Origin of the sequence: Levilactobacillus sp. (assembly GCF_022646225.1) — a bacterium.
Taxonomy (GTDB): Bacteria; Bacillota; Bacilli; order Lactobacillales; family Lactobacillaceae; genus Levilactobacillus; species Levilactobacillus suantsaiihabitans.
This window is the reverse complement of record NZ_JALCJA010000001.1, coordinates 230,687-346,029: the sequence shown is the minus strand read 5'-3', so window position 1 is coordinate 346,029 and position 115,343 is coordinate 230,687. Positions and strand designations below refer to the sequence as shown.

Sequence of the window (115,343 nt, the reverse complement as noted above, 5' to 3'; positions counted from 1 at the left end):
TCCGGACAAGACAGAAAAGGCCTTCATCAAGATGGCGGGCCAGACCGTTTACCGCTCCGGAGACTTAGGGGTGCAACTGGATAACGGCCTGATCATGTATCGGGGCCGAACGGATTTTCAGATCAAGTTGCACGGGTACCGCATCGAGCTGGAAGAAGTCAATCATTACCTGTCACAAGAAGATCACATTCAAGTCGGGGTCGCGGTGCCACGCTATGACCGCAATCACAAGGTGAGTCAGTTAATCGCCTGGATTGTGCCGGCAACACATGACTTCGCCAGTGAATTAGACTTGACCAAGGCGATCAAGGAGAATTTACAGGGTGGCGACATGATGTCCTACATGATTCCACAGCGATTCGTTTACAAGGAAAGCCTACCGATGACCCCCAACGGCAAGGTTGATATCAAATCTATCATTGCCGAGGTCAATCACTAATGTTGTCATTTGAACCGTACGGCAACCCAACGTATTTCGCCTTGTTGGGCGTGGCGTTACTGCCACTGATGATTGGTCTTCTGTACGGCAAACGGTCACGCCTGTACGAAACGTTGATCTCAATCTTCTTTCTGGTCTTAACCTTTGGTGGTCCGAAATGGTCCCAAGGGGTGGCCTTGATCATCTACATTTTGTACGAAGTGGCGTTGACCTGGGGGTATGCCGTTTATCGGAAGCACCAAAATTCGGGGCCAATCTTTTATCTGATGGTGATCTTGGCTATCGCCCCGTTAGCCATCGTCAAGGTGACTCCGGCCGTGGAAAATGGCCAGGCGTCTTTGATCGGGTTTCTGGGGATCAGTTACCTGACATTCCGGGCCGTTCAGACCATGATGGAAACGCGGGATGGCACGCTGAAGGATTATCAAGTCATGACCTTCCTGCAGTTCATGCTGTTCTTCCCGACCATCTCGTCCGGGCCTATCGACCGCTATCGGCGTTTTGAAGCTGATTACCGTTCGGTGCCGGACCGTGAGACCTACCTGGGGATGGTGCAAAAGGGGATCCGCTACATCTTTGTGGGGTTCTTGTACAAGTTTATCTTAGCGTACTACTTTGGCACGATGCTGATGCCCAAGCTGCAACTCATGGCGATGCATGCCCGCGGCGGGTTCTTGGATCTGTCCTGGCCGGTACTGGGCTACATGTACGCGTACAGTGCCGATTTGTTCTTTGACTTTGCCGGCTACTCGTTGTTTGCCGTGGGAACGTCTTATATCATGGGCATCGCCACGCCAATGAACTTCAAGCAACCTTGGCGCTCACCAAACATCAAGGACTTCTGGAATCGTTGGCACATTACCTTGTCCTTTTGGTTCCGGGACTTCATCTACATGCGGTTGGTCTTTTGGTTCATGAAACACCGCATCTTCAAGAAGCCGACCACCACGGCTAACGTCACTTATATCATCAACATGTTAGTCATGGGGTTCTGGCACGGAGTCACGTGGTACTACATCACGTACGGCTTGTTTCACGGGTGCGCCTTGGTCATCAATGACACTTGGCTGCGCTACAAGAAAAAGCACCGTGCCAGCGTACCACACAACGGCTTTACGCAAGTGTTTGCCATCTTCTTGACGGCAAACATGGTCTGCTTCAGCTTCCTGATCTTCTCAGGACTGCTGGATAAATTATGGTTTCACTAATTAAGAATAGGGTTTTCAATTTCATTTAGGGGGAAATTATCATGGATATCAAACAAACTGTATTGGACATTTTAAACGACTTAACGGGGAGCGATGTTAGCGGCGCTATGGACGACAACCTGTTCGACAGCGGCCTGATGGATTCAATGGGGTCTGTCCAACTGTTATTACAACTGCAAAGCCAGTTAGGGGTCAACGTGCCTGTTTCCGAATTTGAGCGGTCAGAGTGGGACACGCCCAACAAGATCGTTGCGAAAGTCGAAAGCCTGGCCTAGCCAATGGCAAAGCGTTTACTACGGATCTTTGGTCCGTTAATACTCGCGGCAATTCTGGTTTTTGCGGTGCTGGCCATGCCGGTGACCCTGGGCTTTAGCCACGTGAGCGCGGCTCGAGAACGGCAAGCCGCCGTCTCCTTATCACCCAACGTCTTACGGGGCAAGCACATGAAAGAAGAAGCGCTCAAGGACGGGTACGTCCCGTTCTTTGGGTCTTCCGAATGGTCGCGAATCGATCCCATGCACCCGTCTGTGCTGGCGCAAAAGTACCGGCGTTCGTATCGGCCATTTCTCTTGGGGGCCCGGGGATCGCAATCATTGACGCAGTACTTTGTGATGCAAAACATTCAAAGTGAGCTGCGCAATAAAAAAGCGGTCTTCGTCATTTCACCCCAATGGTTCGTGAAGGACGGGACGCGCAAGGATGCGTTTGGCTTTTACTACTCGCAATTGCAAACGGCAGAGTGGTTGACTCACTTCCGTCACGACGCAATCGACCAGTATGCGGCCAAACGGCTGTTACAGATGCCAGTCGCCAAGTCCGATCACTTCATTTACGCCGCCTTACAACGGGTGGCCAAGGGTGAAAAATTGACGGACTTCCAGCGCTTCTATCTGCAGACGCGCAAGAACATGTTGACGCAAGAAGACCAGTTCTTCTCCGGCATCGACTTACCATCGCAAAACCTGAACCGAGTGAACCAGCAAGCCAAGCAGTTACCCACTCATTATTCCTACTCGGCACTGGATGCACTGGGCGGTCGGTTAGGTAAGGCCGCCACGAGTGATAACCGATTCCACATTAGCGATAAGTTCTATCATCAAGGATTGCAAAAGGAACTGAAGACCGGTAAGCTCAAGAACTTCCAAAAGGACTTGTCCTACACGAAATCTCCAGAGTTCGCCGACTTCCAGTTGTGCCTGGACCAATTTGCCCGGCTGAATACCAATGTACTGTTTATCATTCCGCCAATCAATGGCAAATGGCAGAAGTACACGGGCCTATCAGCCACGATGCTCAAACAGTTTGACCGCAAGATCCATTACCAATTACAGTCACAAGGGTTCAACAACATTGTGGATCTCAGCAACAAGGGCAACGTGCCGTACTTCATGACCGACACGATCCACTTGGGCTGGCGCGGCTGGTTGGCCGTCGATCAACGGGTCAATCCGTTCTTAAGCAAGCACCAAAAGCAGCCACATTACACCATCAGTGATAAATTCTATTCCACCAAGTGGCAGAATCTATCACCGACTGATTTGACGCAATACGAAGCAGAAACGAAATAGCGTCACGAAGCAGGCATTCTCATAGGAGGGGCCTGCTTTTAGTTTGTGCTTCACCCAGATGGTTGGTATAATTGTCAAGAATGGCGTTTAAGAAAGTAGGAAATCAACATGGATCTTGAGAAATTAAAAAACCATCAAAAATACATTCGGAACTTTTCCATCGTGGCCCACATCGACCACGGAAAGTCCACGATTGCGGACCGTATCTTAGAACTGACCGATACGATCTCCAAACGCGACATGCAAGATCAAGTGTTGGATAACATGGACCTTGAGCGTGAACGCGGCATTACCATTAAATTAAACGCGGTTGAATTGACGTATCACGCCAAGGACGGCCACGACTATGAATTTCACCTGATTGATACGCCCGGGCACGTCGACTTCTCCTATGAGGTCTCACGGAGCCTGGCTGCCTGTGAGGGGGCCATCTTGGTCGTCGATGCGGCACAAGGGGTCGAAGCACAAACGCTGGCCAACGTTTATTTGGCGTTGGATGATGACCTGGAGATCGTGCCGGTCGTCAATAAGATTGACTTGCCCGCCGCGGACCCGGATAAGGTCAAAAAAGAAATTGAAGACGTGATCGGCCTAGATGCGTCCGATGCCGTCTTAGCCAGTGCCAAGCAGGGGATCGGGATTCCCGAACTGCTGGAACAGATCGTCCACAAGGTGCCCGCCCCGACCGGTCAATTGGATGCGCCGTTGAAGGCCTTGGTCTTTGACTCCGTTTACGATGATTACCGTGGGGTCGTACTGAGCGTGCGGCTGTTTGAAGGTACCGTTCAACCGGGCGATAAGATTCGTCTGATGAACAGCGGGAGTGAATACGAAGTCACCGAGGTTGGGGTCAACTCACCCAAGCCAATTTCGCGAGACTACCTGATTGCCGGTGACGTGGGCTACATCACGGCCAGCATCAAGGACATCACGGACACCCGGGTCGGGGATACCGTGACCAACGCGGAAGACCCCGCCGAAAAGGCCTTACCGGGTTACCGGGAAATGAGTCCCATGGTCTACGCCGGGCTGTATCCCACGGACAATGCCAAGCTGAACGATTTGCGCGAAGCCTTGGAAAAGTTGAAGTTAAACGATGCGGCGTTGGAATTTGAACCCGAAGCCTCGCAGGCCTTGGGATTTGGGTTCCGCTGTGGCTTCTTGGGGATGTTGCACATGGATGTCATCCAGGAACGGTTGGAACGGGAATTTAACCTGGATCTAATCACCACGGCGCCATCGGTTACGTACCACGCGTACTTGACCGATGGGGGGATGACGGAGGTCGAAAACCCTGCAGAAATGCCAGAAGCCTCAGCCATCAAACGGATCGAAGAACCCATCGTGAAGGCGACCATCATGGCGCCTAACGAGTACGTGGGCGCGGTCATGGAACTGTGCCAACACCGCCGGGGACAATTCCTGACGATGGAATATCTGGACGATTACCGGGTCAACATCATCTATAACATGCCGCTGTCAGAAATCATCTTTGACTTCTTTGACAAATTAAAATCCAGCACGCGCGGTTACGCGTCACTGGATTACGAACGCAGTGGCTACCAAGAAGCCGACCTGGTCAAGATCGATATTCTCTTGAACGGCGACAAGGTCGATGCCCTGAGCTTTATCGCGCACCGCATCTTCGCCGCTCAACGGGGTCGTGAGATTGCCTCACGGCTGAAGGGCATCATCCCTCGGCAAAACTTCGAAATCCCTGTCCAAGCTGCGATCGGCGCCAAGATCATTGCCAGAACCACGATCAAGGCCTACCGCAAGGACGTGACCGCCAAGCTCTACGGGGGTGACCGTACCCGGCGGATGAAGCTGTTAGAGAAGCAAAAAGTCGGCAAGAAACGGATGAAGGCTGTTGGGAAGGTGGATATCCCGCAAGAAGCGTTCATGGCCGTTTTGAAGACTGATGAGGATGAAACGAAGTAAGAAACACTGATATAGTCGCATTTGCACCATTCGTTAGGTTGTCATTCGATGCCTAGTGGGTGGTGCTTTTTGGGTATTGCCCCATTTAGAGGACAAGCGGGACCATGGCCGCCGCTACTATGACGATTCCCCGAAGGCGTGATTGAGGTAACTTGAGATTTTGTTGATACGCTTCTTACCATAATCACTGAGCGGAAAATGAAGTGACTTAACAGCGAAGCCAATTTCTTGTGCAATGCGTATTTAATGTGTATAATATCGGCAATAGGTAAAGAGGTGGGGCGTATGCCCATGAAGCCGCGACAGATGATTAAGCTACTAAAAGAAAATGGGTTCGTTGAAAAATTGCAAAACGGTTCATCACATTTGAAGCTCTACAATCTTCAAAGCAACGTGACGGTGATGGTGTCAATTCATGCGAAAGAATTGGGCAAAGGGCTGGAACGGGCGATTCTACGGGAAGCCAACGTTGAGAGACCATCGTGAAAAGGAGACCGATGATATGAAAAAAGACAGGGTCATTTATCCAGCGATTTTTAGTCAAGATGGGGATTATATTTTTGTGCGGGTTCCTGATCTTCCGGGGGGATTTACCCAGGGCAATGATGCGCTGGACGCTGTAACCATGGCGGAGGATTTGATTGGTAACTTGCTGGAAGACCAAACGACATATCCCAAGCCGTCTAATCCCAAGGATATTGCTCTAAAAGACGGCGAATCCTTGGTCTACATTTCCGTGGATTTAGCAGAATTTCGCCTCAAGTACTCCCGGACGGTGCGCAAGAATGTGACAATTCCTGAATACCTGAACGTGATGGCTAAGGAACGGAAGATCAACGTCTCTCAGGTTTTGACGGAAGCGTTACGTGCAAAATTGGAAGTGTAGTTTCAGGCGGTGGTTCATGAATTGGCTGTGCGACAAAGGATACTGAACAAAACAGCAAGCGAGATGACCATCAGCTCCTGCTGTCGGTGAGTGCCATGTGTATTTGGCGGGGCTCCCGTTTGTTTAGAAACCAACCTATCCAGCCAAGCCCCAGCGCGTGCGCTCAGCGCTGCCAGATGGTACGCTACTAGTATCTTTATAACTGCTGGCACGTGCTGTTGAAGGGGGCGGACCCAATGACGAAAGGATTGGCGTTTCAGTTTCATAACGGACCGATTGGTTTCTTGGATCATCTATCGCAAGTAATTGATGACCTGGACGATACGGATATTGAATTATTGGAGCATATTTGCAACTGGTCGTGGACCAACGACTGCGTGATTCCAGCCGGGGAGCTGGCGATGTCACCGCAAGAAGTGGCACTGCGACTGAATAAATTAGAGGACTTGGAATTGATTGATTTGGGTGTCCGGGTACAGGCCTAATGAAAAGGACCAGGGTGGCGGTGTTATCGTCATCCTGGTCCCTTATTTGAAAAAGCCAGCGTTACCGCTGACCGTGAGATGCTTAATTAATTATCCGCCAACCTATTCGCGTTCCGCATCTTCTGCGAGCTCCAACCAGATGGTCAACGGTGAGGGGATGTAGTCCGGCCACTTTTCCATCTTGGTGGCGCAACGGTCGAGCAGGTGGCTCTTGCCATCCGTGGCGAGGTCTTCGAAAACTGTGAGCGCCTGGACGTTGTCTTCCAAGTCGACCTTGAGTGTCGCAGCGCTGTGCCGCCATTCCTCCACCAAGTCCTGATAAATGACGATGCGGCGGGCCTGCAGAATCGTGTAGTCGACACCCTCCACGTGCAGTTGCTTCGTGAATAAATCGTATTCATCAAAGACTGCTGTTTGCGCCCGTTGCCAATCCGTTTCCGTAAATTCCTGTTGTTCTTTCATCTTCGTCGACCTCTAGATTCACTAAAAATAAGTTACGTTTAAAACTTTTAGAATTCCCGTGCTATCTTAAGAAAATCGTATCTCTAAATAGTATAGCATTTTCAGCCCAAATGGGTAGCCTCATTTTACGACGTGGCGGGGCATGGGCTATGAAAAACCGCCTGTGGCCTCAGGGCCGCAGGCGGTTTTTCATGATTAGTGACCGGCTATTTTTCCCAGCCGCACAACGTGTAATGATGGTGCTTGGCCCATTTCTTGGTCACGTGCTTGAGCTTGCCGGCGTGGTTCAGTCCGCGGCAGGTCTTACTGTAGTGGTAGCGGTGACCGTGGTTCGGGGCAATCCAAACCTTCGTAGTCTTGGCTTGGGCAGCGGGAATGGGGGTGGTCAGTGGTTCAACGACGCCGCCCAACGTAAAGGTGACGGCAATGATGGCAACTGCTTGGCGCAGGTGTTTCATGGTGAAAGGCCTCCTCAAAGGGTGTCCTCAGCTTTTAGCGTCATCAGGATTGGACCAAGTCTAGCTGGCGTGACTGTAGCCGGTGGCGTAGTCAATGGTGTAACCGGGTTCGACGTTAAAAATATAAACGTTGAAATGCACCGCGTTCGACCCCAACGACTGTGCCCGCATGTGCACGCCACGAGCGACGAGTTCGTTGCCGCGAAAGACTGGTGTGACGGTGTAGCGGACGTAATGGGACTTGCTGGCGTGCAGGTAGGTGGCGATATCCATTTCGTTATGTAACATCAGTGGATTGTTCAAGGTGCGCGTCCCGGTCATCAAATTTTTCGGATTGTTATTTTGGCCGGTAAATTGGTAACCGATGAGATGGCTGCGGTTGTAGAGCCACCCGTGATGGGTCCGCTTATTGTGCCAACCGGTGGGGTCGACGGTAAGAGCTTCCCGCTGGGCGGTCGGCATTAAGGACTGGTTCAACAGTGCCGCGGCGCCCGTGACGCGATTTAAACGGTCCAGGGCGTGATAGGTCTGCCAAGCCCCGTGGGCCTTAGACAATTGTTTAGCTGAGAAGCCGGGGTCGTTGTGATTCAGGGTGATTTCTTGTTGGCCCGCGTAAGTCCGGTTGGCCAACTCAGGCTGAGACGGGGTCTGTTTTGTGGCAGGTGTCTTGGCCCGTTGCTTAAGCTTGGCTCGTTTATGCGCTAGGCTTTGCTGGTCACTGGCCAATTTGGCAGCCGTCGCGGAATTTTGGCGTTCTAGTCGGCGGGCCTTTTGCTGGGGGCGGTGGTCGTAAACGACCTTGGTGCTGGTCTGTTTGGCGGTCGCACTGGCGTCATTGCTTGCGCAACCACTTAAGCCAACGACCCCGAGACTGAGTAGGGTAAGGGTACTGATCAGTAATTTTTTCATCTTAACGGAGCGCCTTTCTGTAGCCGGCGGCCTTGGCCTGAGCTTCCGTCTGGAAGTAAACGGCATTGCTACTGTTCATGTGGTAGCCGGCCTGACCGGGAACGTGATAAATTTTAGAGTTCTTGTTGCCAATGATCTTGCCGGCGCGTCCGGTCGTGACGTCTCCCTTAGCCGTGGTGTGGCTGCTGGCCGTGTGCTGGGTGCGACTGGCCTGCGTGGCACTGCTGGTCTGGGCGTGACTGGCCTGGCGTTGACTGGCCGCCGCTGCCTTAGCGGCTTGCTTGGCAGCGGACTGACTGCTAGCGCGTTGGCTGCTGGCCAGTCGACTGCTGCTAGCCGCTAGTGAGCTGGATTGGGCGGCGAGCTGGTCGCTACTGGCGGCCTGCTGGCTGACCAGGACTGCCAAGCGACGCGATTCGGCGCGGGCCTTGGCCAGTCGCTGGGTGCCGACGCGCACCGTTTTGGTCTTAACCGTGTTGGTAGGTTGGCTGGCGGCCAATCCGCCGACGCTCCCCAGTAACGCTAAGCCTACCAACACGCTGCCCAAGAGGCGGCGACGTCGGGGCCCCTTGAAGGCCCAGTAGGCAGCACCGCCCCATAAGGCGAGCCATAGAATTGAAAAAAGCATGAGTTGATCTACCTCCCCGTGATTTGCCACTTTAGTCATCATGATTGTTTCCTTAAATGGTGTGGGTCCATCACTAATTCTATGGGAAGGTCCGCGGTGTCGCAACCCTTAAAGTTAAAATTTTTGAAAGATTCAGTCAGTTCACAAAAAAATGGCGGTTTAAGCCGTACGCCCACCGGGACAAAAAACGCTGGCTTACCCACAACCGTGGGGAAACCAGCGTTAACGTCGTTTTTACCTGAAGGTTGAAAGACGAAAATTAACTAGGAATATTGTGATCATGCGATTCATAACGCCAAAAATAGTCGTTTACGGCCTCATAATGAGAACTGGCCGCCTACCGTTCGCCAAATATGGGTTGGGGCGGACGGGCCGAGCCAAAGGGCAGTCTCGACGCCTCGCTTTGAGCCGAAAGAACACGTCGAAGTGGCCTCATGGCTGAAACGTGCGCCAACAGTCAGCCGGTTCCGCTTAAACCTGATAACCAAACAATCCAAGACCAGGATTATTTGGTTATCAGCCTTAATGCTCGCCGGCTATCCGCCTGTTGGCCCACTCTTTTTACTTGTCCTGTTTCTTCAATAATTCAACGATTTCTTGCAAATACTTTTCTTCTTGCGTGGGCGTCGGTTCGCTGGGTTCCTCGGCCGGCTTGGCCAAGACCTTGTTGATCAGCTTGATCAACAAGAAGACCACGAAGGCGATGATTAAGAAATTAATCACGGAATTGATGAACGCGCCGTAGCGGAAATGTGCGCTGCCGACCGTCAAGACCAGGTTGGAAAAGTCGATGCTGCCCACGAAGATGCCCAGCAAGGGGTTGATCAGGTTGGTGACCAACGAATTAACGATGGCGGTGAAAGCAGCCCCGACGATGACCCCAACGGCCAGGTCCATGACGTTGCCGCGGGCGATAAATTCTTTAAATTCTTTTAACACGAATGAAGTGCCTCCTCGAATGAGATTTAAGTCTATTCTTAACGATTTTGTTATAAATTGCAACCAAAACGCGGGGTGGCGTTTCAGGTGAAAGCTGCTCCCATTTGTATTAAACTAGAGGTAAGTTAATGGGGTGAACGCTCACGTCATGACGAAGTTGCGGTGGCAATGAGAAAGGGGTACAAGATGGCAGCGATTAAATTAAGCGATGCCTTGGTGGCGCACTTGAAACAGCGACAATTGGCGGATAAGGAACTCGTGTTGATTACGGATGATGGTGGCGGCAAATACTCCCTGCAGGGCGGGGCGTGCACGATTGGGACCAACTTCACGCTGATCGTTTTGGACCAGCCAGATTCAGACTATGCGGTGCCACTGGAAAATGCGGCGGGATTGCATCTGTGGACCTCGCCGTACGACCTGGTCTTTCTCGAGACCGGGGTGGCCATGGATTACGGGCAAGGCCAAATTTCCTTGAAAGACGACGCCCACGTGCTGGACAACGCAGTCCAAATTGCGGACGGCGCCGCGGTCCTGGCAGCCTTCGACCGGGGGCTGACGGCCAAGGGCACGTCTTGTTAGACTGAAAAACTGGCTAATCACGAATTTCTCCTGATGAGATGGTTTCATAAATGGCCAAAGTACGGTACAATATGTAAGTGGTTTCATAATGGTTATTTTCCGCAGACCGGTGCTTTCATGAATTGTGAAAGCGCGGCAACGTAAACGTTTTGCTTGCATTCTCTGGGGAAATCAACTATTATCAATTATTGATACATTTTAATGGGTACGGCAACCGAAACGGCCTAGCGTCGTTGCGTCAGCCTAGTAGATTGTCATGATATAGGAGGTGATTACCATGCTGAGTCGAACGAAAGAGTTTTTACGACAACACAATTATCGTTATGAAAAGTCGTATATTCGGCCATTGATGGCGCCAGAGAGCGTCTACGTCTTTAAATTCGGTCAAGAAAATTCGCTCAATAATCGGGTAATCATTCGTTATGGTCACACGTGGACCGGCCGTCAGCGAATTAACGAGATTGATTTGCGGCTGCACAAGCAAAAGCATCCCCGTGTGTTTCAAAATGAAGCGGATATGTTAGATTACTTGGAAACGCACCTAGCCCAGCGCGAGCAACGTCGTGCGGACCACAAGGACGATGCCGAGAAGGTCTAAGGCCGTTTAAAATTTAGGTTATCTTTAGTGGTGAGCTCAGAACAGCGATTGTTTTGGGCTCTTTTCTTATACAAGAGTGGGCCAAAAGGCGATTAGCCGGCGAGCATTAAGGCTGATCACCGAATAATCCTGGCCTTGGATTGTTTGGTGATCAGGTTTAAGCGGAACCGGCTGCCTGTTGGCGCACGTTTCGGCTATGTAAAAGTGAAAGTCCAGTTGCCTGCTGGCACACGTTTCGGCTACGAGGCCATTTTGAGACGTGTTCTGAGAAAATTACCGCGTTGATTGTCAGAATGACGGTGTGCTAACAAAAATTGGTGAAACTAGGCACCTGCGTCAGCCAGTGTTCCAACCCATATTTGGCGAACGGTAGGTGGCCAGCTCCTGACATGAAGCAGTCGCCAACTAATTTCAATGCTATAGATTGCATGATCACCATAGTTCTAGCCGATTGCCACCGTTCAACCTCCAGTTGGCAATAAGTTGACCGTGAGCTTGGCTTTTCCGGGGCATTTCCTCTATAATTAATAGTAGACGTTTCTATCGTGGCATTTGCCGATAAAAACTGACTGTCAAGGACGAAACGGGTTGCCGGAGATACACGTTTCGCCCGTCAGTACACCAACAGTACCATCTTAAAAACTACCTGCAAACCCTTATGAGGAGGACCAATACCTATGCAATGGACCGAAGTCAGTGTCATTACTACTAACGAAGCCGTTGAGGCCGTTAGTAACATCTTACAGGAGGCTGGGGCTAGTGGCGTGAAGATCGAAGACGCCGCCGACTACGCCAACCTCAAGCCGGGCAAATATGGTGAAGTCGTGGATCTGGCCACGATTCCGCACCGGACCAGTGGCGCGGAGATCAGCGCCTACTATCCCGAGACCGTTTTTGTCCCCGAAATCTTACCGACCATCAAGCAACGGGTCAGCGACTTGACCAAGTTTGGCTTGGACCCGACACCGGGGACCGTCACGACCAAGGCCGTCGACGATGAGAGTTGGGCCACGGCTTGGCAGAAGTATTATCATCCCGTGCGGGTCACGCGGTATTTGACCGTCAGCCCCAGTTGGGAGAACTACCAACCGGCTCAACCCGACGAACACGTGATTCGTCTGGACCCAGGGATGGCCTTTGGGACCGGGACACACCCGACCACTCGGTTATCTTTGACAGCGTTAGAAATGGTGGTTCGCGGTGGCGAGACCATGTATGACGTAGGGACCGGTTCTGGGGTCTTGAGCATCGCTGCCAAGTACCTGGGTGTCAAGCAGATCACGGCCTTTGACCTAGACGAGGTGGCGGTTCGTTCCGCTAAGACTAACCTGGACTTGAACCCGGTGGCTAAAGACATCGTGGCCAAACCCAATGACCTGTTGAAGGGGATTCACCAACCGGTCGACTTGGTCGTGGCCAACATCTTGGCCGAGATCATCTTGCCGTTGATCCCTCAGGCTTGGGAGAACCTCCACGATGGGGGCTACTTCCTGACATCTGGCATCATTGCCGACAAGTTGGCTGAGGTCGTGGCTGCTCAGGAAAAGCAGGGCTTCATCATTGATAACATTTTACAAATGAAAGATTGGCGCGGGGTGATCGCGCACAAGCCCACGGAGGATGAATAAGGTATGCAACGGTATTTCTTAGACGCAACGGTCCACGACGGTGAGCAGATCAGCCTTACGCCGGCCATTTATCATCACTGGGTCACGGTGTTGCGCGCCGAGGTCGGGGCACAAGCCGAGTTTGTGGATGACACGGCCCACCTGTTTCACGGCAAATTACTGACGCTAGACGACCCGGCCACCGTGGCCTTAACTGCGGTGCCGACGCCGTCAGTGGAACTGCCGGTTGACGTGACGATTGCCTGTGGGTTGCCCAAGCAAGAAAAGGCGGAGTGGATCACGCAAAAGGCCACCGAACTCGGGGTCACCCACATCATTTTCTACGGGGCAGACTGGTCGGTCGCCAAGTGGCAGGGCAACAAGGTCGCTAAGAAGGTGACGCGCTTGACCAAGATCGCTCACGGGGCCGCAGAACAGGCCCACCGGTTGAAGCGCCCCACGGTGAGCTACGCCAAGAACCTGGCGGCAGTGCTAAACGCGCCCCATGACGTGGCTGTGATGGCCTACGAGGAATCGGCCAAGCAAGGGGAACAAAGCGCCTTGAACCAACAGCTCCAGGCCGTGAAAGCCGGTCAACAGCTCCTGGCCATCTTTGGCCCCGAGGGTGGCATCAGCCCGGCCGAGGTCACGCAAGCGCAGGCCGCTAACGCCACGCTGGTCGGCTTGGGACCGCGAATCTTGCGGACGGAAACGGCCCCGCTGTACTTCTTGGCGGCGGTCTCCATGGTTCTAGAGCTCCAACAACCCAGATAAGTGGGTGAAATCTAGGCGGAAACATGCTAAAATAGTTGCAATTATTAAGAGAAATGGGTGACAGGGATGGCATTTTTAGAAAAAATTGGCTGGCGCTACTGGCTCATCGCCGTCGTCATGGGCGTGGGGTTGCCCGCGTTAGCAACGTTAATTGGTCTGGATCCGGTCATACGCTTTGGCCTGTGGCTCGTCTTGATCAATGGGTGTTTGGCCATTGCGGTTGGTCGGGTGATTGCCCACAAGCGCCAACCGGGCTGGTGGCTGTTGATTTGGCCCGTGATTTATTTACTCGGGGCGCTGTGGTTCTTGCCGCGGTACACCCGGTATTTTGCCATTGTTTATGTGTGCCTGTCTTACCTGGCTTACGGGTTGACGCAAGCGAAGATTGAATCGAAATCATAATTTAAAACTAAGGGTGGTGGCGTCCATATGACCAAAGAACGTGTCTGGACGGCTGAAGAAGTAATTGCCAGAGTCGGTAAATATATGAATGCGGAGCACGTGGAGATGGTGGTCAAAGCCTGTCATTTTGCGACAATTGCCCACCAGGACCAAATCCGGCAGTCTGGTGAACCCTACATCATGCACCCGATTCAGGTGGCGGGAATCTTGGCTGACCTGAACATGGATCCCGAAACGGTGTCCGCCGGATTTCTCCACGATATCGTCGAGGACACGGGCGTCACGTTGAGCGATGTTCGCGAACTGTTCGGCGATGACGTCGCGTTGATCGTCGATGGCGTGACGAAGCTGGGAAAGATCAAATACAAATCAAACAAAGAACAGTTGGCGGAAAATCACCGCAAACTGTTGCTGGCGATGTCCAAGGATATTCGGGTCATGATCGTTAAGTTGGCCGACCGCCTGCACAACATGCGGACGTTGGAACACCTGCGACCGGATAAGCAACGCCGCATCGCCAACGAAACGCTGGAAATTTATGCGCCGCTGGCCGACCGGTTGGGGATCAGTACCATCAAGTGGGAACTGGAAGACATTTCCCTGCGCTACCTGAACCCGCAACAGTACTACCGCATCGTCCACCTGATGAATTCACGGCGGGACCAGCGGGAACAATACATCGCTGGCGCCATTCAGGATATTAAGGAATCAATCAAGGATTTGAAATTGGATCCGGAAATCTACGGCCGGCCGAAGCACATTTATTCCGTTTACCGTAAGATGAAGGACCAACACAAGCAATTCAGTCAGATCTATGACTTGCTGGCGATTCGGGTCATCGTTGATACCATTAAGGATTGTTACGCGGTGCTCGGGGCCATTCACTCACAATGGAAGCCAATGCCCGGGCGGTTTAAGGACTACATCGCAATGCCCAAGGCCAACATGTACCAATCCCTGCACACCACGGTGATCGGTCCAGAAGGCAAACCACTAGAAGTTCAGATTCGGACCAAGGAAATGCACGCCGTGGCTGAATACGGGGTTGCGGCTCACTGGGCTTACAAGGAAGGCGTTACGGACAAGGTCCAAGAGACCAATTCCGGGGACAAGTTGAACCTGTTTAAGCACATCATTGAGCTGCAAGAAGACACTGATGACGCGTCTGATTTCATGGACAGTGTCAAGGGTGAACTCTTTGGCGACCACGTTTACGCCTTCACGCCCAAGGGCGACGTGCTCGAATTGCCGAAGGGAGCTGGCCCGTTAGATATGGCCTACGCCATCCACACCGAGGTCGGACACCACACCACCGGCGCCACCATCAACGGCAAGATCGTGCCGCTGAACTATGAGATCAAGAACGGGGACATCGTGGATATTCGGACCTCCAGCAGTTCGGCCGGTCCCAGTCGTGATTGGCTCAAGCTGGTCTCGACGCGGCGCGCCCGCAACAAGATCAAGCAGTTCTTTAGAGCCGCCGATCGGGAACAAAATATCGTTTCCGGCCAAGAAGCCGTGGAGCACACGATTCGAGACCTCGGGTATGATCCCAAGGGCTTGATGACCAAGGACAACCTGGACAAGGTTACGGCCAAGATGCACTATCAACACGCAGACGACCTGTTGGCGGCCATTGGCTTTGGCGACCTGCAGCCGCGAGGCGTGGCCAACCGGTTAACGGAAGGCGTCCGCAAAGCCGAAGAAGACGAACGGCGCCGCCAAGAAGAACGTGAACTGCTGGAAGAACACCAGACCATCAAGAACGATGCCGAAAGTGAAAAGAAGGACCGTAAGCAGGGCAAGGATTCCGATGGCGTGGTCATCGAAGGGGTCGACAACCTGTTGATTCGGTTGAGTCACTGCTGTTCACCAGTACCAGGTGACGACATTGTGGGTTACATCACCAAGGGTCGCGGAGTCTCCGTTCATCGCAAGGATTGCCCGAACGTGCGCAATGCCGAGAAAAATGGCGAGCGGCTAGTCGATGTGCGCTGGGGCAACAAGGCCGGCGACAAGACCAACTACAACGCCGATATCGAGGTCCAAGGTTACAACCGCAACGGCTTATTGAACGACGTCTTACGGACCATTAACAACAACACCAAGTACCTGACGTCGATCAACGGCAAGGTCGATCACAACAAGATGGCGACCATCTCCATTAGTCTGGGGACCCGTGGTCAAATTGAACTACAACGCATTTTAGATAACATCAAAAATATTCCGGACGTCTACGTCGTCAAGCGGGCGTTCCATTAAGGACGGGAACAACCATGCGAGTTTTGTTACAACGAGTTAGACAGTCAAGCGTCTTAGTCGATGGTGCTGTGAAGGGCGCCATTGCCCAAGGCTACCTGTTGCTGGTGGGTGCCGAGGATAGCGATACCAGCGAACAGGTCGACTACTTGGTACACAAGATCACCAAGTTGCGGGTCTTTGAAGACGAAGCGGGCAAGATGAACCAAAGCATCGAAGACGTCGATGGCAGTATCTTATCCGTTTCGCAGTTTACGCTGTACGCCAACACCAAGAAGGGCAACCGGCCCAGCTTTGTGGCAGCCGGTGATCCGGCACACGCCGAAAAGATTTACAACGAATTTAATGAAAAATTGGCCGCAACGGGCCGGCACGTGGAGACGGGCGTCTTTGGCGCCGACATGCGCGTGGCCTTGATCAACGACGGTCCCGTGACGATTTGGTTCGACACGGACGACAAATAAGGAACACGAAAACGAGAGTGGGTCAAAAGGCGATTAGCCAGCGAGCCTGAAGGCCGATAACCGCATAATCCTGATCTTGGATGGTTTGGTTATCAGGTTTAAGCGGAACTGGTTGCTTTTTGACCCACGTTTCGGCTAGGTAAAGGTGACGTGAACGAGCCTGAGAGTTTTTTCTCAGACTCGTTTTTAAGGAGGATACCCATGCGATATCAACAGTTGTTTTGGGATTTTGACGGTACGCTGGTCAACACCTATCCGGGGATGGTCACGGCGTTTGGCGAGGCCTTGGAAGCGTGCGGTGTCAATAACTTTGAACTGGATAAAGAAGAAATTTATAAAGCCATGCGCCAGCACAGTCTGGGCAGTGCGCTCCAACGCTTTACGGCGGAGTATCGCTTGAACCGCGACCGTTTGGCCAAGGTTTACCAAAAACAAGCGGCCCCACGGCTAAAGGATGCGGCGGCCTTTCCGGGCGTGGCAGACTTACTGGCGGCGGTCGTTGCGGCCGGTGGGCGGAACTTCTTGTTGACGCACCGGGACCATCACGCCATGGACCGATTGTCGCAGCTGAACCTGGCGCAGTATTTCACGGGAGCGGTCACGGCCGATGACGACTTTCCGCGCAAGCCTGATCCCACCAGTTTACAAGCCTTGATGCACCGCTATGACGTGGACCGGCAGACGGGTCTGATGATTGGCGACCGGAACCTAGACGTGCAGGCGGGACACCGCGCGGGGATGGCTGGGGCCTTGTTTGACCCCGAGCACCTGATCGTGGACGAAAGCCAGCCGGAGATTCGCGTGATTCGCTTTGCGGAGTTGCAGGCGTGGCTGTTTGCGGAATAACCTATTACCCAAAAAACGTGTGACCAGCATCCACAAGGGATGTGAGTCACACGTTTTTTATTGTTCTGAAGGTTGAAAGACGGAAATCTGCTGGAACTATTGTGATTATGCGACTCATGGTGTTAAAAATAGTCGCTTACAGCCGCACAATGTGAACTGGCCGCCTACCCCGCCAAATATGGGTAGGAACGGTAGGCGATCCCCAGAGCAGGCGTAACTCTGGCTGACGCAGGCGTCTGGTTTCATCAATTCTAAATGTCAGAACACTACTGTTACGACGATCAGCGTTAAGTTTACTTTCAACCTTCAGTTATTGTCTCAAACGAATTACCCCCGGCTTAGCACCTCATCCACCGCACCGCCATAGGTCTCCCCGAATAAATTCAGGTGGGCCAGCAGGTAGTACAGTTGGTAGTGAGCCAAACGGTCCGTATAGCCCGGATCAAACGGGTAGGCGTCTTGGTAGCCGCGGTAGAAGTCGGCCGTGAAGCCACCGAAGATGGTGGTCATGGCGATGTCAAATTCGCGGTCGCCGTACAAGACGTCGGGATCGATCAGCGTCGGTGTCCCGTCAGCGGTGAACAGGTAGTTGCCGGACCACAAGTCACCGTGAAGCAGGGACGGCACAATTTTTCGGCCGGTGTTTTCGGTCACGATATGTTGGCGGACCCGGTCGTAAGCGGCCTGACGATTGGCGTTCCACAGGTGGTGTTCCTGGGCACGCTTGACCAGCGGATCCAAGCGCTGGTTCAAGTAGAAGGTGGTCCAGTCGTCTTGCCAGGCGTTGTGCTTGGGCAGCTTGCCGACCAGGTTATCCTGGTCAAAGCCAAACTGGGGTGCGGTGATGCGGTGGACCCGAGCAACGGCCTGGCCCAGTTCATACTGACTGCCATGGCCCGTTTCCAGAAATTCCAAGACCAGGTAGGCATCCCCGTCAATATTGCCGGTCGCCAGCACGTCGGGTACGTTGACGGCTTGCCCCAGCGCCTTGAGGCCGGCTACCTCGTGACTGTAGAAGCTAGCGGGGGTGTGCGGTTGAACCAACAAGAAGGCGGGACCCTCGGCCGTGGTCAGACGGTAGGCCAAATTAATGTCCCCGCCAGAGACGGGGGTGGCAGCAGTCACTTGTGGTAAGGGTAACTGCGCCAACCAATCTGCTGAAAGTGTCATGTGAAGATCTTCTTTCTTAAAAGCTTAGTTTGCACTGTTGAAATACTTGCTTAACCCAGCGACAACGCGGGTCGCCACCTGCTTTTGGTAAGTGGTGCTGCGGATGTAGCTGAAGTCTTTTTTGGTATTGATGTAACCCATCTCCAACAACAGGGCGGGACGGTTGTTATCGCGGATGACCTCGAAGTTGCCGTACTTCACGCCCCGGTTGGTCAAGTCCAGGTCATTCATCTGGCCGTTGACGTCTTCAGCCAGTTCGTAAGAGGTGTCGCGATGGTAATAGTAAGTCGTGGTGCCGGACCCCAAGTTGTCGGTGGGCGACGAGTCGAAATGAAAACTAATAAAGGCGCTGGCCTGATTGGTGTTGGCTAGAGCCGGGCGGTCGGCGAGACTCACGGTCTTGTCGCTATCGCGAGTCATGATCACGTGTGCGCCCCGTGCCCGCAGGCGTTTGGCGACCTGTTGGGCTAGTGCCAGTGTGTAGGTCTTTTCGTCGTGCTTTTGGTCGATGGACAACGCCCCGGAATCACTGCCGCCGTGGCCGGGATCCAAGACGATGGTGGCCTCTGACAGGTTCGTTGCCCGTTTCAAATTACCCGGGTGCTTGACCAGCCAACTGGCCACCCAGCCAAAATGGTTCTGGCTGTCACGAACGTGGTACCAGTTATCTTTTTCACCTAAAATGGTTAAACGACTGTTCTTTTTGACCTTGTGGGTGACGGTGTACGTCAACCCGGGGCCGTTGCGCAGGTTGAGGTTACTGACGGTGGCGGTGACGGCGTTGTGCTGGGTGAAGGTATATAGTAACCCGCCAGCGATTAAGAGGATGACCAGGCCCGTCACCAGGCCAGGCCAATTGCGTGGTTTGAAATGCATGGGTGTGCTCCTTTAGTAAATTAGCTTTTATTATACCACGGGTAAATTAAGCTGGGCTAAATCCCAGCCCCGGTCCGAGGGGAGCGCGTGAAAATCGGGCGGACTGCAACAATTACCTGGTAGCCAGCCTTGACTTTTCAGTCGATTTTCAGTATTCTTAGGAAGAATAAAATAGATTGCCAATGAGAGAGAATAGTAAGAGTCAACCCGTTTACAGAGAAGTCGCGTTGCTGGAAGCGACTAACGAGGTCACTTGGAAGACACTCTTGAGGCTAATGGCGCTCGTCGTCATTCGTTTGCAACGTTATCCTGCAGAGAATTTTAAAAAGGTGGTACCGTGCATACCTGCGCCCTTGTCAATTGACAGGGGCGTTTTTTATTTTCTACAGAAGTCGGAAGGGAGAATGCTCATGCGTTATCAACGACCAAAGGGTACGGCGGATATTTTACCAGGCGATTCACAGACTTGGCAGTTCGTCGAAGCCACCGCGCGCCAGTTGTTTGCTAATTACCGCTTCGAAGAGATTCGGACACCCATGTTTGAAAACTTTGAAGTCTTTTCACGCACGTCCGGGGATACCTCAGATATCGTGACCAAGGAAATGTATGATTTTAAGGATAAGGGGGATCGCCACTTATCCTTGCGGCCAGAAGGAACGGCCGGTGTGGTGCGGGCCTTTGTGGAAAACAAGCTTTATGGTCCAGAGACTCAAAAGCCGTACAAGGTCTACTACATGGGCCCGATGTTCCGCTACGAACGGCCGCAATCCGGTCGGCAACGGCAATTCCATCAGATCGGGGTGGAAGCCTTCGGTAGTGATGCGCCCGAATTGGACGTCGAAGTCATTGCCTTGGGGATGAACCTGCTAGGAAAACTTGGCTTGACGCATTTACGGCTGGCCTTAAACACCTTGGGCGACAAGGAGACCCGGGACAATTACCGCCAAGCGCTGATCGACTTCTTGGAACCCCACTTTGATGAACTGAGTGACGATTCCAAGGTTCGGTTGCACAAGAACCCACTGCGGGTCTTGGACAGTAAGGACAAGCACGACCAAGAGATCGTGGCCGATGCGCCATCCATCCTGGACTTCTTGACGCCGGCTGCTACGGCGCACTTTGACCGGGTCAAGGCCAGTTTAGACGCCCTGGGCATTGCCTACGACGTCGATGCCACCATGGTCCGGGGGCTGGATTACTACAACCACACCATCTTTGAAATCATGGCCGATTCACCTGCCTTAGGTGAAGGGTACACGACCGTCTTAGCCGGTGGCCGGTACAACGGTTTGGTTGAAGAACTGGGTGGCCCCGACATGCCTGGCGTTGGCTTTGGCCTGGGTGTCGAACGCCTGGTCTTACTGATGCAAGCGGAAAAGGTGGCCATCCCTAACGACCACCCGTTAGACGTTTACGTCGTGGGTATCGGGGATGACACCTCGCTAGAGACATTGAAGTTGGTTCAAGCCATTCGCCAAGCGGGCTTGACGGCCGACCGGGATTACCTGAGCCGCAAACCAAAGGCCCAATTCAAGACGGCTAACCGCTTAAATGCGGCCTACACCTTGACGATTGGCGACCAAGAGTTGGCCAACCAAACGGCCAACCTGAAGTCCATGGCCACGGGTGAAGAGGTCAGCGTGCCCCTAGCGGACATTTACCAAGATTTTCAAAATGTTGTCGCAACACAGTTTACGGCAAAATAAGAGGAGAAAGATATGGAAAAGAATTTAAAACGAACCACGTATGCGGGTTTAGTTGACGAGCAATATCTTGACCAAACCGTTGTCTTAAAGGGTTGGGTGCAAAAGCGCCGGGACCTGGGAAGCTTGATCTTCATCGACTTGCGGGACCGCGAAGGCATCGTTCAGTTGGTCTTCAGTGAAGAATACGGCCAAGATGCCTTAGCCGTTGCCGACCAATTGCGTAGTGAATACGTCATTGAGGTCCAAGGACAAGTCGTTGCCCGGGCACCGAAGGAAGTCAATCCCGACATGCGCACTGGAAAGGTCGAAGTCCGCGTTAGTGGCATCAACCTGTTGAACAAGGCCAAGGAATTGCCATTTGAAATCAAGGACAACGTCAACGCTTCCGACGACCTGCGGCTACAATACCGCTACTTGGACTTACGGCGCCCTGAAATGCAAAAGGCCTTGATGCTGCGGAACCGGATCGTCCAATCCGTTCACAGCTACTTCGACAAAAACGGCTTTATCGACATTGAAACGCCAGATCTGACCAAGTCCACGCCAGAAGGGGCCCGTGATTACCTGGTGCCTTCTCGGATCTACCCGGGTCACTTCTACGCTTTGCCACAATCCCCGCAACTGTTTAAGCAATTGTTGATGGGCTCTGGGTTCGATCGTTACTACCAAATCGCCCGTTGCTTCCGGGATGAAGATTTGCGGGGCGACCGCCAACCAGAATTTACCCAGATCGACTTGGAAACGTCCTTCTTAACGGCCGAAGAAATTCAGGACCTGACGGAAGGCTTGATTGCCAAGGTCATGAAGGATACGTTGAACGTTAACGTCAAGCTGCCATTCGAACGGATGGACTGGGACGACTCCATGGCCCGCTTTGGGACCGACCAACCTGACGTGCGTTTCGGCATGGAATTGAAGGACCTGTCAACCATCATGGCCAACACTGACTTCAAGGTCTTCTCTGGGGCCGTTGCTAACGGCGGCCAAGTCAAGGCCATTGCCGTTCCTGGTGGGGCAGATCTGTACAGCCGCAAAGACATCGACAAGTACGGCCAATACGTTGAACGCTTCGGTGCCAAGGGCTTGGCCTGGATGAAGGTCACCGACGACGGCTTTAGCGGGCCAATCGCCAAGTTCTTCAAGGACGGCGACTGGTTCGACCAGATCACGACCACAACCGGCGCCAAGAGTGGTGACTTATTGCTGTTCGCCGCTGACTCCAAGCGCGTCGTGGCCCAAACGTTGGGTTACTTACGGGTCGCCATCGCCAAGGAACAAGACATGATCGACGAAAACAAGTGGGCGTTCTTATGGATCGTCAACTGGCCACTATTCGATTACGATGTTGACTTGAAGCGTTGGGTCCCAGCTCACCACCCATTCACGATGCCAGCCGAAGGGGATGCCCATTACTTGAATGACGGCGAAGACCCACACAAGGCCTACGCCCAAAGCTATGACATCATCTTGAACGGTCTGGAATTAGGTGGCGGTTCTATCCGGATCCACACCCGTGAGTTACAAATGAAGATGCTCAAGGCCTTAGGCTTCACGCCAGAACGGGCCGAAAAGCAATTTGGCTTCTTACTGAAAGCCTTGGATTACGGGTTCCCGCCTCATGGTGGTCTGGCCATCGGGTTGGATCGGTTTGCCCGCTTATTAGCTAAGCGCGACAACATCCGTGACGTCATTGCCTTCCCGAAGAACTCGAAGGCCACGGAACCGATGACCGAAGCCCCAACTACGGTTGCGGACAAGCAATTGTTGGACTTGGACTTACTGGTGGCTAAGAAAGACGACGATTCAGAAGACTAACGTCGTTGCTTAAAATACGTTTATATGAAGGGGCCTGGGACAAAACCTCCCAGGCTCCTTTCGTTTTACCTTCACATAGCTGAAACGTGCGCCAACGGGCAGCCGGTGCCGCTTAAGCTAATCATCTTTTGGCCCATTCTCCTTTTTTAGCCCAGCTTCACGGACTTTCCAGCAAAATGGTTGACCTGACCGGCAAAAAGTCGTGTAATAGAAATATTAGAAATTGGAGTGATTATGATGAGTGAAACAGAAACGGCAACATTTGCTGGCGGCTGCTTTTGGTGCATGGTCCAGCCGTTTGAGACGTTCCCCGGCATCAAGAAGGTGCTCTCCGGGTATACCGGTGGGACGGTGGCTAATCCCACCTATGAACAAGTCAAGAGCCAAACGACCGGTCACACGGAGGCTGTGAAGATCTGGTTTGATCCGCAAGTGGTCAGTTACCAGCAATTGGTCGAGCTGTATTGGCAACAGACGGACCCCACGGACGCTGGTGGTCAATTCCAGGACCGGGGCAGCAATTACCGGCCAGTTATCTTCGTCAACAGCGAGGCCCAGGCCCAGATTGCGCGAGCTTCTCGCCAAGCCTTACAGGACCGCGAACAATTTACGAAACCAATCGTGACCAAGATTGAGGTGGCCCAGCCGTTTTATCCGGCCGAAGAGCGCCATCAACAGTTTTATCGCAAGAATCCGGCACGGATGGCTCAACAGGAAGCGGGCGGCCGCGAAGCCTTTATCAAGCAACACTGGACGCAAAAGTAGTGTTGCGTGAAGATTGTTACGGAAGTGAACTGTCAATTTGGCATAAAAAGATTAGAAACCGCTAAAACCTGGCGTTTGGCGTGGCCGAAACCGCAATTAAATGCTATACTAAGCCGAGCATAGTGTGAAGTATGACAAACGAATAAGCGAGGTCGGTATTTAAATCATGGATGATGTGCAGCAGTTGTTAAAACGGCATACCTATACGGCAAAGTTCTCCGTGGCGTTTTTCTACGGGGTTCTGGTGTCGATTGCGGTGAATTTTTTCTGGACGCCGGGACATATTTATTCTTCCGGGGTCACCGGGTTAGCGCAGTTGGTCAACAGTTTGACGGCCGGTCTGGGAACCTTTCACATCACGACGGCGCTCGGGCTGTTTCTGATCAACATCCCCATGTTCGTTCTGGCTTGGAAACAAATTGGGAAGTCATTTACGGTCTTCACGTTTATTTGTGTGCTGTTCGCCTCGATCATGATTCGGGTGATCCAACCCGTTCACCTGACCAGCGACCCAATCATCTGTGCGATCTTCGGGGGCGCGGTCAACGGGTTCGGGACCGGATTTGCTTTGAAAAACGGTATCTCGACCGGGGGTTTGGATATTATCGGCATCGTGTTGCGGCGGAAAACGGGCCGGAGCATGGGGACGATCAATATTGCCTTCAACAGTCTGATCGTCCTCAGTGCCGGGTTTGTGTACGGCTGGCCCTATGCCCTGTACTCCGCGTTGGGGTTGTTCGTTAACGCCAAGGTCATTGACATGACGTTTACCCGGCAACAGCGGATGCAGGTCATGGTCATCACGGATCGGCCGAAGACGGTGATCGACAGTATTCAAAACCACATGCGCCGCGGGATCACCATTGTCCACGGGGCAGAAGGGGCGTACCGCCACGACGAGAAGACCATCTTGTTTACGGTGATTACCCGTTACGAAATGGATGCGCTGGAAACGGCGATGGAAGAGGCGGATCCGAAGGCTTTCGTCAGCATTTCGGACACGGTCAAGGTCTTGGGTCATTTTTATGAACCTAAGTGGTAAGTCAAAGAGTGAGCCAACAGGCGATTGGCCGGCGAGCATTAAGGCTGCTAACCGAATAATCCTGGGTTGGGATTGTTGGGTTAAGTTTTAAGTGAAACCGGCTGCCTGTTGGCGCACGTTTCAGCTACGTAAACGTCACGGAAACGAGCCTGGGAGGTTTTTTCCCAGGCTTTTTGACGCCATCAGTTGCCAAGAGATTCATAAAGAACCAACGAAACCCGTCACCATTTTGTGACCAGTTGGCCAGGGAACTTAACAAATTCTTAGAACTTAGCGATAGTTTGGCCCCAAACTGTTAAAGGTTGCGAAAAACTGCTAGGTTCCCCCAAGAGATGTGGTATAATTCTCGGTGTTATGGACAGCGAAATTTAGTGATATTGGTGATTAACATGAAAGAGATTTATTTGTGGTTAGTACGACTGATGTCGCTACTGTGGGCGGGGCGCCGCCAAAAGGACGTGATTTACCTCTTAAGTTTTGCTGATAATCTGCCATTTATCCAGGCACTAGCGGCCAAGTTACCCGCTGGTCACCGGTTGGTGGTATTTTATCGGCCCAAGTGTCAAGCCGCTGCGGCGACCTTAGCCGCGGCGGGCATTACTGTGCGGCCATTTGAGGATAACCTGGCCTTCGTTTTAACGGGGATCCCGCAGATCATGCGGGCCCGGCTCTTGTTTTGTGACAACTACTACGCTTTTTTGGGGGGACTTTACCACCCGCGGCGCATGCACATCGTCCAATTGTGGCATGCGGCCGGTGCCATTAAGCGGTTTGGCTGGGATGACCCCACCACGGCGCAGCGTTCAACGAGTGATCAACGACGGTTTCAAGCCGTTTACGACCAGTTCGACGAGTACGTCGTGGGTGCCCCGGCCATGGGACAGGTCTTTGCGACCAGTTACCGGGTACCGTTGTCACGGATGCAGGTCCTGGGTTATCCGCGGTCGGATCGTCTGCAAGATGCCAGTTGGGTGAACGCTACTCAGCGGCGGGTTTGGCAACAAGTGCCAGCCTTAAAGGGGCACCGCGTCATCTTGTATGCACCGACCTATCGCGATGGGGTGACCTTCACACCACCGGCGGGTTTGGCAGCGGCATTACGCCAAGATCCTACGGCGCGCGTGGTGGTTAAACTCCATCCGGCTTTGGCCACCACGGCTGATGAGCTTCAGCGGCAATTAGGGCCGCAGGGGGTCGCTGCGCCGGAGTTGAGCACCACGGAACTATTGACGGTCGCTGAGACCTTGGTCACGGATTATTCCTCGGTGGCCTTTGATTACAGCCTGTTGCCCAATGCGCACAGCTTATTGTTTTACCTCTTTGATTTACCAGCCTACCGACAGGATCCGGGCGTTCAAGCCGACTTGTTGGACTGGTTGCCAGGTCCGGTCATGACGACCAACGACCAACTGGCTGCGGCTATTCAAGCAGATGCCGCAACCGAACTTACGCAATTCAATCAACATTGGAATCGCGCCAACGACGGCCACGCGACTGAACGCGTGGTGGCCCGTTACGTTGCGCAATTATCCGATTAAACTTAAAGGAGTGCAGTGCCTTGAAAGAGGTCATGACCTTATTTAAAGAACAGTTCTCAAGTGTCGGGATCATCTTCCGGATCTCCCGTTATGAGGACCAAGCAAGTTATCAGAGTCACTACTTAGGGTTGGCGTGGGAGTATTTATACCCCTTGATTCAAATTGCCATCTACTGGTTAGTCTTCGGTGTCGGGTTAAAACACGGCCAACCGTTAAACGGTGTGGGCTACCTGCCCTGGATGGTGATTGGGATCACGCCATGGTTCTTCATGAACCGGGCCACGTTGGATGCCTCGAAGAGTATTTATCAACGGGTCAACATGGTGGCCAAGATGAAGTTCCCGGTTTCTGCGTTGCCAACGATCAAGATCGTCAGTAATCTGAGTTCCTTTTGGACAATGATGGTCTTCTCGATTTTCATCGGCTTACTGAACGGGGTCTACCCGAAGGTGTCGTGGTTCCAGTGGATCTACTACTTCTTTGCTATGATTTGCCTGTTAGTCGCTTTAGGGATCTTGAATTCCTGCATCAGTTTATTGGTGCGTGACTACCACATCCTGTTACAATCCGTGATGCGGATGTTGTTCTACGTGTCTGGCGTGCTGTTTAACTTCGTCACCACGTCTTTCCCAGCCCCATTCGTTCACTTGTTGGAACTCAATCCGTACTATTACGTGGTCAATGGCTTCCGGGAATCCTTTATCGGGACCGGCTGGTTCTGGCAACACCCGTTACTCACGTTAGAATTCTGGTTATTTGTCATCTTTGTTCTGTTGATCGGGTCACACTTGCACTACAAGTTCCGGTCACGGTTCGTTGATTTAATTTAAGTTGAAAGGAGCACGCTAAAATGACGCGATCACACAGTCTCATCCAGTCATTGAAGCTCGTTGCTCGCTATGGGCTCATCGTGTTGAACGATGGGCTTATTTGTTTACCCATTAAGCGGCGACAAGTCATGTTTGAAAGTTTTAACGGGAAGGACGTCAACGACAACCCGGCGGCCATTTACCGTGAATTGATTCGAGAAGATCCGGCCTATCAAAAGACGGCCTACTTTAGCGTGAAGCCGCGCGAATACGCCGATCTCAAGGCCAAATACCCCGAGATTCAGTTGGTCAAACGCTTCACGCCACGCTGGGTCTATCTGATGGCCCGCGCGGAATTTTGGGTCTTAAATTCGCGCCTGCCGAATTGGTGGAAAGCCAACCGAAAGACGACTACGATTCAGACCTGGCACGGCACGCCGCTGAAAAAATTGGGCGCCGACATCACCCACGTGGCGATTCCGGGCACCAGCACGGCCGACTATCATCAGCAGTTCAAGACGGCTGCCAGTCGGTGGACGTATTTAATTGCGCCGAACCGGTATTCGCGCGACATTTTTAAATCGGCCTTTGGGTTTAAAAATCAATTCTTGTCGATCGGCTATCCACGAAACGACGTGCTCTACACGACCGATGCGGCGGAACAACGGGCCCTGCGGCAACGCTTATTGGGGCCAGTGAGTGGGCCGGTCGTGACCTATGCGCCGACCTGGCGTGACGACATGGCCGTGCGTCCCGGCGTCTATCGCTTCGATTTACCGTTTGACTTGGCGACGTTTTTCGACCATGTGCCGGCGGGGACTCACCTGATCATTCGGCCGCACTACCTGGTCAAGGACGCCATTGATATTCGCGGCTTTGAGGACCGGGTGACGGTCCTGGCGGAAACGGACATCGCTCAGCTGTACTTGATTTCCGATCTCTTGATCACGGATTACTCGTCAGTGATGTTTGATTTCGCCAATTTAAAGCGGCCGGAGCTGTTCTTTGCCTATGATTTGGCTCACTACCGCGACCAGCTACGGGGCTTTTACTTTGACTACGAACGCGAGATCCCGGGGCCGCTGGTCACCACGGCGACGGCCTTTTACCAGCAACTCGATCATTGGCGACGCGACGGTGAGTTTGTCGGGTACCAGGAGCGACAGGCGGCCTTTTATCACAAATTTTGTGACTGGGAGGACGGCACTGCCAGTCAGCGGGTGGTCCAGGTGATACGACACGGAAAGGATGAGACAAAATGACGGAATTTCTGATTGGGTCCCACGTCAGCATGAAGGGCAAGGAAATGTTACTGGGGTCCGCGAAAGAGGCGGCCAGTTACGATGAAAATGTCTTTATGATCTACACGGGGGCACCGCAAAACACGCGTCGCAAGCCAATTGACGAGCTAAATATCGCTGCGGGCCAAGCCTACATGGCCGACCACGATCAACGGGCCGTGGTGGTCCACGCGCCGTACGTGGTCAACCTGGGGAACACGACCAAGCCGCAGAACTACGCCTTTGCCGTCGAATTCTTGACGGCCGAGGTCAAACGTGCCGCGGCATTAGGGGCGACGCAGATCGTCTTGCATCCGGGTGCACACGTGGGGGCCGGACCGGCTGCCGCCATTGCGCAAATTGCGCAGGGCTTGGACGAGATCCTAGCCGCGGCCGACGAACCCGTACAGATTGCCTTAGAGACCATGGCTGGTAAGGGAACGGAGATTGGTCGCAACTTTGAGGAGTTGGCCGCCATCATGGCCGCCACGGCCCACAACGACCGGCTGTCAGTCTGCTTTGATACCTGTCACACCAGCGATGCCGGCTATGACATTGCGACGGACTTCGACGGTGTGTTGGCTGAATTCGATCACGTGATCGGCTTAGACAAGCTCAAGGTTGTTCACCTCAACGATTCCAAGAATCCGCAGGGCAGCCACAAGGACCGTCACACCAATATCGGCTACGGGACGCTGGGCTTTGACGTCTTGAACGCTGTGGCTCACCACCCACAATTGGCGACGGTCCCCAAGATCATGGAAACGCCGCTGATCGGGCCAGATCGCAAGCATGGGGTCAACCCCCACGGTTATGAGGTAGCTATGCTCAAGCACCAACAGTTCAATCCAGACCTAGAAGCCGATGCGCTGGCGGGCAAGCCGTTCACGGCATTTCTGACGCGTTAGGTAAAACAAGCAGTGGCAATGCAGTGAAGCCTGTAGTGGCGGTGCCTTGACCATCCCGATTAGCGAAGCCAAAAGCCTGCGTCTATCAGTGACACGGTGTTGGTCAAAAGTTAGCTGGCAAGCTAGTGACTGCCGACTATCAGGGGTTAAACTGGCTGTTGGTGCACGTTTTGTCCATACAGCGGATATGAGATGTGTTTTTCCATTTAAAGCGTCGACCGCTTTTGGGCGCGACCCGTTGCCTCAGCGTTGCTAACCTGTATCTGACGAGCGGGTAGGCGACTAGTCCCTGTTATGAAGCACGGGTCAGCGGCTGGATGATGATAATCGTGCTAACTGATTTCTTTTAATAAAGTCAATTAAAAAGGTGATTTTCTACCGGCTGCTGGGGCCAGTCAGAAAATCACCTTTCGTTATTCGGGGTGTTAGTCGGCCAGGGGATGCGGGATCAAGTCATAATCCACGCTCTCCATGATCAACGTGGCCGTTTCTTCAATCGACTTGTTCGACACGTCGATGACCAGACAGCCAATCTTTTTGTAAAGTTTTTGCGCGTAGTCCAGTTCCTCCGTGATCTTTTGCGTATCGGAGTATGCACTGTTGGCGGGCAAGCCGTAAGAGATCATCCGCTCTTGGCGAATCTTGCGGAGAATATCTGGCTTGTTAGTCAGGCCAAAGATACGCTTGGGGTCGACCTGCCACAGCTCGTCGGGCAACTGAGTCTTGGGCGACAGCGGCAGGTTGGCAACGCGTAAGTTGCGGTTGGCGAGGAACAAGGACAACGGGGTCTTAGACGTCCGTGAGACGCCCAAAATCACGATGTCGGCTTTCAACAGGCCAGCCGGGTCTTTGCCATCATCGTAGGTCACGGCGAACTCCATGGCGGCAATACGGTCGAAATAGGTGTCGTTGAGGTTGTGGACCAGACCAGGTACGCCTTCAGGGTCCAACCCAGTCGCCTGATGCATGACGTTCATGGCCGGTTGAATACAATCAAACTGATATAATAAATTTTTTGCGGCAAATTCACGCACGCGTTGACTTAATTTGGGACTGACCAGCGTGTGAAAAATCATGGCGCGTTGCTTCTTAGCCAGGTTTAAAATGCCGTCTAAAATCGAGTCGGTTTGAATGAACGGAAACCGCTGATAACTGGCCTGAATCGCGGGATACTGGGAAACCGCCGTCTGCGCAACGGTGAGGGCGGTTTCACCAGATGAATCGGAAATCACGAAAATTGTCATTTGCTGCATGGGCGAGCAACTCCTCTGATGTTTTCTTCTAGTGTACCCCGAGTGCTAAAACGGTTCAAATTTATTTGCTTGTGTTATTGACGCGGTTTGGGTGATTATGTATAATAGTTAAGAACCGTTACGCCGGTGGAGAGATTCCAACCGACGTTATTACTTGTGCTCGGAGGGAGGGAATTTTATATGGCAAAGACAGTCGTTCGCAAAAACGAGTCTTTTGACGACGCTCTTCGGCGCTTCAAACGTACGGTTTCCCGTAGCGGTACTTTACAAGAATACCGTAAGCGTGAATTTTACGAAAAACCAAGTGTGAAGAAAAAGTTAAAATCAGAAGCTGCGCGTAAGCGTAAAGCCAAGAAGAAGCGTTACTAAACCTCTTTTTGCATTTAACTCAAAGACCTCAGGACAAGTTATTGTTCTGGGGTCTTTGTTTGTGCAAAAAGAGTGGGCCAAAGGATGATCAGCCTTAATGCTCGCCGGCTGCCCTTTGGTCCACGTTTCGGCTATTTAAAGACGATGGCACAAGGGCCTAGGAAAACCTCCCAGGTTCCTTTTACACCGACTTCAAATACCGGTCAATTGGTTTTGACGTCATTATTTTAAGATTCGGGTTCGTTAGTTAATACGACTTTCCCAATCATTCGGTTGGCTTCGACCAGCTCATGGGCGGCGCGCAGATTGGCGGCGTTGATGGGCGTGAAGGTTTTGGTCAAAGTGGTGACCAGCTTACCGGCATCGACCAGCTGAGCGACCTGCGTCAAGATGTCGTGTTGGCTGATCATGTCCGGTGTGCCGAAGTAAGACTTGGTGTACATCCATTCCCAGGAAAAGGTGGCCCGTTTTTGTTTCAACGCGCGCAGGTCGATGGGAGTATCGCTACCGGTGATGGAAACGATATGGCCGCTGGGTTTGATCAGTGAGACGATTTCCGGCCAATGCTGGTTGAGGTTGCTCAATTCCAAGATGTAGTCCACCGTGGGGTAGCCCAATGCTTGGACCTGGGGCACTAAGTCTTGTCGGTGGTTCACGACCATGTCGGCACCGTGGGCTTGCGTCCAGGCAACCGTTTCGGGACGAGAGGCCGTGGCGATGACCGTCAGTCCTGCCAGGTGCGCCAGCTGTGTGGCCATGGAGCCCACCCCGCCGGCCCCGTTGATGATCAAGACGGACTTGCCGGCGTTGGCCTTGGGTGTCGTGAGACTCAAAGGTAACTGTTCAAAGAGTGCTTCCCAGGCGGTTAGTGAAGTTAGTGGCATGGCCGCAGCCTGGGCCGGATTCAAGGATTTGGGTGCTGGGCCCACAATGCGTTCGTCGACCAGGTGGTATTCACTGTCCGTACCCGGTCGTTTGAAGGACCCGGCATACCAGACGCGGTCCCCGGGGTGAAACAGACTGACCGCGTCACCCACGGCGTCCACGATACCATAGGCGTCAAAGCCGATCACCTTGGGCCGGGGCAACTTGGTCGTGGTGCCGCGCCGCACCGCCGTGTCGACGGGATTCACCGAGGTCGCCACGACCTTGACCAAAATATCGTGGCCCGTGGGGGTTGGTTTGGGTTCGAAAAATTCCAAAAAACTGTGTTCATCTGTAATCGGTAGGTTTTGGGTAAATCCAATCGCCCGCATGTCTTTCATAAGCAACGTCCTTTCTGTGTTAAGCCCAGATTACCGCAAATCACGGCAGAAACCAATTCAGACGCCTCTGGAGAAGCCGTCTGATAATGGCACACGAGTGCATCCGCCTTACCGTTGCGCTGGCGGAAACCAGTGCCTGCGGCTGCCAGGGATTCTGCCTGCTATGGGGACCGCCTGCAGCCCAGGAGTGGGCTTCCGGCTCGCTTTGAAGCCTGGCATAACCCGCCAGTCTCCAAAGTCGTCCCACGCACTAACCTGGCAAACAACGCCAGGTAACTGCGTCGACACAGCTGGCGCCATCCCTGGCCTCCTCCGGCAGATTGTCCGTTGTGTCAACTAAGGTGACGGACCGCCAGCAGTTCGCACAGTTAGGTGGTAAACCCCGCTACCGTAGCCGAGAGTGGAGCGAAAGTTGTGCTCAGCCGTTGGAGTTCCCTTAGTGGCGTTCTGGGCCGCTTAGGGAACTGGCGTCTTTGAGACGTGAACTGTCGGCTCAAAGCGAGGGCGAGACCGCCCTTTGGCTCGACCGGTCCGCCCACCGCGTTCCAGCACAACTTTCGCGCAACGGTAAGGCGGACCAGCACGGAAAGCGTTGATTACCACCAGTGATTTTTTCGGCCGGAATACCTGACGCTGGCGGCAATCAGGTGTAAACTGGATAGTAACCATATTTTTAGGAGGAAATGACATGAGTTTAGAAACCCAACTCAACACTGATTTAAAGACGGCCATGAAGGCCCACGACAAGCTTTCCTTGAACGTGATTCGGATGATGAAGGCAGCTTTGACCAACGAAAAGGTTAAGCAGGGCCATGATTTAACGGCTGATGAAGAGCTGACGGTCGTTTCCCGTGAGTTAAAGCAACGCAAGGAATCTTTGGCAGAATTTGCCAAGGGCAACCGCGATGATTTGGTCGAAGGCGTCAAGGCCGAAATCGCCATCGTGGAAAAGTATGCACCGAAGCAATTGAGCGAAGACGAGATTGCTAAGATCGTCGCCGACAGTATCGCCAAGGTGTCCGCCAGTGGCATGAGCGACTTCGGTAAGGTCATGGGTGTGGTCATGCCGCAAGTGAAGGGCAAGGCCGACGGGGCTATCGTCAATCAGACGGTCAAGGCCCAATTAAATAAGTAACGCTTTAAAGAGCCCGCCATTGTGTCCGGGCTCTTTGTGTCTGGTCAGCTGAGTCAAAAACTTAGCCAATTCTCATCCACCAGACTTTTCACGCTGAATCCTTTTACAATCCCCGGCGGTATGCTAAAATTTGAGTATTAGAGGTCTAAGCGGCGTCGGCGGTCGGTTAACGGATTAACTGGCCCTCGACTGGCGTTTCACGGGGCTCGCCACAGTAACGCAGCTCGTGTGACCTAAAAATTTAAAATAAAGGAGCCACCGTATTTGACTGAGAACGCAACGATTGAAAAAGAATATATCTTGGAACGCCCCGAGGACGAAGTGGGTCTGTTGGGGACCCAGGATCAATTTGTCACGATCCTGGAAGAGGGGCAAAACGTTGTGATCAAGCCCTTCGGCAATTCAATCAAAGTCTCCGGTGCGGCTGAAGCCGTGAACCAAACGCTGGCTATTTTACGCAACATGAGTGACCTGTTGGCTAAGGGCATCAAGTTAAACAGCGCTGACGTCATCAGTGCGATGAAGATGGCCAACCGCGGCACGCTCACGTACTTCAAGGATTTCTACACCGAAAAATTAATCAACGACGCCAAGGGCCGTCCGGTGCGGGTCAAGAACTTTGGCCAGCGCCAATACGTTGACGCCGTTAAGCACAACGACATTACCTTTGGGATTGGCCCAGCCGGAACCGGGAAGACTTACTTAGCCGTCGTCATGGCCGTGGCCGCCCTCAAGCACGGCGACGTCGAAAAGCTGATCATCACGCGGCCCGCCGTGGAAGCCGGCGAAAGTCTGGGGTTCTTGCCCGGGGACTTGAAAGAAAAGGTCGACCCATACTTGCGGCCCATCTATGATGCCTTGTACGCCATTTTAGGGGCGGAACATACCACCCGGTTAATGGACCGCGGGGTCATTGAAATCGCGCCGTTGGCCTACATGCGAGGGCGGACGTTGGAGTCAGCCTTCGTCATCTTGGATGAAGCGCAAAATACGACCAACATGCAGATGAAGATGTTTTTGACGCGGCTGGGCTTTGGCTCAAAGATGATCGTCAACGGGGATATTTCCCAAATCGACCTGCCTAACAACGCCAAGTCGGGGTTGATTCAGGCCCAACACATCTTGCAAAATGTGCCGCACATCAGCTTTGTCACCTTTAGCGCGGAAGACGTGGTCCGGCATCCCGTTGTCGCCCGCATCATTAACGCTTACGAAGCCAACGATACTAAACCAAATGGAGCTAAGAAATAATGGACTTAGAGATTTACGATAAAACCAAAGATGGCGTTCCCGCCAAGCACGTTGACATGATCAAGGACGTCTTGGAATACGCCGGTAAATACCTGAAGCTAGCCGAGAACACGGAAATGTCCGTGACCCTAATGAACAACGAAGACATCCACCGCATCAACAAGCAATATCGCGGTGTGGATCGGGCCACCGACGTCATCAGCTTTGCCATCGAAGACGACGAAGATGCCGATGAGGACTTCCCACTGGTGATGGATGAAGAAATGGCCGCCGAGATTCCCGAAAACATCGGGGACATCTTTGTGTCCATGGATAAGGTCGCCGAACAAGCCGAATACCTGGGCCATTCCTACGAACGGGAGCTGGGCTTCCTCGTGGTCCACGGCTTCTTACACCTGAATGGCTACGACCACATGGAGCCGGCAGACGAAAAGGTCATGTTCAAGCTCCAGGCCGACATTTTAGATGCCTATGGCCTCAAACGGTAAGCAACCGCAACAGACCGGTAAGAATCGGGCCTTTAGTCAGTCGCTGGGCCACGCGTGGGATGGTCTGCGAGCGCTCTTTCACTACGAGCGCAACTTTCGTAAGCACTTGGCCGTTGGGAGTCTGGCGGTCATTGCCGGCCTGATTCTACGGCTGACGCTCAACGAATGGTTGTGGCTGGTCTTGGCCATCTTTTTGGTGTTGATCGCCGAGACCTTAAATACCATCGTCGAAGCCGTGGTTGATTTAGTCGTGGGCCAACACTACCATGACCTGGCCAAGCGTGCCAAAGATGTGGCCGCTGGTGGGGTCTTGATGGCCGCGATTTTTGCCGTCATTGTTGGCGCGTTAGTGATGTTACCGGCGCTTATGCGTTGGTTCTAGGAGAGTGGGCCAAAAGGCGATTAGCTGGCGAGCATTAAGGCTGCTAACCAAATGATCCGGGGCTTGGACTGTTTGGTTAGCAGTTTTAAGCGGAACCGGCTGCCTTTTGGCGCACGTTTCAGCTATGTAAAGGTGACGCGAACGAACCTGGGAGGTTTTGCCCCAGGCTTTCTAGGAGGAAAAAATGGATAATCCAAATTATAAATCAGGGTTCGTGGCCATCGTCGGCCGCCCCAACGTGGGGAAATCGACCTTTTTAAATCGCGTGATTGGCCAAAAGATCGCCATCATGTCCAACACGGCCCAAACGACTCGTAACAAGATTCAGGGGATCTACACGACCGATGAAGCACAAATTGTCTTCATTGATACGCCGGGGGTCCACAAACCCAAGAGCAAGTTGGGCGACTACATGGTCCAGTCGGCCATGTCAGCACTAAACGAAGTCGATGCCGTCTTGTTCATGGTCAACGCCGCTGAAAAGCGCGGGGCTGGCGACAACTTTATCATCGACCGCTTGAAGGGCATCAAGGCGCCGGTCTACCTGTTGATCAATAAGATCGACCAGGTTAAGCCCGACGACCTCTTGCCCGTGATGGAGCAGTACCAAACGGCCTTGCCGTGGAAAGCCGTCTACCCGATTTCTGCGCTCGAAGGGAACAATGTCGATGAGTTGTTGACGGGGTTGGTCGACGAGATGGCGCATGGGCCGCAGTACTATCCCGAAGACCAGGTCACCGATCACCCTGAACGCTTCGTGGTCAGTGAATTGATCCGCGAAAAGATCTTCATGTTGACGCGCGAAGAGGTTCCACATTCTGTGGCCGTAGAAATCGAAAGCATGAAGCAAAAGGACGAAGACCACGTCCACATCGAGGCCACCATTATCGTGGAACGGCCGACGCAAAAGGGTATCATGATTGGCAAGGGCGGTAGCATGCTCAAGAAGATTGGGACCCTGGCACGCCAAGATATTGAACACCTGCTCGGTAGCAAGGTCTATCTGCAGCTGTGGGTCAAGGTACAACCGAACTGGCGCGACAAGGCCAGCCTATTGAAGTCCTACGGTTACCGCAAGGACGATTTATAAAAATGAAAGTGGGGGATGAGTCGTGGCACGAAACGTAACGGATTTTCACGGCATCCTCCTTTTTCGGCGGGATTATGCAGAACGCGACTTTCTGATCAAGTTTTTGACCGCTGAGTTTGGCAAGAAGATGTTTCTGGTCCGCGGCGCCAAGAAAAAGGGCTTCAAGATGGTGGCGGACATCTTACCGTTCACGGTCGGCAGTTACGTCGGTGATATTGCTGACGACGGCTTGTCGTACATCCGCACGGCCAGGGAGACCAGTCAGTTTCAAAACATCAGTGAAGACATCTTCAAGAACGCCTACGCGACCTACATCATGAGTCTAGTCGACCAAGCCTTTCCGGATAGTCAGCCGTTGCCTGAGTGGTATCACCGCGTCAAGCGCGCATTGACGCTGATCGACGAGGGCGTCAACGCGGCCATCGTGACCAACATCATGGAGATCCAGCTGATGCCGGCCTTCGGGGTCGCGCCACAGCTGCAGGGCTGTGCCATTTGTGGGCGCACCGACTTGCCCTTTGACTACTCGGAAAGCTATGGGGGCTTGTTGTGCCAGCAGCACTGGCAAATGGACCCACGGCGTTTACACCTGGCGCAACGCACGATCTACTACCTGCGCCAGTTCTCGGTGTTAGACCTCGACCGCCTGCATTCGATCAACGTCAAGCCCCAAACGGAGCACGCCTTGCGCCAGTTGATGGATGAAATCTACGATAGCCAAATCGGGGTCCACCCCAAGGCTAAGCGTTTCTTGGACCAGATGCAGTCCTGGTCGGCCCGGATGACGATGCCGCCGGGGGAGTCGGGGCCTAAGTCGCAAGCTTAATTGAATGAAAGTATGAAAGGACGATGGCGAGGGCTGTCGTTCTTTTATTTATGATTAAGATGGGCCCAATTATAATAAAATTGATATCCACGTAAATTAGCGGTAAATCATGTACAGGGTATGTAAAGGTAGTTGTCAACAATCCCACTTTTTTGCTAAATTAGTTGTAAATGAAATCAGGGGTTAATAATGACAGGCTTGGATTTTGATAATATTTTACAACCGGCTTACGATTTTGAGCAGCTGGGAGCGTTGGTGACAGTCTCAGCACCTCCTGGAAGCGGTAAGACCTTTGGCGTGTTGACTTATTTGTGTCGGCGAATAGTTGAGGAGCCTTCTTTTCGGGCCTATTTTGTAGCTACCAAGAAGATTAATCTGCATCCCAATGAATTCAGAAAGATGTTAGTTGATCAATATGAACTGAGGAACGGGGCGTTTGGGTCAAAATTCGAGCGAGAGCGCTACATTTATCAAACGATGGCCGTTCTCCGCTCGCTCGAGGAGAGTGTGGGGGCCGTCTTACAGGGTCAGACGGATATTCCGCCGGTATTTAAGTCGGGAAAACTGACCAGGGCCTTGGAACAATTGACAATTTACCACCAACGACATCATCAGCAACCGGAACAAATGATGGAGGATAGCCAAATTAAGGATTATCAAAATTTACTACAAGCCTACACGGCATTCAAGCAGTTGCTTATTCGGGCCGTTGCCGACGAATTAAAGTTAGACCTGCCGTTGTCACGTCAGGGTCAGACTCAGTTTTGTCAGTACGTGGCTCGCGATGATACGCCCGCTGCGCACTATCTGAACCGCTATTTCCCGGAGATTAATTTACAACGGCATCAGTTAGTATTACTTACTTGGTCTAAGTTCACTAGGAGTCATCCGGCTTTCTTTGGAACTTCAGCGATCAACCTCGCCAGTACGGATTCTCTTGGAAATGCGATGATCGTTTTGGACGAGATTGATGAAATGAAGGGAATTCTCGTGAATCAGATTATCGAGGAGTCCTTGAAAATGCCGCTTGATTGTTTAGCCTTTTTTCGAGAACTTTATTCGGCCATGAATCATCCACAGAAAAATCGTTCTAAGCAAATCATGACCATTTTGCGTCACAATCAGCAATTTAGTCAGTTAAAGAAACAGACCAATAAGCTGGAAAAAGCGTATAAGCTGACGATGGACTATAAGACGGTCGATGCCTTGGCACAAACCAATTTTATCTTCAACGTATCCAGTTTAACCGTCTCCAGTAGTCATGCGTGGTGGAGCCAAGACGATTCAGATAATAAACGTGTTATCTTAACTAAAGTGCGTCCCGAGGAAAGTAAAAACTTGCATTTTTATGGGATGATTGGGAAGTTTCATCACCTCTTGAAAAACCTGATTCGTCTGATGAATGCGTGGGGCGGTTCATATCAAGATGAGGTGAACAGTCATCGGGCTGACTTGGATAATCAGTTACGTTTGGAGGATGCCGTTCGCACTATTGGGGATGCGTTGTGGCTGTCCCAGGAAACCCAGAAAACAGTCGATCGACTCACCCAACAACCCGAGGTGAAACAGGCAAATCTCGTTCCTACAAGGTTTTCGGATCGTTGCGGACAACATCTGCAAAAACGCGGGCTCCAGCTCACTTCTTTGACGGATAGCGATGCTCATCTTAATCGGACACAAATCGAAGTCGTAAATGTTCAAACCACTCCTGAAAAATTCTTATTAAAACTAGTCAAGCGCAGGATTGTGGTGGGACTATCAGCAACGGTGAATGTGGAAACAGTGTTGAACAACTTCGATTTTAATTTTTTACGTGAGCAATTGGGAGAGCGATTGATCGATGGCATGAAAAATCTGCCCAAAAAGACACTAAGTGAGTTTGATGTTAGCCGACGCTACCGAGAAAAAGAGGGCAAGGTTTGGGTCTTGGAAGTGACGACTCAATCGGCGATTTGTGAGAGTGGAACCTGTTTGCGGCAACTTATCCAGCAACGGGTGCCTGACCTTCGGCTGCCTAAAGATCGGCAAAGCACGCTTAAAGAACTGGAACAGGATGTTAAGCAAACGATGCAAAAGGTTCACCAGCAGTTTCAAGATAGTCAAAGTCCAGATTATTATGTGTTCATTCAAAAGCGATACTTAGACTTATTTGATAGTTTCATTTACTTTTTAGGCCATCCGCAAATTCCGACTTTTTTGGGATTACAGAGCATTCTGCCGAAGCGAGAAGAAGATTATCAGTCTTTACAGATGAATGGCCAATTTATCGAGAATGTCTGGCGGGGATTGAGCCAAGTCTTGTGTTCAGCGGAGACCATCCAGCCACGCCTTTGCATGATTGCCAAAAAATTATCGCCTAATCAAGATACCATTGAAACGCAAGTTGCCGCAGCACTAAAGTTGCCAGCGGAAGAGGCAACTCGAGTGTACTTGCTCAGTGCGTATGCCACGCTAGGTGTGGGGCAAAATTTGCATTATCTGATTGGTGAGTTGGAGCGAGGACGAACGTTAGCTATTGCGCCGAAATCTGCTCGGGCCTCTGATCAGCGGTTTAAGATGGTTGATATCGGTGGGGTCTACTTAGGTCAGGTGACCAACATTTTCACGCAAATACCAGCAGTGGCTACCCAGCAAAACCGATTACAATGGATCAAGGGATTTTACGAATTACTGGGATTGGTTGATAACAGTGAAATTAGTTTAGCGGAAGTGGATCGTTATGCGCGCTTCCAGGGTCAGGGAATACCAGTTCGGCAGTTTCGACAAACGCTTAGTTACGTGGGTGCTCACACTCGAATAATTTTACAAGCGGTTGGTCGCTTGGATCGCGCCTTTAACAAATTGCCGGAGACGACCGTAATGTTAGGAACAGAGGTCGCGGATTACTTTAATGTGACGATGCTTGCGGATTATCAGTTGGGACCAGTTGCTCAGGCAATTCGGGACTATCAGCGTCAGAAAAAGTACATTATTTTAACGCCGGATAAAGTTCAAGGCATCCACTGGCAAGAGCGAACTTGTGAAACGCAACGAGCTGTTAACGAAATGGTGAAGTATTTACAAAAAGAGGAAGAAGCTGGCTGGCGGTACCGTCGATATCGGGAAACACTCATCAAGTATCCCACGATGACAACTCGTCAGTACAATATGTGGCAAACCAAACCGGAATTTGCCTATCTTCAGCGAAACGATACCGCCTACCGCGTGCAGCGCGAAGGCGAAGTCTTTGGTTTTAAGCAAGATCATTCTGGAAATATGGAAGTTTCGGCTGAACGGGCAGATTTACCAATTATTGGCCGTAATCCTAGCTTGTGCCGGTTGTTTAATGAAAATCAGTGGCCATTAAGTTGGCAAGCTGCTGACTACGTGATGAATCCGGCTCAATTCGACAGCTATTTGGGAATTCTGGGTGAAAAGTGCGGTCAATACTTAATTGAAAAATTCTGGTCGGTGCGCCTACAGCCTTTAACACTTCCGAACTATGAACTTTTTGATTTTCAGACGAAGGAGCACGTTTTGATTGATTTTAAGCATTGGCGACAGCCCCACCGTCGGGATGTCGGAGATGAACGCCGGCATGTAAAGTCTAAGCTAACTGAAATTCAGCAGCGAGACCCCAATAAAAATTGGCGGGTGTTGATTGTTAATTTATTGGAACCAGCAGGAACACGACAGTTTCATTCACAGAAATTAAAGGATGATCGTATTATGGAGGTGCCTTTCTTATTGAATCGAAAGGGCGAATTTGCGGTGACCATGGCCGATCAAAGAGAGATAGGAGACTTCTTAAATGGCTGATGTAAGCAATTTGGCTTTGACCAATTACCTGGAATATGAATTTGATGAGGTCGGGTTTGACCAGCGCTTCGAACTCGCTTTGATTGAGACGGGTCACCCGGACGAACTGCCCAACTGGTTTGAGAAAAGTGGTGTCACGGCGATTAAGACGTTGGGCAAGCGCCCAATCGATTCAGCACCATCAACGTACAGTTATTTAGTGTTGGTGGACAAGCAGTCAACAGCGTCCATTAAAAGTCATGTGATTAAACAAACGCGAATGACGCTATCGCAGGCTTGTTCGTCGGGTTTTGATTCGGATGTGGTGCTCATGTTACTGATTAAAAGGTCGTGGCAGGGGCGAAGAGACGAGCACGCAAAGCTAGTCAATCGAGCAGCAACGAGTGATCTTTACTTGGTATTTGAGCCGGAAAAGTCACAGAAGTTGCGCACGGCTATTCAGGTTGAGATTAAACAGCATATTCTGCAACTCAAGACCCGGACCTTTAGGATCAGTTCTAATGACCGAGGATTTGTGGTTAGCGATGGTTGTTTCAAATACACAAAGTCTAAGACCCAGCCCGTTTTTCAAAAACGCGGCTTGAATGGTCAAAAGAACGTGGTCCGCTTTTTATCGGTTCAAGAATTAGCACAATTCGAAAAGACGAGAGTGGGTATTATTGATCAGATTATTGCAACGGTGAACGATCAGTATGAAACATGCTTAAAGCAATTGCTCCAGCTCCGAGCATTTCCGGTGACAGATTATCAACGGCCGAAACTTTCGACGACTGAGCCCATTGTGACGACCTTACTTGCCGAAAAACGACTGCACTTTTTGGCAAGCCCTGCACAGCCGGCGGTCTTTGCCTTCATGAAGGATCTAGCTGATGGGGCACAGAAAAGCGATATACTACAGGCCCACAATGTGACCATTACCGTGGGAACCGAACCGATACGAGGATTGAATCTTCAAGTAGTCAAAGACTTGAATGACCCAGATTACCTTTGCAGCGATGGTCAGCATATCATTCAGCATCTAACCTTAGCTAATTTTGCTGACGTTAATACAACCACCGGTGACTATCATTGGCGGATTAAAGCCGACGATTTGCTGAAGGATAAGAAATTCCACATGACGCTGGCACAATTGATGATTAAGCGGGAGGTGATCACGCGTCAGCTACGATTGCCAACACCGGAAAAAATAACTGCCGCAGCCCGGTTTCGGTATATTGTGATCAACAAGGCCAGTTCCACTACACAAACGCTCATTCAGGCGACACGTTTGACGGTTACGCCAATGGGACAATTATCATTTGAATCGACAACATTTGCAGCGGACGCAAGGGGGGTAACTGGTTCCGAGTTAAGCAGATTAGCCTGGCAAATCTGGCAGGCTGCAGGAAGTCGGACCAGTCAATTGTTGGGTGCGCTTCAGAGTACCACGCAAGTTTTTCTAATCTATAACACCGAGTTGACGACGCTTCCTGATGGCAATCACTTGAGAAAAGAGTTACTCGCTGCCGATGGTAATAATCGAATCTACCAAAATGATCTCATTGAGGCGGCTAAGGGCATGACATTGACTAATGCCAAACAAGCACAGGACCACGGGCGATTGATGGCGGAACTATCTCGATTGAATCAGTCCACGTTGAAGGTGAAGGAAGTTAATCTGCAACTAACGCTCGGTCGGCGGTTAAAAGTTATCCAGGCGTTGAACGATCTGCTGCATGAGCGGAATGGTATTTGGCTCTATTCTCCGGTTCGGCAGAGAAGATTTGCCAAATATTGGATTGGCACCTATGGGATGGGTTTGCTCGAGATTAGGGGGCAATCTTATTATTTTGTGGGGAATCATCAATTGGTTAAGGATCAGCTGGCCAAGGCGATTCCGCTGAAATGCATTGAGGTGTTGGATAGCCGACAACCGCAAGAAGATATCCGACACATGTTTCAAACCTATGAATCTTTGCTACAAGTCTTCTTCGTTCGTCTCAATCAGTACACGGTGATTCCATTTCCCTTCAAGTACATCCGTGAGTATCACGATTTACTCAAGCACCAGGAAAAGGGAAAAGCCGTTTCAAAATTTGGTTAAAGGCCGGCGTAATTGCGCAAATCCCATTGACAACCCCGCTCCAGACAGCTATCATAAAACACAGTTAAATAAGTCGATTATGATGAATGAGAGTCACGGCGTCATTGGTTAAGCGAATTCGGGAGAGTGCAAGCCGGATCCAAGCCGCCGTGAGTTGGCACATTCGGAGTCGTTTCCAAGTAAGCTGCTAGTCATTGACTAGAAGTAGGGTGGAACCGCGAAAATAAAACTTCGTCCCTACGTGAATTTGCCTCGGTGAATTCTCGTAGGGCTTTTTTTGCGCGCTTATTTGTTTAATCGGTCGATCAGTTCGTCTCTTGACCACTGGCAACCATACAAGGAGGAAACAGCACCCATGACAGAAAAACTGTCCATGCAAGCAATCATTTTGAAGTTACAACAGTACTGGTCCGCACAGGGCTGCATGCTGATGCAAGCTTACGATACGGAAAAAGGGGCCGGGACCATGAGTCCTTACACCTTCTTACGGGCGATCGGGCCAGAACCTTGGAACGCCGCTTACGTTGAACCTTCCCGCCGACCAGCCGATGGTCGTTACGGGGAAAACCCGAACCGGTTGTACCAACACCACCAGTTCCAAGTGATCATGAAGCCGTCTCCCGATAACATTCAGGAACTTTACCTGAACAGTTTGAAGGAACTGGGCATCAACCCCTTAGAACATGATATTCGGTTCGTGGAAGACAACTGGGAAAACCCATCCATGGGTTGTGCCGGTGTTGGTTGGGAAGTTTGGTTGGACGGGATGGAAATCACCCAGTTCACGTACTTCCAAGTCGTGGGGGGGATGGAAGTTGATCCCGTCACCTCTGAAGTGACCTATGGGTTGGAACGGTTGGCCTCTTACGTGCAAGACGTCAACTCCGTCTTTGATTTGGAATGGGCCGATGGCGTCAAGTACGGCGACATTTTCAAGGAACCCGAATACGAACATTCCAAGTACAGCTTTGAAGAAAGCGACCAGGACATGTTACTGCGGCACTTTGACGAATACGAAGCCGAAGCCAAGAAGCAAATCGCTAACGGGCTGGTCCACCCGGCTTACGACTACATCTTGAAGTGCAGCCACACCTTTAACCTGTTGGATGCACGCGGGGCTGTGTCCGTTACGGAACGGGCCGGTTACCTGTCACGGATCCGGAACATGGCACGCGCCGTGGCTCGGGCATTCGTTGCTGAACGGAAGAAGCGTGGATTCCCGTTGGTTAAAGACGAAGCCTTACGGGCAAAATTATTAGCAGACGACGAGGAGGCCAACAACTAATGGCACACATATTTTTACTGGAAATTGGACTAGAAGAAATGCCAGCCCACGTGGTAACGCCAGCCATCAAACAACTGGTCAAGCGGACGGCTGACTATTTGAAGGAACAACGCATCGCTTACGACGACATCAAGCCGTTTTCGACGCCGCGGCGGTTGGCCATCCAAATCGATGGGTTAGCCGACAAGCAAGAAGACATCAGCGAATCCGTCAAGGGTCCCGCCAAAAAGATCGCGCAAGACGCCGATGGTAACTGGACCAAGGCCGCTATCGGGTTTACCCGCGGTCAAGGCCTGACGCCAGACGACATTACTTTTAAGGAAATCAAGGGTACGGAATACGTCTACGTCGACAAGTTTATTGCCGGCGAACCCGTGGCCGAAGTCCTGGCTGGCTTGAAGGATATCATCACCGCCATGACTTTCCCAACCATGATGAAGTGGAGCACCCATCATTTCGAATACATCCGGCCCATCCGTTGGTTAGTGGCCCTGTTGGATGCCGACGTGATTCCCTTTAGCATTTTGGACGTCACGACCGGTCGCAACACGCGCGGTCACCGGTTCTTAGGCACGGACATCGACATTGCGACGGCTGCCGACTACGAAGCCGACCTGACCACCCAATTTGTCATCGCCGACGCCGACAAGCGCAAGGCCTTGATCAAGAAGCAAATCGAAAAGATCGCTAGCGACCATGACTGGACGGTCACCATCGATGCCGGCTTGTTGGAAGAAGTCAACAACTTGGTTGAATGGCCAACCGCCTTTGAGGGAAGCTTTGACAAGAAGTACCTGACCATCCCCGAAGAAGTCCTGATCACCTCGATGCGTGACCACCAACGCTTCTTCTACGCCCGTGATGCAAAAGGCAAGCTGTTGCCTAACTTCATCTCCGTGCGTAACGGGACCGACCACGACTTACAAAACGTGGTTGCCGGTAACGAAAAGGTCTTGACGGCGCGGCTAGAAGACGCCATGTTCTTCTACACGGAAGACCAAAAGAAGACCATTGCCGATTACGTCGAGCGGCTCAAGTCCGTTAGCTTCCACGACAAGATCAGTACCATGGCCGAAAAGATGGCCCGGGTTACGGCTATTGTCGGTGTCTTGGCTAAGCACTTCAATTTAAACGATGCGCAAACCAAGGCGGTCGTTCGTGCCAGTGAGATCTACAAGTTTGACCTGGTCACCGGTATGGTCGGCGAATTCGCTGAATTACAAGGGGTCATGGGTGAGAAATATGCCTTACTGCAAGGCGAAGATCCAGCCGTTGCCCAAGCCATTCGCGAACACTACGAACCGATCTCGGCCGATGGCGCGCTGCCAACGTCCGTGCCCGGTGCCGTCTTGGCTCTGGCCGACAAGTTTGACAGCATCATGACCTTCTTCGCTGCGGGGATGATTCCTAGCGGTTCCAACGACCCTTACGCTTTGCGGCGTCAGGCCACTGGGATCGTGCGTATCGCCCAAGACCAACAGTGGTCCTTACCGGTCGCTGAATTGGCCAGCGACTTCATCACGGCTGAAGACACGGCACACGTGGCCCCACAACTGGACCAAGCTAGCCAAATCGACGCCATGGTGTCCTTCATCAAGGATCGGATTCGCAAGATCTTGCGTTCAGCCAAGCAACGCCATGACATCATCGATGCCGTGACGGCTGGCTCCAGCAGCGACGTCTTACAGATCTTCACGGCCGCTCAGCTCTTGGCTGACCACGCCGATGACGCCAACTTCAAAGACGTGATCGAATCCTTGACGCGGGTGATTCGCTTGGCCCAAAAGGCACCGGCCGAATTAGCCACTGCCACGGTCAACTCCGATCTGTTTGAAAATGACAGTGAAGGGGCCTTACACCAAGGCGTTGCTGAAGTGGCAGCGGCCGCTGAGAAGGGCTTGGCTGACCTGTACGCCAGCCTGGTAGCCATCCAACCTACGATTGCGGCTTACTTTGAAGCCACGATGGTCATGGCCAAGGATGATGCCATCCGCAACAACCGCTTGACGGAACTCAGTCATTTGGCCACCTTAGCGTTGACCTTAGGCGACTTGGATCAATTGATCGTCAAATAGAGAGCTGAACCGGCTGCCGTTGGGCACACGTTTCAGCTAGGTAAAGGTGAAAGAAACGCGCCTGAAAGGTTTTGCCTCAGGCACGATTAGATTAGAAGGGTCCCGTGGTTTTGGCCGCGGGGCCCTTCTTGCATATGTGTCTTTAGCCGTCTACTATTCGCCGAATAGGGGTTGGCCCACCGGGACGGACGGGTCGCCAAAGGGCGGTCTCGACACCTCGCTTTGAGCCGCAACCCACGTCTCAAAGTGGCCTCATGGCCGAAATGTGCGCCGACAGGCAACTGGTTCCGCTTAACGGTGCTAGGCAAATAATTCAAGACCGGGATTAATTGCCTAGCACCGTTAATGCTCGCCAGTTAACCGCCTGTGGTCACACTCTTTTTCAGCGAGCCGAAAAGATTGACAAAAATTGCCCTTATGCTATCATATAACTTGTAGTTTTACGCGCGAATTCCAATTAAAGAGTCGCACTTTTCGGGTTTCCGGGGTGCGACTTTTCAAGGCTATGGCGCATGGATCCACGGTAAGGGAGTGATGGTGTGGCAAAGATACCCGAGGACGTGATTGAAACCGTTCGGACGGCAACGAACATCGCCGACGTGGTTGGGCAGTACGTCCAACTCAAGAAGTCCGGTAAGAATTTGTTTGGTCTATGCCCCTTTCATGAGGAACGGACACCGTCATTTTCGGTTTCAGAAGATAAGCAGATTTTTCATTGCTTCAGCTGCGGTCGCGGGGGCAACGTCTTCAAGTTCTTGATGGAACTGGAACACGTCAGCTTCCCAGAGGCAGTGGTCAAGGTCGCGGACTTTAGTCACGTGGACCTTGACAGCGAGTACCGGCAAGATGCCAGCGGGCCCAAGATGGACTCGAAGACCAGTCAGCTCATTGATCTGCAGGAACAGGCGGCCAAACTTTACCACCACGTGTTAGTCAACACGCAGGTCGGTCAACCAGCGCTGGATTATCTGCACGATCGGGGGCTAACGGACGAGACCATCGAGACGTACCAGCTGGGATTTGCGCCCGGCCAGCGGCTCTTAAAGCCGTTCTTTGAACAACGCAACAGCGACTACCAGCTCTTACGGCAGTCAGGATTGTTCATTGAAAATGCGCAAGGGGAGCTACGGGATCGGTTCACCGAACGGGTCATGTTTCCCCTGCGCAATGCCAGCGGTCACGTCGCGGCGTTTTCCGGGCGGCTGATCAAGAAGGCCGACGACCAGCCCAAGTATTTAAACAGTCCAGAAACGGCCTTGTTCAACAAGAGCCGCCTGCTGTTTAACTTTGATCTGGCCCGACCGGCGATTCGCCAGGCTGGGGAAGTCACCTTGTTTGAAGGATACATGGATGTCATCTCGGCGACCCAAGCGGGTGTGCACAACGGGATTGCGTCCATGGGGACCAGCCTGACCACGGAACAGATCTACGCCATCGAACGGACGACAGATAAGCTCAATGTCTGTTATGATGGAGATGAACCTGGGCAACGGGCCATTTCGCGAGCGTTGACGTTATTGGGGCAGCACAGCCACCTGACGCTCAGCGTGATTCAGTTGCCGGAGGGCCAAGACCCCGATGAATATCGGCGCGCCCACGGTGACGAAGCCTTTCGCCAAATGTTAACCACCGCCAAGGAGCCGCCGTTACAGTTCAATCTGCGGTTCTTGCGGCGCAACAAGGCGTTGGACACCGACAGTGAACAACTGGCGTACGTCAATCAGGTCATGCCACTGCTGGCTCAGGTGCAAGAGCCCGTGGAACTGGACATGTATTTGAACCAGTTGGCTAACGAGTTTCACATCGACAAGGCGGCCTTGCAGGCACAGTTGAAACAAACGCAACGCGATACCGCCGCGCAGCAGGAACGCGCTCGGCCCCGGCAGGCAGTGAACCAAACGCCACCGGAAACGGCCGTCACGGTCCATCAACAAAATCGGCCACTGACGCGCTTAGAGCGGGCGGAACGCGGCTTGTTGATCCGTTTACTGCACGACCGCAACGTGTGGGCCAAAGTCACCAGTATTGAAGGGTTCAGCTTTGTCCACGACGATTATCAAGTGATTTATACCTTGGCCCAAGGTTATTTCCAAACGCATCAAACCTACCGTACTGCTCAGTTTACGGACTTCATTAAAGAAGACCGGCTGCAGCAGATCGTCATCGATTTAGAGACGGCAACTTACGCGGCGGTCACCCCGCGTGAGATCGATGACTATTTAGCAATCATTATGGACGAGGCGCCGATCGACGAACAACTTCGTCAGAAGAAAAATCAACTGGCGGAGGCGTCGCGCCTCGGTAATGCCGAGCAACAACGGCAATTAGTCATTGAGATTGTTCAGCTGGAGCAACAACGCCAGGCGAACAAGCAACTTTAGTCTAGGGGGTATTTTAATGGCAAAAAAGACCACGGATCAACCAATGTTTGACCAAAAGGCATACAACAAGACGGTGCGGGCTTTGATCAAGAACACCAAGAAGGCCGGTCACATCACGTACGATGAACTGACTGATAAGGTGGCCACGCCTTACACGCTGGATGCTAAGCAAATGGATAAGTTACTTGAAACGATTTCCGATGCCGGAATCAGCGTGGTTGATGCTAAGGGTGAGCCAGATGCACGGGCCGTTAAAGCACAAAAGGCCGTTTCCAAGAAGGAATTGAAGGAAGCCTCCACGACCACTGGGGTCAAGATCAACGACCCCGTACGGATGTATTTGAAAGAAATTGGCCGGGTCAACCTGTTAACGGCAGACGAAGAAGTCGCCTTAGCCTTGCGGATTGAAAACGGCGAAGAAGAAGCCAAGCAGGAATTGGCCGAAGCCAACTTGCGGTTGGTGGTATCCATCGCCAAGCGTTACGTGGGCCGGGGCATGCAGTTCTTGGATCTGATCCAAGAAGGGAACATGGGCTTGATGAAGGCCGTCGAAAAGTTCGACTACCGTAAAGGGTTCAAGTTCTCCACGTACGCCACTTGGTGGATTCGTCAGGCCATTACGCGGGCCATCGCCGACCAAGCACGGACGATTCGGATTCCTGTCCACATGGTCGAAACCATCAACAAGTTGATTCGAATTCAACGGCAATTACTCCAAGACTTAGGGCGGGAACCAACGCCTGAAGAAATTGGGGCCGAAATGGACATGCCAACGGAAAAGGTACGCGAGATCTTAAAGATTGCTCAAGAACCAGTTTCTTTGGAAACGCCTATCGGTGAAGAGGACGATTCACACTTGGGTGACTTCATTGAAGACCAAGACGCCACGAGTCCTGCTGACCACGCCGCTTACGAACTCTTAAAGGAACAGTTGGAAAGTGTCTTGGACACGCTGACTGACCGGGAAGAAAACGTGTTGCGGTTACGGTTCGGGTTGGACGACGGCCGGACGCGGACTTTGGAAGAAGTCGGCAAGGTCTTCGGGGTTACCCGGGAACGGATTCGGCAAATCGAAGCCAAGGCGCTGCGGAAGTTACGCCACCCATCACGGAGCAAGCAACTGAAAGACTTTTTAGAATAATCCTGAATTAGGGATCCCCGCCATGACTGGCAGTTGTCAGTCGTAGCGGGGATTTTTTTGTGTCAGGCCAAAATCTTCATTTTTAAGCGCGAGTCGCTGCTTACCGGGAAGGATACCAAATGGGGTCACCACTACCTAGCGCCGACCAGTTGACCAGCCCCCCAAAATCCCAGCAATTAGGCCAAACTAATACTGAGATGACGCTGATCGAATCGGTTCAAAAACCAGTGTTACCAACGCTTAGCGACTGTAGCTAATGTGAAATCGTTTACATAAAAAATTAATCAGCCCAGACGTGATTTATTGAGTCAAAAGCCTTGAAAAAATGATTAAAGGGGATATAATGTATCTCGTTTAAGAATTTCTGAAGGCATCGCGAATTTGTGAAAAGGAGGTCCATTGTGAAAGCCAAACCAAGTTTGGAACAGGCCCTGTGTATCGTCGCGTTACTGGGTATCCAGGACCGCAAGATTCCGCTACATAGCCATTTGGTTGCTGAGCGCTTAGGTATTTCCACCAGTTATTTGAAAAAAATCATGCAGAAGCTAGCGGGGGCCGACATTGTCAAGACGGTGTCCGGTCGGGATGGCGGGGTCGTGTTGACTCGTGACCCACACCAGATCACCCTGCTAGATGTGTTTGATGCCATTGAGGGAGCTACGTCATTCGTGAAGAATACGGGGCTGGTCAAGAAGGTCTTTGACTTTGACCAGAAACAAACCTTCATGCAGATGTATGGCCTGGCCAATCTCAAGGACCAGCAGCCGGTCGCCAACGTCTTGGCCGTCTTTGCGGACGCCGAGCAGCGTTACCGCCAGCAGCTGGCCACGTTAAATATCGGGGACATTTTGCCCACAACGGCGGATCAACCGTTGTTGCTGGATTGGACCAAATGGTTGACCCAGCACCCGGCCGCAGAATAGAAGTTAAGTTTAAGTAGAGAAGAAATTATTTAGGAGGTTTTCCCGTGCGTTGGATGAATAAACATTACATCTGGAACGTCATCGGCTGGCTGCTGATCGTGATTTTGGCCGTCGTGACGATTCCCAACATGAGTAAGCTGGTAGCTGACAAGGGGCAGATCACGGTGCCCAGCAACTACCAAAGTACACGAGCTACGAACATGCAAAAGCAGTGGGGCCGTTCCCAACGCGGCACGACTGCCGTGGTCGTGGTCTTTAACAATGGGGATGCTGCGCTGACCAATGCGCAAAACACCCAGATCGACCGGACGATTCAACGGATCAAGAATCATCAGAGTCAGTATCAGATTCGGTCAATGACCGCGGCGAGTGACAGTGCCACGGCCGCTTCACAGTTAGTTTCTAAGGACAAGAGCACCCAGCTGCTTCAGCTGAACGTGCACAAGTCCTCCAGTCATTCGGTCACCAAGATTCGTGACCAGATTACCAAGCTGGCCAAGACTAGCGGGGTCAAAACCTACGTTACCGGCGCGGACGTCTTGAACCAAGACTTCTCCGATGCCACTCAGGCCGGGGTGCAGAAGACGGAAATCATTGCTGCCATCTTCATCTTCCTGGTGCTCTGGTTAGTCTTCCGGTCACCAATTACACCGTTATTCTCACTGTTAACGGTGGCGGTGTCCGTGATCACCTCGATTTCCGTAGTGGCCAACTTGGTCGATCGGTTCAACTTCCCGTTTTCAAACTTTACGCAAGTCTTCATCGTGATCGTGCTGTTTGGGATTGGGACCGACTACAACATCCTGCTGTATAACGAGTTCCGTGAGCGCCTCGCTAGTGGCAAGGACCGCTACACGGCCACCAAGGAAGCCATCAAGATCGGTGGCCGGACCGTGCTGTATTCCGGACTATCCGTTTTGATTGGGATGAGTGTCTTAGGCTTCGCCAACTTCTCACTGTACAAGTCAGCGGTCGGCATTGCCGTCGGGGTCGTGGTCTTGTTGGCCGTGCTCCTGACATTGAACCCCTTTTTCATGGCTATCTGTGGTCGTCACATGTTCTGGCCCATCAAGAAGTTCCAGGGTGAAGGCGACAGTCGCCTGTGGCACGGCATGGCCAAGCACGCCATGATCCGGCCCATCATCACGCTCATCGTGACCGGGATCGTGTTCATCCCGCTGGCGTTGACCTCACACGGGACCTTAGACTACGATAACTTGGTCGAAATCGGTGATAACGTGCCGGCCAAGCAAGGGTTCAAGATCGTGCAAAATCACTTCTCCAAGGGGACCGCGGAGCCAACCACGATCTACCTGCAGAGTAATCATAAATTAGATAATGAAAAATCCCTACTGTTGATCGACCGGTTGACCAAGCAACTTCAAGCCTCGACCGGCGTCAAGACCGTGGCGTCCGTCACCCAACCCGGGGGCAAGGCCATCAAGAAGCTCTACGTCAGAAACCAAATGAGTTCCGTGACGACTGGTTTGGTCAAGGCCCAAAAAGGGGTCAACAAGGTCAATAAGGGCTTGAAGTCCGCCAACAGTCAATTGAGTAAGCAAGACGTCTCTGGCGCGGTCAAAGATGCCAACAAATTGGCCAGTGGGGCCAAGCAAGTCAGCGAGGGTACATCGCAGCTCCAGTCGGCCATTTCCCAGGTATCGACCGGGGTCAACTCCTTAAATAACCAAGTGTCTTCGGCTTCCGGTGGTCAACAAGCGGCCCAATTGGCCCAGTTGGAAACGGCGCTGCCACAATTGAACGCGGCCATCCAACAGTTGAACAGCCAAGTCTCCGCTAGTTCCACCAGTACCGGTGGCGTGACGAGTTCACTATCGACCATCGGCACCAAGACCCAAGACATTGCCACCCAGCTCCAAAATATCAAGAGTTCACTAGGGAATTTGCCAAGCGTGAGTGCCAGTTCCGTGGCCGCAGCCTTCAGTGCCCAAGGGGTGCCGTTGTCCAGCGCGCAAAAGCAAGTCTTAGCCGGCGTCTTGCAAAAGCAGACCGCCGCGCAATCGCAATTGAAGTCTAGTCTGAGTAGCGCCTTGACCCAGATCGGAAGCGACGCCAGTGCCATTGGTTCCGCCGACCAAGGGGTGGCCAGTCAATTGCAGTCTCTGCAAGGCTCGACCACAACGCTCCAAAACGCCGTTGCCACGCTGGCCCAAAAGGCCAACATCGTCTTGCCGGGTGCCACCACGGCCCTGCAGTCGGCTAGCTCCCAAAGCGCGCAATTAGCCAGCGCGACTAGCCAATTGTCCAGTGCCATGTTCACCATCAACGGCAAGATGCCAACGCTGGTCTCCGGCGCGAGTCAAGTCGCCGCGGGTAATCAGACCATGGCCGAAAAACTCGCTGCGATGAGTAAACAACTGACGGCCCTGCGTAAGGGCTTAGGGTCTGCCACGACCGGATTGACGCAAGTCTCCACCGGGGTCGGTACGGCCAACAGCTATCTCAAGGGCTTACAGAAGTCCGCGGCCGCCGAAACGTTCTACATCCCCAAGAAGTCGATCCAGGGCAGTTCGTTTAAGCAGTCGATGGACACCTACATGTCACCAAACCGCAAGCTGACCAAGTTAACGGTCGTCTTAAACGATGACCCGAGCTCCGCGGCCGCCATGGCACGGTTGCCCAAACTGGAAAAGGTCGTCAACGGCTCGCTACAAGGGACTAGCCTGAGTGGCGCCAAGGTCGCCTTTGGCGGGAACACGTCGCAGACCAACGATATCAACGAAATGGCCTCGAGTGACTTTACCCGGACGGTCATCATCATGTTAGCCGGGATCTTCATTGCCCTCATGGTCGTGACCCGTTCGCTGGTTCAACCGATCGTCATCGAAGGGATCCTGCTGGTCGCTTACTCCGGGGCCTTGACCATCGTCCACTGGTTAGTGGATCCGATCTTAGGGACCGACATGTTGACGTGGAACACACCGTTCTTCACGTTTGTCATGCTGATCTCGCTGGGGGTCGATTACTCGATCTTCTTGATGCGCAAGTACCGGGAATTCCTGCACGAACCGGGCGCTACCAGCGACAAGATGTTGCGGGCAGCCACGGTGATCGGGACGGTCGTCATCTCTGCTGGGGTCATCTTGAGCGGGACATTTGCCGCCTTGATTCCTTCCGGGGTCATGACGCTGATTCAAATCGCGTTAGCCGTGATCATCGGGATCATCTTGCTGATCATCTTGTTACCAATCGTGATGCCAGCCGTCATGAAGATCACGTACCCGTACCCGTATTCCAACATGCGTGAGGCGCCCGTCAATCACGAAGATGACGCGCAACCCACGCGGAAAAATTAACCCAAATAACTGAAACTACTCGTGGCCAATGCCTTTGACTGACGGGTGAGAAAATCAGTTGTGACTGGTTGTCAATGATGCAATTTAGGGATGTGTTTGACTCACTAATGTGGTGGGTAGCACATCCTTTTTTTGTGGACGTCAAAGTGGTGGTAGTGTTGGGCGGTGGGGAGCTAGCGCGCCAGCTCATCTCTAGCGAACGGTCAGGCGGCCAGCCCCAACCGCTGTCGCCAAGTCAACCACCCCGGCGGTGAATTCGCGCTATCCAATTGCCGGCTGGTAGCTTATACTTAAGGATGAAGACAAGAGTGGGCCAAAAGGCGATTAGCCGGTGAGCATTAAGGCTGATAACCGAATAATCCTGGTTTTGGATTGTTTGGTTATCAGGTTTAAGCGGAACCGGCTGCCTTTTGGCGCACGTTTCAGCTATGTAAAAGTGAAGTGAAACGAGCCTGGGATAGTTTTGTCCCAGGCTCTTAGTAGAAAGGAAGATTTGAATGGATGCAGACCATCTCTCACAACGACTGGCCACCGTCGCCAGTTATGTTCCTCAGGGGGCCCGGCTGGCCGATATTGGGACCGACCACGCCTATTTGCCCGTGAACCTCGCCAAACGAGGCATCATTACCGGGGGTGTGGCCGGCGAAGTGGTCCCCGGACCTTTTAAAAATGCGCAACATGAAATTAATAAAGAAGCCTTGGACGACCGGATCACGGCGCGCCTGGCCAACGGACTTCAGGCCATTGAGCCCACCGATCACATCGACACGGTGGCCATTGCGGGGATGGGCGGCACGTTGATTACCCAGATTCTTACCCAAGACTTTGACCGCTTGGCCGGGGTCCAACGATTGATCTTACAGCCCAACGTGGGTGAGGCCAACGTGCGCCAATTTTTGATGACCCACGGCTTTCAACTGGTGACGGAACAGATCGTCAGTGAAGACGGCCACGACTATGAGATCTTGGTCGCCGATCGCGCCGAAGCGCCGCAACAGTATACGGCCGAAGAAGTGCAGTTTGGCCCTTATTTACTGGCGGAGCACAACGCCATCTTTGTGGCGAAATGGCAACGCGAACTGGACCGGGCGCAGGTGGTCTTGCGTCAAGTCCAATCCGCCCACGAGGTGCCGGCGGAAAAGGTAGCTGAATTAGAAACCAAGATTTCGGAAATCAAGGAGGTCTTGCAACGTGTTGGTGCGTGAATTAGTTGAACGGTTTGAACAATTTGCCCCGCAAGGTTGGGCCGAGCCTGGGGATCCGGTGGGCTTGCAGCTGGGCAGTCTCGATGCACCGGTCCACAGGGTCTTGGTGACCTTAGACGTGCGGCCGGAAGTCGTGGATGAGGCCATTGCCGTGGGGGCCGATTTTATCTTTGCCCATCACCCGATGATGTTTCACCCAGCCAAGAACCTGGATTTGGCCGTGCCGCAAAATCAGATGTACGCGACGCTGTTGCAGCACCACATCACGGTGTACGGCGCCCATACCAATCTGGACAGTGCGCCCAATGGTATGAACGACTGGTTGGCCGCGGCTTTGGGCCTACAACATACCACCGGTCTGGTTCCCAGTAACGGGGCCACGGCCACCCCAGACATCATGATGGGGCGGGTGGGTGATCTGAAGAAACCCACCACGGTCCAGGCCTTTGCGCTGCGGTGCAAGACCATTTTCCACGTCGGTGGCTTGCGGCTGATCAGCCACACCCCCGATGCGTCGGTGCGTCGCGTGGCTGTGTTAGGCGGTTCTGGCGGGCCGTTTTACCAAGCCGCGCTGGCTCAGCACGCCGACGTGTACGTGACCGGCGACATTTCCTATCATCCCGGCCACGACATGATCGCCGCGGGCCTCAACGTCATCGACCCGGGGCATCACATCGAAAGCATTTGTCAGCCGCAGTTGACCCACCTGTTCCAACAATGGGCCCAGGAAAATGACTGGCCGATCACGGTCCAGGCCACGACGCTAAATACTGACCCGTTTACTTTTCTTTAATCGCGAAAACGCGTACACTGAGTTTGTAAGTTATCTTAATTGAGGAGTGATTTATTTTGGCAAAGTATGAAAATTTGATTCCCCGGTTTTTGAAATACGTGAAGATCAACACCCGCTCGACCCCCAATTCGACGACCATTCCGTCTAACGAACGGTTGACGAAGTTCGCTGAGGGCTTAGTGGATGACTTGAAGGCCATTGGTTTGGAAAATGTCCACATCAATGCGCAATCGAGCTACGTTTACGCCACCTTACCCGCCAACACGGACAAGGCAGTCAAGAAACTCGGGTTCATTTCCCACTTTGACACGGCTGATTTCAACAGTGAAAACATCAACCCGCAGTTTGTCGAAAACTACGATGGCAAGTCCGTCATCAAGTTGGACGACGCGGGCAAGTACACGTTGGACCCAGCCGTCTTCCCTAATTTGAAGAATTACCAAGGCGACACGCTGATCACCACGGACGGCAGTACCCTGTTAGGGGCCGACGACAAGTCCGGGGTCGCCGAAATCATGGCCGCTGCCGAATACTTATTGGCGCACCCAGAGATCAAGCACGGTGAGATCGAAATCGGCCTGGGCCCTGACGAAGAAATCGGGACCGGTGCCGACCACTTTGACGTCAAGGACTTTGGCGCCGACATTGCCTACACCGTCGATGGCGGTCCGTTAGGCCAATTGGAATACGAAACGTTCAACGCCGCCGATGCCCAAGTTGAAATCACGGGGACCAACGTGCACCCGGCCGAGGCCAAGGGCGTCATGGTCAACGCTTCGCAAGTGGCTATGGACTTCCACGCTGCCTTGCCAGAACATGACCGGCCAGAAAACACGGAAGGACGCGAAGGCTTCTTCCACCTCTACAGCATGAACGGGACGGTCGATTCCGCCCACTTGAGCTACATCATCCGTGACCACGACCGGCAGATCTTTGAAGACCGCAAGAAGTTATTCCAAGGCGTCGCCGATCAATTGAACGAACAATATGGGTCTAAGCGCGTTGACGTGACTATCAAGGATCAGTACTACAACATGCGTGAAGTCATTGAAAAGGACATGACCGTGGTGGACCTGGCCAAGCAAGCCTTAGAAGACCTAGACATCAAGCCATTGATCTTCCCGGTTCGTGGGGGGACTGACGGGTCCAAGATCTCCTTTATGGGCTTACCAACGCCGAACCTGTTTGCCGGTGGTGAAAACATGCACGGGCGCTTCGAATACGTGTCCGAACAGACCATGGAAAAGGCCACGGACGTGATCATCAAGATCGCCCAATTAGCGGAACAACAGGCATAAATTAGTTGGTCAAAATAGGTCAAATTATTTTGCTTTTCCGTTAAAATCAGTTAGAATATGAGTGAAAAATGGAGGTTAACCTAAGGGTTGCCTCTTTTTTCGACCGCTGGCGGCAGTATCGGTCACCAGCAGTCGTCTACATTGAAGACAAGCAAACTGAAACCAACGAGGAGGAGTTTTGATGAATCCAGAAAAAATGACGCAGGCCTTAACGGACGCCTTGACGGAGGCCCAACACATCGCGATGACGCGCAAGCACCAGGACGTGACCGTGGCGCACCTCTTTAAATTTCTGATCCAACCGGGTGAGTTAGGTCGTGAGATCTTGGCGTCGGCCGGCGTCGACATCACGGCCCTCGACAGTGAACTGGACCGGGAGTTAGACGGTATCAGTACGGTCAGTGGCGCGGGCATTCAATACGGTCAGTCCTTCTCCCGCAATCTGACGGACCTGCTGCAACGCGCCGATGTGATCAAGGACGGCTACCACGACGACTTCATGGCCGTCGATACGGTGGTCATCGCGCTGATGCAACTATCCGGTGAGACGTTGACGGATTACCTGAAGCAACAGGGTATCACGGAACAGATGGTCAAAAATGCCGTCGACAAGATGCGTAGCGGCGAACGGGTCACCTCAAAGAACCAAGAGGACCAATACAAGGCTCTAGACAAGTACGGTATCGACCTGGTCAAGGCCATGCGTAGTGGCAAGATTGACCCGATCATCGGCAGAGACGACGAGATCTTGTCCGTCATCCGTATCTTGTCACGTAAGACCAAGAATAACCCGGTTTTGATCGGAGAAGCCGGGGTCGGGAAGACGGCCATTGTCGAGGGGCTGGCCCAACGCATCGTGCGCGGGGATGTCCCGGACAATTTGAAAGACAAGACGATCTTCTCCCTGGACATGGGGGCCCTGATCGCCGGGGCCAAGTACCGGGGCGAATTTGAGGAACGGTTAAAGGCCGTCTTAAAAGAAGTGACCAAGAGTGAGGGTCAGATCATCATGTTCATCGACGAGATCCACAACATCGTGGGTGCCGGTAAGGCCGAGGGCAGTATGGATGCCGGTAACCTCTTGAAGCCGATGTTGGCGCGCGGTGAGTTGCATTTGATTGGGGCCACGACGCTCGACGAATACCGGCAGTATTTGGAACAGGACAAGGCCTTGGCGCGGCGGTTCCAGCGGGTCTTGGTCAATGAACCCAGCGTCGACGATACGGTCACCATCCTGCGGGGGTTGCGCGAACGCTTTGAGATCCACCACGGGGTCAAGATCCACGATAACGCACTGATCGCGGCGGCCAAGTTGTCCGATCGGTATTTGACCGACCGCTTCTTGCCCGATAAGGCCATCGACCTGGTGGATGAGGCCTCCGCTTCCATTCGCGTGGAAATGAATTCGGCACCGACCGAGCTGGACCAGGCCCGGCGGCAATTGATGCGCATGCAGGTGGAACAGACCGCCTTGAAACAAGAAACCGACGAGGCCTCCCAAAAGCGCTTGGCGGAATTGACCAAGGAATTGGCCGATACCAAGGAAAAGGTCGATCAGTTAAGTGCGCGTTGGAACCAAGAAAAGACGGCCATCAAGGCGGTGGGCGACAAGAAAACGGAACTGGACCGCGCCAAGCGTGATCTGGCCAATGCCGAGTCTGCCTACGACCTGAACAAGGCGGCCGAACTCCAACACGGGACCATCCCCCGGTTAACCAAGGAATTGGCCCAATTGGAAAAACAAGACCAGAACCAAAACTGGTTGGTCTCCGAATCCGTCACGGAAAACGAGATCGCCACGGTGGTCAGCCGGATGACTGGCATCCCCGTGACCAAATTGGTCCAGGGCGAACGCGAAAAGCTCTTACAATTGGCCGAGCGGTTACATGACCGTGTCGTGGGCCAAGACCAGGCCGTGTCCGCCGTGGCCGATGCCGTCTTACGGTCCCGCGCTGGGCTACAAGACCCGACCAAGCCACTGGGCTCATTTCTGTTCTTAGGGCCGACCGGGGTCGGGAAGACCGAACTGGCCAAGGCCTTAGCCGAGAACCTCTTTGATAGCGAAGACCATATGGTGCGCATCGACATGTCCGAGTACATGGAAAAGGAATCCGTTTCCCGGTTGGTCGGGGCGGCTCCCGGGTACGTGGGCTATGAAGAAGGCGGTCAACTGACTGAGGCCGTGCGGCGCAACCCGTACACCATCGTGCTGTTTGATGAGGTCGAAAAAGCCCACCCGGACGTCTTTAACCTCTTGTTACAGGTCTTAGACGACGGCCGGTTGACGGACAGTCAGGGGCGGACCGTGGACTTTAAGAACACGATTTTGATCATGACGTCCAACCTGGGGTCCGACATTTTACTGCAGGGGACCGATGCCAAGGGGCATATTAGTCCGGACGCTCAAAAGCAGGTGGCCCAATTACTGCAGAGCCATTTCCGGCCGGAGTTCTTAAACCGCATCGACGAGACCATCATGTTTACGCCGCTGTCTTTAGCCGACGTGCAACAGATCGTCGTCAAGTTGATCGCGCATCTGGCCACACGCTTGCACGAGCAACAATTGGACCTGACGATCACGCCGGCCGCGCAAGCCTGGATCGCCCAGAAGGGTTACCTGCCGGCTTACGGGGCACGGCCACTGCAACGGTTCATCACGACGCACGTGGAAACGCCACTGGCGCGGCAACTGATCGGCGGCCAGATCCCGGTCAATAGCCTGATCACCATTGACGTGGCCGATGACGCGCTGACGTTTACGCACGCCTTGCAGACGGCAACGATCAAGTAATCGGTCGTAGGTCGGATGCACTGACCGGTTTGCTGAGCCCACCGTTGGCAGCGTCCGTGGTTCGGGGATGCCCGATCACTGGGGTTACGGCGACGGGAAACCCATGACTTTAGGAATAAGCGCTTAACGAAGTGCCTGTTTAGCGACTATAGAACACTTGTTCGTTAGCCGTGAAACGGGCACTTTTTCTGGTATAATAGCGGTAATGAAGTTGAAGAGAAGGGAGACTCCGGGATGTTTGTACCCTTACAAGTCTTAAGTACCTATAGCCTATTACAGAGCACTAATCGGATCGACCAACTGGTTCAAACGGCCAAGGACCGGGGCTACAGCGCGCTGGCGTTGACGGATAAGAACGTCATGTACGGCACGGTGGCCTTCTATAACGCTTGCATCAAGGCAAAAATCAAGCCCTTACTCGGCTTAACGCTGAGTGTCACGGGCTTCAGTGATGCGCCGCAAGCCCACGACTGGGTGCTGATCGCCCAGGACTTTATTGGCTATCAGCAGTTGATGCAGCTGTCGACGGCTTATCAGGTGGCGAAAACAGCCATCGACTTGAGCCAGCAGGCCGAAAATCTCAGTCACTTGCAGGTGATCGCCCCGTTGGATAGTGAGCTACATCAACTCGTGGCTAATGGGGAGGTGACCGCAGCTGAACGGGTGGTGCACCAACTCTTGGCACTGCAGCCAGCGGGCGTGTCTTTGGGGATCAGCCCAGAGGTCCCGATTGCTAGTAGAGACGCTTTGGCCCAGTTGGCGCAAGCGACCCAGGTCCCACTAGTTGCCTTAGCGCCGGTCGAGTACCTGGACCGTGACGACCATTTTGCCGTGACGGTCTTACGGGCCATCGCGGCGGGTGCCACCTTAACGGACCCCACGGCGGAACAGCAGACGCTAGGGACCCACTGGTTGCGACCAGCTGAAGAAGAGGCTCAACGCTTTGCGGCGGCGGATCTGACGGCAGCGGTGACCGCGACCCAGCAGCTGGCGGATGAAACGGACGTGACCTTAAAGTTCCAGCAGCCACAATTGCCACAATTTCCCACGCCCAACCAGCAGCCCTCGCAAGATTACCTCCGTGAGCTGTGTCAAACGGGCCTGAAACGGCGCTTGGCCCAAAACCAGATCACTGAGGAAACCCCTTATCAGGAACGCTTAGAACGCGAATTAGGGGTCATTCACCGGATGGGGTTTGACGACTACTTCTTGATCGTCTGGGACGTCATGAACTACGCCCACCGCGCGCACATCCAAACGGGACCAGGTCGGGGATCGGCGGCGGGATCGCTGGTCGCTTACGTGTTGGCCATCACCGAGGTCGACCCGTTGGCCTACAACCTGTTATTTGAACGCTTCTTGAACGAGGAACGGGCGCAGATGCCCGATATCGACCTGGATATTCCGGACAATCGCCGTGAACAGGTCTTACAATACGTGCACGACAAATACGGCCATGACCGCGTGGCACAGATCATCACCTTTGGGACGCTGGCGACTAAGGCGGCCTTGCGCGACGTTGGGCGGGTCTTGGGGATGCCCCCGTACGTGCTCAGCGAATGGAGCGCCGCCATTCCACCCCAGTTACACATCACGCTAAAAAGTGCCTATGAGCAGTCGCAACGGTTACGCAACTTGGTGGCGGATAGTGAAAAGAACCGGTTGTTATTTGAAACGGCCCAAAAGATCGAGGGCTTACCACGCCATTACTCGACCCATGCGGCCGGAATCGTCTTGAGTCAGGGGCCCTTGACGGATCTGGTGCCGTTACAGCCCGGTAGCGAAGATCTCTTGATGACGCAATACCCCAAGGACACGGTCGAGGCGGTGGGCCTGTTAAAGATGGACTTCTTAGGTCTACGCAACCTAAGCATCTTGGCCAATGCCTTGAGCCTGGTCAAGAAACAGACCGGACATCAGTTAGACCTCAATCAGATCGATTTGAACGACCCGGCGACCTTGCGGCTATTTGCCCAGGGGGAGACCAACGGCGTCTTTCAATTTGAATCGGCGGGGATCAAACGCGTCTTGCGTCAACTCAAGCCCGATAGCTTTGAACTGGTCGCGGCGGTCAACGCCTTGTACCGGCCGGGACCGATGGAAAACATCGATACCTTCATTCGCCGTAAGGAAGGCCAGGAACCCATCAGTTTTGCGGCTGAAGCGTTAAAGCCGATCTTGGGGCCGACCTATGGCGTCTTGGTCTATCAAGAACAAGTCATGCAGGTGGCCTCGGTCATGGGCGGCTTTACGCTTGGAGAGGCCGATTTACTGCGGCGGGCCATGAGTAAGAAGAAAAAGCAGACCATGGATGCCATGCAAAAGAAGTTCGTGGCCGGGGCCCAACAGTTGGGCTACCCGGTGACGACTGCCGAGCAGGTTTTTGCCTACATGGATCGGTTTGCCAATTACGGGTTCAACCGCTCACATGCGGTGGCTTATAGCAAGTTGGCCTTTCAACTGGCGTATTTGAAGGCCCATTACCCGGCGCCGTTTTATGCCGCCTTGATGAATTCGGTGATCAACGTGCCGGTGAAGACCAAGGCCTATTTGACCGAAGCCAAGCGACACGGCGTTAGCGTATTAGCACCAGACATCAATCGCTCGACGGCGTACTTCAACTTGCAGGGGAAAGCAGTCATCTTTGGCCTCAGTAGCATCAAAGGCGTGCGTCGCGACTTCTTGCGCGAGGTCTTGGCGGATCGCCAGGCCCACGGGCCCTTCAAGGACTTACATCAGTTCTTACAACGCATCGACCCCAAGTATCGCAAGACCGATTTGTTAAATGCCTTGGTGTACGCCGGGGCGTTCGACCACTTTGGTCACAACCGCGCCGAGCTGATCGCAGCCCTACCGGAATTCATCAGTAGCGTGGAGCTGTCCGGGGATAACGTGGAACTGTTTGCGGCGTTGGCGCCCAAGATCACGCCACAACCGGACCTCGACTTGATGACCAAATTGACCCAAGAAGAGGCCGTCTTGGGCGCGTATCTGTCCGGGCACCCGGTGGCCCAGTATCACGCCTTGGCCCAGCAGCTGCACGCCACGACCGTCAGTGACCTAGTCGTCGATGCGCGCGTCACGCTGATCTTGTATGTGACCAAGATTCGGACCATTCGCACTAAACGCGGGGAACCGATGGCCTTTGTGACCGGTAGTGACGAGACCGCCGACGTGAGTGTCACCATCTTTCCCAACCAATTTCGGCAGGCCAGCACCTGGCTGAAGACCGATCAAGTCATCGTGGTCCGCGGCAAGGTCGAACAACAACGGGGCCTGCAGATCGTCGCCAATCAGGTCACGTTAGCCCAGGAGATCCCGGTCCACGCCGCCCAGTCACCGACATTGCCGGCGGGGGCGCGTTGGTTCATTCGGGTGGACGCCACGCACGATGAACGGGCGATCGCCACGCAACTGGCGCGCTTCTTGACTGCGCATGCCGGGCCCGTGCCGGTGATCGTCTATCAACCGCAGACGGATACCAAACGTGTCTTGCCACAGACACAGTGGTTGCGGGGGGATGTCACGCTCAAAGCCCCGTTAGAACAGCTGATGGGGAGTGGCAATGTCATCTTACAAAACGGGTAGACCAATTTTATTAAAAATACCTCTGGACTATTTGCGTAGGCTTTAGTATGATTATACCAATGCTTAACAAATCAGAAACTGGAGGTTTTTTTAATGACTGTAAACGTGAAGATCTATGCCGATGGTGCGGAACTCAATGCGATGAAGGCCGTGGCCGCTCAGGGGTTGGTTAGCGGGTTTACCACGAACCCGAGTTTGATGAAGGCAGCGGGGATCACCGACTACCTGGCCTTTGCCAAAGAGGCCGTGGCCACCTTCCCGGACCAATCCATTAGCTTCGAAGTGTTCGGTAACACGCCGGAACGGATGTTGGCTGAAGCCAAGGTCTTGGCCAGTTTAGGCCAACACGTGGCGGTGAAGGTACCGGTCATCCGGGCTAACGGGGCCGACAACGCGGAGGTTATTCGAGAATTGTCGAACGCCGGGGTCCAGGTCAATGTGACGGCTATCACGACGCTCACGCAAGTCAAGCTGGCCGTGGACGCCTTGAACCCCGCAGTCGGCGGCATCGTGTCCGTCTTTGCCGGGCGGGTCGCGGACACCGGCGTGGATCCCTTACCTCTGATGCGTCAGGCCGCGGGACTGTGCCACACCAAGGACAACGTGGAACTGTTGTGGGCCAGCACCCGCGAGGTCTTCAACGTGGTCCAGGCCGAACAGACCGGCTGTGACATCATCACCGTGCCACCTAAGATCTTGGCCAAGCTAAGCAAATTTGGCACGCCAGCCTTGCAAGTCTCCGTGGACACGGTCAAGACGTTCGATGCCGATATCGCTAGTTTAGGCTTCACGATTCCGGTTGCGGTGCAAGAGTAGGGTCGTGACAGCGTCACTGGTGAGAGGTTTGCGTCAGCCAGGGGGATGCTCACCCGCGACTGGTTGTCCCCGCTAGCGAGGACAGTTCCGACCGAAACCGTTTTTCAGGATGGCTTCGGTTCCACGGCGCAAACAAAGTTGTCGTTGACGCGTGGCGACTGAGTCTTGATGTTTTCTAGGCAACTAAACTGAATTTGTGACGGGATATCGGTGAACTTAAGAAATCCTTATGATTTCCCTCAAACACGGGTTAACCCGTTAATATAAATGTTAACTTATCTAACTCAAAACCTGCTGGTTATTAAATCAGCGGGTTTTAATCTTCATGGATGCCCGGCACGGTGGGAAAGCGCTTACTTTGATAAAATCCAAACAATCTGCGAAAAATCGGTAAACAAAGGCGACATTAATTTTTAAAAGTGATAGAATAATTTTGGAATCAAATTTGTGCCGAAACTTTTTGTGTGGTCTATTTTGACCGCTTCACTCAATTTGTTTCGTGCCAATTCTAAAGGAGAGATTTTTCTAATGAAGAAAACCAAGATCGTAAGTACCCTTGGTCCTGCAAGTACTGACGTTGATACGATTGTTAAGTTGATCGAATCTGGCGCCAACATCTTCCGGTTCAACTTCTCACACGGTGACCACGAGGAACACCTCGGCCGTTTGGAGAACGTTCACAAGGCTGAAAAGATTACCGGTAAGACGGTTGGTATCATGTTGGATACGAAGGGTGCCGAAATCCGGACCACTGTTGAACAAGGCGGCAAGCTGAACTTCAAGACTGGCGACCAATTCCGGATTTCCATGGACGACTCACTCGAAGGAACCAAGGAAAAGATCGCTGTGACTTACCCTGGCTTATACGATGACGTTCACGAAGGCGGCCACGTCTTATTCGATGATGGTTTATTAGATACTGTCGTTGATAAGAAAGACGAAGCAACCAAGGAATTAGTTGTAACGGCACAAAACGATGGTGTTCTGGGCTCACGTAAGGGTGTTAACGCTCCTGGCGTTTCCATCAACTTACCTGGGATCACTGAAAAGGATTCCGATGATATTCGTTTTGGTTTGGACCACGAAATCAACTTTATCGCTGCTTCATTCGTTCGGAAGCCACAAGATGTCATGGACATCCGTGAACTCCTCGAAGAAAAGCACATGGAACACGTTCAAATCTTCCCTAAGATCGAATCCCAAGAAGGGATCAACAACTTTGATGACATCATCAAGGTTTCCGATGGTTTGATGGTCGCTCGTGGTGACATGGGTGTTGAAATTCCAACGGAAAACGTGCCTTTGGTTCAAAAGGCTTTGATCAAGAAGTGCAACCTCTTAGGCAAGCCAGTTATCACCGCTACCCAAATGTTGGACTCCATGCAAGAAAACCCACGTCCTACGCGTGCCGAAGCATCTGACGTTGCCAACGCCGTATTCGACGGGACTGACGCTACCATGCTTTCTGGTGAAAGTGCTAACGGTGAATACCCAGTACAAGCCGTTGCTACGATGAACCGGATCGACATCAAGGCTGAAAATGCTTTGAAGGACTTCGGTCGCGACAACTTAGACTTCGATAACGGTGACGTTACGGAATCTATCGGTGCTTCCGTTGCTCGGGTGGCTAACCAATTGGGTGTTAAGACGATTGTTGCCGCTACTGAAAGTGGCTACACCGCTAAGATGATTTCTAAGTACCGGCCAAACGCTGATATCTTAGCCGTTACCTTTGACGACCGGACCCGTCGTGGTTTGATGGTCAACTGGGGTGTTTACCCAATCGTTACCGAAAAGCCTTCAAACACGGATGAAATGTTTGACCTGGCTGCAGCCAAGGCCGTTGAAACGGGCTTAGCTAAGGAAGGCGACTTGATCTTGATCACCGCTGGTGTACCAGTCGGCGAACGCGGGACGACCAACTTGATGAAGATTCAATTGATCGGTTCCAAGTTAGTTCAAGGCCAAGGTGTCGGCGACGACACGGTTATCGGTAAGGCAATCATTGCCAACACCGCTGCCGAAGCTAACGCTAAAGTCGTTGAAGGTGGTATCTTAATTGCTAAGAACACCGACAAGGACTACTTGCCAGCTATCGAAAAGTCTAGCGCCGTTATCGTTGAAAACGGTGGGTTGACTTCTCACGCTGCTGTTGTTGGGATTTCCATGGGGATTCCTGTGATCGTTGGCGCTACTGGTGCCAGCGACAAGATCTCCGATGGCGAATTGATCACTGTTGACTCACGTCGCGGGATCGTTTACCACGGTGCTTCCAACGCGCTTTAATAAGAGATAAACCTGTTATGAAAACGGACCCTCTGTCGGGGGCCCGTTTTTTGTTTGACAAAATTGGCTAGATTGTTAAGGCTGACCGCCAGGGCTTTCGCTTGCTAGAGGGAGCCTTCCCAGCCCCCAAGCGGGTTTTCAGTTTGCTTGGAAGTCTAGCTAAAATTGCAATTCTCTCAAGTGTCCACACTGCGGGCTGAGACAAAACCTTGACCTACACCGTTGACCCAGATGGAGCCATCCATGGCGGCCTGCGGCGAATCGGTTAGGTAACATCCCGTTGGTGAAATTATGATGACTCCCGGTTCCAGCTGATTAGTCTGCGATTGTCAAGTTGTAAGACTACTGTAGCCGAGAGTGGAGCGAAAATGGGCTCAGCCGTGGGAGTTCCCTTAGCGGGTGGTCCATCCGCTTAGGGAACTGGCGTCTTTGAGACGGGGGTTGCGGCTCAAAGCGAGGGCGAGACCGTCCTTTGGCTCGACCGGTCCGCCCACCGCGTTCCAGCCCATTTTCGCGCAACGGCAGGCGACCAGCAGAGACGATGTTGCTAATCACCTCTAGTCGCTGGCAACCGGTGTGGCGGGAGTTTCACAATATTTTCCGGAAAGGGTCGCTAGTTTTACCGTTTCCGTGTAAAATAGGGGGTAGACACTTTTGTACGGACAGACTGGGGCAGCCCAGTAGAATCGAGGAGATTATGGAAGAACTATTAGGCCGCATCATCACGGGAAAAGTTACTGATGAAAACGAACAGGATTACTTCGTCCAGGTGAACGGGACGACTTTTCGGCTCGACAAGGCGGAAATCAAGAAGCCGTTGAAGATGGGGGCCAATTTTAAGGGCTTTGCTTACGAAAATGAAGGCCACGACCTGCAGATCACGCGGAACGCACCGGCCGTTCAAGTCGATCACTATGGCATGGGGACGGTCGTACGGAGTCAACGAACGCTGGGCGTCTTTGTTAATATTGGCTTGCCCAACAAGGATATCGTGGTTTCGTTGGATGACCTGCCAGATATCATGGAGCTGTGGCCGCAACAAGGCGACCGCTTGATGATCGCCTTGCGTGAAGACGCCAAGCACCGGTTGTGGGGCGTGCTGGCCGATGGGGAAATTTATCAAGCCATCGCGCAACCTGCCAAGAAGCACATGCAAAACGCCAACGTGGTCGCTACGGCCTACCAGTTGAAGCTGGTGGGGACGCGGGTCATGACGGATCATTTCGAACTGGGGTTCATTCACCCATCCGAACGGGAACGCGAACCACGCTTGGGTGAAGAACTGAAGGCCCGGGTTATTGGCGTCCACGAAGACGGCACGTTAAACCTGTCATTGCGGCCGCGGACCTACGAGGCCATTGACGACGATGCGGCCATGTTACTGGCGGCACTACAACATTCAGCGGATGGTAAGCTAGACTTCAGTGATAAGTCGGACCCCGCCGCCATCAAGGCCTACTTTGGCATCAGCAAGGGCCAGTTCAAACGGGCAATCGGCCACCTGTTAAAAGACCGGCAAATCACCCAACACGATGGCGCCCTTTGGTTAAACAACAGCGAGGCCACGACGGACGACCCAGCGAAATAGCAGTAGATGTGTCTGGGCTGACCAGCAGTGTTATGGATGATTGAAAAAATCATTATTAGTGAGAAAAACTGGGCTAATTTGGGGACAGTGACCTGGTTGGGGGGCTATGGTGACCGAAAGTTTATGGTGAGTCATATCAGTCGCTTGTGACAATCACTACAGTAGCCGAGAGTGGAGCGAAAATGGGCCCAGCCGTGGGAGTTTGCTTAGCGGATAAATTTTATCCGCTTAGGAAACTGGCGTCTTTGAGACGGGGGTTGCGGCTCAAAGCGAGGTGTCGAGACCGTCCTGTGGCTCGACCCGTCCGCCCACCGCGTTCCGGTCCCATTTTCGCGCAACGGCAGGCGGCACCAAAAGCGCATATCGCCACAAACGTCAGTGAGGAGGAGAGCCATGACTGAACTGGATAACCAAACGGCAGACTTTGCCCATTACCTGACCGTGGAACAGGGACTGGCCGAAAATTCGGTTGCCAGCTATCGCCAGGAACTACACAACTTTGCCCTGTACCTGACGCCGCAACACGTGACGGACTTCAAACGAGTTGACCGCCTGCAGATCATGGCGTATCTGAGTCAGCAAACGGCGGCAGGTAAGTCCCGCAACTCCGTGATTCACGCGGTGTCGGCCTTACGCAAATTTTATCGCTACTTGATTCAGACCCATCAGCTGGCGGAAAACCCGATGGCTAACGTCGCCGCACCCAAGCACGCCCAGCATTTGCCGGCGGTCTTGACGGTGGCGGAGGTCGACCGCTTATTGGCGACGCCGGATACCAGCACCAAGTATGGCATCCGCGACCGGGCCATTTTGGAGGTCATGTACGCGACCGGACTGCGGGTCAGTGAACTGGTTCACCTGAAATTGGCGGACTTGCACCTGGAGATGGGGCTGATCCAAACGCTGGGAAAGGGCGACAAGGAGCGCATCATTCCAATTGGCGACGTGGCGGCGGACTGGATCAACCAGTATCTGCAGCAGAGTCGCCCGGTCTTGTTGAAGCAGCGGACCAGTCCGTACCTGTTTTTAAATGCCCACGGGGGCGGCTTGTCTCGTCAGGCCATTTGGCAAAAGATCAAGCATTACGTGGCGCTAGCGGATATTCAAAAGGACGTGACGCCCCACACGCTGCGGCATTCATTTGCCACGCACATCTTGGAAAACGGCGCGGATTTGCGCGTGGTCCAGGAATTGCTGGGGCACGCGGACATCACGACCACACAGATCTACACGCACATTTCCAAAAAGCGGTTGCGCAACGTCTATGACCAGTACCATCCGCGCGCATAATGTGGTAATATAGCAAAATTGAACGGAGGCGGACCAATGTTACTTAAATATCGTAGTGATTATCAAAAAATTGCGATGGGCCTGCTCAGTTTGTTACCGACTTTCAAGGACTGGGACCGGTTGCAACGTGAGCTGGCCTGGTATCAGGACGGCACGGACCGGACCTTGTATCTTTGGAAGGATGAACACGATGACTTTGCCGGGATCTTGGGGACCGAAACGCAGGGAGATTTTTTGATCGTGCGGTTGATCACCTTGATGCCGGATAAACAACTGACCCGCAACACGTGGCAGATGTTGGACCAATTGGCGACGGCGGTGCCGACCAAGCGGTTGATGGGCACCATAACGACCGCCAAGATTATTGCAAAATGGGAGTATCACCATGGACAAAGCCACGCACAACGGGCAGCCACTGATTCAGGTCAGTGACTTTGAAGGCCCGCTAGATTTACTGTTACATCTAATTAAAACTAACGAAATGGATATTTACGATATCCGGATTACCACCATTACCAGCCAGTATCTGACCTACCTGCACCAAATGCAGACGTTGCGGTTAGATATTGCCGGGGAGTATTTTGTGATGGCGGCCAACCTGATGGCCATCAAGGCTAAACTATTGTTGCCCAAACCGCAAACCGTGGCGTCCGTCGATGAAGACGTGGCCGACGATCCCCGCGAAGAACTGGTGAACCAATTGTTGGAGTACCAACGCTATAAGCAAGCGGCCCAGGAATTGAAGCAGCGCGCAGCCGCCCGGCAACGACACTTCACCCGTCCAGCGATGGCGGTGCCCGATACGGTGGCGTTGACGGTGGCACCGGGCATTCAACCCGCCGACCTGCAGAGTGCCTTGCAGCGGTTGGTTCATCGCGCCATGGTGGCCAAGCCGGTCACGCAAAGCATTCACCAGGAACACTTTACCATCAAGCACCAAATGCAAACGGTGCTCACGCGGTTGAAACGCGCGGCGGGGCCGGTCGACTTCGACGGCTTACTGGCCAAGCGCCCAGTCATGGAAGAAATCGTCACCACCTTCTTGGCGGTGCTCGAATTGGCCCGGCAACGTCAGGTTCGTCTGCAACAGGCCGGCCGCTTAGCACCGTTACAAGTGAATTTTCTAAAAATGGAAGGAAGTTATACCCCCGATGTCACCTCTAGCACAGATTGAAAGTCTCCTGTTCGTCAGCGGTGATGAAGGGATTACCGTCGCCGATCTGGCCGCGGCCACCGGTTTGATGCGGCCCGCCATTTTGGCGAGTCTGGAAAAGCTGGCACAGAAATACGCCGCCGATACGGATTGTGCGCTGGAACTGATGGTCAATGATACCACCTACCGCTTGGTCACCAAGGCCGACGTAGCGCCCGTGATCAAGCACTACTTTGAGAACCCGTTGAGCACGAGCTTGTCGCCGGCGTCACTCGAGGTGTTGGCCATCATCGCGTATCGTCAGCCGATCACGCGAATTGAAGTCGATGAGATCCGCGGCGTTCAGAGTGCCTCGACCGTGCAAAAGCTGGTCTTGCGGCGGTTGATCGAAGACGCGGGGCGTTTGGACGAACCGGGTCGGCCAAAACTGTATCGGACCAGTGACTACTTCTTAGACTACTTTGGGTTGCAGCAGCTGGCCGACTTACCACCACTGCCCGCCGCAGCGACCCCTAGCGAGTCGGCGACCGACACGGACGGCGGCGATTTATTCTTACAGGCCTTTAACCAACAGCTCAACCAATCAGGAGATGAAAGCTAATTATGGAACGTTTACAAAAAGTTTTGGCCCACGCCGGGGTCGCTTCACGGCGGCAATCCGAAAAATTAATCATGAGTGGCCGGGTGCGCGTCAACGACACCGTGGTCACGGAACTAGGGACCAAGGTCGGCGTGCACGATAAGATCGTGGTCGATGGTGTCCCGGTCACCAGCGAGGCTCCCGTGTACATCATGTTGTACAAGCCGCGAGGGGTCATTTCGACCGCCAACGACGACAAGGGCCGCAAGACGGTGGTCGACCTGGTGGAAAATGTCAGTCAGCGCATTTATCCCGTGGGCCGGTTGGACTACGATACCTCGGGGTTGTTGTTACTGACCAACGATGGGGAACTGGCCAACCGCTTGACGCACCCGAAGTATGAAGTCGAGAAGACCTACATCGCTAAGGTCACGGGAACGCCGACCAATGACGCGATGAAGACGTTGCGGCAAGGCATTACGGTGGACGGTGAGACCTATGCGCCGGCCAAGAGCAAGATCATCAGTTCTGACCCCAAGAAGAAAACGGCGATCGTTTCGCTGACGATTCATGAAGGGAAGAACCACCAGGTCAAAAAGATGTTGGCGGCCATGAACTTGCCCGTGGAAAAGTTAAAGCGGGAACAGTATGGCTTCTTGACACTCAAGGGGTTAAATGCCGGGGATTACCGGCCGTTGAAGCCAGAAGAAGTCAAGGAATTGCGCAGATTGACCGGATTGGCGTAAGAGCAACGGTTGACAGCGCTCGCAATTCTTAGTATATTATGGTTGTAATAAAAATTTGGTTCATCTTCAGGGCAGGGTGGAATTCCCGACCGGCGGTAAAGTCCGCGACCCGCGCGAGCGGTGGATTCGGTGCAACTCCGAAACCGACAGTATAGTCTGGTATGCAGAAGATGGAGACGTTGCTTTTTGCGCAAACAATTTTACGTAAATCCCAAGGTCTTGCCCTTCTGTGGTAAGGCCTTTTTCTGTGCTTTACCACGAGATGACCGCAAGGAGGAACAAGTATCATGGAAAATAGTCATAGCGGGTTAAAGGTTCGGTCGATGGTTGAGATGGCCCTGTTCGCGGGGTGTGCGTACGTCTTGATGTTCGTGTCAGTGCCGATCATTCCCATCGTGCCGTACATGAAGCTGGATCTCAGCGATCTGGTCGTCTTATTAGGCATGAGTCTGTTCGGTCCTGCCGGCGCCGTGATGATTGCGGCCGTGAAAGAATTACTGTACTTTGTATCGACCGGTATGGACATCGTAAACTTCATCGGCGTCTTGACGGCCTTCATTGCTGACATCGCCTACATCTTGCCCATCAGTTACGTGCTGAAACGCAAGCAAGCAGACGCGCAACCGACCCTGTCGCGGCAAATCGGTGCCGTGGTGGCCGGAACCTTGACCTTGACGGTGGTCTTGTCTTTGGCCAACTGGTGGGTCATCACGCCGTTGTACCTGAAGGTCTGGGGCATGTCACTGGGATTGCCAGTCAACAAGTTGATCTTGTTAGGCGTCATTCCGTTCAACCTCTTGAAGGGGGTCATCTTGGGGATTCTCTTCATCTTATTGAGCCGGCGGATGGCACCATGGCTGGCTAAGCATACGCTGTCATAAGGCGATTAACTGAAGGTTGAACCTAAAATTAAGGCGTTGATTGCTGTAACGACGGTGTTCTGTCCACTCAAATTGGTGAAACCAGACGCCTGCGTCAGCCAGGGTTCCGCCTGCTCTGGGGAACACCTCCAGCCTGGGGAGCGGTCTTCCGGTTCGCTTGAAAGCCTGGCAAAGACCGCCAGTCTCTCAAGTCGTCCCGCGCTGTAGGCTGAGACAAAACCTCAGCCAACACTGCCGACACAGCTGGCTCCACCCTGGCTGCCTCCGGCAAGGTGGAGGTTATCAGTAACACTGTGTTAATGAAAGACTAGTTGTCAACGTAACTACTATCTGGGGTTAAGACGATTGTTACCAACACGCACTACCGTAGCCGAGAGTTCGCCAAATATGGGTTCAGCCGTGGGAGTTGCCTTAGCGGCGCGGTTCATGCCGCTTAGGCAACTGGCGTCTTTGAGACGTGGGTTGCGGCTCAAAGCGAGGCGTCGAGACCGACCTTTGGCTCGGCCCGTCCGCCCCCGCGTTCCAACCCATATTTGGCGAACGGTAGGCGGCCAGTTCGTATTATGTGGCTGTAAACGACTATTTTTGACGCCATGAGTCGCATGCTAACAGTAGTTCCAGCTAATTTCCGTCTTTCAACCTTCAGGCGATTAATCACAAATTTAAGCAAATCAAGGACTGGCGGCTTGCCGGTCCTTTTTCTATGGTAAACTGGGAACAGACATTTTACACCAGGTAAGCGCCACATCATTAAGCATGAAAGGGGGGGCCACCGTGGAGGCCGTGGATTTAGGGCAATTGTTAAGCGCGCAGCAGGATCGCCGAATTCGGGTGATTGAAAATCTTTTGCGGGGCAAAAAAACGGTGTCGACCCTGTATTGGGGGCAGCGCTATCGGCTGTTGCCCTTGTTGAATTTGGACAAGCACCTCCAGCGGGGTGGCTTAGATGACGCCATTCAAGAGCTGCAACACCGCGGCTGGGCGACCGTCGATGGCGACCAGGCGACGGTGCGGTTGACGGCAGCAGGCGAGCAGCAATTGGCCCAACGTGCCTATTATCGCCCCGTGACCACCGATCAGTGGGTCAATTTGGATCTAGTCGCCGCCCGGCAGCGGCTCTTATTGGCGGTACAGGTGACCTCGCAATTTGCCCACAGCACCGCGCGCTACTATCCCTTGGCGACGGATCAAGAGACGCGGCGAGCCGTGCGCCAGTGGTTTCATCGACGAAAGAGCCCAACGCTGGCACCACAATTAGGGGCGGCGCTAACGCACAGTCTCCAGCAACTGCCCGGACAAACGGCCGGGGTGGTGACCGACCAGTTCACCGGCTTTGGTCAACCGGGCTTGACCAGCGAACAGGTGGCGGCCGCCCATCAGTGGACCGTTTGGGAGGTCCATTTGATGCAGATCGACGGGGTGGTCCAGATTGCCCAAGACGCCCGCCAGACCGACCATCCGCTCCACGACCTGTTGGGGCCACTGTGGCAAGTGCCGATTTCGCGCAGTGCCCAGGCCACGCTGACTGCCGTAGAAGCGGGTGGGGACCTGACGCGCGTGGCGGCGATCCGCAAAATCAAGCTGAGTACCGTGCGCGAACACCTGTTGGAGGCAGCTATCATGTTGCCACTACGGGATTTTCCCTATGAACGTGTCTTGCCGCCCCAAGTCCGCCAAGATTTTGCGGCAGTCTTGGCGGGGTCAGTGGACGACTGGCAGTACACTAATTTACCGGAAGACCTGCAGACCCGATATGATTTCTTTTATTTTCGACTATTTGCCATCTGGCAGATCAAGGAGGCGACCGCGTGATGGAACCGTTGACGACCAGTTTGAAACGCGTCTTTGGCTTTGAGCACTTCCGCTCCGGTCAAGAGCAAGCGCTGACCAGCCTAGAAAATGGTCACAACACCCTGGCCATTTTGCCGACCGGGGCCGGAAAAACGCTGATCTATCAGTTGTACGGCTACCGTCACCCGGGGTGCGTGTTGATTGTGTCGCCACTGTTGTCACTGATGAACGACCAGGTCAATCGGATGCGCATGAGCGGGTTCAAACGGGCCGCGGCGATTACGTCGCAGACGCCGTTTGGGGAACGCCTGAGCATTTTAAACCATTTGAACCAATACCAATTCTTATTTCTCTCACCGGAAATGTTGGCGCAACCTCAGATGCTGGCCCGCTTGCAGCAGATCAGACTCAGCCTGTTGGTGGTGGACGAGGCCCACTGTATCGTGCAGTGGGGCCCGGACTTTCGCCCCGAGTACTTGTTGTTGGGGGCGATTCGCGAAAAGCTCCACCACCCGTTGACCCTGATGCTAACGGCGACGGCGGGCCAACAGACCCGTGCGGAAATCGCCAAACAGCTGCGTAGCCAGCCGCAGGTTGTCACGGAGTCGGTCAACCGGCCGAATATCTATTTGGATGTCGAAAACGTGGCGGACGAGGCCACCAAGCAGTCGCGCTTGCAGGACCTGGTGGCCCATTTACGGCGGCCGGGCGTCGTGTATTTTTCCAGTAAGCAACAGGCCACGGATACGGCCCTGTGGTTGCGCGATACGACGGGTGTCACGGCCGCGGCTTATCATGCCGGGCTGGATGCTGAGGACCGCTTCAAGATCCAGCAACAGTTCATGGCGGGCCAACTCGACGTCATCTGTGCGACCAGCGCCTTTGGCATGGGCATCGATAAGGATGACGTGCGCTTTGTGATCCACTACCATTTGCCAGCCGACTTGGAGAGTTACGCCCAAGAAATTGGCCGGGCTGGTCGTGACGGCCACCCCAGCGTGGCAATCTTGCTATACGCTCCGGGCGATGAACAGTTGCCGCTAGCCTTGGGGCAGGCCAACCGGCCCGAGGTCGACACGATTCAGCGGTACTACGTCCACCCCCAGAACTTTGCGGCCGACGATCCCCAGATTCAGCTACTGGCTTTTTATCGATCGCATGGCATCAGTGAAGACGCCGTGGTGCGGCTGTTTGCCAGTCGGGAACAGGAGCGGAATCACGCGTTGGCCCAAATGTTGGCGTACGTGCGAACCGAAACTTGCCTGCGGGCCACGTGGCTGCAGGCGTTTGACGAGACCAGTCCAGCCCACACGGCGCGGTGTTGTGCACCGGGCAACGTGGCCCTTGACCTGGCGGCATTAGGCCTGACTCGTCAGGCAGCGGCGCCCACGCCTGAAGCGGTGCCGTGGCAGGAGCGGCTGGCGCGGTTGTTTTAGAGTGGGTAAGTGGTCCCCCCAAAAAAATTGTCAACGGATCATAGCTTAATGTTGACATTTCAAGTGCCATTAGCGATAATTGGCGTAGTGATAAGGATGAACGAAAAGGCCGTGCCTTTCTCATCATCCGTTTTTATCACCCTAATTCTGATTGCTTGCTAAAAGCAATGAAGTGGTTATGAGCGCGCCACGTTCCCCCGCGGGTGGGTTATCCTAGCGTTAGCCGCATGGGGCCGAATCCATGATTGCGCTCTTTTTTTGTACATAAGAATGGATGTGAAAAGTTGTCGACAGAACGGGAATTGAAGACTATTTTTGACAGCTTTAATCGCTTATTTAATGGTCGAACCTTACTGCTTTCAACTTCGTACGTTCATCTAGAAGACTTTTACATCCGCTTTGATACGTTACAATTATGTCATCTACTGGGTTTACACAAAATCTATCGCGACTCTGCTAAAGTGATGTATCAAAAGGTTTTGGCAGGTGAAATAACGTTGGCGAAGCTTAAGAGAAACCAACATTATGGTGAAATTAAGGATAGATTGGAAACATTGATTTTCTCCGTGAAGGTTTCATTGATGCGCCCTTTAAGACCTGCATCTTAGTTGCGAAGACTGATAACCAAAATTCGATGAGGCTGGACCTGGTCTTTAAAGGAAATCGAAATTCGCGTAAATTAGTTGTTGGTTTACGACGAGTAGATAAGGAATTACAGCCCGTGGTATTTGCCCCAGTGACATTTTTTGTGACTAAGAGTAAGTATTTTGATTATCGGCATTCCAAGCGAATAGAAATTGTGGGCTTTGAATGGCTTAATTAAATAGGGTGGGCTACTTTGCCATGCGCGACGGCGAGTGGCTTTTTTAATTTTGATTTCTGCGTTGACATACAATAGCAGGACTTGCTAGAAAAAAGTTACGGTGAACTGAGACAAATACAGAAAGTCACTAGCTGGGCATTCCGAAAAATAGTTAAGATATTCTAAGAAATCCCGACATGGCAACATTTTAGGTAATTATAGCTATCGAAAACATCGTGCCCGTGGTACAATTACGGGTGAAAGTTTTTCAGGGAGGTTAGATGATGAGTCAGAAGCGTGACGATCAAACGTCGAAGGAGCAAGAGTCCCACCCGTGGGATCAATCGTTTGCCGATGATCGCGACGATCAGGGTAACCTGTCACGAACGAAAATGCGGCGACAAAACCACAGCAACACCATGGTGACCGTTATCTTAGTTGCCATTATCATTGTGATTGCGGCGGCATCATTGGTTTACGGTTTGGCGCGCCAAAGCGCAGTTAATCGGCCCCAGAATACGGAAAAGGTGGCGGCTAGTTCCTCCAGCTCATCCAGTAAGGCCAAGAGTTCGAGCCACAAGAAGAAGTCTTCTTCAAAGCGGTCTTCTTCAACTGTGGCCAGTTCCAGCACACCTAAGAAATCCACGACTTCAACCACAACTGCTAGTTCAGCACGAACGACTAGCAGTTCTTCGGCTACCACGAGTTCGGCGGCCCAGAGCAGTACGACTACTAGCACGAGCAGTAGCCAGCAAACGACCAGCAGTAGCACGAGTAGCGCCACGACGGGTGAAAAGTACGCCACGGTCGAATCTGGTCAGGGGGTTTACCGGGTGGCCACCAACGCGGGTATTTCCGTGGATAAGTTGTTGGCTTTAAACGGCTTGTCTTCCGGTGCTTCACTGCATCCAGGACAGAAGTTACGGGTTCGTTAAGCGTTAAAATTATTTTGATAGGAGTTTGGTTTTCATGGAGAAACAAGGATTGCAAGTTGCCATTGATGGCCCCGCATCGGCCGGCAAGAGTACGGTTGCCAAGATCGTAGCCCAACGTTTTCACTACATTTACTGTGACACAGGGGCGATGTACCGGGCAATTACCTGGAAGGTGTTACAAGCAGGCGTCGGTTTGACCGACGAAGCAGCCGTTAAGGCCTTGCTGGATCAGATCACGATTCGTTTTGAACCGGGGACCCCGGAACAAAAGGTCTTCGTTGACGATACGGAAGTCACGTTGGCCATTCGCCAACCAGATGTCACGAATTCTGTGTCGGCGGTTTCTGCCTTACCCGCAGTGCGGGCCGAATTAACGGAACGGCAACGGCAGATCGCTGATGCTGGCGGAATTGTGATGGACGGTCGTGATATTGGGTCCACGGTCTTGCCCCACGCGCAAGTCAAGATCTTCTTGGTTGCCAGTGTGGACGAACGGGCGCAACGGCGTTTGAAGGATAACGCGGCCAAGGGCATCGATACGCCGCTGGCAACCCTGAAACACGAGATCGAAGAACGTGACCGCAAAGACTCCACCCGGAAGGTCTCACCACTGACGCAGGCGGCGGACGCAATCCGCTTGGATACCACGTCTATGAGCATCGAACAGGTGGCTGACAAGATCGCAGAAATCATCCAGAAAAAAGAATCCTAGAGAAATAGGCATTTTACTAGCTTTTACTAGCATAATCAGCTAAAATAGTATATAGAGTTGTCGCAAGGAGGAAAAATTCGCATGAGTGAAAATGGCACGAGTCAAAACAATGAAAATAACGATCTGTTAGATGCTTTAAACAGCATCGACACCGTTAAAGTTGGTGACGTTGTTAAGGGTGAAGTCTTAGCAATCGATGATGACCAACAAGCAATCGTTGGGATTGCTGATACTGGCGTTGAAGGGGTTGTTCCCAAGAAGGAACTCTCAACTAAGCCAGTTGACGATATTAAAGAAGTAATTAAAGTCGGGGACGTATTAGACCTCGTCGTAATTTCTAAGATTGGTTCCGATAAGGAAGGCGGCAGTTACTTACTGTCACAACGTCGTTTGGAAGCCCGTAAGGTTTGGGACGACATCCAAAAGGAATTTGAAGCAGGTCACACGTTGACTGCCCCTGTTACCCAAGTGGTTAAGGGTGGTTTAGTGGTTGACGCCGGTGTGCGTGGATTCGTTCCTGCATCCATGGCTTCAGATCACTTCGTTGAAGACTTATCTCAATTCAAGGGCCAAACCCTGGAATTCAAGATCGTCGAAATCGAACCTAGTGAAAACCGTCTGATCTTATCCCACCGCGCAATTGTTGAAAAGCAACGCGCTGCTCAAAAGGAAGAGATCATGTCCAAGTTAACGGCTGGGGACATCGTTGAAGGTAAAGTTGCCCGTTTGACCAACTTTGGTGCCTTCGTTGACCTTGGTGGCGTTGACGGCTTAGTTCACGTTTCAGAAATCGCCTTTGAACGGGTTGAAAAGCCTAGCGATGTCTTGAAGGTGGGCCAAGAAGTTAAGGTTAAGGTCTTATCTGTAGATCCAGACCGCGACCGGATTTCCCTTTCCATCAAGCAAACCTTACCAGAACCTTGGGACGGTATCGAAGAAAAGGCCCCTCAAGGCAGTGTCTTGGACGGGACTGTTAAGCGCCTGACTAGCTTTGGTGCCTTCGTTGAAGTTTTCCCAGGTGTTGAAGGCTTGGTTCACATTTCTCAAATTTCTCACCAACACATCGCAACGCCTGCTGACGTTTTGAAGGTTGGTCAAGAAATCAAGGTTAAGGTCTTAGATGTTCGTCCAGACGATCACCGTTTGGCATTGTCCATCAAGGCTTTGGAAGAAAAGCCACAATCAGCTGACGATTCTTCTGAAAACCACAGCAACAACAACCGCGGTCGGAACAATGGCGGCAACAACCGTCGTCGTAACAACCGGAACAGTGCAGAAACTTCAACGGCTAACGCCCCAGAAGAAAGCACCGGTTTCTCTTTAGGTGACCTCATTGGGGACAGCTTGAAGAAAGATATGGAAGATAACGAAAACAACTAATACGTTTGGTTGAAGAGGGTTTGGAACGGAACTTTGTTGGTTTCGTTCTGAACCCTTTTCATGTCACTTAACGTTATTTTGAAAAGGAGGGATTTATTGTGGCATTTCCAATTGTTGCCATTGTTGGCCGGCCTAACGTAGGTAAATCCACGTTGTTCAACCGCATCGCCGGCGAACGGATCTCCATTGTTGAGGATACGCCCGGGGTCACGCGGGACCGGATCTACACCCACGCCGAATGGTTGGGGACCGAGTTTCGGATGATCGATACCGGGGGAATTGACCTCGGCGATGAACCATTTTTGACGCAAATTACCCAACAGGCCGAAATTGCAATCGATGAGGCCGACGTCATCGTCTTTATCGTCAGTGCACCTGAAGGGGTGACCGACGCCGATGAAAAGGTCGCCAAGATCTTGTATCGGGCGGATAAGCCGGTTATCTTGGCCGTCAACAAGGCCGATAACCCCGAGACCAGAGAAACGGTCTATGACTTCTACTCCCTGGGCTTCGGTGATCCGTACCCCGTTTCTGGGGTCCACGGGTTGGGGCTAGGGGATCTCCTGGACGCTGTCGTCAAGGAATTCCCTGACGATGATGGTGCACCCAAGGATGATTCCATCCGCTTCAGTCTGATTGGTCGGCCAAACGTTGGGAAATCCTCACTGGTCAACGCCATGTTGGGTGAAGACCGGGTGATTGTCTCCAACATCGCCGGAACGACGCGTGACGCGGTCGATACCAAGTTTACGGCCGAGGATACTAAGTTCACGATGGTCGATACGGCCGGAATCCGGAAACGCGGGAAGGTCTACGAAAATACCGAACGCTACAGTGTCATGCGGGCCATGCGCGCCATCGATGACTCCGACGTCGTACTGGTGGTCTTGAACGCCGAAGAAGGTATTCGTGAACAGGATAAGCGGGTCGCGGGTTATGCCCATGAGGCTGGCCGGGGGATCATCATCCTGGTCAACAAGTGGGACACCTTAAAGAAGGACAACCACACACTGACGGACTTCCAAAACCTGATTCGCCAAGAGTTCCAATACCTCAGCTACGCGCCGATCGTCTTTGTCTCGGCAAAGACGGGGCAACGGCTGGAACAATTGCCAGCCATGATCAAGCGGGTCTCTGAGAACCACAACAAGCGGGTCCAATCGGCCACGTTAAACGATGTGATCATGGACGCCATTGCCCTGAACCCGACGCCTTCCGACAACGGCAAGCGGCTGCGGGTCTACTACGGTACTCAGGTCGCCGTGGCGCCACCAACCTTCGTGGTCTTCGTCAACGACCCGAAGATGATGCACTTCTCCTATGAGCGTTTCTTGGAAAATCAGATCCGCGAACACTTCGATTTCGAGGGGACCCCAATCCACTTGATCGAACGCGCACGGAAGTAGGAAAAGGGGCTTAAGACCAGCATTTTTGCCATTTTTTAATGATTTCTTAGTAAAATCAGTGATTCTGCAAGTTTTCTTGCTAAAAAATGGCGTTATCCCTTGTCATATAAGGCTTCCTGTGCTATCTTTGATAAAGAAATGATGCGGTTGACCGTATTTGTTTCATCATTTTTGGACCACTCAAAAATGATCACTAGATGGCATTCATCTAATCTTCTATTCAGGAGGTGAATTCAAAATGGCAAACAAAGCACAATTGGTTAGCGACGTTGCAACTGCAACTGGCTTAACTAAAAAGGACGCAACGGCTGCAGTTGATGCAGTTTTCGATTCTGTCCAAGCAACTTTAGCTAAAGGCGAAAAGGTTCAATTGATCGGCTTTGGTAACTTTGAAGTTCGTGAACGTGCAGCTCGTAAGGGCCGTAACCCACAAACTGGACAAGAAATCCAAATTCCTGCAAGCAAAGTACCTGCATTCAAGCCAGGTAAAGCTTTAAAGGATGCTGTTAAGTAATTATTCTTAATTATTTAACGCTTAAAAAGAGTCAGTGCGGTGTCTGCCGGGCTGGCTTTTTTGTGGTGCTTAACCATTTTGACGGGTCAACCGTGATGCCAGCGAATCGTTAAGTCCCACTTTTACGCCAATGGTGGTAAGATGGTGGGTGCTGGTTAAATCGACTAAAAATGAGTCACACAGAAAAAATGGAGGCGGGTTATGAGTTACGCAGAAACGGCACTGGACCAATTGGAAAAGGGGCAACTCGAGGCATTTAAGAAGCAGTACGCCTTGTCCCTGCGCCACGACGATGACGATACCCTGTTTAGCCTGGGTGAGGAACTGTATTCCCTGGGATTTCTCAATCAGTCCCGACGCATTTACGAAAAATTATTGAAAAAGTATCCCGATGAAGATGAGCTGCGGACCAACTTGGCCGACATCGCCATCGATGAGGATAAAAACGACGAAGCCTTAGACTATTTGAACCAGGTCAAGCCGGATTCCCCGGCGTACGTCGAATCCTTGATGGTGGCCGCCGACTTATATCAGACCCAGGAGTTGTTCGAGGTTAGTGAACAAAAGCTCCTGACGGCGAAGAAATTAGCCCCTGACGAGCCCGTCATCACGTTTGCCTTGGCGGAGCTGTACTTCACCATGCGCGAGTTCAGAAAGGCCATTCCGCTGTATTTAGACCTGATCACGGCCGGCACCACCGAGTTGTCCAAGGTCAACCTGGTGGAACGGCTCGGGGTTGCCTATGCCAATGCCGGGCGGTTTGAACAGGCCATCGGCTATCTCAAGCAGATTCACCCGGGGGACATGACCCCGGATGTGAAATTTGAAACGGCATTCACCTACCTGCAGCTCAAGGAACGGACCACGGCCATTCGGCTCTTCGAAGAACTCAAGGACAGCGATGCACATTACACGTCTTTGTACCCGTACTTGGGTCAGGCACTAGAAGCGGAAAATCGGCTGCCAGAGGCGCTTAAGGCACTCCAGGAGGGCTTGGGCGTGGACCAATACAACGAGAAACTCTGGTTGCAGGCGGCCCACGTGGCGACGCGCCTGGACGATGAGGCGTTGGCTGAAAAATACCTGACGCACGGGCATCAACTGGATAGCGACGACTTAAGTGCGGTCATTCAGCTCAGCAACCTTTACGTGAAGCAGGAGCGGTGGCAAGAAAACGTGGATCTGGTCCAACCGTATGTGAAGAGCGACGATGCCGATCCGCAGTTGTACTGGAACCTGGCGATCTCGGCCGAACACCAAGAAGACTTTGAAGCGGCACGGAAGTATTACGACGCAGCTCAGCCATTCTTCATGGACCAGGCAGACTTCTTGAAGCCAGCCATCTACTTCTACCGCGAAGAAGGGGCCAGCGACCAGGTCATCAAGTTACTGCACGCTTATTTACAAGTCGTGCCGGACGACGATGAAATGGCGTTGATGCTAGAGGGTTACGAAGACTAATCAGGAGAAGAAGCCTGTTGCGGCGGGCTTCTTTTTTAATCGCGTGAACACACAATAATTACTTTAACTTAGAGTGCAAAAGTAAAAGCAACCGCAAAGCCCGCGGTTGCCAACCCAGTTCCTAGTGCTTTAATTTGCCCAGCCAACCTTTCTTGGGCACCTGAAACGAGAAGCCTTCACCCAGCGCTTCATTGACGTTGATAATAGAGACGAAGGCCTTGTCGTCGTGGTGCGCGATGATTTGCCGTAACCGGTGGAGTTCACTAGGCGCGACCACCACGTAGAGCAACTTGCGGGCCTGATGTGAATAGCCACCTTCGCCATCAATCAGGCTCACGCCGCGTTCCAGACGGGCCATGATGTCGTCGGCAATTTCCTGGTGCTTGGGGGAAATGATGATGACGCCGCGGGCCGCATACGCGCCTTCCTGCGTGAAGTTGACGATGCGCGCGAAGATGTAGGAATAGATCAAGGTGTAGGCCATGTGCTGTACATCGATGTAGACCAGCGAGATCAACAAGACCACCACGTCCAGGTAGAGCAGGGTGCGGCCCATGGGCACGCCCCGGAACCGTTCAAAGATCCGGGCGATGATATCGGTTCCCCCAGTGGTCCCACCGTAACGGTACAGGAGGCCAGACCCGAAGCCCCCGATGATCCCAGCACCCAAGGCCGACAGCAATAGGTCGCCGTGTAGCTGAATGACGAAGGGCACCCGTTGCCAGATCCACAAAAACAGGGACAACATAATCGTGCCATAAATCGTGTAGATCAGCGATTGGCGACCCAAGAACCGCCAGCCAATCAAAATGAGGGGCACGTTGATCAGAATCGTCGAATAGGCCGGGTCGATGCCAAATAAGGCCCGCAGAATCAAGGTAATCCCGGAAATTCCGCCATCGGCCAGGTGGTTGGCGATGTTGAAGAAGACCAACCCGAAGGCAAACATTGCACAACCTAAACCGATCATGCATAAATCTAGTAGACGAACTGACTCGTCTTGTGGTGCCATAAGACTCACTCCCAACGGTAAAAGTACTGTCATTATCATAGCACAGCGGCCCGGCGTGGTGGGACAAAACTCGTTTACGATGTGCTAGCCACCTACCGTTCACTGGATATGAGTTGGAACGCTGGGGCGGACGGGTCGAGCCAAAGGACGGTCTCGACACCTCGCTTTGAGCCGAAGCGTGCGCCAACAGGCAACTGGCGGTCAGCACCAACGTTGTCCAGCAAAAAAGCGCCGGTGGTTTGGTTTCAATTTCAAGGCAGAATCTGTTAGACTGGCATAGTGAGTAAAAATCGAAAATAACTGGCAAAAGGGTGAGCAAATTGAAGCTAAACAAGTTACCACATGAATTTGAATTGGCCCGGCCGGTTCTTCAGACCATTGAACAGGCCGGCTATGAGGCCTATTTCGTCGGTGGCAGCGTTCGCGATACCATCTTGGGTAAAGACATCCATGACGTGGACATCGCCACTAGCGCGTATCCTAACGAGATTAAAGGGCTGTTCAAGCGCACCGTGGACACCGGAATCGAACACGGTACCGTCATGATTTTGGATCACGGGACCGGCTACGAGACTACCACGTTTCGCTCGGAATCAACCTATACCGATTTTCGGCGGCCGGACCAGGTGACCTTTGTCCGGTCGTTAAATGAGGACTTAAAACGCCGGGATTTCACTATCAACGCCTTGGCCATGAAGGAAGACGGGACGGTCATCGACTTGTTCGACGGGCTAGCGGATCTTAAGCACCGCCAGATCCGTGCCGTGGGCGATGCGCAGGAACGCTTCCATGAGGACGCCTTGCGCATGATGCGGGCCGTGCGGTTTGCCAGTCAGCTGGACTTTCAGATCGTACCCGAGACGCAAGCGGCCATCACGGCGCACGCCCAACTCTTGGCCAAGATTGCGGTCGAGCGGACCCAAGTGGAATTGTTAAAGCTGTTACAGGGCAAGGCCCCGCAACGCGGACTTCAAGACTTTATGGACACAGGCTTGTGGCAACACTGTCCCGGTTTCGCAGACCACGAGGCGGACTTGGCCGCACTAACGCAACAGCTGACCCACGGCGTCTCCAGTGACACGGCCGCCTGGACGTTGTTGGCCACCAAATTTGGCCTGACCAGCACCGAGATCACGCCGTTCTTAAAGCACTGGAAGACCGCCAATCAAACCATCACGGCTGTCCAAACGGCCAGTCGTGCGGCCACACTGTTACTGACAGGTGAGTTGACCGCCTGGCAACTTTATCAGTGTGGGGCCGATCTGGTACCCGTGGCCAATGAGGTGGCCGTCATTTTAGGCGCCCCGGATCGCCAATCAGACCTGCAGGCTGCTTTAGCCGCATTGCCGATTCATCACAAGAAGGAATTGGCCGCGACGGGCCGTGACCTCATACAGGCCGGCGTGCAACCTGGACCACAGCTAGGTGCTATCTTGGGCGACCTTGAATATCAAGTGGTCACTGGCGCGCTGCCCAACGACACGACCGCACTGGTGGCACACGTTAACGCCAACAAGTAATCTGAAAATAAGAGAGTGAAGCTATGCAAACCTTACGCGCGGAAAATTTACACCGAACTTACGGTGAAAAAACGCTATTTGATAATTTGAATTTTATTATTAACGAACACGATCGTATCGGCCTGATCGGGGTCAACGGGAGTGGGAAGACCTCGTTGTTAAATACCTTGGCCGGCGTCAGCAATGAGCAGTCTGGGGAAATCAACACCCCTAAGGACTACACGATCGGCTATCTGACCCAGGCGCCAGACCTCGATGAAAACCTGACCGTGATGGACGCCGTCTTTTCCGGTGATCAAAAGGTCTTTGTCACGATTCGCCGTTACGAAGCGGCCCTGGCGGCCTATGGGGCACATCCGGACGATGCCAAGGCTCAGCAGCGGTATTTGGACGCGGAAGCTCAGATGAACGAAGAAGAGGCCTGGACTGCCGAAAGCGACGTCAAGACGATTTTGACGCAGCTGAAGATCACGGACCTGTCGCAATCCATCAAGACCATGTCTGGGGGCCAAATCAAGCGGGTCGGCTTGGCTCAAGTCCTCATTCAGTCACCCGATTTATTACTCCTGGACGAACCAACCAACCACTTGGACTTCGATTCCATCGCCTGGCTCCAACAGTATCTGGCCAGCTACAAGGGCGCCTTACTGGTCGTGACTCATGACCGGTACTTCCTGGATCAAATTGCCAACCAAATTTGGGAATTAGACTTCGGGAAGCTCTACCAATATCCGGGGAACTACCAAGCCTACGTCCAAGAAAAGGCCGAACGGGTCAGTCAAGAGGCCGAAGCCGACCAGAAGCAACAACAATTGTACAAGAAGGAATTGGCCTGGATGAAGGCGGGGGCTAAGGCCCGTTCTACCAAGCAACAGGCCCGAATCAACCGCTTCAACGACCTGGCCAGTAACGTGGGAACCCGCCAAGTCCAAAGCAATGTTTCCATCTCGCTGGGCCAACAACGCCTGGGCAAGAAAGTCATCGAGCTCAAAGACGCTAATTTGAAATTGGGCGACCACGTCATTTTAAAGGACTTTAACGACCTGATTCAAGGTGGCGAACGCATCGGGATCAGTGGTGAAAACGGGGCCGGTAAGTCTAGCCTGCTCAACGTGATTGCCCAACGCCTCCCACTAGATTCCGGCATCGTGACGGTGGGCGAGACCGTGAAAATGGCCTACTACACCCAGCAGATCGAACCGATTCCCGAAGACAAGCGGATGATCAATTACCTGTCCGAGGTGGGCCAAAATGTGACCGACAAGGCCGGCAATTCCGTGAGTGTCACGGAACTGCTCGAACAGTTCTTGTTCCCACGGTTCATGCACGGGACGTTGATCCGCAAGCTCTCCGGTGGGGAAAAGCGGCGGCTCTATTTGTTAAAACTATTGATGGAACAGCCCAACGTCTTGTTGCTGGACGAACCGACTAACGATCTAGACATTAGCACGCTGACAGTGTTGGAAGATTACATTTCTCAATTTGCCGGCACCGTTATCACGGTTTCTCATGACCGGTACTTCTTGGATAAGGTGGCCGACCGGCTGTTGATCTTCACCGGTAACGGGCACATCGAGCGGTACTCCGGGCGCTTCAGTAGCTACCTGGCAGACGCCCAGGCGCAAACCAAGCACGCGGCTAAGGCGGAAAAACCAAAGGCCACCGAAAAGCCGCAAGCCAAGCCGGACGCGCCCAAGAAAAAGGTCAAGCTGACCTACGCGGAACAAAAGGAATGGGAAGGCATCGAAGGCGTAATCGACGGCTTGGAGGACCAAAAGTCACAGGTCCAAGCCGAAATGAATGCCAACGGCGCCAACTACGATAAGTTGGCCGATCTTCAGGCCCAATTAGACGACCTGGACCACCAACTAGATGAAAAGATGACCCGCTGGGAATACCTCAGCGAGTACGCAGAATAGGGAGGCAATGGCGTGTTAGAAGAGGCTTATTTGAATTTAGCAAAGACCGTGTTGACGGACGGCCACGAAAAAACGGATCGGACCGGCACGGGCACCATCAGCTTATTTGGCTACCAAATGCGGTTTAACCTACAGGAGGGCTTCCCACTGTTGACCACGAAGAAGGTGCCCTTTGGCCTGATCAAGTCCGAACTGTTGTGGTTCTTACGGGGGGACACGAATATTCGTTTTCTCCTGCAACACCACAACCACATTTGGGACGAATGGGCCTTCCAGCGGTACGTGGATAGCCCTGACTACCACGGCCCGGACATGACCGACTTCGGCCGGCGCTCACTGGTCGATGCCGATTTTAACCAGCAGTACCAGGCGGAAAAGGCCGCATTCTGCGATAAGATCATCAACGACCAGGCATTTGCCGAACATTACGGTGACCTGGGCCTGGTCTACGGCAGTCAGTGGCGCGCTTGGCAGGGGTACAACGGCGAGACGATCGATCAGTTGGCCAACGTCATCGACACGCTGCGGACCCATCCAGATTCCCGGCGGATGATCGTGTCGGCGTGGAATCCCGCCGACGTGCCATCTATGGCCTTGCCACCGTGTCACACGTTGTATCAGTTCTACGTCAACGACGGCAAGCTGAGTTGTCAGCTGTACCAACGCAGTGGGGACATTTTCTTGGGCGTGCCGTTCAACATCGCCAGTTACGCGTTGTTAACGTCGCTGATTGCCAAAGAAGTCGGCCTGGAAGTGGGCGACTTCGTGCATACGCTGGGCGACGCGCACATTTATAAGAACCACATCACCCAGGTCAAGACGCAGCTGGCCCGGACGCCGCATGCCGCACCTCAGCTGTGGTTGAATCCGGAAAAATCCAGTATCTTTGACTACGACATGCACGACATCAAGGTCACGGGCTACGACCCGGAACCGGCCATCAAGGCCCCCGTTGCCGTGTAAATAAGAGAGGAGACCTCGCCATGTTAATCTTTCTCTGGGCAGAGAGCCAAGGCCACGTCATTGGCTTTCACGGCCAATTGCCCTGGCATCTGCCAGCCGACATGCACTACTTCAAGACCGTCACTATGGACAACACCATCGTGACTGGAGCCAAGACGTTTGCGTCCTTCCCCGGACTACTGCCCAACCGGACCAATATCATCGTTAGCCACCGGCCCGCGAGTGATTTTCCCGCCGAGGCCATCGTCTTGAACTCACTGGATGCCGTGCGGGCCTACGCCGCTGAACGGCCGACCGAAAAGATCTTCGTCATCGGTGGCGCACAGATCTTTGCCGGCCTGATCGATGACGTCGATTACCTGTACCGCACCAATATCGAAGCCGGGTTTGACGGCGACACCTGGATGCCAGCCATTGATTACAGCAAGTTCCAACTGATCGACCGGCAACCGGGCGTGCGCAACGAGAAGAATCCGTACGACTTCACATTCGAACAATACCAACGTCTGTAAAGCCATCAAATGGCTAACTTTCAGCTACACAGTCTGAACTGGCCGCCTACCGTTCGCCAAATATGGGTTGGAACGCGGTGGGCGGACCGGACCGAGCCTGAGACGCGGTCTCGGCCTCGCTTTGAGCCGAAGCCCGCGTCTCAAAGACGCCAGTTGTCTAAGCGGCATGAACCGCGCCACTAAGACAACTCCCACGGCTGAACCCATATTTGGCGAACTCTCGGCTACGATAGTGTTGACTAGCTGACAACTAGGTTAGCCCGCATGTAATTGCGACGATTTAATAGCTAGCAGACTAACAAAACGGCGTCACAGCCCTGATTGATTCAGGATTGTGACGCCGTTTTACGGTTAACATTCGGAGATTCCACCCGTTGGCTTGCAAATAAGATCAAAAGAAAACCACGCCGGAGGCAGTTAGGGGTGGAGCCAGCTGTGTCGACGCAGTTAGCTGGCGTTTCTTGCCAGGTTACTGCGTGGGACGACTTGAGAGACTGGCGGTTTTAGCCAGGCTTTCAAGCGAGCCGAAAGACCGCTCCTCAGGCTGCAGGCGTTCCCCAGAGCAGGCGGAACCCCTAACTGACGCAGGCAATTGCTGCAGGTGACAACTAATTCTTTAAGCGTAAAACAAGATGGCGAAATACATCAAGGCGGTGCCGAGCATGACGAAGAGGTGCCAGATGACGTGGCCAAACGGCACGCCCTTGAAACTGTAAATGACAGCGCCAACGGTAAAGGCGACGCCGCCGAAGAATAGGAGGGCAAAGCCGATGGGGCCCAGGCCCGCGTACAGCGGCTTGATGCCCATCAAACACATCCAGCCCATCACCACGTAGATGATGGTGGATAGCTTTTGCATTTTGCCCAGCCAGATGGCCTTGTAGATGATACCACACACGGCCATGGCCCAGATGATGCCAAACATAGTCCAACCTAGCGCCCCGCCGACGACTAAGAGACTGAAGGGCGTATAGGTGCCCGCGATCAATAAATAAATGGCACAATGGTCAAATATTTGAAATACGTGGCGTCCGCGGGTAAAGTACAAACTATGGAAGAGAGTCGACGCCAGGTAAAAGAGCACTAAAATGGCGCCGTAAATGGCAAAGGTGGTCATCCGCAGTGCCCCGCCCTTAGCGTGGGCCTGTAAGAGTAAGATCACCAATCCAGCAATGCTCAAGGCGGCGCCGATTCCGTGGGTGACCGCATTGAGTACTTCGTTAATGATTTGATAGGTGTGGCTTTGTTGGTTTATCACACAGCATTTCTCCTTCGCCTTTTTAGTTAGCGTAACACGTTGGCACAACCTGTCGCAAGTGGCGATCGTCGTGGGTCTGGGCGACCGCAAGTTTAGTTTTCTTTAAAAGCCCCGGCGACTTCAACAACATTTACTGAAAAATGTCGGTAATTCTGCTATACTATTACCGTATGTTTCATTACGTAACTTGCAGCATAAACCAAAATTTCTGGTCAGAAAGAGTGGGATACCCATGGCGAAAATTAAGATTGTCACGGATTCATCTGCCGGCCTTACCGAGCAGCAGATTCAGGATTATGACATCACCATTATCCCGTTAACGGTCATGATTGATGACACGATTTACGTTGAACGGGAATCCATCACGAATGAAGAATTTATTGATAAAATGAAAACGGCGAAGTCCTTGCCGAAGACGAGTCAGCCACCACTGGGCAAGTTTGTGGAGACCTTTGACAAGTTGGGCGAAGATGGCAGTAGCGTGATTTGCTTCAACATGTTGGCCGCCATCAGTGGCACGGTCCACACGGCCGAACAAGCAGCCCAACTGTCGAAGACCGACGTCACGGTCGTGGACAGTCAATACACCGACCAAGCCTTGGCTTTCCAAGTCATCGAAGCCGCAAAATTGGCTGCGGAAGGCGCCGACAAAGACGCCATCTTGAAGCGGGCCGAGGCCGTGCGCGACCACACCAAGCTGTTCATGGGCATCGTGACCTTGGAAAACATCTTAAAGGGTGGCCGGTTGAGCCGCGCGGCGGGCATGTTGACGTCCTTATTAAACATCAAGATCGTCTTACAGGTCACCGGTGGCGAACTGAAGATTCGGGCCAAGGGTCGCGGTATGAAGACCATCGACCGCTACTTTGACAAGGTTTACGACCAGATCAAGCAGACGCCGAACATCAAAGCTATTGGCATCTCCCACGTGGAGGCGTTTGAATCCGTTGATAAGATTCAAAATCATCTCAAGGAACTCTTGCCGGGCCAAGATGTCTTGGTTCGAGAAACGGTGCCAATCATTGCGACACATGGGGGTCCAGGGGCATTTGCTTTGATGTACTACACAGACCCAACCAAATAATTGCTCATTGAGGAAGAGGTGGCCGCACGCCACCGCTTTTTCTTTATCCCGAGGGGGACTTTTAGAATGAAATTTAAGAATATCAGTAAGATTATTGGGGTGACCTTACTTCTCGTGCTGATTGTGCTGGCGGCGCTGACCTACTGGCATCCGGGCGCGCGCACCACGTTGACGACCAAGGAAATGCCGAGCAATCGGCGTTCTACCGTGCGGCTCGTGGCGCTGGGCGATTCGCTGACCGAAGGGGTCGGTGATCCCCAAAAGACCAAGCTGGGAGGCTACACGGGACGGCTCAAAAATACGATTCACCGGCGCGACCACGTGAAGGTCATCATGCACAATTTTGGTAAATCTGGCGACCGGAGTGATCAGATCGAACAACGACTGGTCGACAGTAAGACGCAACAGGCCCAGGTCAAACGCGCCCAGGCCATCACGCTAACGGTCGGGGGAAACGATTTACTCCAGACATTGACCAAGAACGTGACCATCAATCAACAAACCAAGCTGGACCGCCAGTTGGACACGGCCCAGACCGCTTACCAACAAAAGCTCAAGCACCTGATCCAAACGATTCGGCAGTACAATCCAACCGCGCCGATTTTTCTCTACAGCATTTACAATCCCGTGTACGTGTACTTTGCCAACCTGGACCAGATCACTACGGCTGTCGACGATTGGAATCAAGCGACCAAGCAGACCGCGACAGATTTCAAACACATTTACATGATCGACATCAACCAGGCGTTGTCTGACGGGCAGTACAAATCTGTCACCCAGCAGGCGCAGCTCAAGCGTAACGCCCAGAAGTCTAACGATGGCAAGATTTCCAGCGCGAGCTTACAGGAGTTGATTTTGGCCAGCAACGCCAGTGACGAGTTGAACGACTACTTGTCACCGGCCGACCATTTCCACCCGAACGCCAAGGGTTACCGGTTAATGACCCGTTACGCTTTTAAGCAAATGCAAGCTCATCAGCAGCAGTGGTTACTGAAATAAGGAGGAACAAACTATGCAACGTCATTCAGCCCCAAAGACCACCCGTAATTGGTGGAAATGGGGGTTCATCGCGCTCGTGGCCGTCTTACTGGTCACGACCGTTACCGTCGGGGTCAAGGCCTTGATGCCCACGCAGGTCCCGGCCACGGCCAAGGTGACCAAAAATACCACCAAGATTAACGTTAGCCTGAACAAGAAACAGGTCAACGCGCTGGCCGACTACTACGTGAATAAGTCCCTGCAAAATTCCGCGGTCAAGTATCGCTTCCAGGTCACCGATCATGCCTTGATCTCTGGATCGACCAAAGTTTTAGGCGCCAACGTGAACTTCGTTTTACTCTTGAAGCCAACCGTGTTATCCTCAGGAGACGTCCAATTGAAGGCGGAAAAGCTATCCGTGGGGGCCTTACCCGTGCCGATTAGCTTTGTGATGAGCTACATCGCCAAGAACTATCCGCTGCCCAATTGGGTCGCGATGGACACCAAGCAAGAGACCATCACGCTACATTTGACCGCCATCGGCAACGGCAAGAAGCTGTCCTTTGCGGCCAAGAAGATCGATTTATCCGGCGCTGGCAAGTTCGTTTTCCAGGCCCGGATTCCCAAGAACTAGGAGGCAACGAATGCCCAAAACGTTTTATCAATTTTTAATGACCCAACGCAATCCAGAAAGCTACGACCCGGTGGCGACCTTCGCCAACAACGCCTTTCTGGACAGCGCCTTTCCTAAGCAGGAGACAGCCTTTGATCCGCTGTCGAAATACTTGGAAGAAAACGCGCCGTATTTACCGTCCATGACGATTTTTGACGACGCGTGGCAATTGTATCTGGCCTCGTTGGCCTAACGAAAACAGGGACCGCGGCGTTGCGCTGCTGGTGCCTGTTTTGATTTTTAAGAGCCGACTGGTCCCAATTTTATGTGGTTAGGCGCCAAGTTTTCATCATGTACGCTATTACGCATGTTATGTGTTATGCTTCAATAAAAAAGGGGGTATTTCTATGGCGTCAAAAAATGAATTTCACTCTTCGAAGGAAACACGCTACATCCTAGATTCGGTCGAAAATCGTAAGGCACTGGATAAGTCAATCGACCAATTAAAAAGTGGTCATGTTAAAACGCTCTCTTTTAAAGATTGGCAGCGAATGACCAAAAAGAATTGATAAGATTGCTTTTTACGGATTTAGCATTATTGGCAAAGTTCAACCAACGCGCCGAGACGTTAGGCAGCTGAGTCATTGAAAGAAATCACCTAAACCAGCTCCCTAAATCCCAGCAGAACATGGTAGAATGGAATGCGTCAGTCAATAACTGAAGGTTGAAAGACGAAAATCAGCTAGAACGATTGTTATCATGCGACTAGTGGCGTCAAAAATAGGCGTTTTCAGCCTCACAATACGGTAGTGCTTACCAGTAACAGTCGTCTTAGCGCCAGATAGCAGCTACATTGACGACATGTCTATCATTAACACAGTGTTGCGGATAGACGTTAACTTGCCGGAGGCAGCCAGGGTGGAGCCAGCTGTGTCGGCGGTGTTGGCTGAGGCTTTTTCTCAGCCTACAGCGCGGGACGACTTGAGAGACTGGTCGGTTTTGCCAGGCTCTCAAGCGAGGCGGAAGACCGCCCCTCAGGCTGGAGCCGTTCCTCAGAGTAGGCCCCACCCTAGCCTGACGCAGGCGCCTGGTTTCACCAATTTTAGGTTCAACCTTCAAATCAGCCACTCATTATTTAAACTAATCGGTAGACGCTTTCACCCAGCGCCGTTAGCGAATAAAAGGAGAAGAACACTATGTCAGTTATCCAATGGTTTCCAGGCCATATGGCCAAGGCCATTCGCCAGATGGAAGAAAACATCCACCTGGTCGATATTGTTTTTGAATTAGTTGATGCGCGGATTCCCGCAGCATCCCGTAATCCCGAGGTCAAGCGGATTGCTAAGGACAAGCCGCATTTGATCATCATGACCAAAAAAGACCTGGCCGACCCGCAACAGACGGCCGCCTGGTTGACCTATTACCGTTCCCAACAACAACCAGCCATCGCCATCGACTCGCGCGCCAACGTCACCCCCAAGCAGATCACCAAGATCGCCATGGGCATTTTGGCCGATAAGTTAGCTGCCGAAAAGGCTAAGGGACTCAAGGAACGGCCGATGCGTGCCATGACGGTCGGCGTGCCCAACGTGGGCAAATCCACGCTGCTAAATCACCTGGTCCAACGCAAGGCCGCCCAAGTCGGCGATACCCCTGGCGTGACCAAGGGCCAACAGTGGCTACGGTCCAGCAAGCATTTGGAACTGCTCGACACGCCCGGTATTTTATGGCCCAAGTTCAAGGACCAGGAAACGGCGCAAAAATTGGCACTGACGGGGGCCATCAAGGAAAAGCTCTACGCCAGCGATGACGTCGCCTTATTTGCCCTGAACTTCTTCCGGCAATACCACCGCGATGCCTTGTTAGACCGCTACCATTTGGCCGACGCGGACTTAGACCTTAGTGACGTGGATCTCTTACTCAAGATTACCCAAAAGATCGGCATGCGTGACGACTATGAACGGGCCAGCGAACGGATCATCTTAGACGCCCGGCGCAAGAAGATGGGCGGCTTCACACTGGACCGTGCGCCCCACACCGAGGCGAGCGACCATGACTAAGGCGCCCAGTCTGGCACAGTTGAAGGCCGACCTGGCGGATGTGACCAGTGTCGACGACCCCCGTTTAGCGCCTTTAGCCGCCGATTCGCGGAAAGGGGCCCAATTACTCCTAACCCAGATCAAACGCCGGCTAGCGAAGGCTGAGACGGCAGAAAGGGCCTTTCAACAGCGCTTACACTACGAACGGGCACTCTGGCAGCGCGGCCAGCTCGTGGCGGGCATCGATGAGGTGGGGCGCGGACCCCTGGCCGGCCCAGTCGTCACCAGTGCGGTCATCTTGCCCGAAACCTTTGACATCCCCTTAGTCAACGACTCCAAGCAGTTGACCCCCAAGGAACGCGAGCGCCTGTACCCGTTGATCTTAGCCCAGGCCACCGCCGTTAGCGTGGGAATCGGCAGTCCGCAACTGATCGATCAGATCAACATTTATCAGGCCACCCGGGTCGCCATGCAGCGTGCGGTCCTGGGGCTAGGTGTCGCCCCACAACATTTGATCGTCGACGCCATGCAAATTCCCGTCGACCTGCCGCAGACCCGCCTGATCAAGGGTGATGCCAAATCCGCTAGTGTCGCCGCGGCCAGCATCGTGGCCAAGGTCTACCGCGACCATTTGATGGCGACCTATGACGAGCTGTATCCGGGCTACGGCTTTGCCCAAAATGCCGGGTACGGGACGGCCGAACACCTGGCTGGCTTGGCCGACAGGGGGGTCACCCCGATTCACCGCCAAACTTTTTCGCCGGTTCAAAAAATAATCAACGCTTAATCACGGAGTTGACCCTAAAAGGGCAAAGGAGGTTGCAATCTTGCAACTGACACTTCGTGATTTTTTCATGCGTTTACCACTTCTCTCGGGCATTGGCCTGAAGACCACCACGGCCTGCTGGCACTGGTTATCTCAGCACACTGAACTAACCAACGTCACCCCGGCCATTTTGACGCAACTCTGCCAAGACATGGCCATCCCCGACAAACGGGCGGCCTTCCTGCTAGACCAGCTGTTCACCGCCGCTGTGACGGCCAGACTGACGACAAATTTGACCCATAGTGGGTGCTTGACCATCGTCGACGCGGCCTATCCAGTGGCGTTAAAGGAAACCTACGCGCCACCCGTAGCGTTATTTTTCCGTGGGGACCTGCGTTTGTTGCAGCGACCGTTACTGGCGGTGGTGGGGTCGCGTCACCCCAGTGCCTACGCCCTTCACGCCATGCGCTTGTTGTTGCCGCGAGTGGTCCAGCAGCACATTGGCATCGTCTCGGGCTTGGCCCAGGGTGTCGATACGCTGGCGCACCAGGTGGCCTTGGCCTACCGTGGACCGACAATCGCCGTGATCGGCACCGGCCTGGATCACTGCTATCCCGCGGCCAACCGCGACCTCATGGACGAGCTCACCCAAAACCATTTGGTCTTATCCGAATACCCGTGGGGGACCAGCGGCGCACGTCACCATTTCCCCGAGCGCAACCGCATCATCGCTGGGCTGTCCAACAGCACCTTAGTGGTTGAGGCCGCTCACCATTCAGGCAGTCTGATCACCGCCAACATCGCCCTGCAAGAAAATCGTAATGTTTTAGCAATTCCAGGACGAGTCGACAGTCCAAACTCGGTTGGTACCAACGAATTGATCCTTGCCGGCGCCAAACCGATCTTGCAGCCGGAACATATAATAGAAGAAGTTTTAGTTGACAAGCTGCCCTAAGTTGAAATAAGATGTGGGAGATTATAGTGAAAAAATTAGCGAACTACGTGTTCGTCGTAAAAATAAATCGATGGCCGCCAGAGCACCCGCAAGACCGGGCCTGGTGAGCCACCACATGAGGGAGTAATGTGAGTTGCCGACGAAAACAAAAGCGAAAGCGCCAGCCAAAAAGCGGCGGAAAACGCAAAAAAAGTTGGTTATCGTAGAATCACCTGCGAAAGCCAAGACAATTGAAAAATATTTAGGCCGCACCTACAAGGTCATGCCGAGTTTAGGGCACGTGCGGGATCTACCGAAGAGTTCGATGGGGGTCGACACGGAAAACCATTACGATCCACACTACATCTCGATTCGCGGTAAGGGTGACGTTATCAAGGGCTTGCGGTCCGAAGCCAAGAAGGCCAAGGCCGTCTATCTGGCCTCTGACCCCGACCGGGAAGGCGAATCCATCGCCTGGCATTTGGCCCACGTCTTAAACTTGGACGTGAACGACAAGAATCGGGTCACCTTTAACGAAATCACCAAAGACGCGGTCAAGGAAGCCTTTAAGACACCACGGTCCATCGACATGGATCTGGTCAACGCCCAACAAGCCCGGCGGATCTTAGACCGGTTAGTGGGGTATTCCATCTCCCCATTGCTGTGGAAAAAGGTCAAGAAGGGTCTCAGTGCGGGGCGGGTTCAATCCATCGCCTTGTCACTGATCATTCAACGGGAAAAGGAGATCAAGGCCTTCATCCCCGAAGAATACTGGACGATCGACGCCGAATTCAAGAAGGCCCGGCACGCCTTTAAGGCCAGCTTCTATGGTCTCAATGGTAAGAAGGCCGGTTTGAAAGACAACGCCGCCGTGCAAGACGTTCTGAGCAAGTTAGACCGCAAGGGGGCATTTGACATCACCAACGTGGTGCGTAAGGAACGGAAGCGGTCACCGCAACCGCCATTTACCACCAGCTCCATGCAACAAGATGCCAACCGGAAGTTGAATTTCCGGACGCGTAAGACCATGATGGCCGCCCAACAGCTCTACGAAGGGATCAACCTGGGCAAGGAAGGCACGCAGGGGTTAATCACCTATATGCGGACCGATTCCACGCGGATCTCAAGCATTGCTAAACACGAGGCCTCGACGTTCCTGCACGAAAAGTACGGCGCCGAATACGCCGCTACCAAGCCGATCAAAGGTAAGCTGCCAGAAGGGGCGCAAGACGCCCACGAAGCCATCCGGCCAACCTCCGTCTTCCGGACGCCAGCGAGCCTAAAGGACCGGTTGAACCGTGACCAATTCCGGTTATACCAGTTGATTTGGAACCGGTTCGTGGCCAGTCAAATGACCAATGCCGTGATGGATACCATGGCTGTCACCCTGGAACAAAATGGCGTCACGTTCCGGGCCAACGGGTCTAAGATGAAGTTCGACGGGTTCTTGAAGATCTATAGCGACAACAAGGAAAAGGATAATCTGTTGCCAGACCTTGAAATCGGCGACCAAGTCAACTTGGCTAAGACCGATCCGGCCCAACACTTTACCCAGCCGCCTGCACGGTATTCCGAAGCCAACTTGATCAAGGCGTTGGAAGAAAACGGCGTCGGTCGGCCATCGACCTACGCGCCAACGTTGGATACGATTCAACGGCGCTACTACGTCAAATTGGTCGGTCGGCGGTTTGAACCCACCGAACTGGGCGAAATCGTCGATGGCATCATCAACGAGTATTTCCCGGACGTGGTCAACGTCGACTTTACGGCTGACCTGGAACACGAACTGGATGGCATCGAAGAAGGTAAGCAGGACTGGGTCAAGGTCATCGACACCTTCTACAAGCCATTCTCAACGGAAGTGGCCCACGCCGAAGACGCCATCGAAAAGATTCAGATCCGCGATGAACCAGCCGGCTTTGACTGTGACATCTGTGGGGCGCCCATGGTCATCAAGATGGGCCGTTACGGCAAGTTCTACGCCTGCTCACGGTTCCCAGATTGCCGCAACACTAAGCCAATCGTCAAGGAAATTGGCGTGACCTGCCCGGTTTGTCACCAAGGTGAGGTCATCGAACGCAAGTCCAAGAAGAACCGGATCTTCTACGGTTGTTCGCGCTACCCTGACTGTGACTTTGTCTCTTGGGACAAGCCAGTTGGTCGCGATTGCCCGAAGGATGGTCATTACCTGGTGGCCAAGAAGATTCGTGGCGGCGTGCAAATCGTCTGCCCAAACGGCGACTACGAGGAAGCACCACAAAAGTAAGGCTAATTTATGGCACACGATTCAGCGATGTAACAGTAACGCATAAAGGGCTTGGGAAGTTTTCCCAGGCCTTTTGTGCGTTACCCCTAAATAACTGCGAGGCAACCCCGGCATCCGCGCCATCACCACTGGCGGGGCTAGGCCGCAATCCGGATTTTTTGATGAGTTAGTTGAGTTTTTCAAGCGCGTTTGCTAGCATTAACACGTACAGGAGGTGTCAGCCGTGGCTTCAGCAGTCGAACAATTTATCACATACCTGCAAGGGGAACGGCAATACTCACCCGAAACCGTCAAGGCCTATCAGGAAGACTTGACCGAATTCAGCCAGTTTCTGCGCGATAACGGGGGGGCAAAACCCTGGACGCAGATTGATCAACTGGACGTTGAAGTCTATCTCAGCGACCTCTATGATCACCACTACGCGCGGACCACGATTGCCCGGAAGCTCTCCACGTTACGTTCGTTCTACAGCTTTTTGATGAGTAACGGTCAGGCTCAAGACGATCCGTTTGCCTACGTACAGCTCAAGCACCACCAAAATCATCTGCCGCGTTTCTTCTACGAGCGGGAAATGACCGCGTTGTTTGCGGCTGCGGCGGCCAATCCCAATGACCAATTGGCCACGCGGGATTCGGCCATCTTAGAGATTCTGTACGGGACCGGGATTCGGGTCAGTGAGTGCGTCAATTTGACGTTGCCCGATATCGACTTTGACAACCGCATCATGCTGATTCACGGGAAGGGTAACAAGGAGCGTTACGTCCCGTTTGGTCATTACGCCACTGACGCCTTGCAGCAGTATTTCACCGCCGCACGAACGCCGTTGATGGCCCAGTACCACCAGCAACACGCCTTTGTCTTCATCAATGCGCATGGCGGCCAAATAACCGCGGCAGGGGTGACCTACCTGTTGAATCAGATCATCAAGCGCAGCACGTTGACCACGGACATTCATCCCCACATGCTGCGGCACACGTTTGCCACCCATCTGCTCAATAACGGGGCGGACTTGCGATCGGTTCAGGAATTACTGGGCCACAGTAGCCTGTCGACCACGCAGATTTATACCCACGTGACGCGCGAACACCTGCAACGCGATTATCGGCAGTTCTTCCCGCGGGCCACTGAAGATCACGATCATTCGACACAATCATAAGGAGCGATTAACTAATGCCAGTAAAATTTGAAGCAACCACCATCTGTGCGGTTCGGCACAACGGTCATAACGCAATGGCCGGTGACGGACAAGTCACAATGGGCGAAAAAGTTATCATGAAGGGAACCGCCCACAAGATTCGGCGGATCTACAACAATCAGGTCGTTGTCGGCTTTGCCGGTAGTGTGGCCGACGCCTTTAATTTGGAAGAAAAATTCGAAGCCCAACTTAATGAATACAGTGGCAACCTGCAACGGGCAGCCGTCGAATTGGCCAAGCAGTGGCGCTCCGACCAAGCTTTGCAAAAACTCGAAGCCTTACTGATCGTCATGGACAAGGACGAAATGCTGTTGGTCTCCGGGTCCGGTGAAGTCATTGCCCCCGACGATGACATCTTAGCCATCGGTTCTGGTGGGAACTTCGCTTTGGCCGCCGCCACTGCCTTGCACCACCACGCCAAGGACATGAGCGCCAAGGAAATCGCCGAAAGTGCCATCCACATTGCGGGGGGCATCGACATCTTTACCAACGAAAACGTCATTTCAGAAGAACTTTAATCGAACGGAGGAATCCTATGGACGCCATTAACAAAACGCCTAAAGAAATCGTCGGCCTATTGAACCAATACGTCATTGGCCAAGACGAAGCTAAAAAAGCCATCGCGATTGCCCTGCGCAACCGTTACCGCCGCATGCAACTGGACGCGGCGATGCAAGAAGAAATCTCACCGAAAAACATGCTGATGATTGGACCGACCGGGGTCGGGAAAACGGAAATTGCCCGCCGGTTAGCCAAAATCGTTCACGCACCGTTCACCAAGGTCGAAGCCAGCAAGTTCACCGAAGTCGGCTACGTTGGCCGCGACGTGGAATCCATGGTGCGTGACCTGGTCGAAGTTTCCGTCACAATGGAAAAGCAAGACCAATTTAAAAACGTCCGTAACGACGCCATCCAAGCTGCCAACAAGCGCTTAGTCAAGCTGTTGGCCCCAGCGAAGAAGAAAGAAAACAAGAACAACAACGACTTCGCCAACATGATGAACATGTTTACCCAGATGCAAAATGGCCAGACGCCGACCGCCCCGAGCGAGACCGAAGAAGTCACCGACGACGTGCGCAACGAACGCCTTTCCATCGCCGAACAACTGGACAAGGGCCTGCTGGAAAATCATACCGTTGAAATCGAGATGGATGACCCGCAACAAGCCAACGCCACCGACAACAACATGATGGGCCAAATGGGCATCGACTTGAGCGATACGTTAGGCGCCATCATGCCTAAGAAGCGCATCAAGCGGACCGTGACCGTGGCCGAAGCACGCGAGATCCTGGTCAACGAAGAATCCGAAAAGCTGGTCAACAATGCCGACATCAACCATGATGCCATCCAACGGGCCGAAAACACCGGGATCATCTTCTTGGATGAAATCGACAAGATCGCCAAGGGCAGTAGCCAAAACAGCGGCGACGTTTCCCGTGAAGGGGTCCAACGCGACATCTTGCCGATCGTTGAAGGGACCCAGGTCAAGACCAAATACGGGTCGATCAACACTGACCACATCCTCTTCATCGCGGCCGGTGCCTTCGCGGAATCCAAGCCCAGCGACCTGATTGCCGAACTGCAAGGGCGTTTCCCGATTCGGGTCGAATTAAACGACCTGAGCAAGGAAGACTTCGTGCGGATCTTAACCGAACCGAACAACGCCTTGATCAAGCAATATATCGCCTTGATCGGCACCGACAACGTCAAGGTAACCTTCACCATGGAGGCCATTGAACGCATTGCCGAATTGGCCTTTGAACTGAACCACGAGAACCAAAACATTGGTGCCCGCCGGCTGCAGACCGTTCTAGAAAAACTGCTGGAAGACCTGCTGTACGAAGGACCAGACATGGGTTCCGGCGATGTGACTATCACGGAAAACTACGTCAACGATAAGATCGGCGATATCGTCCAAAACAAGGACTTATCCCGCTACATCCTCTAAACGATTCGCAGGGCCGAGACGATTTGTCTTGGTCCTTTTTGGCGATTTAGGGTATGATAGAAGAAATGGCCTAGACAACTTACGGGTTGTCCGACCCAGAATTTCTGAAAAAGTTGGAGGCACGGCAATGTTAACGTTAAAAAATGACTATCTCACCGTCCAAATCAATCCGTTGGGCGCGGAACTCAGCAGTGTAAAGGACAACGACAGCGGCCTGGAATACATGTGGCAGGCGGACAAGACCTATTGGGGCCGGCACGCACCGCTCCTATTTCCCATCGTCGGCCGGCTACAGGACAATCAGTATCGCTTAAACGGCACGACCTATCACATGACCCAACACGGGTTTGCCCGTGACCGGGAATTCACGGTGCTGGCCCAAGACGCCACCAGTGCGACCCTACAACTGACCGCCGATGACCAGACCAAGGCGTTATTCCCGTCTAACTTCACCCTGACCGTTCACTACACCTTGAAGGATCACCAGCTACAGTTCGCGGCAACGGTTGACAATCCGGCCGATACACCACTGACGTTTTCGTTTGGGGCACATCCCGGCTTCAACGTGCCGCTGGGAGACCCAACCGCCGACTTTAGCGACTACCAAGTGACCGTGTCACCCAAGAAGGTCTACCAACGCGTCCCGTTAGTCGGGCCCTACAGCGATACGCAACACAGTGTTCCCATGGACCTCACGCAGCCTATGGTCCTCGACCACGACTTGTTTGACCACGACGCCAAGGTCTTGACCCTCGACAATCAGGAAACCACGCTGATGCTCAGCAGTGGCGTCAACGACCATGGTGTGGCGTTAACGCTCCGGGCACCTTACGTGGGCATCTGGTCGCCGTATCCCAAGCAGGCACCGTTCGTGTGCTTCGAACCGTGGTGGGGCTTGGCCGATGACGTGCAAGCTACCGGTGATTTAGAGACCAAGGTGGCCATTCACCGGCTGGCCGCCCACGACAGCTTCCAGGCCAGTTACCAGATTACTTACTTCTAGGCGATGATGTGGACCGTTGGACAGCGGTGGCGGAACCGTTGTTGACTGCTGATTTGATGGTTGCGCCAATCTTGGTGGTCAATTAAATACGCTGGTCTAGTTTTTGGTCGCAGAAATGTGCTTGGACACCTGACTTTAAATGGCCGAAACGTGCGCCAACAGGCAACTGGTTGCGCTTAACACTGATAGGCAAATAATCCGAGACCAGGATTATCCGCCTATCACCGTTAATGCTCGCCAGTTAACCGCCTGTTGGCGCACTCTTTATAAAAAAAGGCTCCCAACGACGATTTGTCATTGAGAGCCTTCGGTGTCTCTATATTTGAAAAATAAGAGCTATTTCTGAGCTTGCCGCCGTTTGTAGCCGCGGCCGAAGGGGACCATGGATTCCGTACCCTCACGAATCCGCTGAATATTGCTGCGGTGGCGGTAAAAGACGAAGATGGTCAAGACCAGGGCAATCCCGGTCAAGTACCAGTCCTGAAAGGCCAACGAGATCAACGTGATCAGGCTAAAGGCAATCATGCTGGCTAAGCTGACCATGCTGGTCCAGTAGATCAAGCTGACCCACAGGCCGGCCGCAATCACGAACATCAACGGGTTGTAAGCCAGCAGCATCCCCGCTGACGTGGCAACCGCCTTGCCCCCCTTAAAGTGGTCGAAGATCGACACCGTGTGCCCCAGAATCGCAAACAACCCGAATAACAGGGGCGTTGCGGTGCCGAGAATCGTGGTGACGTGAAATAGGGTGGGTAAGAGGGTGGCGACTGAACCTTTGGCAATGTCTAAGACCATGACCGCCGTTCCCGCGTACGGTCCCAACACCCGGTACGTATTGGTCGTGCCGATGTTACCGGACCCCGATTGGCGAATGTCCGTCTGGAAGAAGGCTTTGCCGACCCAGACACCGTTGGGAATCGCCCCTAACAGGTACGCCACGATGAGTAAACCAAATAATTTCACAAGTTATTCCTCCGCTCTTTCTCGCAGCGGGAGCCCCCAAACCGGCGCTCACCGCAGATAAGCTGGTCTATATTTTAGCATGTTTTCACGAGAACGCCAATTATCTAGAGAATTCTAGCCAGGTTTTGGCTTCCTGTGGTATGATTATGAAGTTACTGGATACCTAGCCCAAGCGCATTTGACAGTTTATTTGAACATATGTTCGCTTTGCGGTAAAATAAGGGTATCCTGCAGAAACACATTTTCTGTTAAAAATCGTAAAAGTAAAGGGGATTTACGCATGGCGAAAGCAAAACCAAAATATGACGATTCCTCCATCCAAGTGTTGGAGGGGTTGGAAGCTGTTCGTAAACGTCCTGGTATGTATATCGGGTCAACTGATGGCCGCGGCCTGCACCACCTGGTCTATGAAATCGTGGACAACGCCGTCGATGAAGCCTTAGCCGGCTATGGTAAGGAAATCAACGTGACCATCCACCAGGACAACAGCATTACCGTTGTCGATCACGGTCGGGGTATGCCGGTGGGTATGCACGCGTCCGGAATTCCCACGCCTGAAGTTATTCTAACGGTGCTGCATGCCGGGGGTAAATTCGGCCAGGGCGGTTACAAGACGTCCGGTGGGCTGCACGGGGTGGGGGCGTCCGTCGTCAACGCCTTGTCGAGTGCGTTAACGGTCACCATCGTCCGTGATGGCGTTCGTTACCAAGAAAAATTCGCCAAGGGTGGCCATCCACAGGGCACGCTGAAGAAGTTAGGCAATACTCGGGCCCATAACGGGACGACTATCAGTTTCAAGCCGGATAGCGCCATCTTCACGACCACGGTCTACAATTTTGGAACCCTGGCCGAACGGCTCCGCGAATCCGCATTTCTGTTAAAGGGTGTCAAGATCACGCTGACAGACGAACGCGAGGGCCAAGAGCGCGCCGAAGAATACCATTTTGAAGACGGTATCAAGGAATTCGTCGGGTATTTGAACGAAGACAAGGATACCTTAGGCGACGTCATGTACTTTGACGGTAAAAAGGACGGCATCGAAGTCGAGGTCGCTGCGCAATACAACGACGGTTATACGGAAAACCTCCTGTCCTTCGTCAACAACGTCCGCACCAAAGACGGTGGGACCCACGAAGCCGGCATGCGCAGTGGCTGGACTAAGGCGTTTAACGAATACGCCCGCAAAGTCGGCCTCTTAAAGGAACGCGACAAGAACCTGGAAGGCACCGACGTCCGTGAAGGGCTGTCCGCCGTGATCTCGCTGCGGGTTCCCGAAAATCTGTTGCAGTTTGAAGGCCAGACCAAGGAAAAGCTGGGGACACCAGAAGCCCGGACCATCGTGGATAACATCATTAGCGAACAGCTGGGCTATTACCTGATGGAAAACGGCGACTTTGGGAAGATGCTGATCAAGAAATCGACCCAGGCCCGTTCCGCCAGGGAAGCCGCGCGTAAGGCCCGTGATGAGAGCCGTAATGGTAAGCGTCACAAGAAACACGAACGCCTGTTGTCCGGCAAGTTGACCCCGGCGCAATCCAAGAATTCGGCCAAAAACGAGCTGTTCTTAGTCGAAGGGGATTCCGCCGGTGGGTCCGCCAAACAGGGCCGTAACCGGAAGTTCCAGGCCATCCTGCCACTACGGGGGAAGGTCTTGAACACCGAAAAGGCCAAGCTACCGGACATCATGAAAAACGAAGAAATCAGTACCATGATCTACACGATTGGGGCCGGGGTCGGCGCCGAATTTAACATCGAAGACGCCAATTACGACAAGATCATCATCATGACCGATGCCGATGACGACGGGGCCCACATCCAGATCTTACTGTTGACCTTCTTCTACAAGTACATGCGGCCGATGATCGACGCCGGCAGAGTCTACATCGCCCTGCCACCACTGTATCAGATCAAGACGACCGGCAAGAAGGCCACGACCGATTACGCGTGGACCAACGACGAATTGACCCGCAAGACCAAAAAAATCCCGAACCGCGGCTACCATTTACAACGGTTCAAGGGGCTGGGGGAAATGGACGCGGAACAACTCTGGGCCACGACCATGGATCCTGATAACCGGACGCTGATCCGCGTGCAGATCGACGACGCCGCTTTGGCGGAACGCCGGGTCACCACGCTGATGGGCGACAAGGTCGAACCGCGGCGGAAATGGATTGAAAACAACGTCCAGTTCACGCTGGAAGATGACGATACCAGCCTGTTAGAAAACGAAAAAGCTTCCGAGTCCCACGACTAGGAGACTGGCGAAAGGAGTAAACATTTGTGAGTGAAGGACAAAAGATTCAAGAACTGACTTTGGAAGAAGTCATGGGCGACCGATTTGGCCGCTACTCCAAGTCGATCATCCAAGAACGAGCCCTGCCCGACATCCGTGATGGGTTAAAGCCCGTTCAGCGGCGGATCTTGTTCTCAATGAACAAGGACGGTAATACCTACGATAAAGGGTTCCGGAAATCCGCCAAGTCCGTCGGAAACGTCATGGGGAACTTTCACCCCCACGGCGATAGCTCGATTTACGAGGCCCTGACGCGGATGAGCCAGGACTGGAAGGTCCGCGAACCCCTGGTAGAAATGCACGGGAACAACGGGTCCATGGATGGTGATCCGGCCGCGGCCATGCGGTACACGGAAGCCCGGCTAAGTAAATTAGCGGGGGAAATGTTGCGTGACATCGACAAGGACACGGTCGACATGGTGCTCAACTTTGATGATACCGAGTACGAACCGACCGTCTTGCCGGCGCGGATTCCCAATTTACTGGTCAACGGGGCCACGGGGATTTCTGCTGGTTACGCCACGGAGATTCCGCCGCACAACTTGGGCGAAGTCGTCGATGCCTTGGTCTACTTATTAAGCCATCCCAAGGCGACCCTGGAAGAATTGATGGGCTTCGTCAAGGGACCTGACTTTCCGACCGGCGGCATCATTCAAGGGAAAGACGGCATCGTCAAGGCCTATGAGACCGGCCGCGGCCGGGTCGTAGTCCGTTCCAAGACGGCCATCGAACCGCTGCGGGGCAATAAGAGCCAGATCACGGTCACGGAGATTCCTTACGAAGTGAATAAGGCCCAACTGGTCAAGAAAATCGATGAGATTCGGCTGACCAAGAAGGTCGAAGGTCTCGCCGAAGTCCGTGATGAGACCGACCGCGACGGTTTACGAATTGCCATCGAGCTGAAGCGTGACGCGGACGCTCAAGGGGTCTTGAACTACTTATTTAAGAACACGGAGCTGCAGATCACCTACAACTTCAACATGGTGGCCATCAACCACATGCGACCAGAGCACGTCGGTTTGAAGACCATTTTAAGTGCCTATCTGGAGCACCAACGCGACGTCATCACGCGCCGGACCAAATACAACCTGCAAAAGGCGTTGGACCGGCAACACATCGTGGTCGGTCTGATTAAGGCGCTGTCCATTTTGGATCAAGTTATCCAAACGATTCGGGCCAGTCAAAATCGGCGCGATGCACGGGACAACCTGGTCAAGACCTACGACTTTTCCGAAAAGCAGGCCGACGCCATCGTGGCCCTGCAACTCTACCGGCTGACCAACACCGACGTGACCCAGCTGGAAGCGGAAGCGGCTAAGCTATCCGCCGACATTGCGGAATACCACAAGATCTTGGAAGAACCCAAGACGTTAAATGCGGTCTTGCGCAAGGAGCTCAAGGCGGTCGCCAAGGACTACCGCAACCCTCGGCGGACTGAGATCCAAGATCACATCGAAGACCTGAAAATCAAGACCACCGTGACCGTGGCCGACGAAGACGTGGTCGTCTTGGTCAGTCACGACGGGTACCTCAAACGTTCTGGCGTCCGGTCTTATACGGCGTCAGATCCCGCCGATAACGGGCTCAAGGACGAGGATTACCCAATCTTCATGGAGAAGTTGAGCACGTTGGATCACCTGATGATGTTTACCAACAAGGGAAATCTCATCTACCGACCGGTCCACGAGATCAGCGACGTGAAGTGGAAGGAGACCGGGGAGCACATTTCGCAAACCATTGGGCTGGCGTCCGATGAGGAAATCGTCGCAACCTACGCCTTCAAGACGCTGAAGGAACCCGGGCGCTTCTTGATTGCGACCAGCGATGGTTACATCAAACAAACGGCCTTTGCGGATCTGACCCCTGGGCGGACCTACAAGAGTCGGGCGGCCACTTACGAAAAACTCAAGCATCCAGAGGCCCACGTGGTCGCGGTGCGTTATTTGACCGAACCCATCGAATCAGGCATCCTGTTAGTATCTAAGAACGGTTACGCCCTGCGCTACCCGGTTGACGAAGTTTCCGTCAACGGCGCGCGGACGACCGGGGTCCGGTCCATGGACCTCCGCGACGACGATGAGGTCGTCAACTTAGCCCTAGTCACCGACAGCGACACGATTGCCTTAGTCACCCAACGCGGGGCCTTCAAACGCCTGGCGATGAAGGAATTGTCCGTCACCAGTCGGGCCCGGCGCGGCGTCATCGTGTTACGTGAGTTGAAACGCGATCCACACCGCATCGTGGACTTCTTAACGATTCCGGCCGGCAATCCGGCACTGGAGATCATTACCAGTCGCGAACGCACGCACGACGTCATGCCGACCGAACACCCGTTGAGTGGGCGTTATTCCAACGGCTCGTTTGTCGTGGACACGGATGCCGAGGGACAACCGGTTCAATTACGGGTCAAGCCAACTGAGCTCGTCCTCGACTGATCCGGAATTTGCGAGGAGAAATCATTGCGCTTTTTCCCCAAACGGCCTATTATATAGATTAATAGTAACCATTAGGTAGACCTGGTATTTTGAAGCATCAGGCCAATCATAAGGAGAAAAAACGGATGAAGACGAAACAGGAAAGTATCTTTTCTTCCAAGACCCTGACGTATTTCTTACAATTAGCGGAAACCATGAACTACACCCAAGCGGCCCAGATTCTGGGCATCACGCAACCAGCCTTGACGCAACAGATCAAGAAGCTGGAACGCACGGTAGGGGCACCGCTCTTTTATTCAGTGGGGAAGAAGTTACGGCTGTCCGACGCAGGCTACACGATGCTCGACGCCACCCATAAGATCTATGGCATTTTGAACACGGCGACCGACGAGATCCAGCAGTCGACGAGTGCCACGCAAGGGGAAATCAACATCGGTCTGTTGGCTTCGATGGAAGACGCGGTCTTTGAGGACTTCGCCATTCTGTCTTATCAAAACAACCCCGAGCTCAAGATTTCTTTTCACATGTTAACGCGAAAGGAAATTTGGGAGCGCCTGGAAAACAACAAGATCGACCTAGCCATCATGTATCTGCCGGACGACTCGATCAAGAACTGGAAGCCTTACGAATCCAAGAAGATTATCTCAGACGACCTGTTGTTCATTCATCACGACGAGCAACTGGCTAAGAAGCGCCGCATCAAGTTCAAGGATACGACGGCGAGTGTCTGGGCCATGTATCCCGATGGCTACTACCTGAACCAGACGCTGCATGAAGCCTACAAGAATCAACTGGCTGATTTTCCCAAGAGCGTCGCCAACTTTACGACGCCAACGCAGCTGTTGCATTTTTCCATGCAGACGCAGGCCTCGACAGCGCTGCCAAATTCCTTTATGATAGGACAAGATGACCTGCCAGACACCTGGACGGCCCATTTCGACCCGAATATTCGGTTTGACCTGGCGTTTGTCTTCCGGAAGGGCAAGGCGGAGATTCCGCGGATCAGTCACTTCTTGGCTCAGTTCGACCGTTACCTGCATACCGACGATTATATTTCTCGGCTGAAACAACTACGGAACCAATAAACTTAAAATTATTTGTTAAAGGAGTTTTCTCACATGAGTAAAGCATTAATCTTTGGTCACCAAAATCCTGATACGGACGCAATCGTTGCCGCTAAGGCCTTCGCTTACTTCCAAACGCAAAAGGGCTTCGACGTTGAAGCCGTTGCTTTGGGCGAACCCAACATGGAAACCAACTACGTCTTGAACCACTTCGACGAACCCGCACCACGGGTCGTGAAGACGGTCTCCAATGAAGTCGACACGGTGATGTTGGTCGACCACAACGAAGCGCAACAAAGTGTCGCTGATTTGGACAAGGTGACGGTCAGCTACGTGGTTGATCACCACCGGATCGCCAACTTCCAAACTGATTCACCCCTGTACTACCGGGCAGAACCCGTTGGTTGCACGAGCACGATCTTAACGGAAATGTTTGACGAAGAAAAGATCGAGATCCCAGCTAAGTTAGCGGGCTTGATGTTGTCTGCCATCATTTCCGATACGCTGTTGTTACAAAGCCCAACCACGACGGACGCTGACCGTGAAGCCGTTCGGGCCTTGGCAGAAATCGCTGACATTGACGTGCAAAGCTACGGTATCGCCATGTTAAAGGCCGGTACCAACCTGGCTGCCAAGAGCGACAAGGAACTCATCGACGGCGACGCCAAGTCATTTGACATGGCCGGCAAGAGCGTGCGCATTGGCCAAATCAACACGGTCGACTTGAACGAAGTCTTGGACCGTCAAGCTGGTTTGGAAAAGGAAATGCAAGCTGAAATGGCCGCTGATGGCTACGACTTGTTCATTACCTTGGCCACCAATGTTTTGAACAGCGACTCCGAACTCATCGTGGCCGGTGAACCTAAGAGTGCTGTCGAAAAGGCCTTCAACACCAAACTGGAAAACAACCGCGCTAGCTTACCTGGCGTCGTTTCCCGGAAGAAGCAAGTGGTGCCACCATTGACCGCTGCTTTCGAGGCTTAATTAGCTAAATTTACGATATTAAGCGTCCAACAACTGGCTTTCCCGGTTGATTGGGCGTTTTTTAATCGCTTCTTTGGGCCCGCTCCCGTATAATACGGGGCGATGGTAGCCGTCAGGCATCCTCCTTCAAGAGAGAAGGACTTTGCATGATTAAAGGTTGGTACCGTGGGATTTTAACCATTATCACAACGCTGGTTTTGTTTTTGACGCAGGTTGGTGGAAATTTGGCATTGGCGGCAGGCGTAACGCCATTTGGGCCAGAACGCTTTGCGCATGCCAGTGCCACATATGTGATTACGACCAAGTCCCCGTATTATCGGCGGATCTGGCAGTCAGCGATTTCAGCCTGGAATAAGACGGGGGCCTTTCACTTCAAAGCGGGCACTAAGGGAAATGCCCAAATTGACCTAGAAACCGCCTCTAAATCTCAAGCAGCCTCATTAGGTGACGACGTTGGTTTGACCGAATACACCGCGCAAAACGATTATTTGACCAAAGTCAAGGCGACGCTGAATCCGACGTTGCTGCATGCGTACGACTATTCTCGTTCCGATGACCTACACGTGGCAGAACACGAATTGGGCCACACGATGGGATTAGCCCACAACCCATCCAAGCACAGTGTGATGTACTACCGGAACCGGACCGTTGGTATCCAAAAGGTGGATATTGAAGGGGTGCAGTTGCGGTATCACACGCCTGCTGGGCAATCAGCAAAATAGAAGGTAAGGCTGAAAAATCGGTCCGCTGCGTGGTGGCGGGCCGATTTTTAGGTGGTCTGTCAAATCCCTTGTGTTTCTGGCAAAAAGTCTTACACTAAGAGTAGTAACGATTAAGTTGCGTACAACTGATTGGAGGAATTTGCATGAAGCAACCAGAAAATCAAGCCGATTTGAAACAGCGGCTCACCGCAGAGGAATATGCGGTCACCCAGCATGCGGCCACAGAAGCCGCGTTCACCGGGAAATACGATGCCTTTTACGAAGACGGTATCTACGTGGACGTGGTCAGCGGCCAACCACTCTTCAGTTCGACCGACAAATACGACGCAGGCTGCGGCTGGCCGTCCTTTACCAAGCCCATTGATGCCGCTAACGTCAAGGAAAACACCGATCACTCCTTTGGCATGGTCCGTCAAGAGGTCCGCAGCGCCGACGCCAATTCGCATCTGGGTCACGTCTTTACCGATGGCCCACAAGATCAGGGTGGCTTACGCTACTGCATCAATTCAGCGGCTTTAAAGTTCATTCCCGCTGATAAACTGGAAGAAAACGGGTATCACGATTTTGAACAACTCTTTGACAAGTAAGGAGGGGGATTCAATGGCTGAACAAGAGACCGCAATTTTTGCTGGCGGCTGCTTCTGGTGCATGGTCCAGCCCTTCGACACGCAACCTGGCATTGTATCTGTCGTTTCCGGCTACACCGGCGGCCACACGGTCAATCCAACGTACGCAGAGGTGGCCAGTCACACCACGGGCCACACGGAGGCCGTCAAGATTACCTTTGACCCTAGTATCATTAGCTACGCGCAATTGGTCGAAATCTATTGGCGGCAAACAGATCCTACCGATGCCAGCGGTCAGTTCCAAGACCGCGGCGACAGCTACCGGCCGGTCATTTTCGTGAACAGTCCCGCACAACGGGCCACGGCGGAAAAATCCAAGGCAACCCTCGCAGCCAGCGGCCGCTTTGACGCGCCCATCGTGACCACGATTGAAGACGCCCAGCCATTTTATCCGGCTGAAGAGGAACATCAGGACTTCTACCGCAAGAACCCGTTCCGTTACCAGATTGAAGAAATGGGTGGTCGCCAGGACTTTATCCAAAATAAATGGCATTAAAGCCCATTCTGTATGATACAATCATGGGTAAAGGCGGGTGAAGACACGTGGGTTATGTGTTAAATTTACGGCAGCAAATCGGCCACGCACCGCTGATTGTCGTGGGCGCCGCGGCCGTGGTTTACCGGCAATCAGCGTTACTGTTGGTGCATCGCACGGATAATCAACGTTGGGGTCTGCCAGCCGGTTCCAAGGAACTCAACGAAAGCACGCTAACGACGGCCAAACGTGAGCTGCATGAGGAAACCAACTTGACGGCCACGGCCGCGAAATTGTTAACGGTCGTGAGTGGCGCTGGCATGCAATATCAATATCCCAATGGTGATCAGATTGATTCGGTCACGGTGGTTTACGAGCTGACCGCGACCGGTGAACCGAATGGCGATGATCACGAAACTAGCGCAGCTAAATTTTTCCCGCTGACGCAATTGCCAGCGGCGTTGACGCCATTAACGCGTGAGATTTTAACCACATTAGGTGTCGGTCAGCTTCATTAAAAATTAAAACCAGTGAGCAGGTGAAAAAACTTGCTGACTGGTTTTAATTTGGCTGGCATTCGAGGCTGGCGCGCTTGAAACACTACTTTCGATAATATATATTATGTAAAGTAGAGAATGAAAAAGCTTTTAGTTGGGCAAGTGCCGGTTCCCTGCTTAATTACATTGACTCATCCAGTCATGTCATGATCGTTCAGTTCGTCAGCAAGTTCGTCTGCTAAAATGCCACGTCCGCTTTTGTGCTGAACTGTATTTAAAAAAATCAAAACGTGCTGTGCACCGTTGACAACTGACTGCTGGCTGACTAGCCGACTTCAGGCTGCTTATCAAATAACCGTTGTCGGGCGTCAACCAGCAACCATAACCCATTGCGCGTCAGTCTAAAAAAACGGCTATTTACGGGCGGATTCTACGGCCATTTCGCGATGACCTGATCAGCTAATTCCTGAACGTGTGCTCAGAATCAACGTCCTTTTTCCGGAAATTTGACGCTTGCTACAGCATGACTGTTGACTGATGGTTTAAGCGGAATTTTGCACTTGTTGGTCGTTGAATTGACCTAGATCTGAAATTCACGGTTGGTTGCGATTACTGGTAAACTGGCTATGATGCCGTCTCGACTACAACGCTGGCATGCTGCTGATCAGGATGTTTGCCGTATCAGCGGTTTAGCTACGAGTTTAATGACCGCCAATCGGTCCAATGCGTGTCAGCCGCCACGCTTGAATTTAGGCCGACTTGCTGCTGGATTAGCTTAGGCTAAAATGCGGTCAAACGCTGTCATGGCAACGTTTCGGCTGAACACTAATAGTCACTAAAGCTGGCATGTATCTGTACCAATGCGGCTCGCTTAAGTCGACATGCAACCGTACTTAAGCGCTATAAACTGCGGCGTGACGGCATTTCACCGTTACTTATTTAGGCCACTGACATGCTGAAAGCTAGTAACTGGTTAGCCGTCTCCAGGATCGTTAAACCCGTCTTGGACCGACTACTTTCATTAAAACAAATATTTTAAAGATAATAGTCGCAAAAAAATAGGCGGGGGACTTGCTAATTTTTACGTTCACCGGTATCATTAGAGACATGAGAACATACGTTTGGAGGCCACTTCTATGGAAAAGCAGCACTACTTAAAATTAATCGACGAAGAATTGGCCACAGCGCCTTGGTATGTGCAGGAATACTACCAGGCCAAGGCCACGATTCCCCTGTCGCCCGCGACCCTATACCAATACCTGACGGAGTTCCGGCGTTTCTTTAATTGGCTGATCAGCGAAGGTTTGACCCCTGCCACGCGCCCCGCCGACATTGACATTCAGGTCTTGGCAACGTTAAAGAAAGAAACGGTCGAGCTATACAAGTCCGCCCTGCT

At 52.9% G+C, this 115,343-nt stretch carries 99 protein-coding genes and 1 riboswitch (2 of these 100 running past the window's edge); of the genes, 87 read left to right on the top strand and 12 right to left on the bottom strand.

Annotated features, from left to right (window positions below):
* The 8 genes from dltA to LKH74_RS01640 all read left to right on the top strand — a co-directional run.
* On the top strand, nucleotides 1–439 hold the 3' end of the coding sequence (dltA, locus tag LKH74_RS01675) for a D-alanine--poly(phosphoribitol) ligase subunit DltA (protein ID WP_287707837.1). 1,088 nt of this gene lie to the left of the window's left edge; only the last 439 of its 1,527 coding nucleotides appear in the window; the start codon falls outside the window, past its left edge; its stop codon occupies nucleotides 437–439.
* Nucleotides 439–1,647 (top strand): D-alanyl-lipoteichoic acid biosynthesis protein DltB, encoded by a 1,209-nt coding sequence (gene dltB, locus LKH74_RS01670; protein ID WP_287707838.1) that lies wholly within the window; start codon nucleotides 439–441, stop codon nucleotides 1,645–1,647. The genes dltA and dltB overlap by 1 nt, the downstream gene beginning before the upstream one ends.
* A gap of 41 nt (nucleotides 1,648–1,688) precedes the next feature.
* Nucleotides 1,689–1,922: a D-alanine--poly(phosphoribitol) ligase subunit DltC gene (dltC, locus tag LKH74_RS01665; RefSeq protein WP_135368063.1), complete on the top strand. Its 234-nt coding sequence runs from the start codon at nucleotides 1,689–1,691 to the stop codon at nucleotides 1,920–1,922.
* A gap of 3 nt (nucleotides 1,923–1,925) precedes the next feature.
* On the top strand, nucleotides 1,926–3,215 hold the full coding sequence (dltD, locus tag LKH74_RS01660) for a D-alanyl-lipoteichoic acid biosynthesis protein DltD (RefSeq protein WP_287707839.1): 1,290 nt from the start codon (nucleotides 1,926–1,928) through the stop codon (nucleotides 3,213–3,215).
* Nucleotides 3,216–3,323: 108 nt separating this feature from the next.
* Nucleotides 3,324–5,156: a translation elongation factor 4 gene (gene lepA / locus LKH74_RS01655; RefSeq protein ID WP_135368061.1), complete on the top strand. Its 1,833-nt coding sequence runs from the start codon at nucleotides 3,324–3,326 to the stop codon at nucleotides 5,154–5,156.
* Nucleotides 5,157–5,441: 285 nt separating this feature from the next.
* Nucleotides 5,442–5,642: a type II toxin-antitoxin system HicA family toxin gene (locus tag LKH74_RS01650; protein ID WP_434737627.1), complete on the top strand. Its 201-nt coding sequence runs from the start codon at nucleotides 5,442–5,444 to the stop codon at nucleotides 5,640–5,642.
* A gap of 16 nt (nucleotides 5,643–5,658) precedes the next feature.
* Nucleotides 5,659–6,042: a type II toxin-antitoxin system HicB family antitoxin gene (locus LKH74_RS01645; protein ID WP_287707841.1), complete on the top strand. Its 384-nt coding sequence runs from the start codon at nucleotides 5,659–5,661 to the stop codon at nucleotides 6,040–6,042.
* A gap of 236 nt (nucleotides 6,043–6,278) precedes the next feature.
* Entirely contained in the window at nucleotides 6,279–6,527 is a 249-nt protein-coding gene (locus tag LKH74_RS01640; protein WP_135368059.1) for an AsnC family protein, read from the top strand.
* 102 nt (nucleotides 6,528–6,629) lie between these two features.
* Here the strand turns inward: LKH74_RS01640 and LKH74_RS01635 are convergent, their stop codons facing one another.
* The 5 genes from LKH74_RS01635 to mscL all read right to left on the bottom strand — a co-directional run bounded on the left by LKH74_RS01635 (nucleotide 6,630) and on the right by mscL (nucleotide 9,923).
* Nucleotides 6,630–6,989 (bottom strand): hypothetical protein, encoded by a 360-nt coding sequence (locus tag LKH74_RS01635; RefSeq protein ID WP_287707842.1) that lies wholly within the window; start codon nucleotides 6,987–6,989, stop codon nucleotides 6,630–6,632.
* Between the two features lie 206 nt (nucleotides 6,990–7,195).
* Nucleotides 7,196–7,447 carry a hypothetical protein gene (locus LKH74_RS01630; protein WP_287707843.1) on the bottom strand — a complete coding sequence of 84 codons (252 nt, stop codon included), beginning with the start codon at nucleotides 7,445–7,447 and terminating at the stop codon, nucleotides 7,196–7,198.
* A 60-nt stretch (nucleotides 7,448–7,507) separates the two neighbouring features.
* Nucleotides 7,508–8,356, bottom strand: coding sequence for a DNA/RNA non-specific endonuclease (locus LKH74_RS01625; protein ID WP_287707844.1), 849 nt, complete (start codon nucleotides 8,354–8,356; stop codon nucleotides 7,508–7,510).
* A 1-nt stretch (nucleotide 8,357) separates the two neighbouring features.
* Complete coding sequence (locus tag LKH74_RS01620; protein WP_287707845.1) at nucleotides 8,358–8,984, bottom strand: sunset domain-containing protein; 627 nt, start codon at nucleotides 8,982–8,984, stop codon at nucleotides 8,358–8,360.
* A gap of 561 nt (nucleotides 8,985–9,545) precedes the next feature.
* The gene (gene mscL, locus LKH74_RS01615; protein ID WP_135368054.1) at nucleotides 9,546–9,923 is read right to left on the bottom strand and encodes a large-conductance mechanosensitive channel protein MscL; all 378 of its coding nucleotides are present in this window, start codon (nucleotides 9,921–9,923) and stop codon (nucleotides 9,546–9,548) included.
* Nucleotides 9,924–10,109: 186 nt separating this feature from the next.
* Here mscL and LKH74_RS01610 point away from each other — a divergent pair, with 186 nt between their 5' ends.
* From LKH74_RS01610 to LKH74_RS01575, 8 genes are all read left to right on the top strand, one after another.
* The gene (locus LKH74_RS01610; protein ID WP_287707847.1) at nucleotides 10,110–10,505 is read left to right on the top strand and encodes an iron-sulfur cluster biosynthesis family protein; all 396 of its coding nucleotides are present in this window, start codon (nucleotides 10,110–10,112) and stop codon (nucleotides 10,503–10,505) included.
* Between the two features lie 277 nt (nucleotides 10,506–10,782).
* Nucleotides 10,783–11,103, top strand: coding sequence for a hypothetical protein (locus LKH74_RS01605; RefSeq protein ID WP_125575875.1), 321 nt, complete (start codon nucleotides 10,783–10,785; stop codon nucleotides 11,101–11,103).
* Between the two features lie 677 nt (nucleotides 11,104–11,780).
* On the top strand, nucleotides 11,781–12,731 hold the full coding sequence (gene prmA, locus LKH74_RS01600; RefSeq protein ID WP_287707848.1) for a 50S ribosomal protein L11 methyltransferase: 951 nt from the start codon (nucleotides 11,781–11,783) through the stop codon (nucleotides 12,729–12,731).
* 3 nt (nucleotides 12,732–12,734) lie between these two features.
* Nucleotides 12,735–13,484 carry a 16S rRNA (uracil(1498)-N(3))-methyltransferase gene (locus LKH74_RS01595; protein WP_287707849.1) on the top strand — a complete coding sequence of 250 codons (750 nt, stop codon included), beginning with the start codon at nucleotides 12,735–12,737 and terminating at the stop codon, nucleotides 13,482–13,484.
* A 66-nt stretch (nucleotides 13,485–13,550) separates the two neighbouring features.
* Nucleotides 13,551–13,886, top strand: coding sequence for a hypothetical protein (locus tag LKH74_RS01590; protein WP_135368050.1), 336 nt, complete (start codon nucleotides 13,551–13,553; stop codon nucleotides 13,884–13,886).
* A 27-nt stretch (nucleotides 13,887–13,913) separates the two neighbouring features.
* The gene (locus LKH74_RS01585) at nucleotides 13,914–16,148 is read left to right on the top strand and encodes a RelA/SpoT family protein (RefSeq protein ID WP_135368049.1); all 2,235 of its coding nucleotides are present in this window, start codon (nucleotides 13,914–13,916) and stop codon (nucleotides 16,146–16,148) included.
* Nucleotides 16,149–16,162: 14 nt separating this feature from the next.
* Entirely contained in the window at nucleotides 16,163–16,609 is a 447-nt protein-coding gene (gene dtd, locus LKH74_RS01580; RefSeq protein WP_287707850.1) for a D-aminoacyl-tRNA deacylase, read from the top strand.
* A 201-nt stretch (nucleotides 16,610–16,810) separates the two neighbouring features.
* A complete protein-coding gene (locus LKH74_RS01575) occupies nucleotides 16,811–17,455 on the top strand; it encodes an HAD-IA family hydrolase (protein ID WP_287707851.1) in 645 nt (214 codons plus the stop codon).
* A gap of 327 nt (nucleotides 17,456–17,782) precedes the next feature.
* Here the strand turns inward: LKH74_RS01575 and LKH74_RS01570 are convergent, their stop codons facing one another.
* Nucleotides 17,783–18,625 (bottom strand): fructosamine kinase family protein, encoded by an 843-nt coding sequence (locus LKH74_RS01570; protein ID WP_287707852.1) that lies wholly within the window; start codon nucleotides 18,623–18,625, stop codon nucleotides 17,783–17,785.
* Between the two features lie 24 nt (nucleotides 18,626–18,649).
* Entirely contained in the window at nucleotides 18,650–19,501 is an 852-nt protein-coding gene (locus LKH74_RS01565) for an N-acetylmuramoyl-L-alanine amidase (RefSeq protein WP_287707853.1), read from the bottom strand.
* A gap of 410 nt (nucleotides 19,502–19,911) precedes the next feature.
* Between LKH74_RS01565 and hisS the strand changes: the two genes are divergently transcribed.
* The 8 genes from hisS (at nucleotide 19,912) to LKH74_RS01525 (ending at nucleotide 29,364) form a co-directional block, all read left to right on the top strand.
* Nucleotides 19,912–21,207 (top strand): histidine--tRNA ligase, encoded by a 1,296-nt coding sequence (hisS, locus tag LKH74_RS01560; RefSeq protein ID WP_135368043.1) that lies wholly within the window; start codon nucleotides 19,912–19,914, stop codon nucleotides 21,205–21,207.
* Nucleotides 21,208–21,219: 12 nt separating this feature from the next.
* A complete protein-coding gene (aspS, locus tag LKH74_RS01555) occupies nucleotides 21,220–23,022 on the top strand; it encodes an aspartate--tRNA ligase (protein WP_287707854.1) in 1,803 nt (600 codons plus the stop codon).
* 237 nt (nucleotides 23,023–23,259) lie between these two features.
* Nucleotides 23,260–23,787, top strand: coding sequence for a peptide-methionine (S)-S-oxide reductase MsrA (gene msrA, locus LKH74_RS01550; RefSeq protein ID WP_287707857.1), 528 nt, complete (start codon nucleotides 23,260–23,262; stop codon nucleotides 23,785–23,787).
* Between the two features lie 166 nt (nucleotides 23,788–23,953).
* Nucleotides 23,954–24,829, top strand: a complete 876-nt coding sequence (locus LKH74_RS01545; protein WP_135368040.1) for a YitT family protein — start codon at nucleotides 23,954–23,956, stop codon at nucleotides 24,827–24,829.
* 389 nt (nucleotides 24,830–25,218) lie between these two features.
* Complete coding sequence (locus tag LKH74_RS01540) at nucleotides 25,219–26,367, top strand: CDP-glycerol glycerophosphotransferase family protein (RefSeq protein ID WP_287707858.1); 1,149 nt, start codon at nucleotides 25,219–25,221, stop codon at nucleotides 26,365–26,367.
* Nucleotides 26,368–26,387: 20 nt separating this feature from the next.
* The gene (locus LKH74_RS01535; protein WP_287707860.1) at nucleotides 26,388–27,197 is read left to right on the top strand and encodes an ABC transporter permease; all 810 of its coding nucleotides are present in this window, start codon (nucleotides 26,388–26,390) and stop codon (nucleotides 27,195–27,197) included.
* Nucleotides 27,198–27,217: 20 nt separating this feature from the next.
* Complete coding sequence (locus LKH74_RS01530) at nucleotides 27,218–28,438, top strand: CDP-glycerol glycerophosphotransferase family protein (protein WP_287707861.1); 1,221 nt, start codon at nucleotides 27,218–27,220, stop codon at nucleotides 28,436–28,438.
* Entirely contained in the window at nucleotides 28,435–29,364 is a 930-nt protein-coding gene (locus LKH74_RS01525) for a deoxyribonuclease IV (RefSeq protein ID WP_287707863.1), read from the top strand. Before LKH74_RS01530 ends, LKH74_RS01525 begins: the two co-directional genes overlap by 4 nt.
* A gap of 425 nt (nucleotides 29,365–29,789) precedes the next feature.
* Here the strand turns inward: LKH74_RS01525 and LKH74_RS01520 are convergent, their stop codons facing one another.
* A complete protein-coding gene (locus tag LKH74_RS01520; RefSeq protein WP_287707864.1) occupies nucleotides 29,790–30,617 on the bottom strand; it encodes a pyruvate, water dikinase regulatory protein in 828 nt (275 codons plus the stop codon).
* Nucleotides 30,618–30,797: 180 nt separating this feature from the next.
* On the opposite strand from LKH74_RS01520, the gene rpsU reads away from it, so the two are divergent.
* Complete coding sequence (rpsU, locus tag LKH74_RS01515; protein WP_125575857.1) at nucleotides 30,798–30,986, top strand: 30S ribosomal protein S21; 189 nt, start codon at nucleotides 30,798–30,800, stop codon at nucleotides 30,984–30,986.
* A 227-nt stretch (nucleotides 30,987–31,213) separates the two neighbouring features.
* Here the strand turns inward: rpsU and LKH74_RS01510 are convergent, their stop codons facing one another.
* Nucleotides 31,214–32,242: a zinc-binding alcohol dehydrogenase family protein gene (locus tag LKH74_RS01510; RefSeq protein ID WP_287708058.1), complete on the bottom strand. Its 1,029-nt coding sequence runs from the start codon at nucleotides 32,240–32,242 to the stop codon at nucleotides 31,214–31,216.
* A 697-nt stretch (nucleotides 32,243–32,939) separates the two neighbouring features.
* Between LKH74_RS01510 and LKH74_RS01505 the strand changes: the two genes are divergently transcribed.
* From LKH74_RS01505 to LKH74_RS01330, 37 genes are all read left to right on the top strand, one after another.
* The gene (locus LKH74_RS01505; RefSeq protein WP_135368033.1) at nucleotides 32,940–33,386 is read left to right on the top strand and encodes a GatB/YqeY domain-containing protein; all 447 of its coding nucleotides are present in this window, start codon (nucleotides 32,940–32,942) and stop codon (nucleotides 33,384–33,386) included.
* A gap of 264 nt (nucleotides 33,387–33,650) precedes the next feature.
* Nucleotides 33,651–34,637, top strand: coding sequence for a PhoH family protein (locus tag LKH74_RS01500; protein ID WP_135368032.1), 987 nt, complete (start codon nucleotides 33,651–33,653; stop codon nucleotides 34,635–34,637).
* On the top strand, nucleotides 34,637–35,125 hold the full coding sequence (gene ybeY / locus LKH74_RS01495; protein WP_135368031.1) for an rRNA maturation RNase YbeY: 489 nt from the start codon (nucleotides 34,637–34,639) through the stop codon (nucleotides 35,123–35,125). The genes LKH74_RS01500 and ybeY overlap by 1 nt, the downstream gene beginning before the upstream one ends.
* Nucleotides 35,103–35,507, top strand: coding sequence for a diacylglycerol kinase family protein (locus LKH74_RS01490; protein WP_135368030.1), 405 nt, complete (start codon nucleotides 35,103–35,105; stop codon nucleotides 35,505–35,507). The genes ybeY and LKH74_RS01490 overlap by 23 nt, the downstream gene beginning before the upstream one ends.
* 184 nt (nucleotides 35,508–35,691) lie before the next feature.
* Nucleotides 35,692–36,597, top strand: a complete 906-nt coding sequence (era, locus tag LKH74_RS01485) for a GTPase Era (RefSeq protein ID WP_287707865.1) — start codon at nucleotides 35,692–35,694, stop codon at nucleotides 36,595–36,597.
* A gap of 22 nt (nucleotides 36,598–36,619) precedes the next feature.
* Nucleotides 36,620–37,423 carry a DNA repair protein RecO gene (gene recO / locus LKH74_RS01480; protein ID WP_287707867.1) on the top strand — a complete coding sequence of 268 codons (804 nt, stop codon included), beginning with the start codon at nucleotides 36,620–36,622 and terminating at the stop codon, nucleotides 37,421–37,423.
* 189 nt (nucleotides 37,424–37,612) lie between these two features.
* Nucleotides 37,613–41,221, top strand: coding sequence for a hypothetical protein (locus LKH74_RS01475; protein ID WP_287707869.1), 3,609 nt, complete (start codon nucleotides 37,613–37,615; stop codon nucleotides 41,219–41,221).
* A complete protein-coding gene (locus LKH74_RS01470; protein WP_287707870.1) occupies nucleotides 41,214–43,304 on the top strand; it encodes a hypothetical protein in 2,091 nt (696 codons plus the stop codon). Before LKH74_RS01475 ends, LKH74_RS01470 begins: the two co-directional genes overlap by 8 nt.
* A gap of 355 nt (nucleotides 43,305–43,659) precedes the next feature.
* Nucleotides 43,660–44,589: a glycine--tRNA ligase subunit alpha gene (glyQ, locus tag LKH74_RS01465; RefSeq protein ID WP_135368025.1), complete on the top strand. Its 930-nt coding sequence runs from the start codon at nucleotides 43,660–43,662 to the stop codon at nucleotides 44,587–44,589.
* The gene (gene glyS, locus LKH74_RS01460; protein ID WP_287707871.1) at nucleotides 44,589–46,664 is read left to right on the top strand and encodes a glycine--tRNA ligase subunit beta; all 2,076 of its coding nucleotides are present in this window, start codon (nucleotides 44,589–44,591) and stop codon (nucleotides 46,662–46,664) included. Before glyQ ends, glyS begins: the two co-directional genes overlap by 1 nt.
* Nucleotides 46,665–47,203: 539 nt before the next feature.
* Nucleotides 47,204–49,045 (top strand): DNA primase, encoded by a 1,842-nt coding sequence (gene dnaG, locus LKH74_RS01455; protein ID WP_287707872.1) that lies wholly within the window; start codon nucleotides 47,204–47,206, stop codon nucleotides 49,043–49,045.
* Nucleotides 49,046–49,055: 10 nt separating this feature from the next.
* A complete protein-coding gene (rpoD, locus tag LKH74_RS01450) occupies nucleotides 49,056–50,186 on the top strand; it encodes an RNA polymerase sigma factor RpoD (RefSeq protein WP_382337137.1) in 1,131 nt (376 codons plus the stop codon).
* A gap of 401 nt (nucleotides 50,187–50,587) precedes the next feature.
* Nucleotides 50,588–51,109, top strand: a complete 522-nt coding sequence (locus LKH74_RS01445) for an RrF2 family transcriptional regulator (RefSeq protein ID WP_287707873.1) — start codon at nucleotides 50,588–50,590, stop codon at nucleotides 51,107–51,109.
* A 53-nt stretch (nucleotides 51,110–51,162) separates the two neighbouring features.
* A complete protein-coding gene (locus tag LKH74_RS01440; RefSeq protein WP_287708059.1) occupies nucleotides 51,163–54,426 on the top strand; it encodes an MMPL family transporter in 3,264 nt (1,087 codons plus the stop codon).
* A 497-nt stretch (nucleotides 54,427–54,923) separates the two neighbouring features.
* Nucleotides 54,924–55,631: a tRNA (adenine(22)-N(1))-methyltransferase gene (locus LKH74_RS01435; RefSeq protein ID WP_287707875.1), complete on the top strand. Its 708-nt coding sequence runs from the start codon at nucleotides 54,924–54,926 to the stop codon at nucleotides 55,629–55,631.
* Complete coding sequence (locus LKH74_RS01430) at nucleotides 55,618–56,424, top strand: Nif3-like dinuclear metal center hexameric protein (RefSeq protein ID WP_287707877.1); 807 nt, start codon at nucleotides 55,618–55,620, stop codon at nucleotides 56,422–56,424. Before LKH74_RS01435 ends, LKH74_RS01430 begins: the two co-directional genes overlap by 14 nt.
* Nucleotides 56,425–56,480: 56 nt before the next feature.
* Nucleotides 56,481–57,722: a peptidase T gene (gene pepT / locus LKH74_RS01425; RefSeq protein ID WP_135367830.1), complete on the top strand. Its 1,242-nt coding sequence runs from the start codon at nucleotides 56,481–56,483 to the stop codon at nucleotides 57,720–57,722.
* A 181-nt stretch (nucleotides 57,723–57,903) separates the two neighbouring features.
* Nucleotides 57,904–60,513, top strand: a complete 2,610-nt coding sequence (gene clpB / locus LKH74_RS01420; RefSeq protein WP_287707879.1) for an ATP-dependent chaperone ClpB — start codon at nucleotides 57,904–57,906, stop codon at nucleotides 60,511–60,513.
* Between the two features lie 234 nt (nucleotides 60,514–60,747).
* Nucleotides 60,748–64,101, top strand: coding sequence for a DNA polymerase III subunit alpha (dnaE, locus tag LKH74_RS01415; protein WP_287707880.1), 3,354 nt, complete (start codon nucleotides 60,748–60,750; stop codon nucleotides 64,099–64,101).
* A 93-nt stretch (nucleotides 64,102–64,194) separates the two neighbouring features.
* Nucleotides 64,195–64,917 (top strand): transaldolase, encoded by a 723-nt coding sequence (locus LKH74_RS01410; RefSeq protein WP_135367833.1) that lies wholly within the window; start codon nucleotides 64,195–64,197, stop codon nucleotides 64,915–64,917.
* Between the two features lie 528 nt (nucleotides 64,918–65,445).
* Nucleotides 65,446–67,203, top strand: a complete 1,758-nt coding sequence (gene pyk / locus LKH74_RS01405) for a pyruvate kinase (RefSeq protein ID WP_135367834.1) — start codon at nucleotides 65,446–65,448, stop codon at nucleotides 67,201–67,203.
* Nucleotides 67,204–67,900: 697 nt separating this feature from the next.
* Nucleotides 67,901–68,791 carry a CvfB family protein gene (locus LKH74_RS01400; RefSeq protein WP_135367835.1) on the top strand — a complete coding sequence of 297 codons (891 nt, stop codon included), beginning with the start codon at nucleotides 67,901–67,903 and terminating at the stop codon, nucleotides 68,789–68,791.
* Nucleotides 68,792–69,184: 393 nt separating this feature from the next.
* Nucleotides 69,185–70,081 carry a site-specific tyrosine recombinase XerD gene (gene xerD / locus LKH74_RS01395; protein WP_287707881.1) on the top strand — a complete coding sequence of 299 codons (897 nt, stop codon included), beginning with the start codon at nucleotides 69,185–69,187 and terminating at the stop codon, nucleotides 70,079–70,081.
* A gap of 36 nt (nucleotides 70,082–70,117) precedes the next feature.
* Nucleotides 70,118–70,513: an N-acetyltransferase gene (locus LKH74_RS01390; RefSeq protein WP_287707883.1), complete on the top strand. Its 396-nt coding sequence runs from the start codon at nucleotides 70,118–70,120 to the stop codon at nucleotides 70,511–70,513.
* A complete protein-coding gene (locus LKH74_RS01385; protein ID WP_287707884.1) occupies nucleotides 70,467–71,255 on the top strand; it encodes a segregation and condensation protein A in 789 nt (262 codons plus the stop codon). Before LKH74_RS01390 ends, LKH74_RS01385 begins: the two co-directional genes overlap by 47 nt.
* A complete protein-coding gene (gene scpB / locus LKH74_RS01380; RefSeq protein ID WP_287707885.1) occupies nucleotides 71,233–71,835 on the top strand; it encodes an SMC-Scp complex subunit ScpB in 603 nt (200 codons plus the stop codon). The genes LKH74_RS01385 and scpB overlap by 23 nt, the downstream gene beginning before the upstream one ends.
* Before the next feature lie 2 nt (nucleotides 71,836–71,837).
* Nucleotides 71,838–72,560: a pseudouridine synthase gene (locus LKH74_RS01375; protein ID WP_287707886.1), complete on the top strand. Its 723-nt coding sequence runs from the start codon at nucleotides 71,838–71,840 to the stop codon at nucleotides 72,558–72,560.
* A 58-nt stretch (nucleotides 72,561–72,618) separates the two neighbouring features.
* Nucleotides 72,619–72,736: riboswitch (FMN riboswitch) on the top strand.
* Between the two features lie 111 nt (nucleotides 72,737–72,847).
* Entirely contained in the window at nucleotides 72,848–73,441 is a 594-nt protein-coding gene (locus tag LKH74_RS01370) for an ECF transporter S component (RefSeq protein ID WP_287707887.1), read from the top strand.
* Nucleotides 73,442–74,215: 774 nt separating this feature from the next.
* Nucleotides 74,216–75,253: a helix-turn-helix domain-containing protein gene (locus LKH74_RS01365; protein WP_287707888.1), complete on the top strand. Its 1,038-nt coding sequence runs from the start codon at nucleotides 74,216–74,218 to the stop codon at nucleotides 75,251–75,253.
* Nucleotides 75,253–76,668: a RecQ family ATP-dependent DNA helicase gene (locus LKH74_RS01360; RefSeq protein WP_287708060.1), complete on the top strand. Its 1,416-nt coding sequence runs from the start codon at nucleotides 75,253–75,255 to the stop codon at nucleotides 76,666–76,668. Before LKH74_RS01365 ends, LKH74_RS01360 begins: the two co-directional genes overlap by 1 nt.
* 245 nt (nucleotides 76,669–76,913) lie before the next feature.
* Nucleotides 76,914–77,276, top strand: coding sequence for a PBECR4 domain-containing protein (locus LKH74_RS11925; protein WP_353845635.1), 363 nt, complete (start codon nucleotides 76,914–76,916; stop codon nucleotides 77,274–77,276).
* A 478-nt stretch (nucleotides 77,277–77,754) separates the two neighbouring features.
* Entirely contained in the window at nucleotides 77,755–78,405 is a 651-nt protein-coding gene (locus tag LKH74_RS01355) for a LysM peptidoglycan-binding domain-containing protein (protein ID WP_135367843.1), read from the top strand.
* 34 nt (nucleotides 78,406–78,439) lie between these two features.
* Complete coding sequence (cmk, locus tag LKH74_RS01350; RefSeq protein WP_167850157.1) at nucleotides 78,440–79,117, top strand: (d)CMP kinase; 678 nt, start codon at nucleotides 78,440–78,442, stop codon at nucleotides 79,115–79,117.
* 81 nt (nucleotides 79,118–79,198) lie between these two features.
* Nucleotides 79,199–80,497: a 30S ribosomal protein S1 gene (gene rpsA / locus LKH74_RS01345; protein ID WP_125576829.1), complete on the top strand. Its 1,299-nt coding sequence runs from the start codon at nucleotides 79,199–79,201 to the stop codon at nucleotides 80,495–80,497.
* A gap of 98 nt (nucleotides 80,498–80,595) precedes the next feature.
* Nucleotides 80,596–81,903 carry a ribosome biogenesis GTPase Der gene (gene der / locus LKH74_RS01340; RefSeq protein WP_135367844.1) on the top strand — a complete coding sequence of 436 codons (1,308 nt, stop codon included), beginning with the start codon at nucleotides 80,596–80,598 and terminating at the stop codon, nucleotides 81,901–81,903.
* A 238-nt stretch (nucleotides 81,904–82,141) separates the two neighbouring features.
* The gene (locus LKH74_RS01335; RefSeq protein ID WP_011667553.1) at nucleotides 82,142–82,417 is read left to right on the top strand and encodes an HU family DNA-binding protein; all 276 of its coding nucleotides are present in this window, start codon (nucleotides 82,142–82,144) and stop codon (nucleotides 82,415–82,417) included.
* A 201-nt stretch (nucleotides 82,418–82,618) separates the two neighbouring features.
* Complete coding sequence (locus tag LKH74_RS01330; protein ID WP_287707892.1) at nucleotides 82,619–83,878, top strand: tetratricopeptide repeat protein; 1,260 nt, start codon at nucleotides 82,619–82,621, stop codon at nucleotides 83,876–83,878.
* 121 nt (nucleotides 83,879–83,999) lie between these two features.
* Here LKH74_RS01330 and LKH74_RS01325 read toward each other — a convergent pair whose 3' ends face one another.
* Nucleotides 84,000–84,890 (bottom strand): YitT family protein, encoded by an 891-nt coding sequence (locus LKH74_RS01325; RefSeq protein ID WP_287707893.1) that lies wholly within the window; start codon nucleotides 84,888–84,890, stop codon nucleotides 84,000–84,002.
* Nucleotides 84,891–85,210: 320 nt separating this feature from the next.
* On the opposite strand from LKH74_RS01325, the gene LKH74_RS01320 reads away from it, so the two are divergent.
* Genes LKH74_RS01320 through LKH74_RS01305 form a run of 4 tightly spaced genes read left to right on the top strand, consistent with a single transcriptional unit; the run spans nucleotide 85,211 to nucleotide 89,804 of the window.
* Complete coding sequence (locus LKH74_RS01320; protein WP_287707894.1) at nucleotides 85,211–86,410, top strand: CCA tRNA nucleotidyltransferase; 1,200 nt, start codon at nucleotides 85,211–85,213, stop codon at nucleotides 86,408–86,410.
* Between the two features lie 23 nt (nucleotides 86,411–86,433).
* Nucleotides 86,434–88,329, top strand: coding sequence for an ABC-F family ATP-binding cassette domain-containing protein (locus tag LKH74_RS01315; RefSeq protein ID WP_287707895.1), 1,896 nt, complete (start codon nucleotides 86,434–86,436; stop codon nucleotides 88,327–88,329).
* Nucleotides 88,330–88,341: 12 nt separating this feature from the next.
* Nucleotides 88,342–89,292: a thymidylate synthase gene (locus tag LKH74_RS01310; RefSeq protein WP_287707896.1), complete on the top strand. Its 951-nt coding sequence runs from the start codon at nucleotides 88,342–88,344 to the stop codon at nucleotides 89,290–89,292.
* A gap of 20 nt (nucleotides 89,293–89,312) precedes the next feature.
* The gene (locus LKH74_RS01305) at nucleotides 89,313–89,804 is read left to right on the top strand and encodes a dihydrofolate reductase (protein WP_287707897.1); all 492 of its coding nucleotides are present in this window, start codon (nucleotides 89,313–89,315) and stop codon (nucleotides 89,802–89,804) included.
* Between the two features lie 616 nt (nucleotides 89,805–90,420).
* Here LKH74_RS01305 and trhA read toward each other — a convergent pair.
* Complete coding sequence (gene trhA / locus LKH74_RS01300) at nucleotides 90,421–91,062, bottom strand: PAQR family membrane homeostasis protein TrhA (protein ID WP_287707898.1); 642 nt, start codon at nucleotides 91,060–91,062, stop codon at nucleotides 90,421–90,423.
* 232 nt (nucleotides 91,063–91,294) lie between these two features.
* Here trhA and LKH74_RS01295 point away from each other — a divergent pair, with 232 nt between their 5' ends.
* The 12 genes from LKH74_RS01295 to LKH74_RS01240 all read left to right on the top strand — a co-directional run bounded on the left by LKH74_RS01295 (nucleotide 91,295) and on the right by LKH74_RS01240 (nucleotide 103,888).
* A complete protein-coding gene (locus LKH74_RS01295) occupies nucleotides 91,295–92,146 on the top strand; it encodes a DegV family protein (RefSeq protein WP_135367852.1) in 852 nt (283 codons plus the stop codon).
* Nucleotides 92,147–92,212: 66 nt separating this feature from the next.
* Nucleotides 92,213–93,145: a GDSL-type esterase/lipase family protein gene (locus LKH74_RS01290; protein WP_287707899.1), complete on the top strand. Its 933-nt coding sequence runs from the start codon at nucleotides 92,213–92,215 to the stop codon at nucleotides 93,143–93,145.
* A 13-nt stretch (nucleotides 93,146–93,158) separates the two neighbouring features.
* Nucleotides 93,159–93,758 (top strand): YpmS family protein, encoded by a 600-nt coding sequence (locus LKH74_RS01285; RefSeq protein ID WP_287707900.1) that lies wholly within the window; start codon nucleotides 93,159–93,161, stop codon nucleotides 93,756–93,758.
* A gap of 10 nt (nucleotides 93,759–93,768) precedes the next feature.
* On the top strand, nucleotides 93,769–93,990 hold the full coding sequence (locus LKH74_RS01280) for a YozE family protein (protein WP_135367855.1): 222 nt from the start codon (nucleotides 93,769–93,771) through the stop codon (nucleotides 93,988–93,990).
* A gap of 943 nt (nucleotides 93,991–94,933) precedes the next feature.
* Nucleotides 94,934–95,797, top strand: coding sequence for a ribosome biogenesis GTPase YlqF (gene ylqF / locus LKH74_RS01275; protein ID WP_287707902.1), 864 nt, complete (start codon nucleotides 94,934–94,936; stop codon nucleotides 95,795–95,797).
* Nucleotides 95,790–96,563: a ribonuclease HII gene (locus LKH74_RS01270; RefSeq protein WP_287707904.1), complete on the top strand. Its 774-nt coding sequence runs from the start codon at nucleotides 95,790–95,792 to the stop codon at nucleotides 96,561–96,563. Before ylqF ends, LKH74_RS01270 begins: the two co-directional genes overlap by 8 nt.
* A gap of 40 nt (nucleotides 96,564–96,603) precedes the next feature.
* Nucleotides 96,604–97,497 (top strand): DNA-processing protein DprA, encoded by an 894-nt coding sequence (dprA, locus tag LKH74_RS01265; RefSeq protein ID WP_287707905.1) that lies wholly within the window; start codon nucleotides 96,604–96,606, stop codon nucleotides 97,495–97,497.
* Nucleotides 97,498–97,630: 133 nt separating this feature from the next.
* Nucleotides 97,631–99,742, top strand: a complete 2,112-nt coding sequence (gene topA, locus LKH74_RS01260) for a type I DNA topoisomerase (protein WP_287707906.1) — start codon at nucleotides 97,631–97,633, stop codon at nucleotides 99,740–99,742.
* 223 nt (nucleotides 99,743–99,965) lie between these two features.
* Nucleotides 99,966–100,898, top strand: coding sequence for a tyrosine recombinase XerC (xerC, locus tag LKH74_RS01255; protein WP_287707907.1), 933 nt, complete (start codon nucleotides 99,966–99,968; stop codon nucleotides 100,896–100,898).
* A gap of 14 nt (nucleotides 100,899–100,912) precedes the next feature.
* The gene (gene hslV, locus LKH74_RS01250; RefSeq protein ID WP_125576865.1) at nucleotides 100,913–101,455 is read left to right on the top strand and encodes an HslVU peptidase proteolytic subunit; all 543 of its coding nucleotides are present in this window, start codon (nucleotides 100,913–100,915) and stop codon (nucleotides 101,453–101,455) included.
* Between the two features lie 17 nt (nucleotides 101,456–101,472).
* Complete coding sequence (gene hslU / locus LKH74_RS01245; protein ID WP_135367861.1) at nucleotides 101,473–102,885, top strand: ATP-dependent protease ATPase subunit HslU; 1,413 nt, start codon at nucleotides 101,473–101,475, stop codon at nucleotides 102,883–102,885.
* Between the two features lie 127 nt (nucleotides 102,886–103,012).
* The gene (locus LKH74_RS01240; protein ID WP_287707908.1) at nucleotides 103,013–103,888 is read left to right on the top strand and encodes an aldose 1-epimerase family protein; all 876 of its coding nucleotides are present in this window, start codon (nucleotides 103,013–103,015) and stop codon (nucleotides 103,886–103,888) included.
* Between the two features lie 336 nt (nucleotides 103,889–104,224).
* On the opposite strand, the gene plsY is transcribed toward LKH74_RS01240, so the two are convergent.
* Nucleotides 104,225–104,851, bottom strand: coding sequence for a glycerol-3-phosphate 1-O-acyltransferase PlsY (plsY, locus tag LKH74_RS01235; RefSeq protein WP_135367863.1), 627 nt, complete (start codon nucleotides 104,849–104,851; stop codon nucleotides 104,225–104,227).
* Between the two features lie 280 nt (nucleotides 104,852–105,131).
* Here plsY and parE point away from each other — a divergent pair, with 280 nt between their 5' ends.
* The 9 genes from parE to xerS form a co-directional block, all read left to right on the top strand.
* Entirely contained in the window at nucleotides 105,132–107,105 is a 1,974-nt protein-coding gene (gene parE / locus LKH74_RS01230) for a DNA topoisomerase IV subunit B (protein WP_135367864.1), read from the top strand.
* Between the two features lie 71 nt (nucleotides 107,106–107,176).
* On the top strand, nucleotides 107,177–109,579 hold the full coding sequence (gene parC, locus LKH74_RS01225; RefSeq protein WP_434737630.1) for a DNA topoisomerase IV subunit A: 2,403 nt from the start codon (nucleotides 107,177–107,179) through the stop codon (nucleotides 109,577–109,579).
* A gap of 125 nt (nucleotides 109,580–109,704) precedes the next feature.
* The gene (locus LKH74_RS01220) at nucleotides 109,705–110,664 is read left to right on the top strand and encodes a LysR family transcriptional regulator (protein ID WP_135367866.1); all 960 of its coding nucleotides are present in this window, start codon (nucleotides 109,705–109,707) and stop codon (nucleotides 110,662–110,664) included.
* Between the two features lie 33 nt (nucleotides 110,665–110,697).
* Nucleotides 110,698–111,627, top strand: a complete 930-nt coding sequence (locus LKH74_RS01215) for a manganese-dependent inorganic pyrophosphatase (protein WP_135367867.1) — start codon at nucleotides 110,698–110,700, stop codon at nucleotides 111,625–111,627.
* A gap of 146 nt (nucleotides 111,628–111,773) precedes the next feature.
* Nucleotides 111,774–112,349, top strand: coding sequence for a matrixin family metalloprotease (locus LKH74_RS01210; RefSeq protein ID WP_135367868.1), 576 nt, complete (start codon nucleotides 111,774–111,776; stop codon nucleotides 112,347–112,349).
* Between the two features lie 143 nt (nucleotides 112,350–112,492).
* A complete protein-coding gene (gene msrB, locus LKH74_RS01205; RefSeq protein ID WP_287707910.1) occupies nucleotides 112,493–112,936 on the top strand; it encodes a peptide-methionine (R)-S-oxide reductase MsrB in 444 nt (147 codons plus the stop codon).
* 13 nt (nucleotides 112,937–112,949) lie between these two features.
* Entirely contained in the window at nucleotides 112,950–113,471 is a 522-nt protein-coding gene (msrA, locus tag LKH74_RS01200; RefSeq protein ID WP_287707911.1) for a peptide-methionine (S)-S-oxide reductase MsrA, read from the top strand.
* Nucleotides 113,472–113,518: 47 nt separating this feature from the next.
* Nucleotides 113,519–113,968, top strand: a complete 450-nt coding sequence (locus LKH74_RS01195) for an NUDIX hydrolase (protein ID WP_287707912.1) — start codon at nucleotides 113,519–113,521, stop codon at nucleotides 113,966–113,968.
* A 1,115-nt stretch (nucleotides 113,969–115,083) separates the two neighbouring features.
* Nucleotides 115,084–115,343 carry the start of a tyrosine recombinase XerS gene (xerS, locus tag LKH74_RS01190; RefSeq protein WP_287707913.1) on the top strand. 805 nt of this gene lie beyond the right edge of the window, so the window shows 260 of its 1,065 coding nt (coding positions 1–260); the start codon lies at nucleotides 115,084–115,086; its stop codon lies beyond the right edge, outside the window.

Excerpts from the sequence above, each read along its gene's own strand:
- dltB (WP_287707838.1), top strand. The coding sequence starts at position 439 with ATGTTGTCATTTGAACCGTACGGCAACCCAACGTATTTCGCCTTGTTG.
- dltC (WP_135368063.1), top strand. The coding sequence starts at position 1,689 with ATGGATATCAAACAAACTGTATTGGACATTTTAAACGACTTAACGGGG.
- dltD (WP_287707839.1), top strand. The coding sequence starts at position 1,926 with ATGGCAAAGCGTTTACTACGGATCTTTGGTCCGTTAATACTCGCGGCA.
- lepA (WP_135368061.1), top strand. The coding sequence starts at position 3,324 with ATGGATCTTGAGAAATTAAAAAACCATCAAAAATACATTCGGAACTTT.
- LKH74_RS01650 (WP_434737627.1), top strand. The coding sequence starts at position 5,442 with ATGCCCATGAAGCCGCGACAGATGATTAAGCTACTAAAAGAAAATGGG.
- LKH74_RS01645 (WP_287707841.1), top strand. The coding sequence starts at position 5,659 with ATGAAAAAAGACAGGGTCATTTATCCAGCGATTTTTAGTCAAGATGGG.
- LKH74_RS01640 (WP_135368059.1), top strand. The coding sequence starts at position 6,279 with ATGACGAAAGGATTGGCGTTTCAGTTTCATAACGGACCGATTGGTTTC.
- LKH74_RS01635 (WP_287707842.1), bottom strand. The coding sequence starts at position 6,989 with ATGAAAGAACAACAGGAATTTACGGAAACGGATTGGCAACGGGCGCAA.
- LKH74_RS01630 (WP_287707843.1), bottom strand. The coding sequence starts at position 7,447 with ATGAAACACCTGCGCCAAGCAGTTGCCATCATTGCCGTCACCTTTACG.
- LKH74_RS01625 (WP_287707844.1), bottom strand. The coding sequence starts at position 8,356 with ATGAAAAAATTACTGATCAGTACCCTTACCCTACTCAGTCTCGGGGTC.
- LKH74_RS01620 (WP_287707845.1), bottom strand. The coding sequence starts at position 8,984 with ATGCTTTTTTCAATTCTATGGCTCGCCTTATGGGGCGGTGCTGCCTAC.
- LKH74_RS01610 (WP_287707847.1), top strand. The coding sequence starts at position 10,110 with ATGGCAGCGATTAAATTAAGCGATGCCTTGGTGGCGCACTTGAAACAG.
- LKH74_RS01605 (WP_125575875.1), top strand. The coding sequence starts at position 10,783 with ATGCTGAGTCGAACGAAAGAGTTTTTACGACAACACAATTATCGTTAT.
- prmA (WP_287707848.1), top strand. The coding sequence starts at position 11,781 with ATGCAATGGACCGAAGTCAGTGTCATTACTACTAACGAAGCCGTTGAG.
- LKH74_RS01595 (WP_287707849.1), top strand. The coding sequence starts at position 12,735 with ATGCAACGGTATTTCTTAGACGCAACGGTCCACGACGGTGAGCAGATC.
- LKH74_RS01590 (WP_135368050.1), top strand. The coding sequence starts at position 13,551 with ATGGCATTTTTAGAAAAAATTGGCTGGCGCTACTGGCTCATCGCCGTC.
- LKH74_RS01585 (WP_135368049.1), top strand. The coding sequence starts at position 13,914 with ATGACCAAAGAACGTGTCTGGACGGCTGAAGAAGTAATTGCCAGAGTC.
- dtd (WP_287707850.1), top strand. The coding sequence starts at position 16,163 with ATGCGAGTTTTGTTACAACGAGTTAGACAGTCAAGCGTCTTAGTCGAT.
- LKH74_RS01575 (WP_287707851.1), top strand. The coding sequence starts at position 16,811 with ATGCGATATCAACAGTTGTTTTGGGATTTTGACGGTACGCTGGTCAAC.
- LKH74_RS01570 (WP_287707852.1), bottom strand. The coding sequence starts at position 18,625 with ATGACACTTTCAGCAGATTGGTTGGCGCAGTTACCCTTACCACAAGTG.
- LKH74_RS01565 (WP_287707853.1), bottom strand. The coding sequence starts at position 19,501 with ATGCATTTCAAACCACGCAATTGGCCTGGCCTGGTGACGGGCCTGGTC.
- hisS (WP_135368043.1), top strand. The coding sequence starts at position 19,912 with ATGCGTTATCAACGACCAAAGGGTACGGCGGATATTTTACCAGGCGAT.
- aspS (WP_287707854.1), top strand. The coding sequence starts at position 21,220 with ATGGAAAAGAATTTAAAACGAACCACGTATGCGGGTTTAGTTGACGAG.
- msrA (WP_287707857.1), top strand. The coding sequence starts at position 23,260 with ATGAGTGAAACAGAAACGGCAACATTTGCTGGCGGCTGCTTTTGGTGC.
- LKH74_RS01545 (WP_135368040.1), top strand. The coding sequence starts at position 23,954 with ATGGATGATGTGCAGCAGTTGTTAAAACGGCATACCTATACGGCAAAG.
- LKH74_RS01540 (WP_287707858.1), top strand. The coding sequence starts at position 25,219 with ATGAAAGAGATTTATTTGTGGTTAGTACGACTGATGTCGCTACTGTGG.
- LKH74_RS01530 (WP_287707861.1), top strand. The coding sequence starts at position 27,218 with ATGACGCGATCACACAGTCTCATCCAGTCATTGAAGCTCGTTGCTCGC.
- LKH74_RS01525 (WP_287707863.1), top strand. The coding sequence starts at position 28,435 with ATGACGGAATTTCTGATTGGGTCCCACGTCAGCATGAAGGGCAAGGAA.
- LKH74_RS01520 (WP_287707864.1), bottom strand. The coding sequence starts at position 30,617 with ATGCAGCAAATGACAATTTTCGTGATTTCCGATTCATCTGGTGAAACC.
- rpsU (WP_125575857.1), top strand. The coding sequence starts at position 30,798 with ATGGCAAAGACAGTCGTTCGCAAAAACGAGTCTTTTGACGACGCTCTT.
- LKH74_RS01510 (WP_287708058.1), bottom strand. The coding sequence starts at position 32,242 with ATGCGGGCGATTGGATTTACCCAAAACCTACCGATTACAGATGAACAC.
- LKH74_RS01505 (WP_135368033.1), top strand. The coding sequence starts at position 32,940 with ATGAGTTTAGAAACCCAACTCAACACTGATTTAAAGACGGCCATGAAG.
- ybeY (WP_135368031.1), top strand. The coding sequence starts at position 34,637 with ATGGACTTAGAGATTTACGATAAAACCAAAGATGGCGTTCCCGCCAAG.
- LKH74_RS01490 (WP_135368030.1), top strand. The coding sequence starts at position 35,103 with ATGCCTATGGCCTCAAACGGTAAGCAACCGCAACAGACCGGTAAGAAT.
- era (WP_287707865.1), top strand. The coding sequence starts at position 35,692 with ATGGATAATCCAAATTATAAATCAGGGTTCGTGGCCATCGTCGGCCGC.
- LKH74_RS01475 (WP_287707869.1), top strand. The coding sequence starts at position 37,613 with ATGACAGGCTTGGATTTTGATAATATTTTACAACCGGCTTACGATTTT.
- LKH74_RS01470 (WP_287707870.1), top strand. The coding sequence starts at position 41,214 with ATGGCTGATGTAAGCAATTTGGCTTTGACCAATTACCTGGAATATGAA.
- glyQ (WP_135368025.1), top strand. The coding sequence starts at position 43,660 with ATGACAGAAAAACTGTCCATGCAAGCAATCATTTTGAAGTTACAACAG.
- glyS (WP_287707871.1), top strand. The coding sequence starts at position 44,589 with ATGGCACACATATTTTTACTGGAAATTGGACTAGAAGAAATGCCAGCC.
- LKH74_RS01440 (WP_287708059.1), top strand. The coding sequence starts at position 51,163 with ATGAATAAACATTACATCTGGAACGTCATCGGCTGGCTGCTGATCGTG.
- LKH74_RS01435 (WP_287707875.1), top strand. The coding sequence starts at position 54,924 with ATGGATGCAGACCATCTCTCACAACGACTGGCCACCGTCGCCAGTTAT.
- clpB (WP_287707879.1), top strand. The coding sequence starts at position 57,904 with ATGAATCCAGAAAAAATGACGCAGGCCTTAACGGACGCCTTGACGGAG.
- dnaE (WP_287707880.1), top strand. The coding sequence starts at position 60,748 with ATGTTTGTACCCTTACAAGTCTTAAGTACCTATAGCCTATTACAGAGC.
- LKH74_RS01410 (WP_135367833.1), top strand. The coding sequence starts at position 64,195 with ATGACTGTAAACGTGAAGATCTATGCCGATGGTGCGGAACTCAATGCG.
- pyk (WP_135367834.1), top strand. The coding sequence starts at position 65,446 with ATGAAGAAAACCAAGATCGTAAGTACCCTTGGTCCTGCAAGTACTGAC.
- LKH74_RS01400 (WP_135367835.1), top strand. The coding sequence starts at position 67,901 with ATGGAAGAACTATTAGGCCGCATCATCACGGGAAAAGTTACTGATGAA.
- xerD (WP_287707881.1), top strand. The coding sequence starts at position 69,185 with ATGACTGAACTGGATAACCAAACGGCAGACTTTGCCCATTACCTGACC.
- LKH74_RS01390 (WP_287707883.1), top strand. The coding sequence starts at position 70,118 with ATGTTACTTAAATATCGTAGTGATTATCAAAAAATTGCGATGGGCCTG.
- LKH74_RS01385 (WP_287707884.1), top strand. The coding sequence starts at position 70,467 with ATGGACAAAGCCACGCACAACGGGCAGCCACTGATTCAGGTCAGTGAC.
- scpB (WP_287707885.1), top strand. The coding sequence starts at position 71,233 with ATGTCACCTCTAGCACAGATTGAAAGTCTCCTGTTCGTCAGCGGTGAT.
- LKH74_RS01375 (WP_287707886.1), top strand. The coding sequence starts at position 71,838 with ATGGAACGTTTACAAAAAGTTTTGGCCCACGCCGGGGTCGCTTCACGG.
- LKH74_RS01370 (WP_287707887.1), top strand. The coding sequence starts at position 72,848 with ATGGAAAATAGTCATAGCGGGTTAAAGGTTCGGTCGATGGTTGAGATG.
- LKH74_RS01360 (WP_287708060.1), top strand. The coding sequence starts at position 75,253 with ATGGAACCGTTGACGACCAGTTTGAAACGCGTCTTTGGCTTTGAGCAC.
- LKH74_RS01355 (WP_135367843.1), top strand. The coding sequence starts at position 77,755 with ATGAGTCAGAAGCGTGACGATCAAACGTCGAAGGAGCAAGAGTCCCAC.
- cmk (WP_167850157.1), top strand. The coding sequence starts at position 78,440 with ATGGAGAAACAAGGATTGCAAGTTGCCATTGATGGCCCCGCATCGGCC.
- rpsA (WP_125576829.1), top strand. The coding sequence starts at position 79,199 with ATGAGTGAAAATGGCACGAGTCAAAACAATGAAAATAACGATCTGTTA.
- LKH74_RS01335 (WP_011667553.1), top strand. The coding sequence starts at position 82,142 with ATGGCAAACAAAGCACAATTGGTTAGCGACGTTGCAACTGCAACTGGC.
- LKH74_RS01330 (WP_287707892.1), top strand. The coding sequence starts at position 82,619 with ATGAGTTACGCAGAAACGGCACTGGACCAATTGGAAAAGGGGCAACTC.
- LKH74_RS01325 (WP_287707893.1), bottom strand. The coding sequence starts at position 84,890 with ATGGCACCACAAGACGAGTCAGTTCGTCTACTAGATTTATGCATGATC.
- LKH74_RS01315 (WP_287707895.1), top strand. The coding sequence starts at position 86,434 with ATGCAAACCTTACGCGCGGAAAATTTACACCGAACTTACGGTGAAAAA.
- LKH74_RS01305 (WP_287707897.1), top strand. The coding sequence starts at position 89,313 with ATGTTAATCTTTCTCTGGGCAGAGAGCCAAGGCCACGTCATTGGCTTT.
- LKH74_RS01295 (WP_135367852.1), top strand. The coding sequence starts at position 91,295 with ATGGCGAAAATTAAGATTGTCACGGATTCATCTGCCGGCCTTACCGAG.
- LKH74_RS01290 (WP_287707899.1), top strand. The coding sequence starts at position 92,213 with ATGAAATTTAAGAATATCAGTAAGATTATTGGGGTGACCTTACTTCTC.
- LKH74_RS01285 (WP_287707900.1), top strand. The coding sequence starts at position 93,159 with ATGCAACGTCATTCAGCCCCAAAGACCACCCGTAATTGGTGGAAATGG.
- LKH74_RS01280 (WP_135367855.1), top strand. The coding sequence starts at position 93,769 with ATGCCCAAAACGTTTTATCAATTTTTAATGACCCAACGCAATCCAGAA.
- ylqF (WP_287707902.1), top strand. The coding sequence starts at position 94,934 with ATGTCAGTTATCCAATGGTTTCCAGGCCATATGGCCAAGGCCATTCGC.
- LKH74_RS01270 (WP_287707904.1), top strand. The coding sequence starts at position 95,790 with ATGACTAAGGCGCCCAGTCTGGCACAGTTGAAGGCCGACCTGGCGGAT.
- hslV (WP_125576865.1), top strand. The coding sequence starts at position 100,913 with ATGCCAGTAAAATTTGAAGCAACCACCATCTGTGCGGTTCGGCACAAC.
- hslU (WP_135367861.1), top strand. The coding sequence starts at position 101,473 with ATGGACGCCATTAACAAAACGCCTAAAGAAATCGTCGGCCTATTGAAC.
- LKH74_RS01240 (WP_287707908.1), top strand. The coding sequence starts at position 103,013 with ATGTTAACGTTAAAAAATGACTATCTCACCGTCCAAATCAATCCGTTG.
- parE (WP_135367864.1), top strand. The coding sequence starts at position 105,132 with ATGGCGAAAGCAAAACCAAAATATGACGATTCCTCCATCCAAGTGTTG.
- parC (WP_434737630.1), top strand. The coding sequence starts at position 107,177 with ATGGGCGACCGATTTGGCCGCTACTCCAAGTCGATCATCCAAGAACGA.
- LKH74_RS01220 (WP_135367866.1), top strand. The coding sequence starts at position 109,705 with ATGAAGACGAAACAGGAAAGTATCTTTTCTTCCAAGACCCTGACGTAT.
- LKH74_RS01215 (WP_135367867.1), top strand. The coding sequence starts at position 110,698 with ATGAGTAAAGCATTAATCTTTGGTCACCAAAATCCTGATACGGACGCA.
- LKH74_RS01210 (WP_135367868.1), top strand. The coding sequence starts at position 111,774 with ATGATTAAAGGTTGGTACCGTGGGATTTTAACCATTATCACAACGCTG.
- msrB (WP_287707910.1), top strand. The coding sequence starts at position 112,493 with ATGAAGCAACCAGAAAATCAAGCCGATTTGAAACAGCGGCTCACCGCA.
- msrA (WP_287707911.1), top strand. The coding sequence starts at position 112,950 with ATGGCTGAACAAGAGACCGCAATTTTTGCTGGCGGCTGCTTCTGGTGC.